We start from the raw sequence: 114,652 nt of genomic DNA on the forward strand, positions 1-114,652 counted from the left end.
ACCGCCGAGCCGCACCAGCGTGGCCTCGCGGGCGGCCACCGCGGTGAGCCGGCGACCGACGGCGACCAGCAGCTCGTCGCCGGTCGGGTGCCCGAGCGAGTCGTTGATCTCCTTGAACCCGTCGAGGTCGACCAGCAGCAGCGCGTGCGACCGGCCCCGCGGCAGCGCGGCGAGCCGCTCGGTGAGCACGGACCGGTTGAGCAGCCCGGTCAGCGGGTCGTGGGCGGCCCGGTGGGCCAGCTCCGCCTGGAGCTCCTGCAGCTCCCCGACCGCCTCGGCCAGGTCGCCGGCTCGCCGGTCGGCGACGCGGGCCAGCAGCGACAGGCGCCACAGCAGCAACAGCGCGATCACCGCGGCGGCCAGCACCGGCGGCCCGAAGTCCTCCGGGGAGCCGGGGTCGAACTCGCCGAACGCGACCGCGAGGACCCAGGCCAGCGGGCCGAGCAGGGTCAGCGCGACGAACAGCGCGGCCCGCCCGCGGCTGAGGCGGGCGGCGGGGGCGCCCCGGCGCTCCGGAGCGGCGCCGGCGGACGGGTGCAGCAGGGCGGTGGCGACCAGGATGGCGTACGCGGTGGCGAAGATCCCGCCGCCGAACAGCCGGCTGTCGACGTCGTAGCCGACGGTCCGTGCCACCAGGCCGAGCGCGCCGACGAGCGCGAGGAGCACCCCGACCGCCACCAGCCTGAGCGCGGGCGCGCGGGGACGCACGACGAACAGCAGGCGGACCAGCGCGCCGAGGACGACCGAGATCCCGACCGGGCGCAGCGCGGAGACGGCCAGCCGCGTGCCGGTCGGCACCATGTTGCCGTGCAGCAGGAACAGCCAGAGCAGGACGAAGACGCCGAGGATGACCACGGAGGCGTCCAGCGTGTCGGTCAGGCTGCCGGTCCCGCCGAGCAGGATCAGCCCGATCGCGAGCGCCGGGTAGAGCACCAGGGCACGGATGTCGCCGCCGGCCAAGGTGCGCCCGCCCAGTATCGACGGGCCGGCCACCACGCCGTAGACCCGGGAGAACGCCACCGATCCGGACGCGACGGTCAGCGAGGCCCAGGCCGCCACCCGGGGCGGCTGCCGCACCACCAGGATCACCGCCGCCACCAGGAACGCCGCCACCGCGGCCACCGCACCCAGCACGGGCGCAGCCCCCGCCGCGGTCGCGAGCACCAGAGCGCCCTCGACCCCCAGAAAGGCCCAGGCGGACCCCCGCCACAGGCCGGCGTCGGCCATCGCCAACCCCCGCTGAGTTCGGCCGGTCGTCAACTACTCAGCAAAGCACGCGAACCTGTCAATCGCGAAAGATCTTCGGAAGCACCTCGACCGCACGGTCGATCGCGGCGTCGTCGACGTCGAGGTGGGTGACCAGCCGGGCGACGCGCGGGCCGAGCACCGAGACCAGCACGCCGCGCTCGCGGGCGGCCGCGGCCAGCGCGTGCGCGTCGAGGGGCGACTTGCGCAGGTCGAGGGGGACGATGTTGGTGCGCACCGCGCCGGCCACCACGCCGAACGGGGCGAGCGCCTCGGCCAGCCGGGCCGCCTTGGCGTGGTCGTCGGCGAGCCGCTCGATGTGGTGCTCCAGCGCGTAGGCGCCCGCGGCGGCCAGCACGCCGGCCTGCCGCATCCCGCCGCCCATCCGCTTGCGGATCACCCGGGCCCGCTCGATGGCGGCGGCGGACGACACGACCAGCGAGCCGACCGGCGCGCCGAGGCCCTTGGAGAGGCAGACGGACAGCGTGTCGAAGAGCGCGCCGTAGGTGCGCAGGGGCACCCCGTCGGCGACGTGGGCGTGCCAGATGCGGGCGCCGTCGCAGTGCAGCGCCACGCCCGCCGCGCTGGTGGCCGCGCGCAGGGTCTCCAGTGTGGACAGCGGGATCACCCCGCCGCCGCCCCGGTTGTGGGTCTGCTCGACGGCGACGGCCCGGGTCGGCACGGCGTGGTAGCCCGCCGGCCGGATCATGTCGACCACCACGTCGGGGTCGATGTCGCCGCCGACCGGCGCCCAGGTGCGGGTGGACACGCCGCCGAGCGCGGCCGCGGCGCCGATCTCGTAGGTCACCACGTGCGCGTCGCCGTCGCAGAGCAGCTCCTCGCCGGGCGGCACGGAGAGCTGGATGGCGATCTGGTTGGCCATCGAGCCGGTCGGCGCGAACAGCGCCGCCTCGTGGCCGAACAGGGCGGCGACCGAGGCCTCCAGGGCGTTGACCGTCGGGTCCTCGCCGTAGACGTCGTCGCCGACCCGGGCGGACGCCATCGCGGCGCGCATGCCCTCCGACGGTTGGGTGACGGTGTCGGACCGCAGGTCCACGAGCTCAGCCACGCAGCATCTCCGCGACGAGGAAGGCCAGCTCCAGCGACTGCTGGGTGTTGAGCCGGGGGTCACAGGCCGTCTCGTAGCGGCCGGGGAGGTCGAGGTCCTCGATGCCCTGGGCGCCGCCCAGGCACTCGGTCACGTCTTCGCCGGTGAGCTCGACGTGCAGGCCGCCGGGGTGGGTGGCGAGCTGGCGGTGCACCTCGAAGTAGCCGAGCACCTCGTCGACGATCCGGTCGAAGTGCCGGGTCTTGTAGCCGTTGGACGACTCGTGGGTGTTGCCGTGCATCGGGTCGCACTGCCAGACCACCTTGGCGCCGGCCGCGGTGACCTTCTCGACGATCGGGGCCAGGGCGTCGCGTACGCGGTGGTTGCCCATCCGGGACACCAGGGTGAGCCGGCCCGGGACGTTGTCGGGGTTGAGCTTCTCGCACAGCTCGATCGCCTGCTCGGGCGAGGTCGACGGGCCGAGCTTGACGCCGATCGGGTTGACGATGCGCGACAGGAAGTCGACGTGGGCGCCGTCGATCCGCCGGGTCCGCTCGCCGATCCAGAGGAAGTGCCCCGACAGGCCGTACGCCTTGCGGTCGGAGACCCGGGTCAGCGCCCGGTCGTACTCGAGGGCCAGCGCCTCGTGCGAGCAGTAGAGCGTGACCGTGCGCAGCGCCTCGTCGTCGGTCATGCCGCAGGCCCGGATGAACGCCAGGGCCCGGTCGATCTCGCGGGCGATGGCCTCGTAGCGCTCGCCGGCCGGCGAGTCGCGCACGAAGCCCTTGTTCCAGTCGTGCACCGCGTGCAGGTCGGCCAGCCCGCCGGAGAGGTAGGCCCGGAGCATGTTCATCGCGGCCGCCGAGTTGGCGTAGGCCCGGATCATGCGCTGCGGGTCGGCCACCCGGGCCGCCGGCGTCGTCTCCAGCGAGTTGATCAGGTCACCGCGGTAGCTCGGCAGGCCGAGGGCGTCGGTCGCCGACGACCGCGGCTTCGTGTACTGCCCCGCCACTCGGGCCACTTTGACCACCGGCAGCGACGCGCCGTAGGTCAGCACGACCGCCATCTGCAGCAGCGTGCGGGCGTTGGCCAGCAGGTGGCTCTCGGTGTTGTCGGCGAAGGTCTCGGCGCAGTCGCCGCCCTGCAGCAGGAACGCCTTGCCCTCGGCGACCTGGGCCAGCCGCTCGCGGAGCTGGTCGACCTCGTAGGGCGCGACCACCGAGGGCACGTTGTCGAGCACCTGGCAGACCTCGGCGACGACCGCCGGGTCGGGCCACGGCGGCATCTGGTCGCGGGGCAGGTCACGCCAGCGGTCGAGGCCGAGCGCCTGGTCTTCGGCGGAGTCGGCCGCCGGCCGTGAGGTCTGCGGACCGAGGCTGGCCACCCCGGGGTAGCTCAGCTGATGCCACTCTTGGCGCATGCCCGCAAGACTACGGCGGTCCGCTTACTGGGAAGGGCTGGGGCTGGCCGCCGCGGGCATCGACGGCAGCACCACGGCCCGGTCCTCCCGGGCGATGCACCAGCCGCTGTCGATGTTGGTCACGAGGAAGGTCACGCCGACCGGGGTCGGCTTGCCGCCGGGCGGCGTGACGAGGATCGCGGCCGTCACCAGCTGCCCGTCGCCGTCGGCCCGGACGTCGGTCACCTGCGCCGGCCCGACCTTGGTCTTCTTGTTGAAATCGCCGCCCTCACCCGTGGCGGTCTTGTCGAACGTGCCGACCAGCGTCGGGCAGAGCAGCTTGCGCCCGGCGGCCGTGTCCCGCTTGGTCATCGCCGCGAGGTAGGCCTCGATGTGCGCGCGGGCCTTCTGCGGGCTCTCGTCGACCGGCGCCGGATCCTCGCCCACGATCTTGTCGGCGATCGAACAGCCGGCGAGGGGCGCCGCGAGGGCGACGGCCAGGGTCGCCACGGCGAGAGCACGACGTCGGGGCAGCACGGTTCGTGAGTCTCGCACACATTCCCGGGCCCCGGTGCGACGCCCGGTCAGGATTCCCGCCCCGAACCACTCGAAAACCCGCAAGATGGACACAACCGGATTTCCAGGTACGGAGGGGACGCGCCGATGCAACCGACCGATCCGACCTCGTACCCGGTGAGTTTCTCGGTCTCCTATCCGGACCGGCCGCTGAACCGGCTCACCAGCTTCTTCCGGCTGTTCACGGTCATCCCGATCGCGATCCTGCTAGGCACCGTCTACAGCGGCGGCGCCGACTGGGGACAGTGGGGCGGCGACGACGGCGGCAACGCGGAGGCGGTGGCGTACGGCTTCGGCGGTGTGCTGTTCTTCGGGCCGCTGCTGATGATCCTGTTCCGGAAGAAGTACCCGCGCTGGTGGTTCGACTGGAACCTCGAGCTGCAGCGCTTCGCGAACCGGGTCACCGTCTACTTCGCGCTCATGGACGACCGCTACCCGGCCACCGACGACCAGCAGTCCGTGCGGCTCGACTACCACTATCCCGACGGGACGCTCAACCGGTTCCTGCCGATCGTCAAGTGGCTGCTCGCGATCCCCCACTACATCGTGCTGTTCTTCCTGCACATCGGCGGCGTCGTGGCCGTCGTGGTCACCTGGTTCGCGATCCTGTTCACGGGTCGCTACCCGCGGGCGCTGTTCGACTACGTCGAAGGCGTGCTGCGCTGGCAGAACCGGGTCACCGGGTACGCGTTCACGCTCGTCACCGACCGCTACCCGCCGTTCCGCCTGGCCCCGTAGGACCAGGCGGAACGGGTGGGTCAGCGGATCCCGGTCACCGTGCCGGCGGCGACCGTCCGGCCGCCCTCGCGCACGGCGAACCCGAGCCCGACGTGCATGGCGACCGGCTTGGTCAGCTCGACGGTCAGGTCGACCGTGTCACCGGGCATGACCATCGTGACGCCCTCCCCCAGCTCGACCGACCCGGCCACGTCGGTGGTCCGGAAGTAGAACTGGGGCCGGTAGTTGGCGAAGAACGGCGTGTGCCGGCCGCCCTCGGCCGCGGTCAACGCGTGCAGCCGCGCGGTGAACCGGCGGTGCGGCGCGACCGAGCCGGGCGCCGCCACGACCTGGCCGCGCTGCACCTGGTCGCGCTTGACGCCGCGGAGCAGGATCGCCGCGTTGTCACCGGCCTCGGCCGTGGCCAGCGACTTGCCGAACGTCTCGAGCCCGGTCGCCACCGTGGTCACGGTGTCGCCCAGCCCGACGACCTCGACCTGGTCGCCGACGCGCAGCGTCCCGCGCTCGATCGCCCCGGTGACCACGGTGCCCCGGCCGGAGATCGTAAGCACGTTCTCGATCGGCATCAGGAACGGCTCGTCGACCGCCCGCGCCGGCACCGGCACGTAGCGGTCCACCGCGTCGAGCAGGTCCACGACGGACGTCGTCCACGTGGGGTCCCCCTCGAGCGCACGCAGGGCCGACACGCGCACGACCGGCAGCTCGTCGCCCGGGAAGCCGTACTCGGAGAGCAGCTCCCGCACCTCGAGCTCGACCAGGTCGAGCAGCTCCGGGTCGTCGACCGCGTCGGCCTTGTTGAGCGCCACCACCAGGTGCGGCACGCCGACGCGGCGGGCGAGCAGCACGTGCTCCCGCGTCTGCGGCATCGCGCCGTCGAGCGCCGACACGACCAGGATCGCGCCGTCCACCTGGGCCGCCCCCGTGATCATGTTCTTCACGTAGTCGGCGTGGCCGGGCATGTCGACGTGCGCGTAGTGCCGCGTCGCCGTCTCGTACTCGACGTGCGCGATGTTGATGGTGATGCCGCGGACGACCTCCTCCGGAGCACGGTCGATGCCGTCGAAGGCGACGAACCGGTTGGTTGCCGGGTCGGCCTCGGCGAGCACCTTGGTGATCGCGGCGGTCAGGGTCGTCTTCCCGTGGTCGACGTGCCCCATCGTCCCGATGTTGAGGTGCGGCTTGGTCCTCTCGAACTGGATCTTCGCCATGGTTGTTCCTCAGTCCTCCTGAACTGGATGAAAGGAGGCGGTGATGCGCGTGCGCGGGCGGGCGCCACCCCGCGTCGGGGCCGCGTTGAAGGGCCTTGATGACAGAACGAACTCCGCGCCAGAACCGGGCCGGGACCAACCCCTCCCCGCGGGTTCTGCTGCTGCGAGGAAGGGTCAGAGATCAGCGCCGTCGGCGGCACACCGCAGGCGGAAGCCTGCGGGCCGCGCGGGGCTGCTGAAGAACATGACCGTCACGGTACGGATCAACCGCGCGCCCGTCGAACGTATTCCGCTCTGGTGTGGAGGTAGCGCTGCTGCGGCGGGCTCATCGTCTTCGCGGCGGCGGTGAGGAAGGCGGAGCGGGCCGCGTCGAGGTCGCCGGACAGCTCGAGCAGGTGGGCGCGGGCCGTGTGCCAGCGGTGGTCCGCCGCCAGGCGGTCGTCCTTGCCCAGCGGGTCGAGCAGCGCCAGCCCGGCCGCCGGGCCGTGCACCATCGCCACCGCGACCGCGTGGTTGAGCGCCACCACCGGGTTGTCGCCCTGGGCCAGCAGGATCTCGTAGAGCAGCATGATCTGCGGCCAGTCCGTGTCCTCCGCCCGCGGCGCCTCGTCGTGGATCGCGGCGATCGCGGCCTGGATCTGGTAGGGGCCGGCCTCGCCGCGTGGGAGGGCCGCCGAGATCAGCGCGACGCCCTCGGCGATCTGGTCCCGGTCCCAGCGCGAGCGGTCCTGCTCGGCCATCGGCACCGGCGTCCCGTCCGGCGCGGTGCGGGCCGCCCGCCGGGCGTCGGTCAGCAGCATCAGCGCGAGCAGGCCGGTCGCCTCCGCGTCGTCGGGCAGCAGCCGGTGCACTAGGCGGGCCAGCCGGATGGCCTCGGTCGACAGCTCCACCCGCTGCAGGGTGGGCCCGCTCGTGCCGACGTAGCCCTCGTTGAAGATCAGATAGAGCACGCGCAGCACGGCGGCGAGCCGGGTCGCGCGCTCGGCGGCCGGCGGCAGGCCGAACGGGACGCCGCTGTCCTTGATGGACTTCTTGGCCCGGCTGATCCGCCTGGTCATGGTGTCCTCGGGCACCAGGAACGCCCGCGCCACCTCCGGCGTGGTCAGGCCGCCGACGGCGCGCAGGGTGAGCGCGATCTGCGACGCCGGCGACAGGGCCGGGTGGCAGCACATGAACAGCAGCACCAGCGAGTCGTCGGTGACCGGGCCGGGCGCCGGGACCGGCCAGGCGGCCACCACGTCCTCGCGGCCGCGCCGGGCCTGGTCGGCGCGGAGCAGGTCGGTCAGGCGGCGGGCCGCGACGCGGACCAGCCAGGCCCGCGGGTTGTCCGGCACCCCCTCGGCCGGCCACTGCCGGGCCGCCGCGAGCAGGGCCTCCTGCACCGCGTCCTCGGCGGTGTCGAAGTGCCCGTAGCGCCGCACGACCGCGCCGAGGACCTGCGGCGCGAGCTCGCGCAGCAGGTCCTCGGTCGGCCGGTCGAGCATCTAGGGCCTGTCCTAGTCGCCGAACTCGGGGGCTCCGACGATCGGCCGCACGTCGACGTGCCACTCGTTGGCGAGCTGCGCGCCGGGCGGGTGCGGGGTGTGGGCCAGCTTGGCGGCGATCTCGGTGGCCCGGTCGAAGCTGTCGCACTCGACGATCGTGTAGCCGGCGAGCACCTCCTGCGTCTCCGCGTACGGCCCGTCGGTGACCACCGGCACCCCGTCGCGCAGCGAGACCCGGCGGGTGTGCACCGGCGCGGCCAGGCCCTGCCCGTCGACGAACTCGCCGGACTCGACGAGCTCGTTGTTCCACTTGGTCATGAAGTCGTGCAGGGCGGCCAGGTCCGCCGGGGTCCACGCCTGCTCGCCCGAGCCGGTGAGCATGTCGAAGTCGCGCTGGGAACCGGTCAGCATGATCATGTATTTCATCGTCGTCTCCTCGGTGCGCGGCGCCCGCTCGGCGCCTCTCACCCGGGACGTCGGCGCCGGCCGCCCGCTCCGGACATCCTCTCCCAAAGAAATGAGGAGCGGAGGGCCGTCGACCGACCCTCCGCTCCCCGTGGGGTGTTGCGTTGGCCTGAGGGACTAGCCCAGGCCGTTCTTCATCGCCGAGATCAGCTCACCGTTGGCGGTGTCGCCGGACAGCTCCCAGAAGAAGCCGCCGCCGAGACCCTGGCCGTTCGCGTACGACATCTTCCCGCCGATGGTCGCCGGGGTGTCGTAGCTCCACCAGTTGCTGCCGCACTTGGCGTACGCCGTGCCGGCGATCGTCCGGTTTGCCGGGCAACTGTTCTTGAGCACCTTGTAGTCCTCGACGCCCGGCTCGTAGGTGCCCGGCGCCGGACCGGTGGCGCTGCCTCCCGGCGCCTCCTGGGTCACCCCGGTCCACCCCTTGCCGTAGAAGCCGATGCCGAGCAGCAGCTTGCTGGCGGGGATGCCCTTGCTCTTCAGCTTCTGGATCGCCGCGTCGGCGTAGAAGTTCGGGGTGGGAATGCCGGCGTACGACGTCAGCGGCGAGTGCGGGGCGGTGGGACCCTGCGCCGCCCAGGCGCCGAAGTAGTCGTACGTCATGGGCATGAACCAGTTGACGCTGTTGGCGGCGCCTGCGTAGTCAGTCGCGTCGATCTTGCCACCGGCGCTGCCGTCGGCCGTGATCGCCGCCGTGACCAGGGCGGACGACCCGAAGCGGCTGCGCAGGGCGGCCATCACGTTCTTGAACGCGTTGGGACCGCTGGCGTCGCAGGAGAGCCCGCAGGCGTTCGGGTACTCCCAGTCGATGTCGATGCCGTCGAAGACGTCGGCCCAGCGCGGGTCCTCGACCATCTGGTAGCAGGACTCGGCGAACGCCGCCGGATTCTGCGCGGCCTGGGTGAAGCCGCCCGACCAGGTCCAGCCGCCGATCGAGTAGATCACCTTGAGATGCGGGTACATCCGCTTGAGCTTGCGGAGCTGGTTGAAGTTGCCGCGCAGCGGCTGGTCCCAGGTGTCCGCGACGCCGTCGACGCTGTCCGCGGCCGTGTAGGCCTTCTCGTAGTCCGCGTACGAGTCGCCGATCGAGCACCGGCCGCCGGTGGTGTTGCCGAACGCGTAGAGGATGTGCGTCAGCTTGGCCGCCGAGCCGCTCGTGTGGATGTTCCTGACGTGGTAGTTGCGGGCGTAGACGCCCCACTCGGCGAAGTAGCCGATCAGCTTCTTGCCGCCGGTCGGCGGGTTGGTCGGCGGGTTCGTCGGGTTGCCGGTGGGCGGGTTGGTCGGGTTGCCCGTCGGCGGGTTCGTGGGGTTGCCGGTCGGCGGGTTGGTCGGCGTCGTGCCGGTGGAGCACGCGGCGCCGTTGATCGTGCAGTTCAGCGGCGCGCGGTAGGCCCCCGTGCCGTTGTAGCCCCAGCTCACCGACGCGCCCGGGTTGAGCGGGCCCATCCAGCTCTTCTTGACGGCCACGTAGTGGTTGCCGGTGCGCGTCACGTCGGCATCCCAGAAGCTGCCCATCGTGGTGCCGGCCGGCAGGTCGAACTCGATCCGCCACGTCGACAGCGCCGCGGACGAGCCGTTGGTGACGGTCACCCGCGCCTCGTGCCCGCTGCCCCAGTCGGAGGCGGCGGCGAAGGTGGCGGTGACGGTGCCGGCGCCGAAGGCGGAGGCGACCGGCACGGCGGCGGCGACCACCACCGCCGCGACGCCGGCCCAGACGGCCCGGCGCACCGAGGTTCTCATAGGGCGTCTCCTTTTAGTTAGGAAACTTTCCAAATAGATGATGGTGAGACGCTACTCACCAGGGCAACACCTCGTCAAGATGTGCATACGTCGATTTCTGAGTGGATCTAGTAACGTCACCGCCATGACAGTGCTCGACGCCGAGATCGGCGCGCTCGTCGGCGGCCCGGCCGACCTCACCCAGTACGCCGGCAAGGCGGTGCTGGTCGTCAACGTGGCCTCGAAGTGCGGACTCACCCCGCAGTACGCGGGTCTCCAGAAGCTCTACGACACCTACGCGGAGCGCGGCCTGGTCGTGCTCGGCGTGCCCTGCAACCAGTTCATGGGCCAGGAGCCGGGCAGCGCCGAGGAGATCGCCGAGTTCTGCTCGGTGAACTACGGCGTCACCTTCCCGCTGACCGAGAAGGTCGAGGTCAACGGGCCCGGCCGGCATCCCCTCTACGCGTCCCTGGTGGACACCCCCGACGCCGACGGCCACACCGGCGACATCCGCTGGAACTTCGAGAAGTTCCTCGTCGCGCCGGACGGCTCGGTCGCCGCGCGGTTCGGCCCGCAGGTCACGCCGGACGCGCCGGAACTGGTCGCCGCGGTCGAGCGCCAGCTCCCCTGACAGTGCGGGCGCGAGGCCCGTTCACGAGATCCGCTCGGGGGAGGCCATTCGGCCTCCCCCGTAGACCAACTGGACATGATCCGGGCATTGTCAGTTTTTTCCACCTTCCAGGACTTGCGGTCCGGTCCGACTGACGGGACTCTGTTTCGCGTGCTGCGATCCTCGTCCGCAGGAGGTTCCATGAACGCTGCGCGTCCCTCCCCCCGCGCGCTGCGCCGCCTGGTCGGTGCCGCCGGCGCCGTGCTGCTCGGCGCCGGCCTGACCGCCGCGATCGCCGCCCCGGCCGCGGCCGAGGCCGGGGTCGGCTACGTCCGCCTGGCCCACCTCTCCCCCGACACCCCGCCGGTCGACGTCTACGTCGACGACCTCGGCGGGAAGATGAAAGGCCTCAAGTTCGACGCGGTGCCCTACGGCGTCATGTCCGACTACCTGTCGGTCCCGCCCGGGACCTACGCGGTCTCCATGCGCAAGGTGGGCGCCGACCCCAAGTCCAAGCCCGTGCTGACCGAGGACGTCAAGGTCACCGAGGGCAGCGCGCACACCGTCGCCGGCACCGGCCGGTTCGCCGAGCTCGGCCTGTCGGTCATCGAGGACGACATCAGCGCGCCGCCGGCCGACCAGTCGAAGGTCCGGATCCTGCAGGCGTCCGTGAAGGCGCCGACGCTCGACGTCAAGGTGGCCGACGGACCGACCGTCGCCACCGGGGTCCAGTTCGCCACCACGACGCCCTACCGCGACGTCAAGCCCGGCGACTGGACGGTCGACCTGACCCCGCAGGGTGGCCAGGCGACCAAGGCCAAGTGCGCCCTGACCGGCGGCACCACCTATTCGCTGCTGGTGCTCGACGGCAAGGACGGGCTGACCACCGACCTCAAGGTTGACGCCAAGGCCGGCGAGATCACCCCGGTCGGCGGCGTCGAGACGGGCGGCGGCGGCACCAGCAGCGGCACCACGATCGCGCTGATCACCGGTGTGGCCCTCGTCGCGCTGGCCGGCCTGGTCGGCGCCGGCGCCGTCGCCCTGCGCCGGCGGGCCCGGCCCACCTGGTAGGGCCGCCCTTGAGCGAGATCCGGCCAGCTCCAGCGGTCATCCGGCACCGCTGGAGCCGGCCGGCGCGCCGCACCACCGTCCTCGGCCTCACGGCGACGGCACTGACCCTCTGCGCGGCCGCCGGCGCCTCGCTCGGCCTCGCCGCCGGCGAGTCGGCGCCACCGCCGACGCAGGCGCGCTGGCACGTCGGCTGCACCGCCGACTGCGCCCGGCCGGTCCAGCTGGCCGAGGTCGTGGACCCGCTCGCCGCCCTGCCGCCGCCGTCCGAGGTGCGCATCCCCAGGGTGGCCATCCGGTCCACCCTGGTCGGACTCGACCTCGACGGCAAAGGCGAGCTCGAGGCGCCGACCGACTTCGCCAAGGCCGGCTGGTACGAGCAGGGCACCCTGCCCGGCGAGCCCGGTCCCGCGGTGATCGCGGGCCACGTCGACTCGCACCGCGGCCCGGCCGTCTTCTTCCGGCTGCGCGAACTGCGCCCCGGCGACACGGTCGAGGTGCGGCGCGGCGACCAGTGGGTCCCGTTCCGGGTGGTCAAGACCGACCACTACCCGAAGAACAGGTTCCCCACGGCCAAGGTGTACGGCGCGACGCCCGGCGCCGAGCTGCGGCTGATCACCTGCGGCGGCGAGTTCGACCACCGCAAGCGCTCCTACCGCGACAACGTCGTCGTCTACGCCGTCGACGCCCGCGCGCCCCAGCTCCCCGAGTCCAAAGGGGATGGACCCACCACGTGGCGCTGACGGTCTCGTTGACCATGGCGTGCTGCCCGACCTGACCCGTTTCGAGGTGCACCGGGAGACCGCCGACGTCGACCTCGACGGCACGAAGCTGCTCGGCCTGCACGCGACGTTCCACCGCCGCGCGGCCGGGGCCCGGATCGAGTCCGTCGGCGTCTACCGCTACGCCGGTGTCGAGGTCTTCATGGCCTGGGGCTACGCGGACGAGCCGCACTGCAGGTTCACCGCGTACGCCGGGGCGCACGGGTGGGGCGCACCGCGCCGGGGCTGCCCCTCCGTCGACGCGGTGCGCGACCTGTTGGCCACCCTGGGCCCGGTGCTCGATCCCCGCTGACGCCCGGTGTCGGCTCGGGAACCGCGAATCCCCGAACGAGCGCCTGCGTTTCCCCGGATGAGCACCGGTCCCGGGTCGGGCTAGTCGACCGTCGCGGCGGCGGGTTCCGCGGTGGTCGTGCCCGCGTGCGCGGTGGCGAGCCGGCGCACGGTGACGAGCGAGAACAAGGTCAGTGCGAGCGCGGCGACCAGTGCGACGCCGTGCCAGAGCGGGTCGAGGAACCGGGTGAACCCGATGACGGCCACCGGGAGCTGGACCACCGCGACCAGGGCGACCAGCGGGAGCCGGCGACCGGCCCAGAAGTAGGCGGTCCACAGTGGCGCCGTGACGACGGCCAGCGTCAGCACGTCGAGCGCCGCGTGCACGTAGGGGTTGACCACGTTGGCGTGTGCGAAGGCGGAGGCGGGGGCCGCGACCCAGAGGGCCGCCGCGGCGGCGGCGACAACGGTGGCGAGACGTCGCATGCCCGTACCTCCTGCAATCGTGGCTTCACCATCTGTAATGACGGTAAGGCCACGGCGGCGGGCCGCGAAAGGCTCAGCGGCGTGAATGAATCACCACGAACGTGTGCTCAGGAGTTCTGTTCAGCCAGTTCACGCGCCCGGTCGCGGGCCGCCTCGAGGGCCGCGAGCAGGGCCGCGCGGACGCCGTGGTTCTCCAGCTCGCGGATCGCCGAGATGGTCGTCCCGGCCGGCGACGTGACCGCTTCGCGCAGCTTGACCGGGTGCTCGCCGGAGTCGCGGAGCATCACCGCCGAGCCGATCGCGGTCTGCACGATCAGGTCGTGCGCCACCTGCCGGGGCAGGCCGAGCAGGATGCCGGCGTCGACCATCGCCTCGACCAGCAGATAGAAATAGGCCGGCCCGGAGCCGGACAGCGCGGTCACCGCGTCCTGCTGCGACTCCGGCACCCGGATCGTCGCGCCGAGCGGCTTGAACATCTCCTCGGCCAGGGCCAGATGCGCGCCGGTGACGTGCGGGCCGGCCGAGATCGCCGTCATCGCCTCGTCGACCAGGGCCGGGGTGTTGGTCATCACCCGCACGATCGGCACGCCGTCCTGCAGCCGCTTGGCGAAGAAGCTGGTCGGCAGGCCGGCGCAGAGCGAGATGACCAGCTTGTCGCCGGGCACCTTCGGGCCGATGTCGGCCAGCAGCGCGCTCGCGTCCTGCGGCTTGACCGCGATCGCGAGCACGTCGGCCTCGGCCACGGCGGTGAGGTTGTCGACGACCCGCACGCCGTAGCGCTCGCGCAGTTCGTCGGCGCGCTCGGAGCGCCGCGAGGTGGCGAGCAGCCGGCCGACGGGCCAGCCGGCGCGCAACAGGCCGGAGAGCATCAGCTCGCCGATCTTGCCCGCGCCGATCACGGCGACCGTCTTGTCCGTCATGGCTGCCCGCCCCCTCGTCGCACGTGCTCAGCTGCCGAAGAAGACCTCGGCCTCGGTGTAGCGCTCCAGCGGCACGGTCTTCAGCTCGCGGGTCGCCTCGGCCAGCGGGACGCGGACGACGTCGGTGCCCTGCAGGGCGACCATCTTGCCCCAGTCGCCGTCGTTGACCGCGTCGATCGCGTGCAGGCCCAGCCGGGTGGCCAGCACCCGGTCGAACGCGGTCGGCGTGCCGCCGCGCTGGATGTGGCCGAGCACGACCGTGCGGGCCTCCTTGCCGGTCTTCGCCTCGAGTTGCTCGGCCAGCCACTGGCCGATGCCACCGAGCCGGACGTGGCCGAACGCGTCGAGCTCCTGGTTGTGCAGGACCATCTGGCCGTCGAGCGGCTGGGCGCCCTCGGCGACGACGACGATCGGCGCGTACTGGTGCTGGAAACGCTTCTCGACGTAGCCCGCGACCTGCTCGACGTCGAAGTTGCGCTCCGGCAGCAGGATCACGTTGGCGCCGCCGGCCAGGCCGGCGTGCAGGGCGATCCAGCCGGCGTGCCGGCCCATGACCTCGACGACCAGCGTGCGGTGGTGACTCTCCGCAGTGGTGTGCAGGCGGTCGATCGCCTCCATCGCGATGTTGACCGCGGTGTCGAAGCCGAACGTGTAGTCGGTGGCGCCCAGGTCGTTGTCGATCGTCTTCGGCACACCGACGACGTGCACGTCGAGCTCGTTGAGCTTGGTGGCGACGCCCAGGGTGTCCTCGCCGCCGATCGCGACCAGCGCGTCGACGCCCATCGCCTGCAGGTTGTTCTTGATCTGCTCGACGCCGTTCTCGATCTTGAACGGGTTGGTGCGGGACGAGCCGAGGATGGTGCCGCCGCGCGGCAGGATGCCGCGGACCTCGGGGATGCCCAGCGGCATGGTCAGGCCCTCGAGCGGACCCCGCCAGCCGTCCCGGAAGCCCACGAACTCGTGCCCGTAGCTGGAGACGCCCTTGCGGACGACCGCCCGGATCACCGCGTTCAGACCAGGACAGTCTCCGCCGCCGGTGAGCACGCCGATTCGCATGATCTGCTCATCCTCCTGATTGCGATCCTCGCCCCAAAGGGGGCAGACATGGCCAGAAAGCCCCAGGATCGATAATCGGCGTCGTTGCCGGCCCGGGGCGGGCCGCCAACTGCGCACTGTAGTCGCCGGGCAGAAGCCCTACCAGCGCGACCCACCTACCGGACGGTGAACTGTCAGGGTCGCATCGCTTTCCACCGGGCCAGGTTGTGGCGGGCGTCGGCGAGCGCGTCGTGCTGGTCGGCGGGGGCGGGCGGCAGGGGCGGTTTGCCCAGATCGTCCCAGAGCTGGCGGAGCTCCTTGGTGAATCGCGGAATCACCCGGGGCAACGCCGGCATCGCTCCCCAGAGCTGGGCCAGCACCACGTGGTCGTACGCGGCGTACCAGGCCCACAGCTCGATCGTGCCGCCGGCGCCGCGCAGCGGCTCGACCAGGAACGCGTAGAGGTCGTCGCGGATCCGCTCGCGGGACCGCCAGGCCGGGTCGGCCGGCGAGGGCAGCTTGTCGAGCACGTTGCGGCGCACCCAGGGAACGGCCCGGGAGCTGTCGAACTCGGTCGACACGGCGTAGAACTCACGCCCGTTCTCGTCGACGACGCCGATCGACACGAGGTCGACCGTGCGGCCGTCCTCGATGAACTCACAGTCGTAGAAGTAGCGGTAGGTCATCGACCTCCATCCTGGCCCATCCGACCGAAGATTCGTTACCGTGCCCGGTCATGACGTTCTCGATCGTGGCGCGGTCGGCCGACGGGCAGGCCCACGGCATCGCCGTCGCCAGCAAGTTCCTCGCCGTCGGGGCCGCGGTCCCGGCGGCCGAGGCGGAGATCGGCGCCGTGGCCACGCAGTCCTACGCGAACCTGGCCTACCGGCCACAGGCGCTGGCGCTGCTGCGGACCGGCGTGGACGCGGCCGGTGTGGTCGCCGGACTCACCGCCGCCGACGACGGGCGGGCCCAACGCCAGGTCGGCGTCGTCGGCGCGACCGGCGACGGCGCGACCTTCACCGGTGACGGCTGCCACGACTGGGCGGGCGGCGTGACCGGCGACGGGTACGCGATCCAGGGCAACATCCTGGTCGGCCCGCAGGTGGTCGAGGCGATGGAGGCGGCCTGGCTCGCGTCGGACCCGGCCGCCCCGCTGGCCCGGCGGCTGCTGGCCGCGCTGGCCGCCGGCGACGAGGCCGGCGGCGACAAGCGCGGCCGGCAGAGCGCCGCCCTGCTCGTCGTCGCCCGCGGGCAGGGCTACGGCGGCACCAGCGACGTGGTGGCCGACCTGCGGGTGGACGACCACGCGCAGCCGCTGCCGGAGCTCGCCCGCCTGCTCGACATGCACGAGCTGCTGTTCGGCAAGCCGGATCCGGCCACCCTGCTGGCCCTCGACGGGCCGCTGGCGGCCGAGGTGCGCGGCCGGCTGGTGGCCGCCGGCCACGAGGGCGCCTCGCTCGACGACGCCCTGGCCAGCTGGGCCGGCGTCGAGAACCTCGAGGAGCGGATGGTCCCGGGCAAGATCGACCCGCTGGTGCTGGCCCACCTACGCGGCAGCTAGCGCCGCCCGCGCGGCGGCGAGGGTCGTGCGCGCCGATTCGTCGGTGGGCGCGGTCGCCAGGCGGCGGGCGGCGGCGTCGGCGCGGGCCGCCCAGTGGAACGGGAGCAGCACCGGCAGGGCGGCGTCGATCTCGTCGCGGTGCACGGCGCCGGCGGCCGCGTAGCCGTCGACGAGCTCGTCGGTGCCCGTCCCGCCGGCGTGGGTGACGGCCGCCGCGAGGTCGGCGACCAGGGGGCCGGTCGCCGCCGGACCCCAGCAGACCACGCCGGTGCGGCCGGTCGCCGGGTCGAGCCGGAAGACCGCGGGGCCCGGCCGGCCGTGCAGCACGCCGTAGGTGAGCCGGTCGGTGACGCACAGCCGGGTCAGCGCCGAGTACGCGGCCACGACCGCCGGCCGCAGCCAGGGTTCGAGGTCGAGGTGGGCGGCCTCCGGGCGCACCCGGTGCCACGGCGCCAGACCGGCGTGCGCGAAGCCGTCCATCCCGGCGTGCAGCCGCGCCAGGGCGTCGCCCCACCACTGCTGGTCGATGGGGTCGCCGGCCGCGAGCGGTCGGCCGGGTGGGCAGCGGACCAGGCCGTACGCCCAGCCGTCGTGCTCGGCGACCAGCGCGCCGGAGAGCGCCCGGACCGGCTCCCCCGCCGCCATGCCACGCTCGGCGAGGTGGCAGGCGGCGGTCAGCCCCGCCTCGAACCGCAGCCGCTTGCCGAGCGGCACCCGGGCCACCAGGTGGCAGGCGCCGGAGATGCTGGCCACCCAGGCGGTGGCCGCCGTGCCGCCGAGCGACACCGGGTCGAGGCGGGCGGGCACGTGCTGCCACCCGCCGCGCAGGGCCGCGAGCGCGACCGCGTCGTCTGCCACGGCGGGGATTATCCGCCGCCGCGGGGGCGCCGGTCCGGGAAATGGGCGAACGGCCGGAAGAGACACCCCCCAGTGATCTCTTCCGACCGGTCCGCCCCGCACCCCCCTGAGGGCCCGCCGTTCCCCCGTATGGCCCCCACCAGCAGCGGGTCTGGCAGTCAGCCTGCCCGAACGGACAACACGGGACTGTCACGGAAGCGATTTCAGGGGTGTACAGCACGCGACAGGAACGACATGATCTGATGTGTTGCCGGCCGATGGGTCGGTTAGTGGGATGTGTCCTAGGGAGGGGTCGTGGAGGGTCGCCTACCAGATCCTGGCGACGCTCTGACCGGGGTCGAGCTGTTCGCCGGGCTCGAGCCTGAGGTGCGACAGCGGGTGATCGCCGCCGCGGTGCCCCGCACCTACCGCAAGGGCCAGCTGCTGTTCGTCGAGAACGACCCGGGCGAGTCGCTGATCGTGCTGCGCCGGGGCGCCGTCGCCGTGTTCGTCACCGCGCCGACCGGCGAGCGGGCCGTGCTCTCCGTCGTCCGTCCACCCGGGACACTCGGCGAGGTGTCGCTGCTGGACGCGTCGACCCGGTCGACGTCGGCCGAGGCGATCGAGGACTGCACCGCGCTCGCGCTGTCCCGCTCGGCGTTCATGGAACTGGTGCACTCCAACCCGCGCATCCTCGACGCGGTGATGCGTTCCCTCGGCGCGCTGATCCGCCGGCTCACCGAGCAGAACGCCGACCACGTCTTCCTCGACCTGCCCGGCCGGGTGGCCAAGACCCTGGTCCGGCTGGCCGGCGAGAGCCAGGCCCCGATGATCACCATCGAGCTCAACCAGAGCCAGCTCGCGGAGATGGCCGGCGGCTCGCGGCAGAGCGTCAACCAGGCGATCGGCTCGTTCGCCAACCGCGGCTGGTTGCGCACCGAGGGCCGGCGGATCGTCGTCACCGACGTGGCCGCCCTGCGCCGCCGCGCCGGCATGCCCGACCGCTAGAAAGGCCCCCGGCGCGCACGCGCCAGGGGCCCATCGGGTGCGACGTCAGTTGGCGGGCGGCGCGGTCGGGCCCATCCAGCCCTTCGCCTCGGCGTCGTCCTTGGGCGGCGCGGTCGGGCCCATCCACCCGTCGGGGTCGGTGGCCGGGGGCTCCTCGTTGGTCGGCCCCATCCAGCCCTGCGACTTCACGTCGTCGCCGGCCACGACGCCGTCGGCCTGCAGCGCGGCCAAGGTGGCGGCGTCGACGTCGACGCTCGCCCCCGCGGCGTGCTCGACCCCGGTCTGGTCGGTCCAGTCCTTCTCGAGCCGTACGTGCACCATCTATGTCCTCCTGTCGCGAATGGATCTCGGCCGCGGCCGACTCTACCCACGGGCCGCCACGGTGGACTGTCCACTAGCCAACAGGACAGTTCCTGACAGGCGGCGTGGCTGGATAGGCTGCGGACTCCGGAAAGTAGGAGGAGTCCGCCATCCCCGCCGTCTGCGCACGCTGTGGCCGGACCCCCGCCGAGAACGACCGGTTCTGTGGCGGCTGCGGTGCCGAGCTCGCGCCACCGTGCCGTCAGTGCAACCGGCCCATCCCCACGGACGCCGCTTTCTGCACCAACTGCGGCACCCCGCGTGAAGGCGGCGGCCGCGCCCAGGTGAGCACCGCCGACCAGCAGGAGGACCGGCGCCGGGTCAGCGTGCTGTTCGTGGATCTGATCGACTTCACCCCGTACGCCGAGCGCTCCGACCCCGAGCAGGTCCGGGCGATGCAGACCGGCTTCTTCTCCGCCGCGCGCCGGGTCGTCGGGCAGTACGGCGGCGTGGTCGAGAAATACATCGGTGACGCGGTGATGGCGCTGTTCGGGGCCCCCGTCGCCACGGAGACCGATCCGCTGCGCTGTGTCCGGGCCGGTCTCGAGCTGCAACGGGTGCTCTCCCGCTTCGCGCCCGACGGCGCCGACGCGGCCGGCCTGCGCTTCCGCGTCGGCGTCGCGACCGGCGAGGCGCTGGTCAACGTCGCCGCCGCGCGCGACGGTGGCCAGGCGATCGTGGCGGGCGACGTGGTCAACACCGCGTCCCGGCTGCAGTCGGCCGCGCCGCCCGGCGGCGTGCTGGTGTGCGGCAACACCTACGCGCTGACCAAGGACACCGTGCGCTTCCAGGCACAGCCGGCGCTCACCCTGCGCGGCCGGTCGACGCCGACCGAGGTCTGGGTGGCGGTGGCGCCGCGCCGCCGGTCCGCCGTCGAGAAGGAGCCCGACGCCACCCCGCTGGTCGACCGCGAGCACGAGCTGAGCCTGCTGGTCAACGCGCTGCACCGGTCGCTGCGGGACCAGCGGCCCCAGGTGGTCACGGTCTTCGGGCGCGCCGGCATCGGCAAGAGCCGGCTGGTCCGGGAGCTGTTCAAGCACACCGAGCAGCTGGTCGACGAGCCGGTCGCCTGGCGCACCGGCCGCTGCCCACCGTTCGGCGAGAACGTCGCGTTCGCCGCGGTGGCCGACATCGTCAAGGCCGAGTCGGGCATCCTCGACACCGACCCGGCCGGGACCGCCGCCGCCCGGTTGACCAAGACCGTGACCGAGCTGGTCGGCCCGGGCGAGGCCGACCGGCTGATCGACGCGCTGCGCCCTCTGGTCGGCCTGCCGGCCAGCCGGCTCGCCGCGGAGGAGGCCGAGTCCGCCTGGCGCCGGTTCCTCGTGGCGCTCGCCGGCCGCCGGCCCACCGTGCTGGTCTTCGAAGACCTGCACTGGGCCGACGAGAGCATGCTGCGGTTCGTCGAGCTGCTCGGGGCGTCCGCGCGCGACGTACCCCTGCTGCTGCTCTGCACCGCCCGCCCGGAGCTCATCGACCGCGACCCGAGCTGGGCCGCGTCGCTGACCGGGTCACTGACCATCACGCTGCCGCCGCTGCGGGCAACCGGCATCGCCGCCCTCTACGCGCACATGTTCGGCCAGGCCGCGTTCTCCGCCGACATGCTCAGCCCGCTGGTCGAGCTGGCCGACGGCAATCCGCTCTACGCGCACGAGTACGTGCGGATGCTGATCGAGCAGGGCGCGCTGCGCCAGTCCGGCCGGGGGTGGTCGCTGGAGAAACGGCTCGACCTGCCGATGCCCGACAGCGTGCACGCGGTCATCGCCAACCGGCTCGACCTGCTCGACCCCAAGGACCGCACGGTGCTCTTCGCCGCCTCGGTGGTCGGCATGGTGTTCTGGCCCGGCGCGGTGGCCGCGGCCCTGGGTCGCAACGTCGAGTCGGTCGAGCGCTCGTTGCGCCGGCTGGAGCAGCGCGACTTCGTGCACGAGCAGCCCACGTCCACAATGGCCGGGCAGCAGGAGTTCTCCTTCGGGCACGTGCTGGTCCGCGACGTCTGCTACCAACGGCTGCCGCGCACCGAGCGGGTGGCCCGGCACGAGCGCACGGCCGAGTGGCTCGACGCGCTGTCCCGCGGCCGCGACACCGACCTGGCCGAGGTGCTGGCGCACCACCGCTGGGCCGCCCACGAGATCGCCCGCACGCTCGGCGTCGACCCGGCGCCGTTCGCCGGGCCGGCCGGCGAGGCGCTGCACCGCGCGGCCCGGCGCGCGTACGCGCTGCACGCCCTCGACGCCGCCACCAACCACGTCGAGCGGGCGATCGCGCTGGCCGACCACTCCGACCCGGGCCGCCGGCTGCAGCTCGAGCTCCTCCGCACCGAGATCTCGTTCTACCGCGACCGCACCGAGTTCCTCACCGGCGGCGGGCCGGACCAACTGGTCGCGCTGGCCGACCGGCTCTACGCGCACGGCGACCCGGCCTGCGCGGCCCGCGCCTGGACCCTGCTCGGCCAGGCCGCGTGGCTGCGCGCCGACCGGCGGGCCGCGCTGTCCTGCCTCGACCGCGCGGTCGAGCTGTTCGACGGTGTGCCCGACAGCGCGGAGAAGGCCGACGCCTACGCCGAGCTGGGCCGGCTGCACATGCTCAACTACGAGCGCGACCCGGCGATCGCGGCGGCCACCGCGGCGACCGAGATCGCCGAGCGGCTCGGCAGCGCCGAGACACAGATCAACGCCCGGATCACCGTCGCGATGGCCCGCTACCAGTCCGGTGACCGCGGCGCGCTGGCCGAGCTCTACGAGGTCACCGAGTTCTGCCGCGCGCACGGCCTGCGCGCGCTGCCCCGGGCCATCCAGAACCTCGGCTACGCGCTGAGCGAGGAGGGCGACTGGGTCCGCTCCCGCGAGCTGGTCTCCGAGGCGGCGTCGGCCGTCCCCGCCGGGCACACGCTCAACACGGCGTTCTCCGGCGACGCGATGCGGGCGTACTTCGGTGGCGAGTTCGACCGCCTGCTGGCCGCCGCGGACGCCTTCGTCGACACGCCCGAGGGGCGGTGGGACATCCAGGTCCGCGGTCTGCGGGCCAGTCTCCGGGTGCTCCGCGACCAGCCGGTGCCCACCGTCGGCGACCGCGACGACGTGGCCGACGCCCTGGAGTTCGCCCGCGACAGCGGCTTCTACCGGCCGCGCTGGACCACCCTCGGCCTGGCGGCGCAGGTCCGCGCCCTGCAGGGCCGGCTCGACGAGGCCGACGCGCTGCTCGACGAGCTGGCCACGTCGTGGTCCGCCGTGCCGGCGCTGGCCAGCGGCGAGTGGATCACGGCGGCGGCCTTCGCGTCGGCGCTGACCGGGCGCGACGCGGCGCTGCGGGTGCGCGGCATGCTCGACCGGGTCACCCACCGCACCCCGTGGGCCGAGGCGGCGCTGCGCACGGTGACCGCGGCGCTGGCCGCGGTCGGCGACGACGTGGCCGGTGCGGGCCAGCTCTACGCGGCGGCGGCGGGCATCTACGGGCAGATCCCGGCCGTGACCGACCGGATGCTGGCGCTCGCGCTGGCCGCCCGGAGCTTCCTCCAGGCGGGCGAGTCCGCGGCGGCGGAGCTGGCGCTGACCGAGGTCCGCGCGTTCGCGACCCGCAACCGGGCGCCGGGCCTGCTGCGGCTGACCGGGGCGCCGACGCCCGAGGCCACGCTGGCGAGCTGAGCCGCTTACGCGGCGACGGTGGTCGGCGGTTCGGCCGGCTTGGCCGGGCCCGGGACGCGCGCGGCCGCGTTCTTGGCCTTCTGCGCGTAGATGTCGACGTACTCGCGGCCCGAGAGCTCCATCAGCTCGTACATGATCTCGTCGGTCACCGCCCGCTCGACGAACCGGTCGCCGGACATGCCCGCGTACCGCGAGAAGTCCAAGGGTTCCCCGAACCGGATCCGGACCCGTTTGATCTTGGGGAAGACCTTGCCGGGAGGCTGGATCTCGTCGGCGTTGAGCATCACCACCGGGATCACCGGGGCGCCGCTGAGCAGGGCGAGCCGCGCCACACCGGTCTTGCCGCGATAGAGGCGGCCGTCGGGCGAGCGGGTGCCCTCCGGGTAGATGCCGGCCAGGTTGCCCGCGCGCAGCACGCGCAGCTGGGTGTCGAGCGCGGCCTGGGCGGCCCGCCCGCCGGACCGGTCGACGGGGATCGTGCCGGTGCCGACGAAGAACATCTTGACGAGCCAGCCTTTGATCCCCTTGCCCGTGAAGTATTCCGCTTTGGCCACGAACGTGACTTTTCGGCGTACTTCCAAGGGCATGAAGATCGAGTCGGAGAAGGAGAGGTGGTTGCTGGCGATGATCGCGGCACCGGTCGCCGGGACGTTGTCGCGGCCCTCGACCACCGGGCGGAAGATCAGTCGCAGCCAGGGGCCGAGGATCACGTACTTCAGCAGCCAGTACAGCAAGCCGTGTCCTTCCGCCCTCGCGCCCCAGCGAGTTGACGCTACGACATTGAGCCTACGAAGCGCGTACGCCATGCCACAACGGACTACTGGAAGGGGCCGCGCACGTGTCACGATTGGCGGCACGGCGCGCGGGCGAACCCCGACGCCAGGTAGGAGGGGATGCGGTGTCTGCGGGTGGGGCCCGCCGTGGCCGGCGGGACAACGGTCTCGACGCGGCCGACTTCGCGGTGGCCGGCGACGTCGACCCACGGGTCGGCGAGCACCTTCTCGACGTGCTGGGCGCGGGCGGCATCGCCGCCTACCTGCAGCCGTCGTCCGATCTCAACCCGGTGACCCGCACCACGACGATGCCGCCGCGGCCGGTCGACCGGCTCTACGTCGACAGCGCCCACCTCGACACCGCCCGCGGCTACCTGGCCAAGCTGGCGTCCGAGGAGGAGCAGCCGCCCCGCACGAACGGGCACGATCCGGACGTCGAGGCCGCCTGGGCGAAGATCGTCGAAGGCTGGGACAAGCAGCCCGACACCGCACCGTGGCCGGCGTCGGAAAACCTGCCGGACGCGACCGCCGGCACCCTGGCCGCACCGACCGACCCGACCCGCCCGGTCGACGAGCCGGCCGCCCGCCGCCCGTCCGCCGCCGACTTCTCCGGCGTCACCCTGGGCCCGCGCACGGCCGAGGGCCCGAGCCTGCTCGACGGCCTCGACACGTTCGGCAACGACCTGCCCGGCGAGCCGACCGACGACGAGGGCTACACCCCGCCACCCCCGCCGCCACTGCCCCGCATCTCGAAATACGCGGTCGCCGGCATCCTCGGCATCGTCCTGGGCTTCGTGCTCTTCCTGTTCCCGGGAATGATCCCGATCGACCGCGCCATCGTCACGGTCGCCGGCTTCCTGGCCATCCTGGCCGGCTTCGTCACCCTGATCTCCCGCCTCCGCCGCGGCGACGACGACGAATACGACCCGGACGACGGCGCCAAGGTCTGACGGCATTCGATCGACTCGGGCCCGTCGGGGGCACGACCGTCGCTCCCGCCAGGGACCGCTCCGCTTCGCTCCGCTGCCACCTCCGCGTCGCAAGGTCAGATGAACCGCGATGATTCACGCTATGGACGCTCTGCCGGAGCCGGTGCGCGGCGACCGCGGGCGCGGGTAAACCTTCATTCTGTATAAATCGGACTGTTGGGCTACCTGCGGCACGCTCGGTTGTAATCGTCGCGTAACGTGGCGTCAGTAGGAATGGTGACTATCCCCTCGCCACCGCTTGAGCGGAGCCTGCTGCCCCATGCCTAGAAGTGCCTTCGTGGTCGTCGCCCACCGCCTCCCCGTCGACGACAGCATCGCGCCCGACGGCGCGTGTGAGTGGCGGCGGTCGCCCGGTGGCCTGGTCAGTGCCCTCCATCCCATCCTGCGCCTGAGCCCGGCCACCTGGGTCGGCTGGGCCGGCCAGACCGGGCCCGCCCGGCAGGTGCCCGACCTCGACGGGGTGCACATGCACTCCGTTCCACTGAGCACGGACGACATCGCCGAGCACTACGAGGGGTTCGCCAACGCGACCCTGTGGCCGCTCTATCACGACGCCGTCGAGCAGCCCGTCTATCACCGCCGCTGGTGGGAGGCCTACCAACGGATCAACCAGCGGTACGCCGATGCCGCCGCCGGACTGGCCGAGCCCGGCGCCACCGTGTGGGTGCAGGACTACCACCTCCAGCTGGTGCCCGGCATGCTCCGCGACCGCCGGCCCGACCTGACCATCGGCTTCTTCATGCACGTGCCGTTCCCGCCGCCGGAGCTGTTCATGCAGCTCCCCCGCCGCGCCGAGCTGCTGCGCGGCATGCTCGGCGCCGACCTCGTCGGGTTCCAGCGCGCCCAGGCCGCCCACAACTTCGCCCAGCTCGCCGTCAAGGTGCTCGGCCTGCAGGCCAGCGACCGCCGCATCGCGGTCGACGACCGCATCGTGCGGGTCGGCGCGTTCCCCGTCTCGATCGACACCGCCGACATGGCCGCACTGGCCGCCAGCCCGGCCGTCGTCGCCCGGGCCCGGCAGCTGCGCGCCGACCTCGGCGACCCGCGGCACGTGATCCTCTCCGTCGACCGGATGGACTACACCAAGGGCATCGAGCAGCGCCTCAAGGCCTACAGCGAGCTGCTCGACAGCGGCCAGGTCAAGGTCAGCGACACCGTGATGGTGCAGGTCGCCGTGCCGAGCCGCGAACGCGTGGAGCAATACAAGGCGCTCCGCGAGCGCGTCGAGCGCGAGGTCGGCCGGATCAACGGGGAGTACGGCCGGGTCGGCGAACCCGCGATCCACTACCTCAACCAGCCGTTCGACCGGGCCGAGCTGGCCGCCCTCTACCGGGTCGCCGACATCATGGCGGTCACCCCGTTGCGCGACGGGATGAACCTGGTCGCCAAGGAGTATGTCGCGTCCAGAGTGGACGGCGGCGGGGCGCTCGTGCTCAGCGAGTTCGCCGGCGCGGCCGCCGAGTTCTCCCAGGCCTACCTGTGCAACCCGCACGACCTCGACGGGCTCAAGTCGGTGCTCATGCACGCGATGAAGGCCCCCGTCGACGACGTGGAGGCGCGAATGGGCGCGATGCGCGCGCACCTGGCCGCCCACGACATCCGCGCGTGGGCCCGCGCCTACCTCACCGTCCTCGACCGCTCCGGCGAGCTGGCCGCGCGACTGAGCTAGAGACCGCCGCGGGCGATCACGTCGCGATACCAGAGGGCGCTGTCCTTGGGCGTACGCGTGAACGTCGCGTAGTCCACGTGCACCAGCCCGAACCGCTTCCCGTAGCCGAAGGCCCACTCGAAGTTGTCGAGCAGCGACCAGGCGAAGTAGCCCCGCAGGTCCACGCCGGCCGACAGCGCCTCGTGCGCCGCGGCCAGGTGCCCTCGCAGATAGTCGATCCGGGCCGCGTCGTGCACCGCGCCGTCGACCACCGTGTCCGCGAACGCGGCGCCGTTCTCCGTCACGTACACCGGGATCGGTCCGTAGTCGCGGGTCACCCGCAGCAGCATGTCCCGCAGGCCGGTCGGGTCGATCGCCCACCCCATGTCGGTCACCGGCCCGGGCACCGGGTGGTGCACGACGCGACCGCCGGTCGGGTACGGACTCCCGTCGTCGACCGGCGCCGCGGCCGCACCGACCAGGTCGGGCTGGTAGTAGTTGACACCCACCGCGTCCAGCGGCGCGCTGATCGTGGCGAGGTCACCGTCGCGCACGAAGCCCCAGTCGGTGACCGCCTCCGTGTCGGTCACCACGTCGGCCGGATAGGCGCCGCGGAACAGCGGGTCGAAGAAGATCCGGTTGAGCAGGCCGTCGATGCGGCGCGCGGCGTCGACGTCGGCCGGGGCGTCGGTGACCGGCCGCACCGTGCCCGCGTTGAGCGCGATGCCGACCGCCGACCCGGGCGACGCCGACCGCAGCGCCGGCACCGCCAGCCCGTGCGCCAGCAGCAGGTGGTGCACGGCCGGGAACGGATCGGCCCGCCGGCCTGGCGCGTGCACGCCGATGCCGTAACCGAGGAAGGCCGAGCACCACGGCTCGTTGAGCGTGTGCCACATCGCCACCCGGTCGCCGAGCTTGGCTCCCACCACGGCCGCGTGGTCGGCGAACCGGTAGGCGGTGTCGCGGTTGGTCCAGCCGCCGCCTTCCTCGACCCACTGCGGCAGGTCCCAGTGGTAGAGCGTCGCGACCGGGCGGATGCCGCGGGCCAGCAGCGCGTCGACCAGGCGGTCGTAGAAGTCGAGGTTGGCGGCCCGCGGCCAGGCCACCGAGAACCGGTAGGCGGACAGCCCGAGCGACGCCATCAGCTCCACGTCGTCGGCGAAGCGGTGGTAGTGGTCGGTCGCCCGCGCGCCGGTGTCGCCGTTGTCGATCCGCCCCGGCTGGGCGGCGAACGTGTCCCAGATGGACGGCACCCGGCCGCCCTCGGCGACCGCGCCCTCGATCTGGTACGCGGCGGTGGCCGCGCCCCACCAGAAGTCGCGCGGGAAGATCATGCCCACTCCTTCGGAGAGCGCTCTCCAAGACGCGCTCCAGGATCCGGCACGATCGATCCGGTGTCAAGGTCGCATGGCTTGACATCGATGAAAGGCGGCGCAACACTGCCACCACTGGAGAGCGCTCTCCAAGGGCACCGTCCCCTCTCCGGAAAGGCAGTGCACCGTGAAATCCCGCCTGCTCGCGGCCACGGTCGCCGGCGCGCTCGCCATCACCTCGATGGTGGTCATCGCGCCCGCCGCCCACGCCGCCGACCCCGTCATCTCCCAGGGCAAACCCGCGGTCGCGTCCTCCTCGCAGGGCGCCGACCTGCCCGCTTCCGCCGCCGTCGACGGCAACGCCACGACCCGCTGGGGCTCGGCCTGGTCCGATCCACAGTGGATCCAGGTCGACCTCGGCGCCACCGCCACCATCACCCAGGTCACGCTCAACTGGGAGGGCGCCTCCGCTCGCGCGTTCCAGATCCAGACATCGGCCAACGGCACGAGCTGGACGGACGTCTACACGACCGCCACCGGCCCCGGCGGCGTCCAGACCCTCCCGGTCACCGGCTCGGGCCGCTACGTCCGGATGTACGGCACCGCCCGCAACAGCGGCTACGGCTACTCGCTGTGGGAGTTCCAGGTGCACGGCAGCTTCGGCGGGAGCAACCCGGACCCGGGCACGTGCGGCACCACCAATGCCGCCCAGGGCCGGCCCGCCACCGCGTCCTCGGCGGAGGGCGCCGGCGTCGGCGCCGCCATGGCCGTCGACGGCAACGCCGGCACCCGCTGGTCCAGCGCCTTCGCCGATCCACAGTGGATCCGTGTCGACCTCGGCGCGAGCCAGAGCATCTGCCGGGTCGTGCTCCAGTGGGAGGGCGCGTACGGACGGGCGTTCCAGATCCAGACCTCGGCCGACGGCAACGCCTGGACCGACGTCTACACGACCACCACGGGCGCCGGCGGCACCCAGACGCTGTCGGTGACCGGCACGGGCCGCTACGTCCGGATGTACGGCACCGCCCGCGGCTCGGGCTACGGCTACTCGCTGTGGGAGCTCCAGGTGTTCACGGGCGGCGGTGGCCAGGACCCGGACCCCGATCCGGATCCCGACCCCGGCACCTGGCAGACCGTCTGGAGCGACGACTTCACCGGCCCGGCCAACAGCGCCCCGTCGGCCGCCAACTGGCTGGTCCGCACGGGCACGCAGTACCCCGGCGGCGCCGCGAACTGGGGCACCGGCTCGGTCGAGACCGCCAGCGCCGCCAACGTGACCCTCGACGGCGCCGGCCGCCTCTCGATCCGGGCCACGAAGGACGGCGCCGGCAACTGGACCTCGGGCCGCATCGAGACCCAGCGGGCCGACTTCGCGCCGCAGCCGGGCCAGCTGACCCGGTTCACCGCGACGATCAAACAGCCCGACGTCGCCAACGGCCTCGGCTACTGGCCGGCGTTCCGGGCGACCGGGGCCGCGTTCCGCGGCAACTACACCAACTGGCCCGGCATCGGCGAGACCGACATCATGAGCGGCGTCAACGGGCGCAGCCAGCTCTCCCAGACGCTGCACTGCGGCACCGCGCCCGACGGGCAGTGCGGTGAGTACAACGGCCGCACCAGCGGGCTCGCCTCGTGCACCGGCTGCCAGACCGGCTACCACGAGTACACGCAGATCATCGACCGGACGAAGACCGACGAGGAGATCCGGTTCTACCTCGACGGGCGGCAGACCTGGGTGGTCCGGGAGAGCCAGGTCGGCGTGACGGCGTGGCAGGCCGCCGTGCACCACGGCTTCTACCTGCGTTTCGACCTGGCAATCGGGGGCCTCTACCCGAGCGGCATCGCCGGCTTCACCGTCCCGACGCCGGACACCACCTCGGGCGGCGTGCTCAGCGTCGACTCCGTGTCGGTCGCCCGGCAGGCCGGGACGACGCCGGCCGCGATGACCGACCCGCCGGTGCCGGCCGGGCCGAGCGTCGTGCGGGTCACCGGCACCCAGGGCAATTGGCAGCTCCAGGTCAACGGGGCGCCATGGGAGGTCAAGGGGCTGACCTACGGCCCACCGCAGGGCGCGGCCGACGGCTATATGCGCGATCTGAAGAACATGGGCGTCAACACGATCCGCACGTGGGGCGTGGACGACGCGCAAACGCCGGTGCTGCTGGACACCGCCGCCCGGCACGGGATCAAGGTGATCGTCGGGCACTGGCTCAACCAGGGCGCCGACTACGTCAACGACACCGCGTACAAGAACTCGGTCAAGGCCGAGATCGTGGCCCGGGTCAACGCGCTCAAGGGCCGAGCGGGCGTGCTGATGTGGGACGTCGGCAACGAGGTCATCCTGACCATGCAGGACCACGGCCTCTCGGCCGACGTGGTCGAGGCGCGGCGGGTGGCGTACGCCCGGTTCGTCAACGAGGTCGCCGAGGCGATCCACGCGGCGGACCCCAACCACCCGGTCACCTCGACCGACGCCTACACGCACGCGTGGACCTACTACAAGCCGTACTCCCCCGCGCTGGACCTGTTGGCCGTCAACTCGTACGGCGCGATCGGCGGGGTCAAGGCCGACTGGATCGCGGGCGGCTACACGAAGCCCTACATCGTCACGGAGGCCGGCCCGGACGGCGAGTGGGAGGTGCCCGACGACGTCAACGGCGTCCCGGACGAGCCGACCGACCTCGAGAAGCGGGCGGGCTACGCGGCGAGCTGGGCGGCGATCAAGTCGCATCCGGGCGTGGCGCTCGGGGCCACCGAGTTCCACTATGGACTCGAGAACGACTTCGGCGGCGTGTGGCTCAACGTGACCACGGGCGGCTGGCGGCGGTTGGGCTACCACGCCCTGCGGCAGGCCTACACCGGCCAGGCGGCGCCCAACACGCCACCGGAGATCACCGGCATGACGGTGGGCTCGCAGACCGCGGTGCCGGCCGGCGGGACGTTCCCGGTCTCCGTTGCCGCGACCGACCCGCAGGGTGACCTGGTCCGCTACAACCTGATGTTCAGCAACAAGCACATCACCGGCGGCACCGGCTTCTCGAACGTCACGTTTACCCAGACCGGCAACGGGACGTTCTCGGTGCGGGCGCCCGAGCAGCTCGGCGTGTGGAAGGTCTACGTCTACGCGTACGACGGGCACGGCAACGTCGGCATCGAGCAGCGCTCGTTCAAGGTGGTGCCGCCCACGGTCGCCGGGACCAACCTCGCCCGCGGGCGGCCGGTGACCGCGTCGTCCTACCAGCCGACCGGGACCAACGGCCCGCAACTGCCGGGGTACGCGGTCGACGGCGACTACACCACCCGCTGGGCCAGCGAGTGGGTGGCGACCGCCTGGGTGCAGGTCGACCTCGGCTCGGTGCAGTCCTTCAACCACGTGCAGCTCGCGTGGGAGGCGGCCTACGCCACGGGCTACCAGGTCCAGACGTCGAACGACGGCGCCAACTGGACGACCGTCTACTCCACCACGGCCGGCAACGGCGGCTTCGACAGTCTCGCGGTCAGCGGCACCGGCCGCTACGTCCGGATGAACGGGCAGACGCGGGCCACCGGATGGGGCTACTCGCTCTGGGAGTTCGGCGTCTACCGCTGATCCGCCTCGATGGACGGCGGGCGCTGCGGCGCCCGCCGTCCTGCTAGCCTTTGGCCACGGCTCGGGCGGAGAGCGCTCTCCGCCCGCCGCGACCGGGAGGGCCAGTGACCACGGACAACGCACGCCTGCCGACCCTGGAGGACGTGGCCCGGATCGCCGGCGTCTCCCGTGCCACCGTCTCCCGCGTCATCAACGGCATCCGCAACGTCAACCCCGAGCTGCACGAGGTCGTCTGGAACGCCGTGCACGCCACCGGCTACGTCGCCAACCGGGCGGCCCGGTCGCTGGTCACCCGGCGCACCGGCACGATCGCCCTGGTCGTCTCGGACTCCGAGACCCACGACGACGACCCGTTCATGAGCCGCTTCTTCAGCGACCCGTTCTTCGGCCGGGTGGTCGGCGGCCTGCTCAGCGCGCTGCGCCCCGCCGGCGTCCAACTCGCGCTGCAGCTCGTCGGCGCCGACCAGGCCCGGGCCCAGCTGGTCGGCGACCTGCGCCAGGGTCAGGCCGACGGTTGTGTGGTGCTCTCCCTGCATCCCGGCGACACGCTCCCCCGGCTGCTCGCCGACGCGGGCCTGCCCGGTGTGGTGATCGGCCGCCCGGCCCGGCCCGCGCCGATCAGCCACGTCGACGTGGCCAACGACCGCGGCGCCGCGCTGGCCGCCGACCACCTGGTCGCCCGCGGCCGCCGCCGGATCGGCATGGTGACCGGGCCGGTCGACGTGCCGGCCAGCGTCGACCGCACGGCCGGCTTCCGGGCCGCGATGGCCCGCCACGGCCAGGCCTACGTGCCGGCGGCGACCGGCAACTTCACCCACGAGAGCGGCGACCGCGCACTGCGCGAGCTGCTGCTCGACCACCCCGAGCTCGACGGCGTCTTCGTCGCCAACGACCTGATGGCCCAGGGTGGGCTGGCCGCGCTGCAGGAGCTGGGCCGCCGGGTGCCCGACGAGATCGCGGTGGTGGGCTTCGACGACAGCAGCGCCGCGCTGGCCGCCCGCCCGCAGCTGACGACCGTGCGCCAGCCGCTGGAGGACATGGCGGCCGAGGCGGCCCGGCTGCTGATGGCCCGCATCGACGACCCGCGCCTCGAACCCACCTCGGTCGTCTTCGAGCCGACCCTGGTCATGCGCGCTTCGAGCTAGCGTTCGCCCTTCTCCAGCCAGTCGAGGATCGCGTCGATCGGCTCCTGCCAGCGGGCGTCGAGCATCAGGTCGTGGCCCATGCCGGGGAACAGCAGCGGCGCGCCGCCGTAGCGTCGGGCCACCGTGTCGAGCGCGGACCGCGGCACGATCCGGTCGTCGGGCGTGCCGACCACCAGCACCGGCGGGTCGCCGACCGGGTGCTCCGGCGGGCGGGCCCGCAGCAGCTCCCACTGGGCCCGTGGCGAGGCGTGGCCGACCCGTTTCGTGTAGTCGCGGGCCAGCGGCTCGGCCAGGTCGCGGCCGAACAGCTGCCGCCGGGACAGCCGCAGCCGGCCGCCGAACGCCGCGGGCAGCGTGCCGAACGGGTTGCGCCGCAGGGCCAGGCCGAGCGTGGCCCAGCCGCCGAACACCGGCGCGGCCAGTACGCCGGCCCGGGCCGGGTAGCGGGCCAGCGCGTGCGCCACGACCAGCGCGCCGGCGCCGTTGCCGACCAGCACAGCCTGGCGCGGCAGGGCGGCGGCGACCTGCACCACGTCGTGGGCGTACGCCCGCAGGGTCCCCTTCGGCGCCGGCTCGCTGCCGCCGTGGCCGCGCGGGCTGACCGCGTGCGCCACGAAACCGCGCGTGGCGGCGTGCTCCAGCCAGTGCTCCGCGTACGCCCAGGCGCCGTGCCCGAATCCCGGCACGAACAGCACCGGCGGCTTGTCGTCGTCGGGCAGCTCGGGGGTCGCGGTGAACAGCTCACGGCGGGCCGGCGGCACGGGGTCGGCCCAGTCGCGGGTCCGGATGATCCGCACGTTCATCGCGCGCTCCTTGCCGTCGCGGCCGCCGGGGAGAGCTCGTCGAGGGCGCGCTGCAGCTCCCGCAGGTAGTCGACGTGGTTGACCTCGAACCAGTGCCGGGTGGAGTCCTTGACCCGGGCCCGGTTCCAGCGCTTGCCGACCTCGGCCGAGGCCCGCGACCAGAACGCCGCCGCCCGTTCGAGGTCGCGGTCGCGCAGCCGCAGCCAGCGCGCGATCAGCACCGTCTGCCAGTGCACCAGCGGGAACAGGCCGGAGTCGGGCTGCAGCAGACCGGCGACCGCGAGCGTCGGGTGCTCGCGCGGGAACGCGTGCAGATAGAGGGTGGGCCGGCCGTGCTCGTCGGCGCCGAGGATCTCGGGGGCCAGGAACTCGAACCGGGGCAGGTAGCCCGTGGCGAACACGACCAGGTCGGGCTCCACGTGCCGCCCGTCGGTCAGCTCGACCGAGCCGCGGTGGAACCGGCGTACGTCCGGCACCGGGGTGATCTTGCCGTGGCCGAGGTGGTAGATCAGCTGGCTGTTGGCGATCGGGTGGGTCTCGAACACCTTGTGGTCGGGCTTCGGCAGACCGAACCGGGTCTGGTCGCCGACCGTGAGCCGCAGCGTCCGGGCGGCCAGCCACTGCCGCACGCCCAGCGGCACCCGGGCCGCCTGCATGCGGTCGTTGACCTGGTCGGTGGGCCGGCCGAGCAGATATTTCGGCAGGTACCAGTAGCCGCGCCGGGTCGAGTGCCAGGTCTGCGCGGCGGCCGTGGCTGCCTCGACCGCGATGTCACAGCCCGTGTTGCCGCCGCCGACCACGAGCACCTTGCGCCCGCGCAGCTCCTTGGCGTCCTTGTAGCCGGAGGCGTGCATGGTCCGGCCGCGGAACTCGTCGAGCCCCTCGTAGGCCGGCTGCTTCGGCGCCCAGTTGTGCCCGTTGGCCACCACCACCGCGAGGTAGCGGTGGATGCGCTCGGAGCCGTGGCCGCCGGTGCTGCGGGTGGTCACGTCCCAGCTCGTGTCGCCGGCCGGCTCGACCCGGACCACCTCGGTGCCGAACCAGACGTGCGGCTTGAGGTCGAAGTGGTCGGCGTAGTGCTCCAGATAGGACAGCAGCTGGCTGTGGTGCGGGTAGTCCGGCCAGCTGTCCGGCATCGGGAAGTCGGGGAACTGGGTGAACGGCTTCGACGAGATCAGATGCGTGCCGGCCGACACCGGGCTGCGGTCGTGGCGCCAGTTCCAGGCGCCGCCGACGCTGGTCTCGCGCTCGTAGCAGTCGACGCCGAAGCCGTGCTCGCGCAGGTTCTTGACGGCGGCGAGGCCGCTGGCGCCGGCGCCGATCACGCAGACGGTGTCGCGCCGGTCGTAGACCGGCCGGCCGTCACGCCAGAGGGTGGTGGAGGGGTCGGTGGACACCGCCCGATCCTTCCGACTGCCCGCCTCTGTTGTCTAGTCGGGTATCACCAGATCTACGGCTATCGGCAGATGGTCGCTGGCGCGGCGGGCCACCGGTGTGTCGACCACCCGGAAGGTCGCCACCTCGATCCGCTTGTCGACGAACACCCCGTCGATCGCCCGGTGCGGGCCGGACGCCGGGTGGGTCGGCGCCGTGCCGGCGATGTGCAGCCCGTCGGCCACGGCGGCCCAGGTCGGGTCGCCCGGCTCGGCGTTGAGGTCGCCGGCCGCGACGACGGGGAGGTCCGTGCCGCGCATCTCCGCCCGCCAGGACGCCGCCTGGATCGGCCGCACCGCCGGGTCGGTGGACAGGTGCGAGCCGGTCACCACGAACCGGGCGCCGGGCACCTCGCACGTGGCGAACACCGCGCCGCGCGCATGGTGCCCGGGCAGCACCGGGTAGCGGACGTCGCGCGTCTCCACGACCCGGACCCGCAGCGTGGTCAGCACCAGGTTGCCCAGCGACCAGAGCCCGCCGCCGCCGACCACCATGCGCAGCCGGTCGGCCAGGGCCGCGTTCTTCTGCCGCCACCGGAACCGCCGCGCCCCCTCCTGCACGACGAGCACGTCGGGGGCCAGGTCGGCGACCACGGCGGCGAGCGCGCCGAGGTCGTCCTTGAAGCTGTGGATGTTGTACGAGACGACCCGCACCCGCGCCGTCATCGGCGGCGGGCCAGGTCGGCGGCGCCCACGACGCCGGCGCCGTTGCCCAGCTTGGCGACCCGGAGGTCGGCGACCGGCCAGCGGCCGCGCTGGGCGAGGGACTCCTGGTAGGAGGCCAGGGCCGGGCCCATCAGCAGCTCGCCGGCCTCGACCACGCCGCCGCCGACGACCAGCACCTGCGGGTCGAGCACCTGCACCATGTCGGCCAGCCCCATGCCGAGCCACGTGCCGATCTGGGCGAACGCGTCGCGGGACACCTCGTCGCCGGCGCGGGCGGCCGCGGTGACCATCGGCCCGTTGACCCGGTCGGGGTCGCCGCCGGCCAGGCCGAGCAGCCGCTGCGCCCGCTGCGGCTCCTGGCGCGCCCCGGCCCGGGCGAACCGGACGAGCGCGTTGCCGCTGGCGTACTGCTCGATGCAGCCGAGCCGGCCGCAGCCGCACTGGTGGCCGCCCGGCACCAGGCCCATGTGGCCGAGCTCCGCCGCGATGCCGCTGGTGCCGCGGACGAGCTCGCCGCCGAGCACGATCGCCCCGCCGACCCCGGTGCCGATCGTGAACATCACCATGGAGTCCTCGGCGTCGTGCGCCGCGCCGAACCGGAACTCGGCCCAGGCCGCCGCGTTGGCGTCGTTCTCGACGATGACCGGCAGGCCGACCTTGTCGCTGACGTAGGCCCGCAGCGGCTCGTCGCGCCAGGCGATGTTGGGCGCGAACAGCACGGTCGACCGGGTCGCGTCGATCCAGCCGGCCGCGCCGATCCCGACCGCGTCCGCCGGGTGGGCGGCCGCGAGCTCGACCGCGACCTCGACGATCGTGTCCCTGGTCCGCGCGACGTCGTCGGCCGGCGTGTCGCGCCGGACGGTCGCCACGACGGCGCCGTTCTCGTCGACCACCCCACCGGCGACCTTGGTGCCCCCGACGTCGACTCCGATGGTCAGCCCCACGGCTGCCGCTCCCCTCTGCTGTGCTGACCGGACGAGACGAGCCTCAGGCGTCGTCGTCCGACCGTGGCGCCGGTGGCGCCGTGCGCTTGACGGCCTTGCGGGCCATCGGCTTCCTGGGTGGCGGCGGGACATCGTCGTCGGCCGCCCGGTCCGCGGCGGTGGCCGCCGCCCAGACGTCACCGGCCGCGGGGGCCGGAGCGACATCATCGCGGGTACGGGTGGCCGCGCGCCAGATCTCGTCGTCGGAGAACCGGGGGGCCGGGGCGGCCGGCGGCTGCGGCTCGCGCACGGCGGTCGAGCTGTTGACGGCGCGGAGCAGGCTGGCCACCCCGGCCGCGAAGTCACCGGCGCCGGTCGCGAGCCGCTCGGCGAACTCGGGGCTCGGGTCGCGCAGCGCGACGATCACCCGGCAGATCGGGCAGACACAGCACTCCGCGCTGCCCGTGGCGACGGCGTGACCACCGGGCGCCGTACCCCCGGAAGAGTGACGGTCCCCGCCGAAGGCGCTGCCCAGCACGTCGGTCAGCTGCCCGAGCGCGCCCAGGCCGGAGGCGAGGCCGGGGCCGTCACCGGCGCGGCGGGCCATGGCGAGCACGGAGGCGACGAGGCGCTCGGCCTCGCCACGGGCGGAGGATGGGTCGGGCTGCGGTGCCATCGGGCGTTCCTCGGTTCGGTGTGTCACGGGTGTGGGTAGAGCGACTCGACCCGGGCCTTGAGCTGCTTGAGCGCGGCATCCATGATCATCTTCTCGGCCTTCTTGCGGAACATGCCCAGCATGCCCACCGCCAGCTCGACCTCGAGCGTGTAGGTCACCACGCTGCCACCGTCGGCGGCCGGATCGATGTCGTAGGAGCCGTTCTGTGTCTTCTGCATCTTCGACGGCGCCACGAGATGCCATTCGATGCGCGAGATGTCCTCGGCGTACTCGTATTGGAGGGTGTATTCGTCCATCAGCACGCCGGCGTCGATGACGAACCGGACCTGGCTCGCGTAGCCGTCCTCGTATTCCTCGACCACTTCCGCCGACTGCATCGCCGTGGTCCACTCCGGGTAACGCACGAAGTCGCAGATCACCGCCGCGACCTGGGCCGGGGTGGCGTCGATCTCGATCGACTGGGTGGAGGAGTCCGCCATGTGGGGCAGGCTACCTCTTTCGCCGCCGCCGACCGGATGACGGCTCGCTCGTCCCCCGGATTGGACTCCGCGTCGATACGGGTAGGTTGCATTTAGCTGATCGCGTTCTGTAGGAGGCCAGGTGCGCGAATTCTCCGTACCCCCGGTCGTGACGGTCGGGGACGCGGCCAATCTGACCGACCCGGTGTGGGACAACGCCGCCGAGGCGCCCGACGCCGTGCAGTTCCGGCGCCGCCGGGACGGCGCGTGGGTCGACGTCACGTGCGGCCAGTTCCGCGACGAGGTCGTCGCGCTGGCCCGCGGCCTGGTCGCCGCCGGCGTCCAGCCCGGCGCCCGGGTGGGGCTGATGAGCCGCACGCGGTACGAGTGGACGCTGGTCGACTACGCCATCTGGGCGGTCGGGGCGGTCACCGTCCCGGTCTACGAGACGTCGAGCGCCGAGCAGGTGCGCTGGATCCTCGAGGACTCGGGCGCGGTCGCGCTGTTCGTCGAGACCGACGCGCACCAGCTGATGGTCGCCGGGGTGCGGGGCGAGCTGACCGCGCTGACCGACGTGTGGCAGATCGACTCGGAGGACCTCGACGCGTTGCGCCAGCGGGGCGCGACGGTCGACGCCGCGGTGATCGACGAGCAGCGGCGCACCTCGACCGCCGACGACGTCGCCACGATCATCTACACGAGCGGCACGACCGGCCGGCCCAAGGGCTGCGTGCTGACCCACCGCAACCTGCTCTCCGACATCGCCAACGCGGTGCCGGTGCTGCCCGACCTGTTCCACCAGGGCGCCTCGACGCTGCTGTTCCTCCCCCTCGCGCACTCCTTCGCCCGCCTCATCCAGATCGGCATGGTGCAGGCCCGCGCCACCATGGGGCACCTCGCCGACACGAAGACCCTGGTCGACGACCTCAAGGAGTTCCAGCCGACGTTCCTGCTCTCCGTGCCGCGGGTGTTCGAGAAGGTGCACACCGCGGCCAAGCAGCGGGCGACGGCCGACGGCAAGGGCGGCATCTTCGCCAAGGCCGAGCAGACGGCGATCGCGTACTCGACCGCGCTCGACGGCGACGGGCCCGGGCTCGGCCTGCGGATGCAGCACGCCCTCTACGACAAGCTGGTCTACGGCAAGCTGCGGGCGGCGCTGGGCGGCAAGTGCACGCGGGCCATCTCCGGCGGCGCGCCGCTGGGCGCCCGGCTCGCCCACTTCTTCCGCGGCATCGGCGTCGCCGTCTACGAGGGCTACGGCCTGACCGAGACGTCACCGGCGGTGGCCGTCAACCTGGAGAGCGCCACCCGGATCGGCACCGTCGGCCGGCCGCTGCCCGGCGTCACCGTGCGGGTCGCCGACGACAACGAGATCCTGGTCAAGGGTCCGCTCGTGTTCAAGGAATACTGGCGCAACCCCGCGGCGACGGCCGAGGTGCTCGACGACGACGGCTGGTTCGCCACCGGTGACCTGGGCCGGCTCGACGACGACGGCTTCCTGTCGATCACCGGCCGCAAGAAGGAGATCATCGTCACCGCGGCCGGCAAGAACGTCGCCCCGGCGGTGCTCGAGGACCGGATCCGCGCCCACCACCTGGTCAGCCAGGCGATGGTGATCGGCGACCGCGAGCGGTTCATCGCCGCCCTGGTCACCGTCGACGAGGAGGCGCTCCCCCGCTGGCTCGAGTCGGCCGGGCTGCCGGCCGACACCCCGCTCGAGAAGCTGCGCACCGACGAGCGCCTGCGGGCCGACATCCAGTCCGCGATCGACGACGCCAACCAGGCCGTCTCGCAAGCCGAGGCGATAAAGGAGTTCCGCATCCTGCCCGCCGACTTCACCGAGGCGACCGGCGAGCTGACGCCGTCGCTCAAGGTCAAGCGGGCCGTGGTGCTCAAGGCACACCAGGACGTCGTGGACGAGATCTATCGCCGATGAACCCCGAGGCGCCCACCCCCACCCCGATCCGCGCCCACCCGCTCGCCGTGGCGGCGCGCATCGTGATGCTCGCGCTCGTCGCCGTCCTGATCCTGCTCACCACGCAACAGCTGGAGCAGCTCTGGTGGGTGGCGCTGCTGATCGTGGCCGGGCTGCCGGCCGTGATCGCGCCCCGGCACGCGGTGCTGGCGCCGCTCGGGCGGTTCGCCGAGGTGATCGTGGTGGGCATCGGCGCCAGCCAGGTCGCCGAGCACACCGCCGGCAACACGCTGGGCCAGGGCATCGGGGCGTCGGCGCTGCTGCCCTACCTGTCGGTGCCGCTGACCGTCACCGCGCTGCGCCGGCGCTCCCGGGAGAGCGCGGCGCTGCTCGGCGTGGCCACGCTGGCGCTGGTCGTCGGCGGCGCGATCAGCTCGACCGGCGGCGACCCGCTCATCGGCAACCCGTTCTATCTCGTCGTCTGCGCGCAGTGGCTGATCCTGGCCTCGCTCGGCACCCTCGCCGCGTCGACCCTGCAGCGGATCATGCAGCAGCGGGGAGAGGCGGGACGACCCCAGCCGTACGCCGAGGCGACCCGGCTGTTGACCCAGCTGCGCAGCGTCGCCCGGCAGCTTCCGGGCGCCACCCTCGACCCCGGCGGCATCTCCGAACACCTCGTCGAGGAGCTGCGCGGGGTGGCCCGGGCCGACCGGGCGGCGGTGCTCTCCGCCAGCGGCGGCGGCCGGCTCGTGGTGCTCGCCCAGGCCGGTGTCGACCGGGTCGACTGGGAGACGAGCCTCGACGCCGACTCCGCGATCGCCGAGGCGTGGGCCAGCCAGCAGCCCTACACGGCCAGCCGGTCGCAGGCCCGCTCGCACCGGAGGGGTGACGTTTCGGCGCTGGTGGTGCCTTTGGTGGCGGGTGTGCGTACCGTCGGATTGGTGATCATCGAGGCCGACGTGGCCGGCGCCTATCCCCCGCCCGTGGTGCAGGAGGTGACCGCGCTGACCGGTCCCGCCGCGCTGCGGCTGGAGGCGGCGCTGCTCTTCGACGAGGTCCGGTCCCTGGCCACCAACGAGGAACGGCAGCGGCTCGCCCGGGAGATCCACGACGGGGTCGCGCAGGAGCTCGTCATGGTCGGCTACGGGATCGACAACGCGCTCGCGACGCTGCCCGACGACGCCAAGGAGACGGCCGAGGAGCTGCGTACGCTGCGCGGCGAGGTCACCCGGGTGATCACGGAGCTGCGGCTGTCGCTCTTCGAGCTGCGCTCGGAGGTCGACCGGCAGGGTGGCCTGGCCGCGGCGATCTCCGAGTACGCGCGGACGGTCGGCGCGTCCGGCGGGCTGCGGGTGCACGTCACGCTCGACGAGTCGACGGCCCGGCTCCCCGCCGCCACCGAGGCCGAGCTGCTCCGGATCGCCCAGGAGGCGATCACCAACGCCCGAAAACACGCCGGAGCGACTAACCTGTGGGTCTCGTGTTCCATCGATCCCCCGTACGCCCAGATCGAAGTGTCGGATGACGGTCAGGGCATCGCTGACCAGCGGCCGGACGGCCGCTACGGCCTTGCGATCATGGCGGAGAGAGCGGAACGTATCCGAGGCCGGTTGGAGATCAGTCCGCGGAGTCCGTCCGGCACGACCGTGGCGGTGGTAGTCGGCACGTCACCGCGGCGCGATAGCGTGCGCGACAGCGTCACCGCATCAGAAGGGGAGTAACCCGAGCATGACGACCAGCCCATCGCCGACCACGCGCACCAAGGTCCTCCTGGTCGACGATCACGACCTGATCCGTAAGGGCCTGCGGCACGCGTTCGAGCGCGACCGCCAGTTCGAGGTCGTGGGCGAGGCCGCCACCGCAGCCGAGGGAGTGCGCCAGGCGGGCGCCCTCCAGCCCGACGTCGTGATCATGGACCTGCGGCTCCCCGACGGCAGCGGCCTCGAGGCCACCCGCGCCCTGCGCAAGTCGAGCGCGACGATGGGCATCGTGGTGCTGACCATGTACGCGGGCGACGACCAGCTCTTCGGCGCCCTCGAGGCGGGCGCGAGCGCGTTCGTCCCGAAGACCGCCCCGGCCGACGAGGTCGTGGCCGCCGCCCGCCACGCGGCGTCGTCCCCGTCCGCGTTCACGGCCGCCGACCTGGCCGAGGCGATGAAGCGCCGGCTCGCCCCCTCCGGCCCGCAGCTCTCGCCCCGCGAGGGCCAGGTGCTCCGCCTGCTGGCCGACGGCATGTCGGTCGCCGGGATCGCCAAGCAGCTCTTCGTCAGCGAGTCGACGGCCAAGACCCACATCTCGAAGCTCTACGAGAAGCTGGGCGCCGCCAACCGGGCCCAGGCCCTGATGACGGCCCTGCGGCTGGGTCTACTCGAAGCCCCCGACGCCCCCAAGTTCTAGGCGGATTCCAGCGTCTTCGCGACGGCGGCGAGCACCTGGGCCCTGGTCGGCACGCCGCCGGCGCGCTGCACGACCTCGCCGCCGGCGACGATCAGCGTGGTCGGCGTGCCCGTGACGTCGAGCGCCCGCACGGCGTCGAGATGACTCTCGGCGTCGACCTCGAGGTGTTCGACGCCGTCCACCATGGCCGCGACACCGGCCAGCACCCGCCGGGTGGCGCGGCAGGGCGCGCAGAAGGCCGACGAGAACTGCAGAAGCGTGACGCGGCTTCCGGGATCGACGCCGAGGTCCCGCAACGTCTGCTGCTGCACGCGCTCAACGGTGCCACGCCGGCCCGGCTCCGCGCCGCGTAGGGTCCGTGACCGTGACCGAGCCCGCGTTCGTCTCCCGCACCCGAAGCTCCTACGACACGATCGCGGCGGCCTACGCCGCCCGGTTCACCACGGAGCTCGCCGAACGCCCGCTGCACCGGGCGCTGCTCGGCTACTTCGCGGAACTGGTCGGCGAGGGCCCGGTGCTTGACGTCGGCTGCGGTCCGGGCCGCACGACGGGCCTGCTGCGTTCCCTCGGCGTCGCCGTCGCGGGCGTCGACCTCTCCCCGTCGTTCCTGGCCATCGCCCGCGCGGAGAACCCGGGGGTGGTCTTCACCGAGGGCTCGATGCTCTCGCTGTCCGTGGCGCCCGGCAGTCTTGCCGGCCTGCTGGCCAACTACTCCCTGATCCACATCCCGGACGAGACGCTCCCGGAGGTTCTGGCCGGCTTCCACCGGGCGCTGCGTGTCGGGGGTCATGTGTGGGTCGCGTTCCAGGTGGGCGACGAGCCGCGGCACCGGACGGAGTTCGACGGCCACGAGATCGACCTGGTCTTCCACCGCCGGCAGCCGGAGCAGGTCGCCACCCTCCTCGCGGAGGCCGGGTTCGACGTCCGCGTCCGCGTGGTCCGCCAGCCGGAACCGGAGGAACCGACCCCCCACGCGGTCCTGGTGGCGCGCAAGCGCCCCGACTCCGACCTCCTGTGACGACGACGGCCTCGCCTTTCACCTTGGACACCGGTGCCGCCGCAACACCTGCACGTCCGAGGACGCTGCCGCCGTTTGGGAGCGGCCGCCACGCGATTCGCCAAGCCGTCGACCTGCCTGAGCGAACCCGCCCTTGGGCAGGTAGGCACACGCCGAACCATCTCCAGGCATTCCGACCACGACCGGCACCGCCAGCCCGACCACCTCCGATTGCCGCACATGCTTTCGCATGTCGGCACGTGCGAAAGCACGTTGGCAGCGCCGACGCCCGGCCGCCCGGCATCCGTGTCGGGCCGCGCCGCGATGTGTGGCACGTGGTTGAGGGGCTTCAGCGCGCCCTCGGACGACGGCGAAGCGGCCCGAAGTCCTTGGTGGGAGCGCGTTAAAGGATGGAACCGGGCCTTCGTCGAGCACCGATCGCGGCGAGGTCGGCACACCGCTTGGCGGTCAGTTCCGGGCTGGCGGTCTGCGCCCGGGCCACCTCGCTCGGCGGTTCGGCCACGGTGGCGACGAGGCACTCGAAGACCGGCGAGGGTAATGCTCTCCGGCTCGCGGAGCGGTATTTCCGGTGTGGACAGGCTCGCGCCGGGCCGGAGCGCGGGCATCCAATGGTTCGTTCGGGTCAGGGCGTGAGCAGGGCGCGCATGCGGGTGGCTTGGGTTTGCCAGCGCCAGTCGCGTTCGACCCAGGCTCGGCCTGCTTGGCCCATGCGTTGGGCCAGGTCCGGGTCGGCCAGCAGGGTGGTGAGGCGGTCGGCGATCTGGGTGACGTCGCGGCCGTCGACGACGTAGCCTGTCTCGCCCTCGCGGACCGCGTCCGGGGCGCCGCCCGAGTCGCCCGCGACGACCGGGAGGCCGGTGGCCGAGGCCTCGAGGTAGACGATGCCCAGGCCCTCGACGTCGAGGCCGCGGTTGCGGGTGCGGCACGGCATCGCGAAGACGTCGCCGGCCGCGTAGTGGGCCGGTAGCTCCTCCCACGGCACTCCGCGGGTGATGACCACGTCGTCCGACACACCCAGCGAGACCGCCAGGCGGCGGAGGCGGTCGTGGTTGGGGCCGCCGCCGACCAGGAGCAGCGCGGCGTCGGGGACCGCGGCGCGGATCGCCGGCATGGCCCGGACCAGCGCGTCCTGGCCCTTGCGGGTGACCAGCCGCGAGACGCAGACGACGACCGGGCGGTCGCCTAGGCCGTGCCGCGCGCGGATCGCGCTGCCGTCGACGCCCGGGTGGAACAGGTCGACGTCGACGCCGGGGGCCAGCCGGCGCAGGTCGGTGAGGCCATGGAGGGCGCGCTCCAGCCGGGTGCGCTGGTAGTCGGTCAGGTAGGTGACCACGTCGGCGCCGCGGGCGATGCGGCGCAGCAGCGCGCGGGCGCCGGGCAGGGCCGCCCAGCCGATCTCGTGGCCGTGGGTGAGCGCCACGACCCGGGCGACGCCGGCCCGCCGGCGCAGGCCCTCGCCGAGCAGGCCGAGCGGGGCGGCGGCGCCGAACCAGACCGTGTCGCAGTCGTGGGACCGGGCCAGCTCGGCGGCGCGGCGGGCGACCCGCGGCGTCGGCAGCAGCACCCCGGTCGACTCGCGGACCACCTCGAACGGCTGGTCGGCGTCGAACTTGTCGGCGCCCTTCCACGTCGACGCGTAGACCACCACCGAGCCGGCCGGCTGGCGCACCGCCAACTGGTGCACGAACTTCTGGATGCCGCCCGGCCGGGGCGGGAAGTCGTTGGTGACGAGCAGGGTGCGGCTCACGGATCAGGGCCTTTCGCCGCGGGCATAGGCGCGGGCCGCGGCCATGCGCTCCACGGTGGACGGATGGGACGCGCCGAAGAGGTATTCCCAGCGCGGCGGGTCGGGGTCGCCGAGGTTGACCGACGACAGCCGGCGCTGCATCGCCTCGAACGTGACCGGGTCGTTGGTCAGCGCCAGCGCGTGCGCGTCGGCGCGGGCCTCGGTGCGGCGGGAGACCAGGGCCTGGGCCGGCGTCGAGACCAGTCCGACCACGGTGACCACGGCGACCAGCAGCGCGAACGCCCGGGGCTCGGCGATCGAGGTGACGCCGGCCGTGCGGAGCAGCCCCGTCCAGCCGCCGAGCAGGAACAGGGCGACGACGGCGAGCGCGGCGCCCAGCGCGCCGACCAGGGTGCCGGTGAGGACGTCGCGGTCCTTGGCGTGGCCGAGCTCGTGCGCGACCACGCTGACCACCTCGGCCGGCGGGGCCTCGCGCAGCAGCGTGTCGTAGACGACGATGCGGCGGGTCGGGCCGAGGCCGGACACGTAGGCGTTGACCTGCCGGGTGCGGCGGGACGCGTCGGCCACGAGCACGTCGCGGACGGGGACGCCGTCGGTGCGGGCCAGCTGCGTCAGCTCGGTGCGCAGCGGGCCGTCGGCCATCGGCGTGAAGCGGTTGAACACCGGCTCGACCAGCACGGGCAGCACGAACGAGAGCAGTACCACCAGGGCGGCCGCGCCGGCCGCGCCCCACGCCCACCACCAGCGGGGCGCGAAGTGGGTGATGGCGTAGAAGCCCAGCAGCGCGACGACACCGATGACGGCGGACACCGCGTAGCCCTTGAGCAGGTCGACCGTCCAGCCGCCCCAGCCCTGGGTGGACAGGCCGTAGCGGCTGACCACCGTGTGCCGCCAGGCCGCGAACGGCAGGGTCAGCAGGTCGGCGACGAGGACGATCACGATGCCGCCGAGGATGGCCTGGGCCACCCAGTTGCCCCCGAACGGGCGACCCACCGCCTCGATCAACCGCGCGCCGAGTGGGGTCAGGCCGAGCACCAGCGCGACCGCGAGCCCGACCAGCAGGCTGCCGTAGCCGGCGGGACGCAGGGCGGAGTGGAACGCCTTGCCGGCGGTGACCTGGTCAGCCGGCAGCGAGCGGAGCGCCGCGACCTGGTCGGCCCGGGGCGCGGGCGCCCGGTGCCAGGGCACCAGGACGACCACCGTGACCGCGAGCGCGACCGCGAGCACGCCGAAGGCGACCACCGCCCACATCCGTGGCGTCATCGGTCACCTCCCGCCGGATCCGGATCATCTTAAGCGTCACGCCACCCGGAAGCCGGAGCGCGACCTGGGGCGGACCATCCGCAGCGCCGCCGGCTGCTGGCTCACCACCTCGACGTCGAACCCGGCCCGGGCGAACACCTCGATCGCGCGTAGCTCGTCGGCGTCGAGCTCTTGGATCTCGGCGGGCGCGTCGAGCAGCGCGGTGACCACGCACCCCTTGCACGCCGCGCCGCGCACCGCGCAGCTGGAGCAGTCGATGAGCATCACAGGCTCCTCATCAGGAAGACACCGTCCGTGATGAGAACGCTAGCGAGCGGGTCTGACAAAAATCGGGGCTCAACTCCGCGACAGCCGCCTGACCAGGGCATCTGCGCCAAGTGGGTAGGCGCCGTGGCGGCGTACACCGTCGGCGACCTCACGGTCTGAACTGACCACGACCACCGGCCGGCCGCTCGGCTCGGCGCGCACCAGGCGGCGGATCAGCTCGTCGGCGGTCTCGCCCTTGCGCGAGAACAGCACCCGGACCCCGCGGGGCGCCGGCGGCAGCCCGTGCACCCGCTCGGCGCCGTCGAAGACCACGGTCACCTCGTCGCCGGTCTGCGCCGCGATCCCGCCCAGCCCGGTGATCAGCCGCTTGCGCTGCTGTTCGAGGGACATGTCGCCGTACCCCCGTTTGGTGACGTTGTAGCCGTCGACCACCAGATGGGCGCGGGGCAGGGCGAGCAGCTGGTCGAGGCGAGCCGGGTCGTCGTTGTCGAGGGCGCGCGCGGTGGAGGCGGCGCCGGGCTGGTCACCGTGCGCCTCGGCGACATAGTCGGCCGGGCGGCGGTCGGTGGGCTCCAGGGCCAGCTCGCGGCGCAACCCCACGGCGGCCTGTCCGATCGTCTCCAGCAGCAGCCAGAGCCGCGCGTCGTCGACGGAGCGGGCCTCCTTGGCACTCTGCCGGGCACTGCCGGCCGCCGTCTCCGCCTCGGCCAGCCGGGCCCGCACCCGTCGCAGCTCGGCGTCATGATCGGCCGCGGCCCGGGTGGCCCGACCCTTCTCGGTGGCCAGCATCTCGGTCGCCTTGCGCTCGCGGGCCTGCACCTCACGCAGCTGCCGCCCCTGCACCCGGAGCTCCTCGCGGAGCTGGCCGAGCTCGGCGCTGACCCGGGCCAGCTCGTCGCGGAGCTTGTCGGCCTCGCTGCGGGCCACCGCGCGATCGTGCTCGGCCCGCGCGACGCGCTGCTCGGCGTCGCGGACGAGGCCGGCGATGGCGGCGCTGTCAGCCTCGGCCCGGACGGCCTCGCCGGCCGCCTCGACCAGCTCACGCCACCCGACCGGCCGGGCCAGGTAAGCCAGCGCGGCCACCTCGACCGGGTCGGCGGCGGCGGGGCAGATGCCGTCGACCACCGCGGCGCCCAGGTCGCCGACCTCGGCGATCACCCGGGCGGAGATCCGCTGGCGGAACAGCGAGTCGCCGGCGAGCTGGGCGGCGATGGCGGGGCCGCCGAGGCGGGCGCGGCGGTTGGGGGCGAACTTCGCGACCCGGCGCAGGGGTACGGGCTGCTCGTCGAAGGGCAGGCCGGGCAGCGCGGACGCGGCCAGGGCCACCACGCGCTGGCGTACGGGCTCGGGAAGGAGGGGTTCGACCTCCGGCTCCGGACCGGCGGACGACGGCGTGACCGCTTCCTCGGGAAGGCGGCCGTCGCGCGGTTCGGGCTCGGACATGGAGCAAGTCTCCCACCGTCGGCCACCCGAGCGCCCGTCGATGTAGTGGATCTTTTTACGCGGGTACGCGAAACGCCTGGGGCAGGTGCGACGGAAGTGTCGTACCCGTGTTCTAACGTCCCTGCCGTGGTGGATCAGCTCTTCGTCCAGGGCACGCTCGACGGCCTCCTGGCCGCCGGCGACGCGACCGACCTGCGCGACGCGACCTTCGTCGTGGTCGACCTGGAGACCACCGGCGGCGCGCCCGACGGTGGCGGGATCACCGAGATCGGGGCGGTCAAGGTCCGCGGCGGCGAGGAGCTAGGGGTGCTGGCCACCCTGGTCAACCCGGGCCAGCCGATCCCGCCGTTCATCACCGTGCTGACCGGCATCACGCAGGCCATGGTGCTGCCGGCCCCACCGATCGAGGAGGTGCTGCCGCCGTTCCTCGAGTTCGTCAAGGGCGCCGTGCTGGTCGCCCACAACGCGCCCTACGACGTCGGCTTCCTCAAGGCGGCGTGTGCCAAGTTCGGCTACGCGTGGCCCAACCCGCGGGTCCTCGACACCGCCGCCCTGGCCCGCCGGGTGCTGATCCGCGACGAGGTGCCCAACCGCAAGCTCGGCACGCTGGCCGCCCACTTCCGCACGCCCAACCAGCCCACCCACCGGGCGCTCGACGACGCCAAGGCCACGGTCGACGTGCTGCACGCCATGATCGGCCGGCTGGGCAGCCACAACGTGACCACGGTGGCCGACGCGATCGAGTTCGCCAAGGCGGTCACCCCGACCCAGCGGCGCAAACGGCACCTGGCCGAGGGGCTCCCGCACGCGCCGGGGGTCTACATCTTCCGCGCCGGCGACGGCCGCCCGCTCTACGTGGGCACCTCGGTCGACATCGCCACGCGGGTGCGCAGCTACTTCACGGCGGCCGAGAAGCGGGCCCGGATGTCCGAGATGCTGGCCGCCGCGGAAAAGGTCGAGGCGGTCGAGTGCGCCCACGGGCTGGAGGCCGAGATCCGCGAGCTGCGGCTGATCGCGGCGCACGCCCCGCCCTACAACCGGCGCTCGAAGTTCCCCGAGCGGGTGGTCTGGCTCAAGCTCACCGACGAGGTCTACCCGCGGCTGTCCGTGGTCCGGGCGCTGGCCGCCGACGACACCGCCTACCTCGGGCCGTTCACCTCGCGGCGGGCCGCCGACCTGGCCGCCGCCGCGGTGCACGACGCGATCCCGCTGCGGCAGTGCACGCTGCGCCTGTCGGCGAAGACCAAGACGCCCGCCTGCGCCCTGGCCGAGCTGGGCAAGTGCGCGGCGCCGTGCGAGCACAGGATCAGTCGGGAGGCCTACGAGGAGAGCGCGGCGGCGCCGTTCCGGGCGGCGACCACCGGCGATCCCCGGCGGGTGGTCGAGTCGCTGCTGGCCCGCATCGCGGTGCTCTCCGACGCGCAGCGCTACGAGGACGCGGCCGTGGTGCGCGGGCGGCTGGCCGCCGTCCTGCGGGCCGCCGTGCGGATGCAGCGGCTGTTCGGGCTGACCACGATCGCCGAGCTGGTCGCGGCCCGCCGGGGCGGCGACGGCGGGTGGGAGCTGGCGATCGTCCGACAGGGCCGGCTGGTCGCCGCCGGCAACTCGCCACCCAGGGTCCATCCACGCGCGACGATCGAGGTGCTCCGCGCGACCGCCGAGACCGTGCTGCCCGGGCACGGGCCGGTGCCGAGCGCGACCGCCGAGGAGACCGAGCGGATCCTGTCGTGGTTGGAGAAGCCCGACACCCGGTTGGTGGAGGCGTCCACCGGCTGGGCGTCGCCCGTCCGTGGAGCGGCCCGCTACCGCGAGTTGCTCCGAAAGGCGGAAGCCCTTGGTTAACCGCAAGACTCACCCGTTCGCCCAGAAGCAACTGACCATTTGGACTACGGTGCGTGACTTAGTCTGGTAGAGAAATGCACTCGTGACTGTCTCGCCCGATTTCCCGGGCGCAGGCACGGTCGCGGGTGCCGGCCTCGTCAGGAGGTGTGCGGGCGTGGATGTCGACGCCGGTCACGGCGCCGCGCTGGGTCGTGTGGTGCCCGTTCAGCCGAGCGACCTGCCCATCTCCCGCCGGCTACGGACGTTCCTGTCCTGGCCCGGGTCCGACGACGACCCGGTCACGCGGCTCGTCCGGACCCACCGCGAGGTGCACGCCGGCGACGCCAACGTGCTCCGCCGGGCCTACGGGATCGCCGAGAGCATGCACCGCGGCCAGTTCCGCAAGAGCGGCGAGCCGTTCATCACCCACCCGCTGGCCGTCGCGCAGATCCTGGCCGAGCTCGGCATGGACACGACCACGCTGGTGGCCGCGCTGCTGCACGACACGGTCGAGGACACCCGCTACACGCTGCAGGCCCTGCACGGCGACTTCGGGCCCGAGGTGGCCCACCTCGTCGACGGCGTGACCAAGTTCGACAAGGCGTTCTACGGCAAGGCGGCCGAGGCCGAGACGATCCGCAAGATGCTGGTCGCGGCCGGCAAGGACGTCCGCGTCCTGATCATCAAGCTGGCCGACCGGCTGCACAACATGCGCACGCTCGACGCCCGCTCCCCCTCCTCGCGGGCCCGGATCGCCAAGGCCACCCTCGACGTGCTGGTGCCGCTCTGCGACCGGCTCGGCATCCAGCTGCTCAAGCGGGAGCTCGACGACGCGGTGCTCTACCACCTCGAGCCCGACGGCTACGCCACGGTCGACGAGCACGTGCAGGCCCGCACCGGCTGGGACGAATACGTGACCGAGGTGGCCCTGCGGGCCAAGCAGGCGCTGCGCCGCCACCGCGTGACCGCGCTGGTCTCGGCCCGCCCGCGGCACTACTACTCGATCTGGAAGGACACGGTCGAGGCCGGCTACGCGGTGCCGCACGACCTGCCCCGCATCGCGGTGGTGGTCGACGGCGCCGACACCGACTGCTACGCCGCGCTCGGCGCGATCCACGGCTGTTGGCGGCCGGTCCCGGGCCGGTTCAAGGACTTCATCGCGTCACCGAAGAACAACCTCTACCGCTCGCTGCACACCACGGTGATCGGCCCCGACGACCGCTCGGTCGAGGTGCTGATCCGCACCGAGGCGATGCACCAGCTGGCCGAATACGGCATCGCCGCGCACTTCCGCTATCCCAAGACCCCGGCCGCCATGGCCGAGTCCCGCGTCGAGCAGCTCGCCTGGCTGCGCCGCGTACTCGACTGGGAGCAGGCCACCTCCGACGCCGCGCAGTTCCTCGAGTCGCTGCGCTGCGACCTCGCCGAGTCGCAGATCCAGGTCTTCGCCGAGGGCCGCCAGATCGTCCTGCCGTCCGGCTCGACCCCGGTCGACCTGGCCTACGAGCTGGCCACCGAACGCGGCGACCACTGCCTGGCCGCCACCATCAACGGCCGCCTCGCTCCCCTGTCGTCCGAGCTCAGCGAGGGCGACGTCGTCGAGATCTTCACCGAGGCCGACTCGACCGAGAGCGCCGCCGTCCCGGCCGGCCCCCGCAAGGAGTGGCTGGGCTTCGTCAAGTCGCCCCAGGCCCAGATGCAGATCAACCGCTGGTTCGCCGACCACGACGAGCCGGGCATCAGCATCCCCGACAAGGTCCGCCTGGGCCGCGCCACGATCGGCCTGGCCCTGCGCCGCCACGACCGCGGCCTGGCCAGCGACCTGCCGTTGCGTCAGCTGGCCGACGAGATGGGCTACCCCGACCTGGAGACGCTCCTGGTCGCCGTCTTCGACCGCGCGATCACCCCGGAGTCGGTGGTCGACCGCCTGGTCGCCCTCGTCGACCGCCGCGAATAGCGGTGACCGGGGCCGGTCGGTGTGGTCGGTGCCTTTAGCCTTGCTCTGTGAGTCCCCGCCGCCGCGTGATGCGTGCCTTCGTCTACGGAGTGTTCTACCGGCTTCCGCATCCCGTGCGCAGGCGGATCGTGCGCAGCTTCGTGCCCAAATACATTGTGGGCGGGGTGACGCTCGTCCGTGACTCCGAGGCGCCGGCGCCGGGGCGGTTGCTGCTGCTGCGCCAGCCGCCCGGGCGCGGGTGGGGATTGCCGGCCGGGCTGCTGCGGCGCGGCGAGGCCCCGATCGTCGGCGCGGCGCGCGAGCTGGCCGAGGAGTCGGGCATCACTGTGGACCCGCGGGAGCTGACGCCGGCCGTGCCGAACGCCGTCGTACACGCCAAGGGTTGGGTCGACATGGTTTTCGAGCTGTCGGTGCCGGCGTCCACCACCGTGCTCGAAGTGGACGGCGCCGAGGTCTACGAGGCGGCCTTCCATCCCCTCGACGACCTGCCGAGGCTGACGGTGGCGACCGCGCGGCTGCTCGCCTACTACGGCATCGGGCCGCTGGTCGCCCCGGACGACCCGACCAGCATGGAGCGGCCCAGCGCGCCCGAAGAGACGCCCACCCGCGATGGGTGACCTCTGCGCGGTCGTGCTGGCGGCCGGCGAGGGGCAACGCCTGCGACCGCTGACCGAGCTGCTTCCCAAGGCGCTCTGCCCGGTCGGCAACGTACCCCTTCTCGATCTCGCCCTGGCCCGGGTCGCCGGGTTCGGGCTCGCCGGGCCCGCCGACGTCGCGGTCAACGCGTCCTATCTCGGTGAGCAGGTGGTCGCGCACACCGGCGACCGGGCCCAACTCTCGGTCGAGCCGGACCACCCCCTGGGCACCTCCGGCGGGCTCGGCAACCTGCGCGAGTGGGTCGGCGGGCGGGGCGTCCTGGTCAGCAACGCCGACGCCTATCTCGCCGACGGTGACCCCGGCGCGCTGCTCGACGGCTGGGACGGCGAGACCGTGCGGCTGCTCGGCCAGCCGGTCCGCGACACGAGTCAGCCGGGGCTGTTCAGCGGGCACCGGTTCGCCGGCTTCTCGCTGCTGCCGTGGCGGCGGGTGCGCGACCTGACCGCGGCGCCGGCCGAGCTGGTGCGCACCGTCTGGCGGCCCGCTGAGGCGGCCGGCGAGCTCGAGGTCATCCCCTTCGAGGGGACGTTCATCGACACGGGTACGCCGCGCGACTACCTCGCGGCCAACCTGCACGCGGCCGGCGGTGGCAACCTTGTCGCCGGCGCCGTGACCGGGCGGTGCGTGCGCTCCGTGGTCGGGGCCGGCGCGGTCGTGGCCGGCGACGTCACCGACAGCGTCGTCTGGCCCGGCGCCGAGGTGGCGGCGGGCGAGCGGCTCGACCACGTGATCCGGGCGGGCGGGCAGCTGACGGTGGCGGGCCGCTAGCATTCGTCCAGACACGACGAGAGGAGCCCATCGGTGATCACCGCGATCGTCCTGATCGACTGCGCCGCCGACTCGATCCCCGAGGTGGCCGAGAAGCTGGCCGATCTCGACGGGGTCAGCGAGGTCTACTCCGTCGCCGGGGGCGTCGACCTGATCGCGATCGTCCGGGTCCGCGAGTTCGACCAGATCGCCGACGTCATCGCGGGCGGCATCTCCAAGGTCGACGGCGTGATCAACACGGACACGCACATCGCCTTCCGGGCCTACTCGCACCACGACCTCGAAGAGGCGTTCGCGATCGGTCTCCGTGAGTCCGACTGAGCCACGGCTCGTCGACCGGGGCACCGACCGCCTCGCCGTCCGGCACTACCCCGCGGCGTCACCGGGCGCTCCGGTCGCCGTCGTGCTGCCGGCGATGGGCGTCGCGGGCCGCTTCTACCGCCCGCTGGCCGCGTCGCTGGTGGCCGCCGGGTTCGCCGTGGTCGTCGCCGACCTGCGCGGCACGGGCGACAGCACCCCCGCACCCAACCGATCCTCGGCGTACGGCTATGCCGACCTCGCCGACGACGTCGGCGCGGTGCTGGACTCGCTGAAGGCCGACTACGCCGACCGCCGCACCGTGCTGGTCGGCCATTCGCTGGGCGGTCAGGCGGGCCTGATGCACGTGGCCACCACCCCGGACGCGCCGGTCGACGGCATCGCCCTGGTCGCGGCGGCCGTCCCCTACTGGCGGTCGTACCCGCGGCACGGCCTGATCGTCGGCGCCTACATGCAGTCGATCGGCGCCACCGCCGCGGCCCTGCGGGTATGGCCCGGCTGGACGTTCGGCGGCCGCCAGGCCCGCGGTGTGATCCGGGACTGGGCGCGCTCGGGCCGCACGGGCGCCTTCCCGCCGATCAACGGCGTCGACACCGAAGCGGCCGTCGGCGAGCTGACCACGCCGGTACTGGCGATCAGCATCGACGAGGACGCTTACACGCCCCACGAAGCGGTCGACCACACGGTCGCCAAGCTCCGCCGGTCACCGGTCCGCCGCGAACGCATCGCCCGGATCGTGGCCGAAGGCCGGCCGGCCCACTTCGCGTGGGCCCGCTCCCCCGAGCCGGTCACGACCCTGGTCCAAGACTGGCACGCAAGCCTTCCACCGCGCCCTTAGCCCCGCGAGAGGCGGAGGAAGCTACCTTTACGGGCACGCCACCGGCTGGATGGCCGCGGCATCGAGGACGGCGAGAGTCGGGGTGGTGCGCTCGTCCGGTCCGCCGCCGCGACCGCGACCTAAGTGGATGCTCGGCGGGTCGCGGAGCCGCGCGCTCCGGCTCGGCCAGCCCTTCCGTCCGCAATCTGCCCGGGAAAGGCCGAGGCCGCCGCGCATGCTCGAGGGGTAGGCAGCGGGTGCCGTCACTGAGGCGCCGTGACCGCACCGACTCGTGCAGCAAGCAACCCTGCGCGCCGCCGCGGAAACGCCGCGCGCCTACGCTGCGGAGCAGGCCCCCGCAGAACCACAGCGCCCGCAGGTCACTGACAAAGGCGGCGCACGCCACCGCGGAAACGCACCGCGCCGGGCCTGCGCGCGGAGCAGGCGAACCCGCGCGGAAACACGGCGCCCGTGCCTAGTCACGACAAAGGCGGCGCACGCCGCCGCAGAAACGCACAGCCCGCGCCCACTCGCGCGGAAGGCAACGCGCGCGTCCACGGAAACGCACCGCCCGCGCCGGGTCACGGGGATGGCAGCGCACGCCGCCACGGAAACGGCACCACCCCCCGCACCCACTCACGCGGAAGGCAGCGCACGCCACCACGGAAAACGGCACCACCCACGCCCACTCGCGCGGAAGGCAGCGCACGCCGTCGCGGAAACGGCAGTGCCCTGCACCTCCTCACGCGGAAGGCAGCGCACGCCGCCGCCGAAACGGCACTGACCGCGTGTGCTGGGGAAGGAGCACTGCGCGTGACGCCGACGCAGCCGCGCGCCCGCCCGCGGCGACGCCGCGCGCCGGGGGGATGTGGCCGGGCCGGCTAGGCGGCGCGGCGCTGTTCGGGGGCTACGCGGCCCTTGCGGCTCGAGCGCAGCCAGACCGTGACCGGCGCGATGACCAGCGCCGCCCCACACCCGTCGCAGACCAGCTCTGGGCACTCGCCGCCGTGGTCGTCGCACGGGGGTGGCGCGAACGGCATTTCGGTGTTGCATACGGCGCAGGTGAGTTCCTCTTCGCCACGCATGGCGTCTCCTTTCGAAGAGCGGAACCCGGAACGCGAGCGGCCGTCATCACCGCTCATGGGTCACGCTGCCACGCGGGCACGCCGCACCGTGGGAAGTGGGTCGGCGTGTCGCACACGCGCGAAAGGCGAGGATCCCCGCTGGGATCCTCGCCTTTCGACAGGAGCGACTCAGTGCTTGGACTCGATCTCGCGGCGTTCCGGCGGCGCTTCGACCGGCGGGTGGCCGGGGGAAACCGGCGCTTCCGCGGGTCGTTCGATCGGCCGGAAGAAGCCCTTGATCGCGGGGCCGAGGGCGCCGAGGCGGTTCATCTTCTTCGGGACGACCCAGCCGGCGTACTCCAGCTCCTCGTGGTCGTGGCCCAGTGGCTGGTGCACCTCGTAGAACCGGCCGTCGGGGGCCCGGCGGATGATGCCGGTCTCGACGCCGTGGGCCAGCACCTCGCGGTCGTGCTGCTGCAGGCCCAGGCAGATCCGGTAGGCCACCCAGTAGGCCAGCGGCGGCAGGACCAGAAGGCCGATCCGGCCGGCCCAGGTCATCGCGTTCAGGCTGATGTTGAACTTGTCGGCGATGACGTCGTTGCCGCCGGAGAGGACCAGCACCAGGAAGAACATGACCGCCATGGAGCCGATCGCGGTGCGCTGCGGCACGTCGCGCGGACGGTCCAGCAGGTTGTGGATCTTGTTGTCGCGGTTGATCCGCGCCTCGAGGAACGGATAGAACAGCGACAACCCCACGAGGATGCCGGGCAGCACCACCGTCGGCCAGAAGATCGGCGGGATGACGTAGCCGTGGCCGCCGGCTATCGGTATGCCGATGTTGATCTGCCAGGCGGGCATCAACCGGGTCGAGCCGTCGAGGAACATGACGTACCAGTCGGGCTGGGACGCCGCCGAGACGACCCCGGCCTCGTAGGGGCCGAACAGCCAGATCGGGTTGATCTGCAGGACGCCCGCGAGCACCGCGATCACGCCGGCCACGGCCATGAAGAAGCCGGCCTGCTTGATCGTGTAGCGCGGGAAGAACCGCTCGCCCACCACGTTGGTGTTGGTCCGGCCGGGGCCGGGCCACTGGGTGTGCTTCTGCTTGAACACCAGCGCCAGGTGGACGCTGATCAGCGCGACCAGCAGGGCCGGGATCAGCAGCACGTGGGCGATGAAGAACCGGCTGATGATGATGTCGCCCGGGAACTCGCCGTTGAAGATCGACGAGGTGACCCACGTGCCGATCACGGGGATGGACAGCATGATCGCCGAGGCGATCCGCAGGCCCGTGCCCGACAGCGCGTCGTCCGGGAGCGAGTAGCCGGTGAAGCCGGCGAGGAAGCCGACCCAGAACAGCAGCGAGCCGATGATCCAGTTGACCTCGCGCGGCTTGCGGAACGCACCGGTGAAGAAGATGCGCAGCATGTGCACGACGATCGCGGCCATGAAGACCAGCGCCGACCAGTGGTGCATCTGGCGCATGACCAGACCGCCACGGACGTCGAACGACAGGTCCAGCGAGGACGCGTAGGCCGCCGACATGTGCACGCCACGCAGCGGCGCGTAGCTGCCGTCGTAGGTGACCTCCTTCAGCGATGGCTCGAAGAAGAGGGTCAGGAACGTGCCGGTCAGCAGCAGGACGATGAACGAGAAGAGCGCGATCTCGCCCAGCAGGAACGACCAGTGGTCGGGGAAGACCTTGTTGATGATGCTGCGCAGCGGGGTGGCTACGCCGAGCCGGTCCTCGACCTCGTTGCCGGCCTTGGCCGGCAGGGTCCGCACGTCAATCTTTCGGCGCTTCACGGCCGCTCCCAGAAGTCAGGGCCGACGGTGGCCGGGAAATCCGACCGTGCCACGAAGTATCCCTCTTCGTCGACGTCGAGCGGAAGCTGCGGAAGGCTGCGGCTCGCCGGGCCGAAGATGGGCTTCGCGTTGTCGGTGATGAGGAACTGCGACTGGTGGCACGGGCAGAGCAGCCGGTTGGTCTGCTGCTCGTAGAGGCTGGCCGGGCAACCCGCGTGCGTGCAGATCTTCGAGTACGCGATGTAGTCGCCGTACATGAAGTCGCTGCGGTTGAAGGTGTCCTGCCGGAGGCCCTGCTCGTTGTTGGCCCGGGCCACGTCGGCGTCTTCCGGCCGCAGGTGGATCAGCAGCGTCGGCGAGTCGGCGTGGACGTTGGTCGCGCCCTCGGGGATGCCTGGGAAGACCGTCATCTGGCCGCCGGCGCTCACGTCGGCCGGGCGGATCGGCGTGCCGTCGTCGCGGGTCAGCCGGACCAACCGGGTGCTGCCGTCGGGCTCCTTGATCGGGGCCCAGCCGGTCGTGAACATCTGGTTGTTGGCGTGCGGGTTCTTGATCAGGCCACCGATCAGCGGCGCCGCGGCCAGCACGGCCAGCGGCGCGGCGCCGGCCGCGGCGGCGAGGCCCAGCAGCGGCCGCCGCTTCACCCCGAGCTCTTCGACCATGTAGGCCAGCGTCTGGCCGACCGCCCGGCGGTCGCCCTCCGGCGCGCCGCCGTCGTGCCGGTCCTGGATCGACACCTCCTTGGGCAGCAGCTTCTTGCCCCAGGTGAGGATCGCGAACGCGAGGAACAGCAGGCACAGGCCGAGCGTCACGCCGAGGATCGGCGTGTAGAACGTCTCCAGCGTGTCGCCGGGGTTCCACCGCCACGGCCACACGATGTAGAAGACGACGAAGGCCGTCGCGAACAGGCCGGACAGCAGGAACATCCAGGAGACCGTGCGGGTCATCCGCTTCTCGAGCTTGGAACCGCGCTCCGGGAACTGCGGCTCGTAGTGCACGATGTCGACGCCGTCCTGGCGGGCGGCGGCCTTGACCTTCTCGAAGCGGGTCGTACGCGGGTCGTCGTAGTCGATCTCCTCGGGCACGGCCGCGTGGTGGCCGTTGCCGTTGGACCCCGTCTGGAGTGTCATGACTTCCCCGCAATCCACAGTGCCGTGAAGATCAGCGCCGTCATGCCGACCACGAAGACCGCCAGGCCCTCGGTCGTCGGGCCGAGCCGGCCCAGGTTGAAGCCGCCGGGGTCGTTCTCCTTCAGCGTGTCCTGGATGTAGGCGATCACGTCACGCTTCTCGTCCGGCGTGAGCTGGTTGTCGCCGAAGACCGGCATGTTCTGCGGGCCGGAGAGCATCGCGGCCCAGATGACGCGGTCGGTCGTGTCGGAGAGCCGGGGCGCGAACTTGCCCGAGGACAGCGCGCCGCCGCCACCGCCGAAGGCGTGGCACTGCGAGCAGTTGAGCCGGAAGATCTCGCCACCCACCGCGACGTCACCGCCGGAGCGCAGGTCGGTGCCCTCCGGAAGGTCCGGGCCGCCGCCCAGCTCCTGGACGTACTGCGCGATCTGGCGGGTCTGCTCCTCGTTGAAGACCGGCGGCTTCTCGATCGCCTGGGCGCTCTGCGAGCCGAGCGGCATGCGGCCGGTGCCGACCTGGAACTCGACCGAGGCCGCGCCGACGCCGACCAGGCTCGGGCCGCGGCCCTGGATGCCCTCGCCGCCGGAGCCATGGCAGGTGATGCAGCTGTTGTCGAACAGCTCCTTGCCCTCCATGGCGGCCGGCGACAGCGGCGCGTCCTCGGCGGAGATCGCCGGCGCGAACGCCGTGTAGAGGCCGCCGGCGAGCACGAGCGCGGCGAGCAGCCGGGTCGCCGAGGCGATCCGACGTCGGGCCTTGCTCCGCGGCACGGCACGCCGCCTGCGCATCCGGGCGAGCAGACCGCCGGACCGGTGCGGAGATGTCATCAGCCTTTGTCCTTCACGGGTGTGCGACCTTGTCCCTTGGACGGTGCGGGGGTCGAAAACGTGACGTTCATGATCACTGGAGACCGTAGATCATGAGGAAGAGTCCGATCCACACGACGTCGACGAAGTGCCAGTAGTAGGACACCACGATCGCCGACGTCGCCTGCGCCGGGGTGAAGCGCCCCATCGTCGTCCGGATCATGTAGATGATGAAGGCGAGCAGACCGCCGGCCACGTGCAGGCCGTGGAAGCCGGTGGTCAGGTAGAACATCGAGCCGTAGCCGTCTGCGTTGATCTTGATGCCCTCGCCGACCAGCGTCCGGTATTCGTAGAGCTGGCCGATCAGGAACGTCAGGCCCATGAAGAACGTCAGCGTGAACCACTGCCGCAGCTTGAACACGTCACCGCGCTCGGCCGCGAACACGCCCATCTGGCAGGTGATCGACGACAGCACCAGGATCACGGTGAACGTCGTCGCGTACGGCAGGTTGAGATGCTGGGTGTGCTCCGCCCACAGCTCGGGCGCCGCCGCCCGGATCGAGAAGTACATCGCGAACAACGCCGCGAAGAACATCAGTTCACTGGAGAGCCAGACGATGGTCCCGACGCTGACCATGTTCGGTCTCGTCAGGGAATGGATCCGGCTCTTGTCGATCGCTGGGGCCGCAGTCACGCGGTCATTATTGCGCTCGACCACGCCAGACGATCGTCGGGGTGCGCCCGGCGCGTCGCGGCCCGGCAAATGCCACCAAGCCGACCAGGTCTAGCCTGGCCTCGTGGTCCTGGCAGAAACCCTGGCGGAAACGACGCCTCCGCCGTTCGGCGCCGCGTCGGTCTTCACCGAGATCCGGCTCGACAGCTGGCTCACGGTGCTGCTCGTCGTCGCGGCCGGCCTCTACCTCTACGGCGTGCACCGGCTGCGGCTGCGCGGTGACCGCTGGCCCGTCGCCCGCACCGTGTTCTTCCTGGTCCCGGGCCTCGGCGGTATCGCTTCGGTCACGGTCAGTGGCCTCCACGCGTACGACACGACGTTGCTCTCCGTCCACATGGTGCAGCACATGGTGCTCTCCATGGTCGCCCCGATCTTCCTGGCCCTCGGCGCGCCGATGACGCTGGCCCTGCGCACCCTGCACGGCGCGCCCCGCCGCCGCCTGCTCGCCGTCGTGCACAGCCGGGTCGCGCGGGTGTTCACCTTCCCGCTCGTCGCCTTCGGCCTGTTCGTGGCGACGCCGTTCGCCCTCTACTTCACCGGGCTCTACGAGCAGACGCTGCGCCACGAGTGGCTGCACGAGCTCACCCACGCCCACTTCATCGCGGTCGGCTGCCTGTTCTTCTGGCCGCTGCTCGGCCTCGACCCGCTGCCCGGCCGCTGGCCCTACCCGGCGCGCGCCCTGCTCATGCTGCTCTCCGTGCCGTTCCACACCGTGCTGGGGCTGACCATCATGCAGAGCAGCACGCTGCTCGGCGGCGACTGGTACCCGTCGCTGCACCTCTCCTGGGCCAACCCCTTCGACGACCAGAAGACGGCCGGCGGCATCCTCTGGGCCGGCGGCGAGTTCGTCAGTGTGACGATGATCGCGGTGCTGGTGGTGCAGTGGATCCGCGCCTCCGAGCGGGAGGCCCGGCGGATCGACCGGGAGCTCGACCGGCAGGAGGCCCGGGAGCGGGCTCAAGATCAAAACGACGCGACGGTACGATCGGCCGCGCGCGACTAACGACGTGGGAGCCTTTCGATGATCGACCGCACGTACACCGTCCTGCTCTACAGCGACGACCCGAAGGTGCGCGACCGGATGCGCCTGGCCGTGGGCACCCGGCCGGCCGCCGACCTGCAGGTCGAGTTCGTCGAGGCCGACGACTACGACGCCTGCGTGCGCCTGGTCGACGACTACGAGATCGACCTGATGCTGCTCGACGGTGAGGCGACCCCGGCCGGCGGGCTGGGCCTGGCCCGGCAGATCAAGGACGACCGCCCCAACGCCTCGCCGCCGGTCTGCGTGGTGCTGGCCCGGGCCGCCGATCGCTGGCTCGCCGCCTACGCCCAGGTCGAGGGCACGCTGATGTACCCGCTCGACCCGATCGAGACCGGCCGCACCGTCGCGGCGATGCTCCGCTCCTACGCGACCGGCGGGCCCGTCACCACCGCCTGACCGGCGCCACACCCCACTCACCTCTGCCCGCCACTGGGAGGCCCGGCATGGGCGATCGGACCTGGCCCAACCTGCTCACCGCGCTGCTGCGCGACGAGGAGCTAGCGACCCCCGACACCGCCTGGGCGATGGGCGAGATCATGGCGGGCTCGGCCACGCCGGCCCAGATCGCCGCGTTCATGATGGCGCTGCGGGCCAAGGGTGAGACGCCGGCCGAGCTGGCCGGTCTCGTCGAGGCGATGCTCGGCGCGGCGGTCGCGGTCGACCTGCCCGAGGAGATCCGGGCCGACGCCGTCGACGTGGTCGGCACCGGCGGCGACCGGGCGCACACCGTCAACATCTCGACGATGGCCGCGATCGTGGTGGCGGCCGCCGGCGTCCGGGTGGTCAAGCACGGCAACCGCGCCGCGTCGTCGCTGTGCGGCACCGCCGACCTGCTGGAGCACTTCGGCATCCCGCTGGAGCTCGGACCGGCCGGGGTGGCCCGCACGGTCACCGAGGCCGGCATCGGCTTCTGCTTCGCGGCCCGGTTCCACCCGGGCATGCGGCACGCCGGCCCGACCCGGCGCGAGATCGGCGTGCCCACCGCGTTCAACTTCCTCGGCCCGATGTGCAACCCGGCCCGGCCGCGGTCGGGCCTGGTCGGCTGCTTCGACGAGCGGATGGCCCCGGTGATGGCCGCGGTGTTCGCCGGCCGCGGCGACTCGGTGCTCGTGGTCCGCGGCGAGGACGGCCTCGACGAGATCAGCACCGCCGCGCCGACCCGCGTCTGGATGGCCGCCGGCGGCACCGTGAGCGAGACCCGCCTCGACACCGTCGACCTGGGTCTCCCCCGCTCGCAGCCGGGCGACCTGCGCGGCGGCGACGCGACGTTCAACGCCGACGCCGCCCGCCGGGTCCTGGCCGGCGAGCCGGGCCCGGTCCGCGACGCCACCCTGGTCAACGCGGCGGCGGCCCTGGTGGCCCACGCCGGCGGCGCCGACGACCTGCCGGCCTCGCTGACCAGGGCGCTGGAGCACGCGGCCGCAGCGGTCGACTCAGGGGCCGCGGCGGCCCTCCTGGACCGCTGGGTGGCGGTGGCCCAGCAGGCCAAGGCCGCGGGCCTGTAGCAAGGAACGGTCCGTTCCTAACGCTTTCCGCATAACAACGGGCCGTTCCTAACGCGCGCAGCGCGGGCCGCCGCGAGGCGGCGAACGGGAAAAGGCCGGCCCCATCGGGGCCGGCCTTCTCGCGTGATGCTCAGTGCTCGGCGGTGCGACGGGTGCCGGTGTAGTACTCGAAGAGCAGGCCGCAGGCGGTCAGGACCACCGCGACCAGGCCGATGATCAGCAGCCAGACCTGCCAGAAGACCAGGCCGAGGCCCGCGATCGAGGCGGCCAGCGCGATGCCGAACGGCCAGTAGCTGCCCGGGCTGAAGAAGCCGATCTCGCCCGCGCCGTCGGCGATCTCACCGTCGGCGCGGTCCTCCGGGCGCGGCTCGATGCGCCGGCTGACGAACCAGAAGAAGCCGCCGCACATCGACGTGAGCAGGAAGCTCAGGGCCAGCGCGACCGTGCCGACCCAGTCGATGCCGGTGAGCTGCCCATTGGTCCAGAACGCGTAGACGAACGTGGCGACGAAGAGGAAGGCGGAGATGACGCTGAACAGTTTCCACTCGGTGCGCATGGCCGGCCTCTCAGCTTCCCGCGCCGGCGCCCGCGCCGGTCGGGTTGAAGTTCTGCTGCGTGCGTCGGGTCGGGAACGGCGACGTGGTGGACGCGAACGGGTCCTGGCCGATCGACTGCAGCGCAGCCTGGGTGCTCTGCCCGGCCTGCTTCGCGGCGAGGAACTGGTCGTACTGGTCACCGGAGACGGCCCGCAGCTCGAAGTTCATCATCGAGTGGTAGGTGCCGCACAGCTCGGCGCACCGGCCGACGTAGGCGCCCTCCTGGTCGATGGTGACCTCGAAGACGTTGCGGATGTTGCCGGGGAAGACGTCGCGCTTGAACAGCAGCTCCGGCACCCAGAACGAGTGGATGACGTCGCGGCTCGTCTCCTCGAAGCGGATCGTGCGGCCGGTCGGCAGCACCAGCACCGGGATGACGTCGGTGGTGCCCAGCGTCGAGGTGACGGTCTGCCCGACCCGGTCACCCTCGGTGGGGCCGGACTGGTAGTTGAACTGCCAGTTCCACTTGAACGCCTCGACCTCGACGGTCACGTCGGGGTTGGCCGACCGCCGGTCGACGTCGGTCTGCACGATCGCCGTGTAGTAGAAGAGGACGGAGACGACGAGGATCGGCGCGATGGTGTAGAGGAACTCCATCGGCATGTTGAACCGGGTCTGCACCGGCAGCTTGTCGCCCCGCTTGCGATAGCGGATGACGCACCAGAAGATCAGGCCCCAGACGAAGATGCCGACGATCAGGGCGGCGATGGTGGAGCCGATCCAGAGGTCGTACATCCGCTTGGACTGCTCGGTGATGCCGTTCTGCGGCCAGCCGAAACCGTCGACGTGCTTGCCGACGTCGCAGCCGGAGAGCAGCAAGAGCAGCGCACCGGCGACGCCGAGGACGGCCAACCGGATAGCTGCCGGCCGCGCTTTCGATCGCTCTGCGGACACCTTGTGGTCCTGCCCCTCTCGCACCTGCCGTCACCGACGGTCGCACATTACTCGACCAAGGTCCGCACACCGCCCGTGGGGTCGGCGCGCCGCACGGGGATAACGTTTGATCGTGGGGGTTTCCGAGGTCTATCTCGACGCCGCGAGCGCCGCTCCGCTGCATCCGGCCGCCCGCCAGGCGCTGGCCGCGGCGCTCGACGACGGCTGGGCCGATCCGGCGCGGCTCTACTCCCGCGCCCGCCGGTCCCGCCAGCTGCTCGACGCCGCGCGCGGGGCCACGGCGGAGGTGCTGGGCGTACGCCCGGACGAGCTGTCGTTCACGGCCGGTGGCACGGCGGCGGCGCACACGGCGGTGCTCGGCGGGCTGGCCGGCCGGCAACGGGTCGGTCGCGGGCTCGTCCACTCGGCGATCGAGCACTCCGCGGTGCTGCACGCGGCGGAGCGGCACGTCGCGGCCGGCGGCGCCGCGCACGAGGTCGGTGTGGACCGCCTGGGTCGGGTCGACCTCGACGCGTTCGGCGCGGCGGTGGCGGCCGACGGCACCGCGCTGGCCGCGCTGATCAGCGCCAGCCACGAGGTCGGCACCGTCCAGCCGGTGGCCGCGGCGGCCGAGCTCTGCGCCGCACACGGCGTGCCGCTCTATGTGGACGCGGCCCAGTCGGTCGGCCGGGTCCCGGTGCCCGCCGGCTGGTCGATCCTCACGGCGAGCGCCCACAAGTGGGGCGGACCGCCCGGCGTCGGCCTGCTGGTGGTGCGCAAGGGCACCCGGTTCGTCACGCCGGGCCCGGCCGAGGAGCGCGCCGACCGCACCGCCGACCTGCCGGCCGTCGTGGCCGCCGCCGCGGCGCTGCGGGCCGTGACGGCCGAGGCGGCGGCGCTGGCGCAGCGGCACCGGGCGCTGGTCGACCGGATCCGCGAAACGGTGGCCGCAACGGTGCCCGACGTCGAGGTGGTCGGCGACCCTGCCGACCGGCTGCCGCACCTGGTCACGTTCTCGTGCCTCTACGTCGACGGTGAGGCGCTCCTGCACGCGCTCGACCGGCGCGGGTTCGCGGTCTCGTCCGGGTCGTCGTGCACCTCGTCGACGCTGACGCCGAGCCACGTGCTGGTCGCGATGGGCGTGCTCTCCCACGGCAACGTGCGGGTCTCGCTGCACCGCGACAGCACCGACGCCGACGTCGACCGGTTCCTGGCCGAGCTGCCGGGCATCGTCGCCGACCTGCGGGCGCAGGCGGGAGTGGTGAACCTGTGAGCGTCGACGTGCTCGACTGCCGCGGCCAGCGCTGCCCACTGCCGGTGATCGCGCTGGCCCGCCGGCTGCCGCAGCTTCCGGTCGGCGCGACGGTGCGGGTGCTGGCCGACGACCCGGCCGCCGCGACCGACATCCCGGCCTGGTGCCGGATGCGCGGCCAGCACTACCTCGGCTCCCCCGAGCCCGCCGCGTTCGACGTGCGCCGGGAGAGCTAGTCGCGGATCCAGGCGAGCGTGCCGGCCAGCGGGTCGCCGCCGGCCGACGTGTCGACGACCAGGCGGCGACCGACGTACGGCTCGTACTCCGCCATCCGCAGCACCGTCTGCTCCCATGTCGGGTTGCCGTCCGGCGCGGCCGCGTGCCGGGTCTCCACCCGCCGCCGGTGCTCGGCCATGTCGCCGCACCACACCTCGACGATGCGCAGCGCGGCGCCGGTGCGCTCGCAGAGCACCGGCCAGGTGGCGCGGGCCGCGGCGACCGGGTTGACCGCGTCGACGACCACGGTCAACCCCATCGCGAGCTGGGCCTCGGCCAGGGCGGCGACCACGCCGTACGCGGTGACGCCCGGCGCCGTCTCGACCACCTCGTGCTCGCGGAGCACCCGGTCGACGCGGTCGACGGTCAGCACGGGCGCCGGCAGCGCGGCGCCGACCCGGGCGGCCAGGGTGCTCTTGCCGACCCCGGGCAGGCCGGCGAAGACGACCAGGCGGGGTGTCACCCCTGCAGGTGCGGGCGCACGTCGTCCGCGGCGTCCTGCCCGTAGGAGTCGCCGAGTCGCTTGAGGAAGGTGTCGGCGCGCAGGTCGTACTCCTGGCCGCCGGCGCCTTCGAGAACCAGGCCGGCGAGCAGCGAGCCGATCTGGGCCGAGCGCTCGAGGTCGAGACCCCAGGAGAGGCCGGCGAAGAAGCCGGCGCGGAAGCCGTCGCCGACGCCGGTCGGGTCGACGGGCTGCACGTCCCGCGCGATCGGCACGTGGATCCGCTCGATGCCCTTGCCGGTGATCTCGACGCCGTTCTTGCCCAGCGTGGTCACCCGCACCTCGACCTTGTCGAGCACCTCGGCGTCGGACAGGCCGGTCTTGCTCTCCAGCAGCGACTTCTCGTAGTCGTTGGTGAGCAGGTAGGCGGCGCCGTCGATGAGCTGCACGATGTCGTCGCCGCCCATCCGGGCCAGCTGCTGCGACGGGTCGGCCGCGAACCGGTAGCCGCGGGCCCGGCACTCCTGCGAGTGCCGCACCATGCCCTCCGGGTCGTCGGCGCTGATCAGCACCAGGTCGAAGCCGCCGACCCGGTCGTTGGCCGGCGCGAGCTCGATGTTGCGGGCCTCGCTCATCGCGCCCGCGTAGAACGACGCGATCTGGCACATGTCCTCGTCGGTGGTGCAGACGAAGCGGGCCGTGTGCAGGAGCTCGGAGACGTGCACGGAGTCGCAGTCGACGCCGTGCCGCTCGAGCCACGCGCGGTATTCCTCGAAGTCGGTGCCGACCGCGCCGATCAGCACCGGGTGCAGGCCGAGCCGGGCCATCCCGAAGGCGATGTTGGCGGCCACCCCGCCGCGCCGCACCACGAGGTCGTCGATGAGGAAGGAGAGCGACACCTTGTGGAGCTGGTCGGCGATCAACTGGTCGGCGAACCGGCCAGGGAAGTGCATCAGGTGGTCGGTGGCGATCGAGCCGCTAACGGCGATCTTCATGTCGGCCCTCGGGGTCGGTGGACAGAGTTGACGCGCGCTGCCGAGCGCCGCGCCGGGAGAGCTTACCGGCCGGTCAGACACGACGAACGGGACCGCCGGAAGTGGCGGCCCCGTTCGTCGGAGGTCGTGGGCTTAGTGGAACGAGTCGCCGCACGCGCAGGAGTTCTGCGCGTTGGGGTTGTCGATCGTGAAGCCCTGCGCGTCGATCCGGTCGGCGAAGTCGATGGTCGCGCCGGACAGGTAGGGAGCGCTCATCCGGTCGACGACCACCTCGACACCGCCGAAGTCGTTGACGATGTCACCGTCGAGCGAACGCTCGTCGAAGAAGAGCTGGTAACGCAGGCCGGAGCAGCCACCGGGCTGCACGGCCACGCGGAGCCGCAGGTCGTCGCGGCCTTCCTGCTCGATCAGGGCCTTCACCTTCACCGCCGCGACGTCGGTGAGGACAACGGTCGTAGCCGCGGTCTCGGCCGACCCGGTCTGCGCTGAAGTGGTCACGTGGGATCTCCCTGCTCGCTGCGATCGCCGGCCGCTCGGACCAACGTGGTCTCTCGAGCCAACGCTAGCCCGTCCGCCGGGCATTCCCCATGAGGGTCGTAGGCAAATTTTACCCCTGCGGCAGTTCCTGGGCCCGGTGAGGCCAAAGTCACTGGCGGGACCACTGCCGGGCGAGTCGCGTCGCGAGTTCGCGCAGGCCGTCGGCGGGGCGGGCCATCGCCTCGGCCTCGCCGCCGAAGTGGTCGACCAGGCTCCAGGCCTCGGTGATGCCGGCGTTGGCGGCCTCCCGGCGGCCGGTGCTGACCCGGCCCGCCAGCACCACGCAGGGCACGCCCCGGTCGCGGGCGCCGCCGGCCACCCCGGCCACCACCTTCCCGCGCAGCGACTGGTGATCGAACGAGCCCTCGCCGGTGATCACCAGGTCGGCGCCGTCGAGGGCCTCTTCGAGCCCGATCATCCTGGTCACGAGGCCGATGCCCGATTCGCACCGGCCGCCGAGCGCGAGGACGGCCGCGCCCAGCCCGCCGGCGGCGCCGGCACCCGGGAGCGCGGCCACGTCGGGCGGGCAGGTCGGCAGGTCCTTCACGAGTACGCCGGCGAACCGCTCGAGCGCGGCGTCGAGCAGCAGCACGTCGGCGCGGTCGGCGCCCTTCTGCGGGCCGTAGACGCTGGACGCGCCGTGCAACCCGGTCAGCGGGTTGTCGACGTCGGTGGCCGCCACCAGGGTCGCGCCGCGGGTCATCGGGACGCCGCCGAGCCCGACCGCGTGGGTCAGCGCCGCGCCGCCGTAGGGCAGTGCCGCGCCGTGCTCGTCGAGCGGGGCGGCGCCCAGCGCGGCCAGCATCCCGGCGCCGCCGTCGTTGGTCGCCGATCCGCCGAGGCCGATCACCACGGTGCGGGCGCCGGACTCGACCGCGGCCAGGACCAGCACGCCCAGGCCGTACGACGTGGTGGCCTTGGGGTCGCGCTCGTCGGGGGCCAACAGGTGCAGGCCGCAGGCTTGCGCGCTCTCCACGTACGCCGTGGTCCGGTCGGGGGTCAGCAGCACCTCGGCGTCGACCGGACGGCCCAGCGGGTCGGTGGTCCGCACCGGGATCCGCTCGCCGCCGACCGGCCCGGCCAGCACCTCGACGAAGCCCGGGCCGCCGTCGGAGAGGGGCCGCAGGGTCAGCTCGTCGCCGGGCGCGTGCTCCCGCCAGCCCGCGGCGACCGCCTCCGCCACGGCCGGCGCGGAGAGGGTGCCGGCGAACTTGTCGGGACAGACCAGAATCCGCATAGCGGCAGTGTGACAGCCCACAGTCACCGGGCCGCTGCTGGCGGGCACGGCGGTGGGAAGATTGATCTGTGACGTCGACCTGGACCGAACCCGCCAACACGGCGACCGCCCTGCTGCTGCTGGGGCGCGGCGCCGACCCGTCGTCGGAGAAGGGCGTCGACTGCCCCGGCGAGCTGCCGGCGCCGAGCGACCCCGACCTCGTCGCCCGCGCGACCGCCGCCAAGGCCAAGCTCGGCTCCAAGGTGTTCGTGCTCGGCCACCACTACCAGCGCGACGAGGTCATCCAGTTCGCCGACGTGACCGGTGACTCGTTCAAGCTCGCCCGCGAGGCGGCGGCCCGGCCCGACGCCGAATACATCGTCTTCTGCGGCGTGCACTTCATGGCCGAGTCCGCCGACATCCTGACCACCGACGCGCAGAAGGTCGTGCTCCCCGACCTCGCCGCCGGCTGCTCGATGGCCGACATGGCGCAGCTGCAGCAGGTCGAGGCCGCCTGGGAGGCGCTCGCCGACGCCGGTGTGGCCGATTCCACAGTCCCGGTCACCTACATGAACTCGTCGGCCGACATCAAGGGCTTCGTCGGCCGCAACCACGGCGTCGTCTGCACCTCGTCCAACGCCAAGCGGGCGCTGACCTGGGCGTTCGAGCGCGGCCAGCGGGTGCTCTTCCTGCCCGACCAGCACCTCGGCCGCAACACCGCCGTGCTCGAGATGGGCTTCGACGCCGACGACTGCGTGCTCTGGGACCCGCACAAGCCCAACGGCGGCCTCACCCCGCAGCAGCTCGGCCAGGCCAAGATGATCCTCTGGCGCGGGCACTGCTCGGTGCACGGCCGGTTCACCAAGTCGGCGGTCGACGAGGTGCGCATGCGGGTGCCGGGCGTCAACGTGCTGGTCCACCCCGAGTGCCGCTACGACGTGGTCACGGCGGCCGACTACGTGGGCTCGACCGAATACATCATCAAGGCCATCGAGAACGCGCCGGCCGGCTCGGCGTGGGCGGTCGGCACCGAGCTCAACCTGGTGCGGCGGCTCGCCCAGGCGCACCCCGACAAGCAGGTCATGTTCCTCGACCGGACGGTCTGCTACTGCTCGACGATGAACCGCATCGACCTGCCCCATCTTGTGTGGGCGCTGGAGGAGCTGGCCGAGGGCCGGCTGGTCAACCAGATCACGGTCGACGCGAAGACGGCGGCGGAGGCCCGGTCGGCGCTGGACCAGATGCTCGCCCTGCCGTAAGCGTCGTGACTGTCAGTGGCACCCGGCATCACCGGGTGCCACAGTCGTCCTGATTTCGTGCCAGACAACCCGGTGTGTGTGGCACCACGCCCATCACCGAGCGCTATGCTGCCCGGGCGCCACTCCCGATCAACCCGCTATCCCGCGCCTTGGTTACGGCCGGTGCCTGGGATCGCCGCCCGCCCCCGGAGGTTGCCTTGCCCGATGACGTCCTCGTCGTACACGGCGGCACGCCTTTGCATGGTCAGATCCGGGTCCGCGGGGCCAAGAACCTCGTCTCCAAGGCGATGGTGGCGGCCCTGCTCGGTGACGAGCCCAGCCGGCTCTACGACGTGCCCCGGATCCGCGACGTCGAGGTGGTGCGCGGCCTGCTGGGCGTGCACGGCGTCAAGGTCACCGACGGCGAGGAGGACGGGGAGCTCGTCCTCGACCCGGCCAACGTCGAGCGCGCGTCGACCGACGAGATCAACGTGCACGCCGGGTCGAGCCGAATCCCGATCCTGTTCTGCGGCCCGCTGCTGCACCGGCTCGGGCACGCGTTCATCCCCGACCTGGGCGGCTGCCACATCGGCCCGCGCCCGATCGACTTCCACATCCAGGCGCTGCGCGAGTTCGGCGCGGTGGTCGACAAGACCCCCGAGGGCATGCACCTGACGGCGCCCGCCGGCCTGCACGGCACCAAGTTCGAGCTGCCGTATCCCAGCGTCGGCGCCACCGAGCAGGTGCTGCTGACCGCGGTGCTGGCCAACGGCGTGACCGAGCTGCGCAACGCGGCGGTCGAGCCGGAGATCATCGACCTCATCTGCGTGCTGCAGAAGATGGGCGCGATCATCACGGTCCACACCGACCGGGTCATCGAGATCGAGGGCGTGCCGCGGCTCGGCGGCTACACCCACCGGCCGATCCCCGACCGGATCGAGGCCGCGTCGTGGGCGGCGGCGGCGCTGGCCACCCGCGGCGAGATCGAGGTGCTCGGCGCGCAGCAGGTCGACATGATGACGTTCCTCAACGTCTTCCGCTCGATCGGCGGGGAATACCGGGTCACCGACGGCCTGCCGGCGCGTGGCGTCGAGGGTGGCATCCGGTTCTGGCACCCGGGTGGCGAGCTGCGCGCGGTGGCGCTCGAGACCGACGTGCACCCGGGCTTCATGACCGACTGGCAGCAGCCGCTGGTGGTCGCCCTGACGCAGGCGCGCGGGCTGTCGATCGTCCACGAGACGGTCTACGAGCAGCGGTTGGGCTACACCGAGGCGCTCAACACCATGGGTGCGACGATCCAGGTCTACCGGGACTGCCTGGGCGGCACGCCGTGCCGGTTCGGGCGGCGCAACTTCAAGCACTCCGCGGTCATCGCCGGCCCGTCGAAGCTGCACGCGGCCGACCTGGTGATCCCCGACCTGCGGGCCGGCTTCAGCCACCTGATCGCCGCGCTGGCCGCCGAGGGCACCTCCCGGGTCTACGGCGTCGACCTGATCAACCGGGGCTACGAGGACTTCGAGAGCAAGCTCTCGGCGCTGGGCGCGCACGTCGAGCGCCCCTGACCCCTGTCGATACGCGCAGACGAGCCGATCTTGGGGTCGGCTCGTCTTCGCGTGTCCGGCCCGGCTAACCTCGTGGTAAGCGCCGCGCCGCAGAAGGGCTTCCCGTGCAGTCGCTGTTTCGTCGCAAGTCATCCGACGTGGTCGAGGAGACCCCTGAGGCTCCCGAGCCGTCCCCGGCTGCCCGGCCGAAGGGCTACACGCCCGCCAAGGGCCGGGAGACGCCGAAGCGCCCCGGCGCGTCCCGCCAGGCCGGCGGCAACGCCAAGCCGCTGACCAAGGAGGAGACCCGGGAGCGCAAGCGCCAGCTGCGCCAGGAGGCCGCCGCCGAATACCGCCGCGAGGGCGGCCCGCGCGACCGCGGCCCGGAGCGCCAGCTGGCCCGCAACGTGGTCGACTCCCGCCGCACGGCGGGCACCTACTTCTTCGGCGGCGCGCTGATCGTGCTGATCGGCTCCAACGGCGCCATGCCCGACCTCGTCCGCACGGTGGCGACCTCGCTGTGGGGCGTGCTGCTGCTGGCCGTCGTGGTCGACGCGGTGTTGATCGCTCGCAAGATCAAGCGGCTGGTGCGGGAGCGTTACCCCAAGAGCGAGCAGAAGATGGGGTCGCTCTACATGTACGCGATCATGCGCTCGCTCACCTTCCGGCGCATGCGGGTGCCCCATCCGGCGGTCAAGCTGGGCGAAAAGGTCTGAGCGCGAAGCGTTAGGAACGGGCCGTTCCTTACTCCACGCCGGCCAGGCGGAGCAGGGCCGCGGTGGCCGCGGCGGCGACCACGACCACGACGAAGGGCGCGCGGCGCCAGGCCAGGACCGCGCCGACCGCCACCCCGGCCGGGCGGGCGACGCCGGCGAAGACGCCCGCGTCCATGAACGTCGCCGTGGCGGCCAGGGCGGCCAGCAGGGTGGCGGCGGCCATCGGAAGCAGGACCTGGACGCGGTCCGGCAGCGTGAGGCGGTCGCGCAGGACGAGGCCGGCGAGGCGGAAAGCGTACGTGCCGACGGCCAGGCCGACGATCACCGCGAGGATCATGCCGCCGCCTCCGGACGGCGCCGCACCAGCACCAGGAGCAGGCCGCTCAGCGCCAGCAGGACCGGCAGGCCCGCGGGCAGGAACGGCGTGGTGACCACGGCGACCAGGGCGCCGGTCAGCGCCACCAGCCGCGTGGTCGGGTCCCTGAGGGTGGGCAGCAGCAGCGCGAACAGGCCGGCGGGGAAGGCGGCGTCGAGGCCGAGGGCGTCCGGGTCCCCGACGTTGCCCAGCAGCACGCCCAGCACGCCACCGAGGTTCCACAGGACGAACAGCGTGCAACCCGTCGCCCAGTACGCCCGGCGGCGGCGCGCCGGGTCCGTTTGGGCCAGTGCGAACGCGACCGACTCGTCGACCAGCAGGTGCGCGCCGACCAGGCGCTGCCACCAGCGGCCGCCGATCGCGTCGCCGATGGCCAGCCCGAACGGCAGGTGCCGGGCGTTGAGCAGCAGGCCGGCGAAGACGGCGGCGAACGGGTTGCCGGCGGCGATCAGGCCGACGGCCAGGAACTGGGCGCCGCCGGCGAAGACGATCAGCGACATCAGCACGGTGAGCCCGGCGGGGATGCCGGCCGCGACGGCGATCGCGCCGAACGAGAGGCCCACGGCGAACGCCGCGAGCCCGAGCGCGCCCACGTCGCGCAGCAGGGTGCGATCCCCCAGGATGGACCGGGCGGCGACAGTCATGGTTCCGAATGGTGCCGCCGAACACTATCGTTCGTCAAGTCGAACGAAAAGACCGATGGAGCGAACGATGCCCGAGCCGACCATCGCCGCGACGATCGCCACGGCCCTGCGCCACGAGCGCGAGCGGGCCGGTCTTTCGCTGACCGAGCTGGCCCGGCGCGCCGGCATCGCCAAGTCGACCCTCTCGCAGCTCGAGAACGGCGTCGGCAACCCCAGCGTGGAGACCCTGTGGTCGCTCGGCGTCGCGTTGGACGTGCCGTTCAGCCGCCTGGTCGAGCCGCCGGCGCCGGCGCTGCGGGTGATCCGGGCCGGCGAGGGGCCGCGGATCAGCTCGGACCAGCTGGACTACACCGGGACCCTGGTGGCGGCCGGCTCCCGGGCGGCCCGGCGCGACATCTACGTGATGACGATCGAGCCCGGCGCGGTACGGCACGCCGAGGCGCACACCCCCCGCAGCGTCGAGCACGTCGTGGTCGGCGCGGGGCGGCTGCGCACCGGCCCGGCGGGCGAGACCGTCGACCTGGACCCGGGCGACTACGCGTCGTTCGCGGGCGACGTGCCGCACAGCTACGAGGCTCTCGTCCCGGGCACCTTCGCCGTGCTGATCATGGAGCATCCGTGACCGGGACGCCGGTGTAGAGCCGGGCCACCACGTCCTCGATGTCGGGCTCCACGATGGACACGTCACGGAACGCCAGGCCGGCCAGCCGGGCCAGCAGCTCGCCGGCGGTCGCCGTGGTCAGGTCGTACTCGAGCCGCAGCGGGCCGACCGTGACCAGCGTCGCGCCCGGCACCTCGGGTGGCGCCGCCAGCGGCTCCTCGAGCTCCACCACCACCCGGCGGCGCGAGCCGTAGCGGGCGTGCAGCGCCTCGATCGTGCCGTCGTGCACCACACGGCCGTGGTCGATGACCAGCAGCCGCCGGCACAACCGCTCGATGTCGGCCAGGTCGTGGGTGGTGAGCATGAGCGTCACGTCGCCGCTGGCGCCGAGCTCCGCCAGGAAGCCGCGGACCGCCTGCTTGCTGACCACGTCGAGGCCGATCGTCGGCTCGTCGAGGAAGAGCACCTCGGGGCCGTGCAGCAGGGCCGCGGTCAGCTCGCCGCGCATCCGCTGGCCGAGCGAGAGCTGGCGGACCGGCGTGTCGAGGAACGCGTCCAGGTCGAGCAGCGAGCGGCAGCGGCGCAGCCGGGCGGCGTGGTCGGCGGCCGGCGCCCGGTAGATGTGCCGCAGCAGGTCGAACGACTCGCGCAGCGGCAGGTCCCACCAGAGCTGGGTGCGCTGCCCGAAGACGACGCCGATCCGCCGCGCCAGCCGGGTGCGCTGGCGCACCGGGGACAACCCGCAGACGCTCACCTCGCCCGCGGTCGGGGTGAGCACGCCGGTCAGCATCTTGAGCGTGGTCGACTTGCCCGCCCCGTTGGGCCCGATGTAGCCGACCATCTCGCCCCGCTCGATCGCCAGGTCGACCCCGTCGACGGCGGCCACCGTGCGCCGGACGCGCCGCAGCCGGCCGGCCTTGACCCGGACCGTGAACTCCTTGCGCAACCCGTGCGCCGTGATGACCGCCATGTCAGGACCCCGTGCTCGTGTAGTGCCTGATGCCCAACCGCCAGACCAGCGCGGCGAGGACGGTGGCCGGCAGCGCGACCAGCGGCCCGCACCAGCCCACCCAGCCGGGCAGGCCGATCGGGTCGGGCCTGCCGAGCAGCGCCAGCGCCGGATAGTAGGAGACGAAGGCGAACCCGAGGCCGTACGCGAACGCGTTGCGGAACCATCCACTGTAGACGCTGATCGGATAGCTCGTGAAATCCCGCCCGCCGTAGGTGAACGCGTTGCCGATCTCGCCGGACTCGGTCCACCAGAAGGCGACCGAGGCCGTGACGACGAAGACGGCGCCGAAGAACACCACGCCGCCGAGCGGGGCGACGATCGCCAGCAGCACCCGGGCCGGCGTCCAGGTGATCCCGGCCGCGCCGAGGGCGACCAGATAGACGGTGACGCCGAAGGTCGCCCGGGACAGCTTGTGCAGCGGCAGGTCGAGCAGCACCAGTTGGGGCAGGGCGCGCAGCGGGCGCACCAGCACGGCGTCGAAGCGGCCCGTCCGCACGTACAACGTGATTCGCTCGATGTTGCCCACGAGCATGTCGCCCGTGGCGAACGCGGCCGCCGTCATGCCGGTGACCACGAGGGCCGCGCGCAGGTCGAGGCCGCCGAGCGTGCGGGTCACGCCGAACAGCACGAAGATGGTGAACACGTCGAGCACCGTCGTCCAGATGTTGGCGACGAGGTCGATGCCGAACGACACGCGGTACGCCGTCTGGCTGCGGGCCTGGGCACGCAACAGTTCCCAGTACGCGCGCGCGGCGCCGGGCTCAGCCACCCTGCACCACCAGCCGGCGTTCGGCCGCGCGCTGGACGACGCGACAGAGCACCAGCACCACGCACACCCAGACCGCCTGGACGGCCACGAGCCAGAGCTGGCGCGGCGTCGGGTCGACCTCGACGAGCACGTCCAGCGGCGTCTGGAACAGGCTGGGCAGCGGGGTGGCCACCCAGAGCGGCACGACGGCCCAGTCGGGCAGGAAGCGCAGCGGGAAGTAGAGGCCGCCGAGCACGCCGGAGAGCAGGGTCCAGAGGATCATCGGGCCGCGGATGTCGAGCAGCCAGTAGCCGGTGGCGTTGACCAGGTAGCGGCAGCCGAAGCAGAGCACCGTTGCCAGCACCACGGACAGGACGAACAGCGGCGGTGTCGACCAGCGGTGCGGCAGGTAGAAGGGGAAGAACAGCGGGCCGATCAGCACCGGCGGGAGGAACCGGGTCAGCACCGCGTGGCCGGCCCGGCCCAGATCGGTTGCCAGGTAACGGGTCACCGGGTCGACCGGACGGAGCAGGTCGGCGACGACGTCGCCCGTACGGATCCGGTCGGCGAGCTCGGTCCAGCCCCAGAGCAGGACGACGGCCAACAAACCCTGGCCGAACCAGACGAAGGTGGCGAGCCGGGCGGGGTCGTAGCCGGAGACGGTCGCCGTGCCCGCGCCGGCCGCGACGGCCAGCAGCACGTAGCAGCGCAGGAAGCCGAAAACGGTGTTGGTGAACGCCCCGGCTACGGTGGCTTGCCGATAGGTGGAGTATCGGCGGAATCCCGCGCCCATTAGCGCCAAGAATGTCCGCATATCGGCGGCGACATTCGCATAACGCGGGCGAGGGACAGTGGCGGTGACCAAGTCCACGCCGTTACCCTCCATCCGCGACATACGCCGTATCGGGCCGCGTGACAGTATCGGACGCCGGCGGATGCCGGGCGACACAAATTCCGACGAGGTGACCCGCCGTGAGTGATCGACGCGAACCGCGCTTCAGCGGCTCGCGCGCGAACCAGCGACGGATCGGCGCGCGCGGATGAGTGGCGAGCGCGCCGACCGCCGCGGCCGGGGAGGCCGCGGTCGCGACCGGCGGAGCGACGACGCCCGACCAGACAGCGGCTGGGGCGACGAGGACGGCTGGCTCCGCGAGCTCGGCCGCAGCGATCCCGACGCCGGCGGTGGCTACCGGGACCCCAACGACCCGTGGGCGTGGGCCAAGGACCGGCCGCCGGACCCGGGCTGGTCACCCATCGGCGTGCCGGCCGGACCCGGCGGGCCGGGCTGGGTCGACGAGCCGGACCAACCGGCGAACCCCGCCGGTCGGCCGCGTTCCGGTCCGGGCGAGCCGGCCTGGGTCAACGAGCGCACCGACGAATGGGCGGCGTCGAGCGGCGAGCGCTATCCCGGCGACACCCAACAGACCCGATCCGGGCGTACGGCCGGCCGGGCCAGCGTGCGCGCCGCGGAGCCCGTCGCCGACACCTCCTACAACGCGGACCCGCGGCTGGCGGACCCGAGCGCGACCGACCCGCACATGCCCGCCCCGGGGGCGGCGCACCCGGTGTCGCCGGTCGACGGCGCCGCGCCCCGTGACGGGCGTCGCGGGGCGCCGGGCGATCGTGGGGCGCCGGGTGATCGCGGCTTCGACGACCGACGCGAGGCGGCGTTCCTCGACGACCGTCGGCGTGACCGGTCTTCCGCGGGCCGGGAGCCGGTCTTCCAGGACGACCGCGGCCGCGGCTATGACGACCGGTCGGCTATGCGCGGCGGGCGTGAGGCGGCCTTCCTGGACGAACGTGAGCGCGACCGGCCGTCGGGGCGCGAGGCCGCGTTCCTCGACGAGCGTGGCCAGGACCGGCCGTCCCGGCGCGAGGCCGCGTTCCTCGACGAGCGTGGCCGGGACCGGTCGTCCGGGCGCGAGGCCGCGTTCCTCGACGAGCGCGGACGCGAGCGCCCGTCGGGGCGCGAAGCCGCGTTCCTCGACGAGCGTGAGCGCGACCGGCCGTCCGGGCGCGAAGCCGCGTTCCTCGACGAGCGTGGACGCGAACGCCCATCGGGTCGCGAGGCCGCGTTCCTGGATGAACGCGGGCGTGGTTACGACGACCGGCCGGCGTCGCCCGCCGGTCCCCGCGGTGCCGGGCGGCCGCAGTCGCCGGCCGGGCCTGGCTGGGACGACCGCCGGCCCGGGCGTTCCCAGGCGGATTGGGACGACCGACCGCGCTCCCCTGGCGACCGGGACGACCGCCGTTCCCGGCGGCCCGAACCGGACTGGGACGACCGGCCCGCGGCGCCCGCCGACCGCGACGACCGGCGCCGCGCCGGGCGGCCCGGACCCGGCTGGGACGACCGACCCGTGTCGCCCGCCGCTGACCGCGACGAACGGCGCCGCGCGCCACGACCTGGACCCGACTGGGACGACCGACCCGTCTCCCCCGCCGCTGACCGCGACGAACGCCGCCGCGCCCCACGGCCTGGACCCGACTGGGACGACCGACCCGTCTCCCCCGCTGCCGACCGCGACGACCGTCGAGCGGGGCGGCCCGGACCCGATCGGGACGAACGGCCACTGGCCCCGGTGGCGGATCTCGACGATCGGCGGCGCAGGGCGCGGTCGGAGCCGGAGTGGGACGACCGTGGCCGGCCGCCGGCGGCCGATCGCCGCACCGGGCGGCCCGGAAGCGGCGGGGACGACCGTCCCGTCTCGCCCGCCGCGGACCGGGACGGCCGCCGTCCGGCGGCGCAGCCCGACCGGCACGACGGTCGGCGCCCGGTACCGCCCGGATCCGACCGGGACGGGCGGCCGGTCTCCCCCGCCGCCGCGGGCCCGGACGACCGCCGTCGGCCCGCCCGGCCCGAGCCTGGCTGGGACGAGCGGGTCGTCCCGCCCGCCGCCGAGCGCGACGACCGCCGCCGCAGGCCCGAACCGGGCTGGGACGAGCGGCCGGCCGCCGTCGACCGCGGCCGGTCTGCCCGGCCCGAGCCCTGGTTGGACGAGCGGGTCATCTCGCCGGCCGGCGACCGCAACGACTACGGGCCCACGCGGCGCGAAGGGTGGGACGAACGGGTCATCTCGCCCGCCGGCGACCGCGACGACCACCGCCGTCCCGCACGGCCCGGGCGCGAGGCGGCCTTCGACGACCGGCCGGGCGCCGAGCGGTGGGACCGCGACACGGGGCGCCGTGGTGGGCCGGCCGGTCCGGTGTCGCCCGGGTACCCGGCCGATTCGGACCCGCGGCTCCTGCCCGACGAGCGGACGCCCGGGCGGCGGCCGCCACGGCAGGTCGACCGGCCCGCCGCCCTCCACGACGAGACCGCGCCGGTCCGGCCGATCGAGGAGCGCGAAGCCGCTCGGCGCGCCGACCGCCCCGGCGGCTGGGACGAGCGACGCGGCACGCCGGCCGGGCCGCCGCCGCGGGACGCCCGCCAGGATCGGCCCGTCGACGAGCGGCCGGCCGCGTTCCGGTCGCCTGCGCCGCCGCCCGCGCCCGAGGCGCCGCGGCCGGAGGAGCGCACGGTGCCCGTCCGCGACGAGCGGCCCGCCGCTCGCCGCGAGCCCGCGCTGCCGGTCGACGACCTGCCGACCGCGCCTCTGTCGCCACCGCCGCCGCGGCAACCCGAGCGGATGGCCGAGGTGCCGCGCCCGGCCGACCGTGACGGCGGTACGCCCGAGCCGTGGCTAGTGGCGCCCCCACCCCCGGCGGTGCCCGAACTGGGCGAGCCGCGTACGGCCGAGGTCGCGGGGCCGGCCGAGGCTGCCGCGGGCGTGCGCGTTCCGGCGCCGCGGACGGGCGACTCGGCGCCGGCCTACCCGCGGCGGATCTCCGATCAGGAGCTGCACGTCGCCGAGGTCGGCGAGACGCCGGCCGACCCGGCGCCGGCCACGCCGCGCGAGGACGTCGGCTGGTTCGGCGCCGCCAAGGCTGAACCCGCCGCGCCCGCGGAGGAGGAGACCGCTCCAGAAACCACGACGGCCGAGCCGGACCGACCAACCGAAGAGCAGACGGTCCCAGCCACGCCCGCGGCGCCCGACGCGCCTACCCCCGCAGCGGAGGCGGTCGAAGAGCCGAAGACCGAGACCGACCCGACCACCACCGAGCCGGTCCCGCCCACCCCCGAGGCGGTCACCCCGGAACCGGTCGCCCCGGAACCGGTCACGTCCGAGGCGGTTACCGCCGAGCCCGTCGAAGCCGAGGTGGCGAAGACCGAACCGGCTACCGACGAGCAGGCCGAAAGCGAGACTCCGGACGCCGAGCCGACCGAGCCGGAACCGCCCGCGGACGAGCCGACGGACCCGGCCCCGGTCGCGGCCGCGACGGCCGACCCCGAACCGGACAAGCCGGAACCCGCGGACGCCGAGCCCGCCGCACCCGAAGACCAGCCGGCCGCAGCCGACGAGCCCGCTGCGGAAGAGACCGCCACCGCCGAGCCCGCTGCGGAAGAGACCGCCGCCGCCGAGCCCGCTGCGGAAGAGACGGCCGCCGCCGAGCCGGCTACTGACGATCCGGCTGCTGACGAGCCGGGACCCGAACCCGAGGCGGCACCGGACCCCGAGCCGGCTCCGGCCGAGCCCTCGCGGCCCAAGCCACCCGCCGTGCCCGGCCTCCGCCTGGACCTCCACGAGGCGCCCCCGCCCGCGCCGGCGGCGGAACCCGCCGGCGAAGAACAGAAGGCATCGGCGGACACGGTGCTGCCGGCGCCGGAAGGCACCGCGGCCGGTGCCGCGACCGCCCTGCGCGCGCCGACGATGCTGCACCCGGTCGTCACCACGACCGACGACGAGGAACCCAAGCCGGAGCCCAAGGACCCGGAACAGGTGCTCGCCAGCTACCGGTGGCGGTTCCACCACGAGACGCTGCGCGAGATCGTCGAGGATCCGGACGAGCTGCGGGAGATCCGGGACCAGCTGACCGTCAAGGTCGACGCGGCCACCGACAACGCGTCGCGGGCCCGCCTGCTGAGCCTGCGCGCGGTGGTGAGCCGGATCCTGGGCGACCTCGGCAAGGCGCTGGCGGACGGCAAGCTCGCGCTCGCGCACGCCGAGGCGACCGGTGAGCTGCGCCGGATCGCGATCGCGCAGGCCCGGCTCGCGCACGTGCTGCAGTGGCGCGGCGACTACGCGGAGGCCGACCGGCTCAACGCGCTGGCCAACTCCCCCGAGCTGCCGGACCGACTACGGGCGACCATGCACGAGCACGCGGGCCGCTCCTGTTACGACCAGGGCCGCTACATCGAGGCCTGCAACCACTTCGAGAAGGCGCTCGACCTGCGCAAGGTCGACGACCCCGAGCTGATCGCCCGCACCGAGCAGGCGCTGGACGCCGTGCTGGCCAAGGTGGCGAAGAACGGGCTCGGGCCGTACCCGCGCGACGAGGACGAGATCCTCCAACTGCACAAGGCACCGACGCCGCTGTTCAGCGAGAAGGTCCAACGCTGGGGGTACGCGGACGCGGATGGTGAGTGGGCGATCGCACCCAGCTACGCCGAGGTGCAGCCGTTCCGTGAAGGGGTCGCCTGGGTCCGCCGGCCGGAGACGGAGCCGTGGGAGCTGATCGACGAGTCGGGCGAGGTGAAGATCTTCGCGTCGCTCGGCTACCTAGGCGTCGGCTCGTTCCACGACGGACTGGCCTGGGTCTCGCACAACGGGCGCAGCAACTGGCTGGCCATCGAGCAGTCCGGCAACGTGGCCATCAACATCGGCTTCGAGGACGTACGACCGTTCCGGGGCGGTGTGGCGGCCGTCAAGCGGGGCGCCTGGGGCGCGATCGGCAAGGACGGTCGCACTGTGTTGCCACCCCAGTACACCGGGTTCGCGACCGCGCTGACCGACGGGCGCTATGTGGACGGATTCACCGACGAGGGACTGGCCGTCGTGGACTCCGGCGGGCGCAAGGGCGTGGTCGACCGCAACGGCCGGGTGCTCGTACCGCCGCGGTTCGCCGCTCTGGTCATCCATCCCGTGGCGTTCCTCGTCGGCGGCGGCCAGGGGCTGTGGGGCGCGCTCGACCGCCGGGGCGAGCCGCTGATCGACATCGAGCACGGCAGCCGCGCGGCGGTGACCGAGGAGATCGACCGGCTACTCGCGGACACCAAGCCGGTGCTTTGAGCAAGATCGTTAGTGAATCGCTCTCGGGGTTAATGTGTCCCACATGGAATTCCGTCACCTAGGCCGATCGGGCCTTCAGGTAAGCGCGATCTCGTACGGCAACTGGATCACCCACGGTTCCCAGGTCGAGGAGGAGGCCGCGCTCGCGTGTGTGCGCGCCGCCCTCGACGCGGGCATCACGACGTTCGACACCGCCGACGTGTACGCCGGCACGCGGGCCGAGGCCGTGCTCGGCCGGGCCCTCAAGGGCCAGCGTCGCGAGGGTCTCGAGATCTTCACCAAGGTGTACTGGCCGGCCATCCCCTCCGGACCGGACGACACCGCCACCCCCGGCCCCAACGACCGCGGCCTCTCGCGGAAGCACATCATGGCGTCCATCGACGGCTCGCTGCGCCGGCTGCAGACCGACTACGTCGACCTCTACCAGGCGCACCGCTACGACTACGGCACGCCGCTGGAGGAGACGATGGAGGCGTTCGCCGACGTCGTGCACTCCGGCAAGGCGCACTACATCGGCGTCTCCGAGTGGCGGGCGGAGGAGCTGCGCGCGGCCCACAAGCTGGCCCGTGAGCTGCACATCCCCCTCGTCTCCAACCAGCCGCAGTATTCGATGCTGTGGCGGGTCATCGAGGCCGAGGTGGTGCCCACGTCCGAGGAGCTCGGGATCAGCCAGATCGTCTGGTCGCCGATCGCCCAGGGCGTGCTGACCGGCAAGTACCAGCCGGGCCAGCCGCCGCCGGCCGGTTCGCGGGCCACCGACGAGAAGTCGGGCGCCGGTTTCATCTCGCGGTTCATGAACGACGAGGTGCTGACCGCGGTGCAGCAGCTCAAGCCGCTGGCCGAGCAGGCCGGGCTGACGATGGCCCAGCTCGCCGTCGCCTGGGTGCTGCAGAACCCCAACGTCGCCTCGGCGATCGTCGGCGCCACCCGCCCAGAGCAGGTGCACGACAACGTCAAGGCCGCCGGCGTCAAGCTGGAGGAGGGTCTGCTCAAGCAGATCGACGAGGCGCTCGGCGGGCTGGTCGAGCGCGACCCGGCCAAGACCGAGTCGCCGCGCAACGTGCGCGCCTGACGCCCGGTGGCGGCGCGGCCCACGGCCGCGCCGCCGCTGTCAGGCCGGCTGCCAGAACCGCAGCAGGTCGAAGCCGAGCGCGTAGAGGTAGCGGTCGAGGCCGAGCACGTCGCCCACCGCGAACACCGCGTTGAAGAAGATCCGGTTGATCGTCGGCTCCCAGAGGAGCACGAACAGCAGGATGAAGCCGTACGGGGCCAGCACGTCGTACATCCGGCGGGTGTTGGGCTTGAGCCACGGCTGGAGCGCGTTGCCGCCGTCGAGGCCGGGCACGGGCAGCAGGTTGAGCACGGTGGCGGTGAGCTGCAGGAACGCCAGCAGCCCGACCCCGGCCCAGAACTCCAGGTGCGCCCAGACGTCGGGGTCGAAGGCGAACGGGATCAGCAGGACCAGCGTGAACAGCAGGTTGGTGGCCGGGCCGGCCAGGCTGATCAGCGACTTGCGCAGCCGGCCGCGGATGGCCGCGTGGTCGACCCAGACCGCGCCGCCGGGCAGGCCGATGCCGCCGAGCACCACGACGACCAGCGGCAGGATGATCGACAGCAGCACGTTGCTGTATTTGAGCGGGTTGAGCGTCAGGTAGCCGCGGTGCGCCACGTCGGTGTCGCCGGAGCGGTAGGCGACCAGGGCGTGCGCGTACTCGTGCAGGCAGAGCGAGACCAGCCAGCCCGAGATGACGAACACGAAGACCGCCAGGCGCGGGGTGACCTGGTGCCACGCCATCAGCCCGCTGAGCGCGAAGACCGCGACGATGGCCAGGAAGATGCCGCTCGGCCGGAACGCCGACCTCGGCACGCCCAGCACCAGCGGGTCGTGCCGCCGCCAGTCGCTCATTCGCCCGCGGGGGCCAGGGGCATGCGGTATTCGACCCGGTCGTCCTCGGCGAGCACCACGGTCGTCACCCCGGCGCCGGCGAGGTCGCGCCAGGTCTGCCCGATCCACGACTCGGCGTCGGCCTGGCTGCCGAACGTCTCGGCCGGGCCGGTCACCGGCTTGCCGTCCGCTCCCTCGTAGCGCCAGCTCCACGGCATCGCGTCTGCTCCCCTCGATTGAGACCTGCACAGCCTATCCGGGCCACCACCGCTACCCCGACCCAAAGCTGTCCGCCGTAAGCTGCGGTGCATGTCCGTAGACGGCTGGCGCTCCGTTCTCGTCCTCGGCGGGATCCGGTCAGGTAAGTCCGAATTCGCCGAGTCTCTCGTTGGTGAGGGCGGTCCCGTCCGATATGTCGCGACCGGCTCCCCCGCCGGGCCGCGCGGCGACGCCGTCGACGACCCGGACTGGGACGCCCGGGTCGCCGCCCACCGCGAGCGCCGCCCGGCGGCCTGGCCCACCGAGGAGACCGGGGCCGACCCCCACCGCCTGCTGGAGATCATCTCCGCCGCCCAGGAGGGCGAGACGCTGCTGGTCGACGACCTCGGCGGCTGGGTCGCCGGGCTGATCGACCCCGAGCGGCAGCCGGCCGACGACGTCGCGACGATCGCCGATCTGGCCACGGCGGTACGCGAGAGCAGCGCCCGCCTGGTCCTCGTCACCTCCGAGGTCGGCCTCTCGCTGGTGCCGCTGACCCCCGTCGGGCGCGCCTACACCGACGCGCTGGGCACCACCAACCAGGCCGTCGCCGGCGCCGCCGACGCGGTGGCACTCGTGGTCGCCGGGCAGGTGACCTGGCTCAAGCAGGCGGCCGCGCCCGCCCCCGCGCCGGCCGTCGCGCCGGTCGCGGCTCCGGCCGCGCCGGCGGTTCCCTCGACCTCGCCCGAGGTGTTGACGCCCACGCCGGCCGTGGCGGCGCCCGCCGAGCCGGCCGGCGCGACCGGCCAGCCGGCCTGGTCCGCGCCGACCATGACGCTGCCCGCCCTGGCCACCGGCCTGGTCATCCAGCAGGGCATGTCGCTGCCGATGCCCGACGAGGACACCCCGCCGCAGGCCCGCGACCGGGTGGCCACCCTCGACGCCGGTGGCGCCGGCTTCGGCGGGCTGCAGCGGGTCGTCGAGTTCGCCGCCGCCACCCAGGCCCGGGTCGTCCCGCAGCCGTGGCGGTCCCCGCGCGTGGTGCTGATCCGCGGCGACCACAACGGCGGCGCCGCCGCCGGCACGCTGCCGGGCGAGTCCCGCCGCCGGGCCGACCAGGCCCGGGCCGGCGAGGGCCCGATCGCCCGGCTGGCCGCCGACGCGGGCGCCACCCTCCAGGTCGTCGACGCTCCGGCGTGCGCGGCCATGGAGGAGCGCGAGGTGCTGACGCTCGAAGAGGTCGACTCGGCGCTGCGCTACGGCTGGCGGCTGGCCGAGGAAGCCTCCGACGCCGGCGTCGACGTGCTGGTCCTGGCCGCCTGCGGCAGCGGTTCGGAGGCGGCCGCCGCGGCGGTGCTGGCCGCCACGACCGGCGCCGAGCCCGCCGCCGTGCTCGGGCGGGTCGTCGTGCCCGGCGCCGAGATCGACGACGACGCCTGGATGATCCGCTGCGCGGCGGTCCGCGACGCGATGCACCGGGTCCGGCGCAGCGCCCGCAGCGCCAAGCAGGTCCTGGTCGACCTCGGCGGCGGCGACATCGCGGTGGCCACGGGCCTGATCCTCGGCGCCACCGCGCGGCGCATCCCGGTGCTGCTGGACGGCCCCGTCGGCGTCGCGGCCGCGCTGGTCACCCGCGACCTGGCCGGCCAGGCCCGGCACTGGTGCCTGCTGCCCGACCACGGCAACGACCCGGCGGTGAAGCTCGGCTCCGACGTGCTCGGCCTGCACCCCGTGCTCGACCTGCGGCTCGGCCTCGGCGAGGGGGCCACGTCGCTGGCCGCGCTGCCGCTGCTGCGGGCCGCGCTCGCGCTCGGTGCCACGCTGCCGGTGCACCCGGCGATGGCGCCCGACGACGAGACGCTGGCCGCGCACGACTCGCTCGACGAGCCGGACGACCCGGCCGGCCTCCCGCCGTCGGCCTGGCCGGCCGCCGATGACGAACCGACGCCGTCCTGGTCGGCCGCCGCAGGCGACGCGACGCCAGCCTGGTCGGCCGCCGAGGGCGACGCGCCGCCAGCCTGGTCGGCCGCCGAGGGCGACGCGACGCCGGCCCGGTCCGCGGGCGACGCGCGGCCGGCCTGGTCCGCGGACGACGCGCCGGCGGCCTGGTCCGGCGCGAACGACGCGGCCCCGACCTCGCCAACCGGCGACGACGCGGCCTCGACGTCGCCCGCGGGCGACCTGACGCCGACGTGGTCGGCTCCGGCGGAGGCGACGGACCCGACGTCCTCGTGGTCGAACCGGGCGGACGCGAGCGAACCCGTCCCCGGCCCGCGCGACGCCGCCGACGACCACGCCGGCGACCGCGCCGCCGGCAACGGCAACGGCGCCGCCCCGGCCGACGCCGAGCCCGAGCGGCCGCCGTCGGCCCTGGAGAGCTGGTTCAGCGCCAAGCCGGAGAGCACCGAGGACCAGCCCAGCCGCGGTGCCTGACGGCCTGCGCCTGGCGCTGACCACCTTCACCGTCCTGCCGGTCCGCGCCGGCCGGGTCGACCGGCCCGCGGCCGCCGCGGCGATGGCGCTGGCCCCGCTGGTCGGCGCCGGCCTGGGCGCCGCGATCGGCGGCACGGTCGCGCTGCTGCACGCCGCCGGCGCACCGGGCCTGGTCGCGGGCGCGGCCGGCGTCGGCCTGGCCGCCCTGCTGACCCGCGGCCTGCACCTGGACGGTCTGGCGGACACGGTCGACGGGCTCGGCTCCTACAGATCCGGCCCGGCCGCGCTGGAGATCATGAAGCGGCCGGACATCGGCCCGTTCGGCGTCGTGGCGCTGACCGTCACCCTGCTCCTGCAGGCGGCCGCGCTGGGCGCGCTCACGGGCCTCGCCGCCGTCCTGGGCGGCGCCGCGGCGTTCGCGACCGGCCGGCTCGCGGTCACCTGGGCCTGCCGGCGTGGCGTCCCCGCGGCCCGGCCGGAAGGGCTCGGCGCGCTCGTCGCCGGCACGGTCGCGGCCCCGACGCTCCTCAGCGGCACGGTCGCGACCGCCACGCTCGCGGTCTTCGCGGTGCCAGGACGGCCCTTGCAGGGTCTGCTGGCGCTGGCCGCCGGGCTGGCGGCCGGCATCCTGCTCGTGCGGCACGCGGTGCGCCGCTTCGGCGGGATCACCGGTGACGTGCTCGGCGCCGCCGTCGAGATCGCCACCAGCGTGGCGCTGCTGGTGCTGGTGTTGCGTTAGCCGCGCACCGAGGGGGTCACGAACGGCGGCTTGACCACCTTCATCTCGGCCCGGCGGCCGCGGATGTCGACCTCGACGACGTCGCCGTCCTTGAGGCCGGCGGCGGTGTCCAGCAGGGCCAGCGCGATGCCGACCTTCTTCGTCGGCGAGAACGTGCCGCTGGTGATCTCGCCGATCGCCTGGTCGCCCGCGTACACCGTCATGTGCGGGCGCGGAATGGCCCGGCCGACCGCCTCCAGGCCACGCAGCGTACGCCGCGGCCCGGCCGCCTTCTCGGCCAGCAGCGGCTCGCGGCCCCAGAACTCCGGCTTGGTCCAGCCGACGGCCCAGCCGACCCGGCCCTGCACCGGCGTGATGTCGGGGCTCAGGTCCTGGCCGTGCAGCGCGTACCCCATCTCGGTGCGCAGCGTGTCGCGGGCGCCGAGGCCGCACGGGAGGATGCCGAACGGGTCGCCGGCGGCGAGCACCGCGTCCCACACCGTGCCCGCCCCGTCGGCCGGCACGACGAGCTCGTAGCCGTGCTCGCCCGTGTAGCCGGTGCGGCAGACGACCAGGTCGACGCCCTCGAGGGTGGCCGGCTCGAAGCTCATGTAGGCGTGCTCGGTCGGCAGGCCCAGCGCCGACAGCACAGCCGCCGACCGCGGACCCTGGACCGCGAAGATCGCGTGGTCCCGGTGCTCGTCGGTCACCGTGACCCCGGCCGGCGCCGCCGCGTCGAGGCGGCGGACGACCTCGGCGGTGTTGGCCGCGTTCGGAATGAGGAAGACGTGGTCGTCGGCGTAGCGGTAGGCGATGATGTCGTCGACCACGCCGCCGGTCGCCGGGTCGCAGCACAGCGTGTACTGCGCCTGGCCGGCGCCGATCCGGTCGAGGTCGTTGGCGAGGCAGGCGTTGACGAAGGCGGCCGCGCCCGCGCCGCGGACCCGGGCCTTGCCGAGGTGCGAGACGTCGAAGACGCCGACGCCGGTGCGCACCGCGGTGTGCTCGCGGATCACGCCGCCGCCCGGGTACTCCAGCGGCATCTCCCAGCCGCCGAACGGCGCGAACTTCGCGCCGAGCGCGACGTGCCGGTCGTGGACAGGTGAATGGAGCGGTACGGCGTCGGTCATGGGTGGCAACTTACCGGGACAGGCGCCGATGGTTAGCATCGGCGGGACAACACGGCTCGTGGCCGCTAGGTTCGGCCGGAGACCGTCCCTGACCGAGCGGCCGTCATGAGCGGCCGACCCGCAGCCCAGTCCGGAGCCGCCGCGTGACCGCGCCCTTGACCACCGACCTTCGCCTCGTCGACACCGACCCCGCCGAGCTGACCACCGACGCCATCGTGATCGGGGTGCACAGCGTCGCGGAGGCCGGCACCGACGGCCCGCCCGGCCTGGCCGGCACGCTGCTTCTGGCCAGCGGCGCGGAGAGCATCGCCGCCGCGTTCGACGGCAGGCTGACCGAGACGCTGGCGCGGCTGGGCGCGTCCGGCGCGACGGGCGAGGTGACCAAGGTGGCGTCGCTGGGCACGGTCGCGGCGCCGGTGGTGGCCGTCGTCGGTCTCGGCCCGGAGCCGTCCGGTGCCGCCCCCGCGCCCGAGACGCTGCGCCGGGGCGCCGCGGCCGCGATCCGTTCCCTGGCCGGCAACGCGTCGGTGGCCGTCGCGATGCCCCTGCCCGACGACGAGGACGGCCCGGCGGCGCTGCGTGCGGTCGCCGAGGGCGCGCTGCTCGGCGCCTACAGGTTCGCCGGCTACAAGACGAAGCCCGCGGTCCGGCAGCCCGTCGGCGACATCGCCGTGCACGTGCCGGACGCCGCCGACAAGACCGCCCAGGACGAGATCACCCGGGCGCTCGTGGTCGCCGGTGTCGTCGGCCGGTGCCGCGACTGGGTCAACACCGCGCCCAACGACCTGCGCCCGCCGCAGTTCGCCGACGCGGTCGCCGAGGCGGCCCGCGCGGCCGGTCTCGAGGTCGAGGTGCTCGACGAGGAGCAGCTCGAGGCCGGCGGCTACGGCGGTGTGCTGGCCGTGGGCCTCGGCTCGTCGGCGCCGCCGCGGCTGGTGAAGCTCACCTACAAGCCGGTCGGCGACGGCGCCCGCAAGAAGGTCGCGCTGGTCGGCAAGGGCATCACGTTCGACACCGGCGGCGTCTCCATCAAGCCGGCGCAGGGCATGTGGGAGATGAAGAGCGACATGGCCGGCGCGGCCGCGGTCGCCGCGACGCTGCTCGCCGTCGCCGAGCTCAAGCCCGACGTCGAGGTGAGCGGCTACCTCCCGATGGCGGAGAACATGCCGTCGGCGACCGCCTACCGGCCCGGCGACGTCGTCACGATGTTCAACGGCAAGAAGGTCGAGGTGCTCAACACCGACGCCGAGGGCCGCATGATCCTCGGTGACGCGATCGCCCGGGCCTGCGCCGACGGCTGCGACTACCTGTTCGAGACGTCGACGCTGACCGGCGGCCAGGTGATCGCGCTCGGCAAGCGGGTCGCCGGCGTGATGGGCAGCCCCGACATGTGCGACCGGGTCCGCGACGCCGGCGACGCGGTCGGCGAGGCGGCCTGGCCGATGCCGCTGCCCGACGACGTGCGCACCGGCATGGACTCCGACGTCGCCGACATCTCGCAGGTCAACGCCGGCATGGACCGGGCCGGGCACATGCTGCAGGGCGGCGTGTTCCTCCGGGAGTTCGTGGCCGAGGGCGTGCCGTGGGCGCACATCGACATCGCCGGGCCGAGCTACCACTCCGGTGAGCCGACCGGGCACTGGTCGAAGGGCGGCACCGGGGTTCCGGTCCGCACCCTGCTCGAGCTCGTCGACCGGATCGCCGCCGAATAGAGAAAGGAACGGTCCGTTGTCATCGCTTTTCGCATGACAACGGACCGTTCCTTCCGTTTCAGCTCGACGCGCGCTTGCGCCTCTCGTTGTAGTCACGCATGCGCTGCGGGTAGCCGACGAGTCGGACGTCGTAGATCGGGATCGCCAGTTTGTGCGCGAACCGACGGGCGCCCTCCGGGCCGTCGATCCGGCGCCGGGTCCATTCGCCGTCGTGTGCGATCAGCATCACTGTGGTCTCGGTGACGGTCGTTTTCGGCTCGATGAACGCCTCGACCCCGCGCCGCGAGCGGACAAACTCCGCAAGATGGTCGAGATCGGCCTGCACGGCCGGCCTTTCCGCCTGCCGACCGGGCGTTCCTTTCCGGCGCCGGAACCAGGACACCGACCCTCCCCTACGAAACGGACATCGAAGTTAGCGGCAAGCGTACGTCCCCGGGCCACATCGGCGGGTACCTCGTTACGCGGGCAGGCTCCACAAGTGACAAGATGGCCGAGGTAGCCCGCGCGACCTGGGAGATGACTGTGAGCCAGCCGAACGACGCAACCTTCGACGTCGTGATCCTCGGAGGTGGCAGCGGCGGCTACGCGGCCGCGCTGCGCGCCGCACAACTCGACCTGTCCGTCGCCCTCATCGAAAAGGACAAGCTGGGCGGCACCTGCCTGCACCGGGGCTGCATCCCGACCAAGGCGCTGCTGCACGCCGGCGAGATCGCCGACCAGACCCGCGAGTCCGAGGCGTTCGGCGTCAAGGCCGAGCTGCTCGGCGTCGACATGGCGGGCGTCAACACCTACAAGGACGGCGTCGTCGGCCGCCTTTACAAGGGCCTCCAGGGCCTGGTCAAGGGCGCCAAGCTGATCACGTACGTGGAGGGGCACGGCAAGCTCGTCGCCCCCAACCAGGTCGAGGTCGACGGCACCCGCTACACGGGCCGCAACATCATCCTCGCCACCGGCTCCTACTCGCGGAACCTGCCGGGCCTCGAGCTCGACGGCGAGCGGGTCATCTCCAGCGAGCACGCCCTCAACCTCGACCGCGTGCCGACGTCGGCGATCGTGCTCGGTGGCGGCGTGATCGGCGTCGAGTTCGCGAGCGCCTGGAAGTCGTTCGGCGCCGACGTGACCGTGCTGGAGGCGCTGCCCCGCCTGGTCGCCGCCGAGGACGAGGACCTGTCCAAGGCGCTGGAGCGGGCCTACCGCAAGCGCGGCATCAACTTCAAGGTCGGCAAGCCGTTCGAGAAGGTGGAGCGCACCGACAACGGCGTACGCGCGACCATCGCCGGCGGCGAGACCGTCGAGGCCGAGATCATGCTGGTCGCCGTCGGCCGCGGCCCGACCACCGCCAACCTCGGCTACGAGGAGCAGGGCGTCAAGCTCGACCGCGGCTTCGTCACCACCGACGAGCGGCTGCGCACCGGCGTGCCCAACGTCTACGCCGTCGGCGACATCGTCCCCGGCCTGCAGCTGGCCCACCGCGGCTTCCAGCAGGGCATCTTCGTCGCCGAGGAGATCGCCGGTCTCAACCCGCCGGTCATCGACGAGGCCGGCATCCCGCGGGTCACCTACTCCGACCCGGAGCTCGCGTCGGTCGGCCTCACCGAGGCCAAGGCCAAGGAGCGCTACGGGGCCGACAAGGTCACCGCCTACAACTACAACCTCGGCGGCAACGGCCGCAGCTCGATCCTCAAGACCCAGGGCTTCATCAAGGTCGTCCGGGTCGACGACGGACCGGTCGTCGGGATTCACATGGTCGGCGCACGGGTCGGCGAGTTGATCGCCGAGGCGCAGCTGATCTACAACTGGGAGGCCTACCCGGCCGAGGTCGCCCAGCTCATCCATCCGCACCCGACGCAGTCGGAGGCGCTCGGCGAGGCGCACCTGGCGCTGGCCGGCAAGCCGCTGCACGCGCACGCCTGATCGGCGGAGTTCCGGTCACATCGACAAAGGAGTCCTGAGAGAGATGCCGGTATCGGTCACCATGCCTCGCCTCGGCGAGAGCGTCACCGAGGGCACGGTCACCCGCTGGTTGAAGCAGGAGGGTGACACCGTCGAGGTCGATGAGCCGTTGCTGGAGGTCTCCACCGACAAGGTCGACACCGAGATCCCGTCGCCGGCCGCCGGCGTGCTGAGCCGGATCGTCGTCGGCGAGGACGAGACCGCCGAGGTCGGCAGCGAGCTCGCGGTGATCGACGGCGAGGGCTCCGGTGGCGGCGCGCCCGCCGAGGAGTCGGCGCCCGCCGCGGCCTCCTCCGCCGATTCCGCCGATTCCGCCGATTCCGCTGACGAGGGTGTCGAGCCGGAGGCGGCGCCGGCCGAGGAGTCCGAGCCCGAGCCGGCGCCGGCCGCGGCGTCCGCGTCCGACTCCGGCTCTGGTTCGGCCGGCTCCGGTGGCGGCGAGGCGACGACGGTGGCGATGCCGGCGCTCGGCGAGAGCGTCACCGAGGGCACCGTGACCCGCTGGCTCAAGGAGGTCGGCGACTCCGTCGACGTCGACGAGCCGCTGCTCGAGGTCTCCACCGACAAGGTCGACACCGAGATCCCGTCGCCGGTGGCCGGCACGCTGCTCGAGATCAAGGTGCCGCAGGACGAGACGGCCGAGGTCGGCGCCGCGCTCGCGGTGATCGGCGCCGAGGGCGCCGCCCCGAGCGGCACCGCCCAGCCCGAGGCGAAGCCCAAGGAAGAGCCGAAGGACGAGGAGCGCACCGCCGGCGCCGCGTACGGGACGCCCACCGCCGAGGCCGAGACCGCGGCCGAGCCGGCGAAGGCCGAGCGGGCCGCGGAGCCGGCCCAGGCCCAGCCGGCCCAGCCGGCCAAGGCGCCGGCACCGCGCCAGGCCCCGGCCCGCGAGCCGGCCCCGGCGGCCACCGCCGCCGCGCCGGCCCGTTCCGCGCAGTCGGCCCCGGCCGGTGGGGAAGAGGGCAACGGCTACGTCACCCCGCTGGTCCGCAAGCTCGCCAACGACCAGGGCGTCGACCTGTCGACGGTGAGCGGCACCGGCGTCGGTGGCCGCATCCGCAAGCAGGACGTGCTCGACGCCGCCGCCAAGGCGAAGGCCGACGCGGAGGCCAAGGCCGCCGCGCCCGCGGCCGCCGCCAAGCCGGCGCCGGCAGCCAAGGCCCCGGCCACGCCGAGCCCGCTGCGGGGCCGGGTGGAGAAGCTGTCCCGGATCCGCCGCACGATCGCCAACCGGATGGTCGAGTCGCTGCAGGTCTCGGCGCAGCTCACCACCGTGGTCGAGGTCGACGTGACCCGCATCGCGCAGCTGCGCCAGCGGGCCAAGAACGACTTCGTCGCGCAGCACGGCGTCAAGCTGTCGTTCCTGCCGTTCTTCGCCCTCGCCTCGGTGGAGGCCCTGCGCACCCACCCGATGGTCAACTCGAAGATCGACATGGACGCCGGCGAGGTCACCTACTTCGACGCCGAGCACCTCGGCATCGCCGTCGACACCGAGAAGGGCCTGGTCGTCCCGGTCATCAAGGACGCCGGCGACCTCAACCTGGCCGGCCTGGCCAAGCGGATCGCCGACGTGGCCGACCGCACCCGCACCAACAAGATCAGCCCGGACGAGCTGTCGGGCGGCACGTTCACCATCACCAACACCGGCAGCCGGGGCGCGCTGATCGACACGCCGATCATCAACCAGCCCCAGGTCGCCATCCTGGGCACGGGCGCCGTGGTCAAGCGCGCGGTGGTGGTCAACGACGCCGACCTCGGCGAGGTCATCGTGCCGCGGTCGATGGTCTACCTGTCGCTGTCCTACGACCACCGGATCGTCGACGGCGCCGACGCGGCCCGCTTCCTGACCGCGATCAAGGAGCGGCTGGAGGCCGGCAACTTCGAGGGCGAGCTCGGTCTCGCCTGACGCACCGCTTCGGAAGGCCCGGCTTCGGCCGGGCCTTTCGCTTGCCCGGGTTTCCGGCGAGCATGGCGGGGTGCACGCCTCCCCCGCGCCGGTCATGGACCGGCGGCTCACGTTCCTGTTCGCCGTCGCCGCGGGTGGGGCGGTCGCCAACCTCTACTGGGCGCAGCCGCTGCTCGACCTGATCGCCGACGACCTGGGCGCGTCCACCACGACCGCCGGCTGGTTGGTGACCGCCGCGCAGGTCGGCTACGCGCTCGGCGTGCTGCTGATCGTGCCGCTGGGCGACGTGCTCGACCGGCGCCGGCTCATACCCACCATGCTGGGCTGTTCCGCCGTCGCGCTCGTGCTCTGCGCGGTGTCGCCCACGATCGGCATGCTGCTGGCGGCGATCGCGCTGCTCGGCGTGACCACCGTTTCCGGGCAGCTGCTCACGCCGCTCGCCGGCGACCTGGCCGACGACGCCCAGCGCGGTCACGTCGTCGGCACCGTCGCCTCCGGCATCCTCACGGGCATCCTGGCCTCGCGTACGGTCAGCGGCCTGATCGCCGGCGTCGCCGGTTGGCGGGCCGTCGTGGTGGTCGCCGCCGCCGGCGCGGTGCTGCTCGCCGTGCTGTTGCACCGAGCCCTGCCGCCGCTGGAGCCGAAGACGCGGATGCCCTACCGCGCGCTGATCGCCTCGGTGCCCGCGGTCGCGCTGCGCGAGCGGACGGTGCGCTGGACCCTCGTACTCGGCATGACCGGCTTCGCGGCCTTCGCTCTTTTCTGGACCTCGCTGACGTTCCTGCTGAGCGGGCCGCCGTTCGACTACAGCGTTTCCACGATCGGCCTCTTCGGACTCGCCGGCCTCGCCGGTGCCATCGCCGCGCAGCGCGTCGGCCGGCTGCACGACCGCGGCTGGTCGATCCCCGCCACCGGCGTCGCCTGGCTGGTGGTGCTGCTGTCGTTCGCCCTGGCCGCGCTGGCCGGCCGCTCGGTCGTGCTGCTGATCGTCGCGGTGGTGACGCTCGACGCCGGCGCGCAGTCGCTCGCGATCCTCAACCAGACGCGCGTCTTCGCCGTCTCGCACGCCGCCCGCAGCCGCCTCAACACGGCGTTCGTGGTCAGCAACTTCATCGGCGGCGGCCTCGGCTCCGCGGCCGCCACCCTCCTGTGGTCGGCCGGCGGCTGGCCGGCGATCACGGTCGCCGGCATGCTGCTGAGCTGCTTCGCCCTCGCCGTGTGGGCGGCCGGCCGCCGCGGCGCCCTGGTCGTCGCTCCCGCGCGGCCATGACGGCCCTGTTCGCCGTGGCGGCCGGCGTCGCGGTGGGCAACCTCTACTGGGCGCAGCCGCTCCTCGGCCTGATCGCCGTGGACCTGCACGTCGCGCCGGCGACGGCCGGGTGGCTGGTCACCACGACCCAGCTCGGCTACGCGGCGGCGGTGCTGCTGATCGTGCCCCTCGGTGACGTACGGGACCGCCGGCGCCTGCTGCCGTTGTTGTCGCTGTGCTGCGCGGCGGCGTTGCTCCTGTGCGCGGTCGCGCCCACCATCGGCGTGCTGCTGGTCGGCACGACGCTGCTCGGCCTGACCACCGTCGCCGGCCCGATCCTGATCGCGCTGGCCGGCGACCTGGCCGACGAGGGCAGCCGCGGCCGGGCCGTCGGGACGGTGGCGGCCGGGCTGCTGGTCGGCATCCTCACGGCCCGCACCGTCAGCGGCCTGCTGGCCGCCGCGGCCGGCTGGCGGGCCGTCTTCGCGACCGCCGCCGCCTGCACGGTGACGGTGGCGGTGGTGCTGCGGCGCGCGCTGCCGCCGCTGCCACCCAAGGCGGTCCTGCCCTATCCGCGCCTGATCGCCTCGGTGCCGGCGGTGGCCCTGCGGGACCGGACCGTGCGCTGGACGCTCGCCACGACCGCGCTCGGCTTCGCCGTGTTCAGCATGTTCTGGACGGCGCTGACATTCCTGCTCAGCGCCCCGCCGTTCGCGTATCCGGTCTGGGCCATCGGCCTGTTCGGCCTCGTGGGCCTGGCCGGCGCCGCCGCCGCCCGCACGGCCGGCCGCCTGCACGACCAGGGCCGCTCGACGGCTGCGACGGGCGTCGCGTGGCTCGTCCTCCTGCTGTCCTATGTGGTCGCCGCGTTCGCGGCGCGGTCGGTGCCGCTGCTGGTGGTCGCGATCCTCACGCTGGACGTCGCCTTCCAGACGATCGCGATCCTCAACCAGACGCGGATCCTGCGCACCTCCCACGCGGCCCGCACCCGCCTCAACACGTCGTACGCGACAGCCAGCTTCACGGGCGCCGCCGCCGGCTCGGCCCTCGCCACCGCCCTCTGGCCCACCGGCGGCTGGACGGCCGTCACCACCGCGGGCCTGCTCCTCTCGACGGCGGCCCTGCCGCTGTGGGCGAGGGCCACCCGGACGATCGGGCGCCCGGCCTACTGACCGCCCGCCCGACGCTCCCGCCGCCGAGAGCTGACACGCGCGCCGCGCCGGTTCGGGCTGTGACGTAGGTGACGGCGGTGCCACTCGTTCGTGGAATGACCGGGCGGACGGCCCGACCGACAGGGGTGACCGACCGTTCACACATGACAAGTAGCTCGTTGACCCGGAGGGACGGCGCTGCCGTTCCGACCGGACGAGCAAGGAGTTCCCATGATGAAACGTGCGTTGGGTGGCGCCCTGGCCGCCCTCGCGATGGCGGGCGGCTTCGTGGCCGTGTCGGCCACGTCGGCGTCCGCGACGGCCGCGACGGCCAAAGCGGCCGCCGCGCCCCGATGTTCGACGACCACGCTGACCAACACCCGCGGCTGGACGACCACCGGCGGTGGCACCGTCCGGGTCGTGCAGAACGGGGTCCAGCTGGCGACGCCGCGGCAGGAGTCGGCGGTGCAGTACCGCTGGAACCTGCCCCAGCGCGTACGCCTCGCGGACGTGGCGCAGCTCAGCTACCAGACGACCAAGCTGGACGGCACCACCGTCGGCGGCGTCGCGATCGCGCCGGGGAACGACGCCGCGCTGCCGGCGTACCGGCTGTTCCTGGATCTGACCAACAACGGCTCCGTCGACGGCGCGATCGTCTTCGAGCCGTACTACCAGATCACCGGCAACCCAACCCGCGGCGAGACCCGGACCTGGGACGTCGACGCCGGCAAGTTCTGGACCAGCGCCACGATCCCCGGCATGGTGACCCAGCCCGGCGGCTCGTATGCGGACAACAAGACCCTGGCGCAGATCAGGAACGCGAACCCGCAGGCCCGCATCGTCGCCATCGCGATCGGGCAGGGCACCTACAACGACGGCACGGTGGCCCGCGTCAACCAGGTGCGGTTCGACGGCGGCCGGGTGTGCCAGGTGTTCAACTGGCGGGCGGCCGCGCAGCCGTCGTGGCGGGTCCGCTTCGACCCGGCGCGGTGCGGTGACCGGACCAGCGACATCACCGTGGCGAACACGGGCCGCGTGAACATCACCGTCCGGTTCAACAACGGTCGCAACCAGACGGTGCGCCCCGGCAGCTCCGTTGTGGAGCGGTTCCGGTCAGGGCGCGTGACGGTGTTCGTCAACGGCCGCAACGTCGGCGAGTATCGCCACCAGCAGCTGCCCTGCCGCCCGACGCACGTCGACAGCCGGCACTAGCCGCACGGAGGTGAGGGGTCCGCACGACCGGGCCCCTCACCGCCCGACCACGTCACGCACCTGCGTGCGCGACGACACCCCGAGCTTGTGCAGGATGTTGCTCACGTGGACGGCGGCCGTCTTGGGCGAGATGTAGAGGCGCCGCGCCAGCTCGGCGTTGCTCAGGCCGTCGGCGATCAGCAGCGCCACCTCGCGCTCCCGCGGCGTCAGCGCCCCGGCGCCCGTCACCGGCCGCTGCCCGTCGCGCGGCGTCAGGCCCAGCTGCGACCGGACCCGGTCGAGTGCCGCCACCCGCCAGCCGCCCCAGCGGGACAGCAGCTCGGTGGCCCGCCCGGCCTCGACGGCGGCGTCGTCGGGCCGGCCGAGGGCGAGCAGGCAGCGCGCCGCGCCGACCGCGGCCGTCCCCCGCACCGACGGCGGGAGGATCTGCGACCCGCACACCGCCTGGTAGCCGCCCACCGCGTCGCCGGGTCGCCCGGCCACCTCGGCCAGTTGGGCGTCGATCAGCGAGCGGTAGTCGTCCCAGACGTTGTCGTCGATCAGCGCGCGCACGAACCCCGTCAGCCGGTCCACCGGCAGGCCGCCCTCGATCGCCGCCGCCAGCAGGTCGTGGGCCTGTGAACCGCTGCGCCAGCTCTGGTCGGCCACCGCGACCAGCACCTCGTCGAGCAGGGCCTCGACGTCGCCGTAGCCGGGCCGCCGGCAGGCCAGGTGGAACGCCAGGCCCGGCACGGTCAAGGGCTCGACCGTGGGACCGGCGCGCAGCTGGTCGATGACGGCCGCCACCCCGTCGTGGTGGCCCGCCTCGAGGTAGAGCCCCGCCAGGAACACCCCGTGGTAGTCGGCCCAGCGCCCGCGGCGCAGGTAGCTGCGGTCGCGCTCGCGGCCCAGCTCCAGGGCGGCGATGGCGGCCGACAGGTCACCCTCGCGGACGGCGATGCGGGCCTGGCCCTGGAAGTAGGCCGCGACCGCCAGCGACTCGAAGCCCGCCCGCTCGGCGTCGACCCGCATGCGCTCGAGCAGCTCGGCGTGCTCGGCCGGCGAGTTGGGCGGCACGCCCTGGACCAGCTCGTTGAGCGCCCGCGCGGCCAGCACCCACTCCCCCGCCTTCTCGGCCTCGTCGACGAGGCCCGCCAGGATCGCCTGGCCCTCGGCCGCCGTCGACGGCCACTCGGTCATCGCCAGGCCCTTCTCGACCAGCGCGGCGAGCCGGATGCGGGGCAGCTCGAGCTCGTCGGCGATGGCCAGCGCGCGGTCGGCCCAGGCGATGGCCTCGGCGGTCTCGTCGCGCAGCATCGACGACTGGGCGACCGCGGTCATCGCGAGCGCCTGGTCGGCGCCCGGCGGCAGCTCGGCGATCAGCAGCTCGACCTCGTGGGTCAGCTCGTCCATCTCGGCCAGCTCGTCGGCCTCCCAGGCGAGCCGGATCATCAGGTAGAGCGCGTCGTTGCGGTCGGTGGCGGAGCGGGCCCGGTCGCGCCAGCGGCGGGCGTAGCCGATCGCGTCGGGCAGCAGCCCGGCCAGCCAGGCCGCCCGGGCCGCGCCGGCCAGCAGGGACGGGTCCTCGGCGTCTTCGGCCAGGCCCATCTCGGCCAGCTCCAGCGCCTGGTAGGCGGAGCCGATCGAGAGGTAGAGCGCGACCCCGCGCCGGGCCGCGGCCAGCATGTCGTCGTAGCGCCCCGCCGCCTGGGCGTGGTGGGCGACCATCGCGGGGTCGTGCGGCAGCCGGCCCTCGGTGTCGGCGAGCAGCGCCTCCAGGGCGGCCTCGTGCAGCCGGCGGCGCTGGCGGCCGATCAGGTGGCCGGCGATCGCCTCGCGGAGCAGGGCGTGCCGGAAGCTGAACTCGTCTTCGCCGGTCTCGACGAGCACGTCGCGGGCGACCAGCGCCCCCAGGGCCCGGATCAGCTCGTCCTCGCCGGCGCCGGTGACGGCGGCCAGCAGGTCGAAGTGGACCCGGTGGCCGAGCACGGAGGCGGCCTCGACCACCCGGCGCTGCTCGGGCTCGAGGTCGTCGACCTGCCGGCGGAGCACCTCGGCGAGGCTCCACGGCAACGGCTGCTCGTAGACCGCCTCGAGGTCGTCGCGCTCGTGCCCGCGCAGCAGCTCCTCGAGGAAGAACGGGTTGCCGCCGGTGCGCTGGTGCAGCGCGGCCACCGCGCGCGGCGGGGCGGGCCGGCCGGTGACCGCGGCGAGCAGCGTCGCGGTGTCGGCCTCGTCGAACGGGTGCAGGTCGAGCCGGGTCACCGAGTGGCGCCGGCCGAGCCGGGCGAGCAGCGCCGTCACCGGGTCGCGCCCGGTCACCTCGGCCGGCCGGAAGGAGCCGATCAGCACCTGCGGGCCCGGCAGGTCGGCGATGCGCTCGAACAGCGCGGCGCTCTCGGAGTCGGCCCAGTGCAGGTCTTCGAAGACGATGACCGCCGGCCGGCCCGCGATCAGCTCGTCGACCAGCCGGACGCCGCTGTGCAGCCGCTCGACCGGGCTGCGGCCGGAGTCGCCCAGCTCGGCCAGCAGCGCGGGGTCGACCCCGGCCCGGCCGTCGAGCGCGTCCATCAGCACCTCGTAGGGCCGGGACAGCGAGCCGGGCTCGGCCTGACCGACCAGCACGACGGTGTCGGCGTCGAGCGTGGACAGCAGCTCGCGCACCAGCCGGGTCTTGCCCACGCCGGGCTCGCCGGCGATCATCGCCACGCCGGCCCGGCGGGCCGCGACCAGCTTCTTGAGCTGGCGCAGCTCGCGATCGCGCCCGATCATCACCGGGCTGGCGCCTCCCCGCGTCGTCCGCACGCGGACAGGCTACCCGGGCCCGCCGACAACTCCGTCCCCGAGAAATCCAGGACAATGAGGCCATGCGGATCCTCATGGCCGGTGCGTCCGGCTTTCTCGGCAACCGCCTCATCGACGGCCCGCTGCGCGGCCACGACATCATCCGGCTCGTCCGCCGGGCTCCCCGCTCCGCCGACGAGATCCGCTGGACGCCCGCCTCCGGCCAACTCGACCCGGCCGCCCTCGACGGCGTCGACGCCGTGATCAACCTGTCCGGCGCCAACATCGGCGACCAGCGCTGGACGCCGGCCTACCGGCGCCTGCTGCGGGACAGCCGGGTCGAGCCGACCCGCACCCTGGCCGAGGCGATCGCCAAGCGCACGCAGCGCCCGGCCACCTTCATCAGCTCCAGCGGCATCAACATCTACGGCGACACCGGCGACCGGGTCGTCGACGAGACCGCGGCCCCGGGCGAGGGCTTCTTCCCCGACCTGTGCCGGGTCTGGGAGGCGTCGACCCGACCCGCGGAAGAGGCCGGCGTACGCGTCGTCCTGCTCCGCAGCGGCGTACCCCTGGAGAAGAACGAAGGTTTTCTCAAGCCGCAGATGCTGCCCTTCCGGCTCGGCATCGGCGGCCCGATCGCCGGCGGCCGGCAGTGGGTGCCGTGGATCTCGCTCGACGACTGGCTTCGCGCCGTCGGCTGGCTGCTCACCGAGCGCACCGAGATCGCCGGCCCGGTCAACGTCTGCGCTCCCGTGCCGGTCACCAACGCGGAGTTCACGAAGGCGTTCGGCGCCGCGCTGCGCCGGCCCGCGGTGCTGCCCGTGCCGGAGTTCGGCGTGCGACTGGTGGTGGGCGGTGTGGCGGAGCTGGCGGTGATGAGCACCCGCGCGGTGCCCGGTGTGCTGGGTCGCGCCGGTTTCCCGTTCCGCCACCAGAACGTGCGATCCGCGCTCACGGAGGCCCTCGCGGATCGGTGACTGCCGATTCGGCAGACTGCGCATCCGCGCCCGAATAGCCTGACCGCATGTCGGCGGCATCGGGCGACAACAACGCGCTTTCGCTGTTGGCGTGCGTGTTGTTCGTCTTCGGGGTGGTGGTGGTCACGCTGGTGGTGGCCCGCCGCCGCGCGGCCGACCGGTCCACGCCCCGGCACCGCCTCGACCGCCGCACGAGCCTCCTGCGCCGCAGGAGGCAGGCGGCGCCTCGGGTCGAGCCCGAACCACCGCTCGAGCCGGAAACGCCGCCCGCCTCGGTGTGGGCGCCGCCGGACCAGGGCGGCTGGGCGCCCGCCGAGGACACCAGCGCCACGACCCGGACGGCGGGCCCGGCCGGCCCGGCCGAACGGGCCGGTCCGGAGCTCGACGCGGACACCCTCGACCTCGGCGGCGACCTGCCCACCGCCCGCCTGCTCGCCCAGGCGGACGCGGCGCTGGTCGCCGCCGACAACGCCCTGTGCACCAGCGAGCAGGAGCTGTCGTTCGCGCAGGCCCAGCACGGCCGGGACGCCACCGTCACCTTCGTCGAGGCGGTCACCGCGGCCCGGGCCGACATCAGCGAGGCGTTCCGGATCCGCCAGCACCTCGACGACCACGAGCCGGAGGACGAGTTCAGCCGGCGCCGGCTGCTGCGGACCATCGTCGAGCACTGCGCCGCCGCCAACCAGCGGCTGGACTCGCGGGCGGAGCCGTTCGAGCTGCTGCGGGCCAGCGAGGAGGCCCGGTTGGGGGCGCGGCTGACGGTGCGCCGCGACGACGCCCGGGCGCGGCTGGCGGTCGCGGGGACGACCTGGAAGGAGCTGACGGCGGCGTACGCGGACAGCGCGCTGCGCCCCGTCGCGGACAACCTCGCCCAGGCGGCGGCCCGGATCGAGTTCGCCACCGCCGAGATCGACCAGGACGGCCGCCGGACCGGCCTGCGCACCGCCCAGCAGGCGCTCGGCCAGGCCGAGGTGCTGCTGGACGCCGTCGACGCGTACGCCGCCGACCTGGCCACCGCCGAGGACGCCGCGGCCGAGCTGCTGGCCGACCTGCACGCGGAGGTCGCGGCCGGCAAGGCGGTGCTGGCGATGGCCGGCCGCCCGCCGGGCAACGAGCGCGGCGACAAGGTGGGCCTGGCCGCCGACGTGTCCCGCGCCGACGAGGCGGCCACCGCGCTGGCCACGGAGCTCGCCGAGGCCCGCCCGGACCCGGTGGCGGGCCTGCGCCGCCTGGAGCTGGTCTCCGGGCCGCTCGGCGAGTCGCTGGGCGCGGTCCGCGACCCGTCGTCCCGCGTCTCGCACGCCCGCGAGCAGCTCGACCAGGCCATGTTCGCGGCCCGCGCGACGATCGACGCGGCGGCCGGCTTCCTGGTGACGCGGCGTGGCGCGGTCGGCGCCCGGGCCCGCACCCGGCTCTGCGCGGCCCGCGGCGAGCTGGGCCAGGCGGCCGCGGCGACCGAGGCGGAGCCGGTGGAGGCGCTGGTCGCGGCCCGGGCGGCGGAGTCGCTGGCGAGCCAGGCGCTGGCCGCGGCCCGGGCCGACGTGGAGCGATGGTCACCGCCGCCGGTCGAGGGCTACGAGACGGCCCTGCTCGGCGGCATCGTGCACGCGGCCCCGGACGGCGGCGGCCGCCCCTACGGGAGCCGGTTCGGCGGCCCCGGCACCAGGGACCGGGACCGCGCGGCGTAACCGGACGTTAGGAACTCAGCAGCCGACGACCCAGTAGTTCGCGCCCGTCTGGCGCAGCGCCGTCGTCTGGAACACGTTGTAGAGCCCCATCGCCTGGTTGGAGCCGCGCGCGTAGACGTACCCCAGCTGCTGGTAGGCCCGGCCCGCGGAGACGTGCGCGTAGTTCGTCGCGGTCACGCACGGCCCGCCGGTGGGCGGCGGCGTGGTCGGGTTGCCGGTCGTCGGCGGCGTCGTCGGCCCGCCGGTGTTGAGCCCGAAGAACGTCGCGTCGTGGTAGGCCGAGCAGATGGTGTCGAGGAAGTACGCCGCCGCGGTCCCGCACTGGTCGGCCGCGCTACCGGGGTCGACCGGCGTGCCGTGCCCCATCCCGGAGACCCGGTAGACCCGCACCTGGTCGTTGCCGTAACGCTCCAGCGTGGTCCCGCCGCCGAGCGTCGCCGTGCTGGTCGGGCTGGCCGAGATGCCCAGCACGTTGGTCCACTGGTCGCGCGACTCGTTGGCGTTGGCGGTCGCGACCGTGAAGTCCGAGGTGCCGTGCCAGACGGCCACCTTGGGCCGCGCGCCCGAATAGCCGAAGGCGCCGCGCACCAGGTCGCCCCACTGCGCCGGTGTCTTGTCGACCCCGGGGTTCATGCAGCTGAACGCGTTGACCATGCTGGTGGCGCAGCGGTACGGGATGCCCGCGACGATCGAGCCGGCGGCGAACACGTCCGGGTAGGTGGCCAGCATGACCGCGCTCATCGCCCCGCCGGCCGACAGCCCGCTGACGTAGACCCGGTTGGCGGCGGTGCCGTAGGTGCTCACCGCGTAGCCGACCATGGTGCGGATCGACGCCGCCTCGCCCGAGCCGCGGCTGATGTCGCCGGTCTCGAACCAGTTGAAGCACGACGACGCGTTGTTGCCGCTGTTCTGCTGCGGGATGATCAGCGTGAACCGCCACCGGTCGGCGAAGGTGCGCCAGCCGCTGTTGGTGAAGTAGGCGTTGGCGTCCTGCCCGCAACCGTGCAGCAGCACCACGGCGGGCGCGCCCGAGGGCAGGTTGTCGGGGCGGTACGCGTACATCGCCAGGTTCCCGGGGTTGGACCCGAAGCCGCTGACGGCGGTGAGCTGGGCCGCCTGCGCGGGCGCGGCCAGCGCGAGCACCGCCGCGACGACCAGCGCCGCGCCGGCGGCACAGAGGGACAGGATTCGTTTGGTCACGGCGACCTCCTCGCGCGTTTCCGCGAGGTTACGATTCGCGACCATCGATCTGACATGGTCGACGATCACACATATCGCCGACCGCGAATGTGGCGTACCTAACAGTCGACCAGCTCCGGCGACTGGTTGCGGATCTGCGCCCGGGGCGAGACGAACTCGCGGTAGCCCGCGCCGTCCACAGTGGCCGGCGCGAACGCGGCCACCCGGTGGCAGTTCTGGAACGCCAGCTTGACGCCGAAGTGGCGCTCCAGCGCGCCGCGGATCGCGTCGCTGGCCAACGCGCGGAGCAGCTGCCCACGCTCGGTCTCGCTCGGCGGCGGCACGGCGTGCTCGGCGACCCCGGCACCGGCCCGGCCGGCGACGTCGGAGACGACCGACCAGGCGTACGGCAGAGAGTCGCGCACGCACTCCACGAAGGCGGCGTCGTCGACGTCGCCGGTCTCGGCGCGGGACAGCAGGTCGGCGGGAACGGTCAGGGACATGTCTCTCTCCTCAGTGGACGAGCTGGTCACCCAGGACGAAGTCCGGGTCGATCTGGTGGGTCAGGTCAGCGCCGGCGCGCTCGTTGGCCCAGGCGAGGGCGTTGCGCCGGTGGAAGTCGGCGGCCTGCCGGGCGTACCGCGGCCAGTCCTTCTCCGCCGCGTCGGCGGCCTCCCGCACCTGGCGCAGGGCCGCGTGGTTGGCCGGTTCGAGGGCGTCCAGCGGGCGGACCTCGCCGCGCTCGGAGGCCCGCACCCAGTCGGAGCGGCCGAACCAGGTGAGCAGGTCGGCGCCGGCGTGCGCGCGCAGGAACTCGACGTCGGACTCGTCGGCGACCTTGTTGCCGACCACGTGCACGCGCACGCCGTGGTCGCGGGCGTAGCCCAGGTACTGCCGGTAGACACCGACGCTGCGCAGGGTCGGCTCGCAGACCAGGAACGTGGCGTCGAAGCGGGTGAACAGCCCGGACGCGAACGAGTCGGCGCCGGCGGTCATGTCGACCACCACGTACTCCCCGGGCCCGTCGACCAAGTGGTTGAGCAGCAGCTCGACCGCCCCGACCTTGCTGTGGTAGCAGGCGACGCCCAGGTCCTGCTCCGCGAACGCCCCGGTCACGGCCAGGCGTACGCCGGCCACCTCGCGCACCGTCGCGTCGTACACCGGGTTGGGGCCGGCGACGGTAAGCAGGCGCGAGCCGCGCCCTGGCGGCGTGGTCTTGACCATCGCGGCCGCCGACGCGATCCGCGGGTTGTCGCCGCGCAGGTACTCCTTGATCTCCGCCAGGTGGTCGCCGAGCGCGGGGCGCGCGTCGTCCTCGCCGGCCCCGAGCGCGGCGGCGAGGTGCTGGTTGATGTCGGCGTCGACGGCGAGCAGCGGCGGTCGGTCCGGCGCGGCGGCCAGGTGGCGGGCGAGCAGGGCGGCCAGCGTCGTCTTGCCGCTGCCGCCCTTCCCGACGAAGGCGATTTTCATGCTGACATTGGAAGTCATTTTCAATAAGACCGCAAACAACGGGCGCTTCCTGGGCGTGTCGTCCCGATTGGTAGCCTCCGCCCGTGTCGATCGCGTCCCCCGCTCCCCCGGCCGTCGCGCCGGAGAGATCCGCCCGCACCTCGCGCCGGCGGGCCGACCTGCTGGTCACCGGCATCGCCCTGGTGCTCGCGGTCTGGGTCACCAGCGGGCTGTGGATCGATCCCAACGGCCGGGCGATCAAGGTGAACTCCAGCGACCAGGCCCTGTTCGAGTGGCTGCTGTCCTACGGCGCGCGGGCCGTCACGCACGGCGAGAACCCGTTCTTCACCCACCTGATCGGCTTCCCCGACGGCGCCAACCTGGCGGTCAACACCTCGATCACGGTGTACGCCGTGCTGTTCGCGCCGCTGACCTTCCTGCTCGGCGCCCCGGTCACGTTCGCGGTGATCCTGACGCTCAACCTGGTCGCGACGGCGTACGCCTGGTTCTGGCTGCTCTCCCGCCACCTGGTCACGTCGCGCCTCGCCGCGGCGACCGGGGCGCTGTTCATCGCGTTCGCGCCGAGCATGGTCTCCCACGCCAACGCCCACCTCAACTGGACCGCGGGCTGGCTGGTGCCGATCGTGGTCTGGCGGGTGATCCGGCTCCGCGACGGCCGCTGGCTGCGCGACGGGGCCCTGCTGGGCGTGCTGGTCGCGGTCGCGTTCTCGATCGCCGCCGAGGGGCTGTTCTTCATCGCGCTGGCCTGCCTGGTGTTCCTCGGCGTGTGGTCGCTGTCGCGGGCCACCCGGGCCGAGGCGCGGGCCGCGCTGCCGGGCGTGCTGCGCGGCCTGGGTGTCACCGCCGTCGTCGCGTTCGCGCTGCTCGCGTACCCCATCTGGATGCATTTCCTGGGTCCGCAGCGGTTCCACGGCACCGGCTTCGACGCGCGGATCCACAGCGAGGACGTGGCCGGGTACTTCGCGTTCCCGCAGCGCTCGCTGGCCGGTCTCCTGGGTCTCGACACGCGCCTGGCGCCCAACGAGACCGAGGAGAACTCGTTCTTCGGGCTGCCGCTGGTGCTGCTCGTGATCGCCGCGTTCTGGTATCTCTGGCGGGTCGCCCCACCCGGCCGGCGCGCGACCCTGCGGGCGCTCGGCGTCACCGCGCTGGTCTTCACGGTGCTGTCCTGGGGGCCGGCGGTCAAGATCTTCAGGAACTACACCGACATCCCCCTGCCGTACGCCCTGCTCAATCCCCTGCCCGTGTTCAACGCGGCGCTGCCGCAGCGGTTGGCGCTGGTGGTCACGCCGATCGTCGGGCTGCTGCTGGCGCTGTTCGTCGACGCCCGGCCGCGGGGTCGGGTCTGGCCGGCGGCGTTCGCGGTCGCCCTGGTGCCGCTGCTCCCGGTCAACCTGCTGACGGTGGCCCGGGAGCCGATCCCGGTGTTCATCACGTCGGGCGCGTGGACGTCGGTGGTGCCGCCCGGCGGAGTCATGGCCACGGTGCCGTTCACCCTCGACACGGTCCCGGACGGGCAACGCTGGCAGGCGTACGCGTGGACGCACGGGCAGGGCGAGTTCTCCCTGGTGTCGGGCTTCTACCTGGGGCCGGGCGGGCCCGACGGGCGGGGGCGGATCGGGCCGGTGCCGCGGTACACCGACGGGACGCTCTACGAGGTCGCGCGGACCGGGGTGGTCCCGCCGATCGGACCGGCCGAGCAGGCGGCGGCACGGGCGGACCTGGCCCACTGGCGGGTCGACGCGGTGGTCCTGGCCGACCGGATCCACGGCGCGAAGTGGCCGGTCCAACACGACGCCCTCCTGACGGCCACGCGGCAACTGCTGGGCCCGGGCGAGCGGATCGACGACGTCTGGGTGTGGCGGGTCAACTGAGCCTCGGGGCATGACGCGGGTCATGTCCGGGGGCCGGCCCGCCGCCTGAGGGCTACGCTTCAGGCGTGACCAGCGTGCTTCCCAAGCTCGAGTCCCGCCGGCTCGGCACGATCGACTACCTGGCGGCCTGGGACGAGCAGCGTCGCCTCCACGACGAGGTGGCCGACGGTGTCACGCCCGACACCGTGCTGCTCCTCGAGCATCCCTTCGTCTACACCGCCGGCAAGCGGACCGAGCCGTGGGACCGGCCGACCGACGGCAGCCCCGTCATCGACGTCGACCGGGGCGGCAAGATCACCTGGCACGGGCCCGGTCAGCTGGTCGGCTATCCGATCCTGCGGCTGCCGGCCCCGATCGACGTGGTCGCCTACGTGCGGCGGACCGAGCAGCTGCTCATCGACACCTGCGCCGAGCTGGGTCTGGCCACCACGCGGATCGAGGGCCGCAGCGGTGTGTGGGTGGCGGAGGACGAGCGTGGGCCGGCCCGCAAGGTCGCCGCGATCGGCATCCGGGTCGCCCGGGGCGTCACCCAGCACGGGTTCGCGATCAACGCCGACTGCGACCTGTCCGCCTACGACCACATCGTGGCCTGCGGCATCCGGGACGCCACGACGACGTCGCTGACCGCCGAGCTGGGCCGGCAGGTCACCGTCGACGAGGTGTTGCCGATCGTCGAGCGGCGCCTGCCGACCCTGCTGGGCTGAGGGCCTTACGGGGTCAGGCGGTGCAGGTCGCGCGGGAACGCGGTGACCTCGCGGACGTTCTGCGCCCCTAGCAGGCGGGCCACGAAGCGCTCCAGGCCGATGGCGAAGCCGCCGTGCGGCGGCATGCCGTGGCGGAACGCCTCGACGTAGCTCTCGACGCCGGTCAGGTCCCCGTCGAGGGCGCTGACGTAGTCGGCGTACTCGTGCAGCCGCTGCCCGCCCGTCACCATCTCCAGGCCGCGGAACAGCAGGTCGAACGAGTTGGAGTGGGTCGGCCGGTCCGGCTCGGGATGCGTGTAGAACGGGCGCTTGCGCATCGGGTAGCCGGTCACGAAGACGAAGTCCGAGCCGTGCTCCCGCTGCGCCCACTCCCCCAGCGCGCGCTCGTGGGCCGGGGCCAGGTCGGGCTCGTCCGCCGGCGCCCCGGCGATCTCCAGCGCCGTCGTGAAGTGCACGGCGGGGATCTCCTCGGGCACCTCGGGGACGGCGAAGCCCGGCAGCCGCTCGGCGACCGCCTCGGTCATTCCGGCCACCACGTCGCGGAGCACCGCCATCACGTCGCGGTGGTCCCGGATGAAGCCGAGCTCCACGTCCAGCGAGGTGTACTGGGCCAGGTGGCGGGCCGTGTCGTGCGGCTCGGCGCGGAAGACCGGGCCGACCTCGTAGACGCGCTCGAAGACGCCGACCATGAGCTGCTTGTAGAACTGCGGGCTCTGGGCCAGGTAGGCGCGCGTACCGAAGTAGTCGAGGCCGAACACGTTGGCGCCACTCTCCGTGGCCGACGCGACGATCTTGGGCGTGAAGATCTCGGTGAAGCCGTTGGCGTCCAGAGTCCTTCGGAAGCCCGCCGCGGCGGCGGCCGCCGCCTTGAGCGCCCGGGTGCGGCTGTTGTGCCGCAACGAGGTCGCCGCGTGGTCGAGCTGCGTGGGCAGAGTCGCCGTGAGCAGCGGACGGAACAGGTCGAACGGCGGGGGTACGGCGGGCGCGGACAGCGTGCGTACCGCCGGCCCGGTGATCTCCACGCCCAGCGGCGCCGCGCTGTTGGCCGTGGCGGTGCCCGTGACCTCGACGACCGTCTCCTCGGGCAGCTGCTCGAGCAGGGTGCGCTGGTCGTCGGCGTTGACCACGATCTGCACCAGGCCGCCGCGGTCGCGCAGGATCAGGAAGGCGACCGACTTGAGCAGGCGGCGCCGGTGCACCCAGCCTTGGACGGTGACCGCGCTGCCGATGTGCTCGGGCAGCTGGTGGGACAGGATGCGTTGCATGTGGTGACCTCCTCGTTCGTCGCAACGCGATCCCCGGGAGGTGTGGGCGAGCGGGTTCCTCGCGGTGCCACCACACCTTCGCCCCGGCGGGCTTGCTTGCCGGGGCCTCGTTTGTCGTGCTCGGCTCGGGAGTGTCTTCGCGACCGGCACCGGGCCACCGTCACAGCGAGTGGTGGCTCTCTCGGCCGGCGTGGTCGGTCGCTACTTGGTTCCGTCACTGCCGTTGCGGCTGAGACTACCGGAGACCGCCACCGCTTTACGCTGGTGAGGGGCGTCACAGACTGTGAACCGTGTCGCCCTGTATGTGGGACGGATGAACACCGGGATACGCTCGGATTCGTGACGATCGCTCCAGAAGGCCGCCGGCTCCTGCGCATCGAGGCGCGGAACGCCGAGACGCCGATCGAGCGCAAGCCACCGTGGATCAAGGTCAAGGCCAAGATGGGCCCCGAGTTCACCTCGCTCCACGGTCTGGTGCAGCGCGAAGGCTTGCACACCGTCTGCCAGGAGGCGGGCTGTCCCAACATCTACGAGTGTTGGGAAGACCGTGAGGCCACCTTCCTGATCGGCGGCGACCAGTGCACCCGGCGGTGCGACTTCTGCCAGATCGACACGGGCAAGCCGGCCGAATTCGACGCCGACGAGCCGCGCCGCGTCGCGGAGTCGGTGGCCACGATGGGCCTGCGCTACGCGACGGTCACGGGCGTGGCCCGCGACGACCTCCCGGACGGCGGCGCCTGGCTCTACGCGGAGACGGTCCGCCAGATCCACGCCCTCCAGGAGGGCTGCGGCGTCGAGCTGCTCATCCCGGACTTCAACGGCACCCCTTCTTTGTTGACCCAGGTCTTCGAGTCGCACCCCGAGGTGCTCGCCCACAACGTGGAGACGGTCCCGCGCATCTTCAAGCGGATCCGCCCGGGCTTCCGCTACGAGCGGTCGCTGGACGTCATCACCCAGGCCCGCACCTTCGGCCTGGTGACGAAGTCCAACCTGATCCTCGGCATGGGCGAGGAGCGGTCGGAGGTCTCCCAGGCGCTGCGCGACCTGCACGCGGCGGGCTGCGAGCTGGTGACGATCACGCAGTACCTGCGCCCGTCGCCACGGCACCACCCGGTCGAGCGCTGGGTCAAGCCGGAGGAGTTCGTCGAGCTGTCGCAGGAGGCGGAGCAGATCGGCTTCGCGGGCGTCATGAGCGGCCCGCTCGTCCGCTCCTCCTACCGCGCGGGTCGGCTCTACCAGCAGGCTCTGGACGCGCGTACGCCGGCGGTCTGATCCGTCAACGGCCGTGCTCGAAGAGCGCGGTGCGCGCCTCCTTGGTGTCGAGGAGCCGCAGGCCGCGCTCGGCGCACTTCCGCAGCGACTCGTCGTCGCTGCTCAGCTGACCGACGAGCAGCTCGAAGGCCCGCGGCGAGCGCGCGTGGCCGATCAGCTCCAGCAACCAGCAGCGCAGACCGTGGTCGGGCTCGTGCCGGAACTCGTCGACCAGCCGGTCGACGTGCTGCCCGGCCACGGCCCGCAGCCGCTGGAAGCCGTCTTCGGCCAACTGCGGGTCACGGCGCCGCATCAGCCGCAAAGCCCGCGCGAACTCGTCCGCCATCGTCGCAAGCTACGCGCGTCCTGGCGCGGACGGAAGTGGTCTTCTGGCGCCGCCTTCGGCGTCAGCTGCCGTCCGTCGTGATGCGGGCCGTCCACCGTGCGACGAGGTCTCCGCCGGTCGTGCGGTGGGCCTTGAGGTGGTCGAGCCAGGTCGGGCCCAGCTCGGTGAGTTCGACGAGGTTGCCGTCCGGGTCGCGGACGGCGGTGATGCGTGACTCCTCGCCGAACTCCGTCGGCGGATAGCAGAGGGCGATGCCCTGGTCGGTCAGCCAGGCGACGAGCCGGTCCAGGTCGAAGACCATGAACGCCAGCTGGACCGCGCCGGGCGCGGTCGGCTCGCCGTCCTCCGCCGGGTGGACGGCGAAGTGGACGTCGCCCAGCTCGCAGGACCAGTGCACCGGGGAGTCGCCGTGCTGCTCCTCGGCCAGCGGCAGGCCGAGGGTGTCGCGGTAGAAGCCGACCAGCCGCGCCGGGTCGGTCGAGCGCAGGATGATCCCGGACAGGAACCGCAGGCCTTCCGGCCGGGGCGGGACGGGCTCGGACATCGCGTCTCCTCGTCAGTCCCCGGCCGACGGGCCGTACTCGCCGCGGGCCGCGCGCAGGCGGCCGAGGTTGACCAGGGCGTGGTGGTTGCCGGCCGCGGCGGCGCGCTGGTACCAGTCCTCGGCCGCGGCCACCGCGCCGCGCTCCTCGCACAGGACGCCGAGGCTGAACATGCCGGTCGCGTTGCCGGCGTCGGCGGCGAGTTGATACCACCGGCCCGCGGACTCCGGGTCGCCGGCGACGCCCGCCAACAGGCCCAGGTGGACGAGGGCGTCGGTCTCACCGGCGTCGGCGGCGCGCCGCAGCCACTGCTCGGCCTCGGCCCAGTCCTCGCGGTCGGCCAGGAGGCCGGCGAGGTTGACCATCGCGTCGGTGTCGGCGGCGTCGGCCGACCGCCGGTACCAGCGCTCGGCACCGGCCAGGTCGCCGCGCATCGTCAGCAGGACGCCCAGGTTGACCATGGCGCCGTGATGGCCACCCTCGGAGGCGCGCTGGTACCACTCCTCCGCCTCCGCCAGCTCCCACCGGTCCTGGAGGATCTGGCCGACCGCCGCCATCGCGTCGGTGTCGCCGGCCTCGGCCGCCCGCCGCAACCATGGCTCCGCACCGACCACGTCTCCGCCCTCCACAAGCGTCCGTCCCGCCACCGCGGCTTCAGCGTGCCGCCCACGGCCCGCGCCGGCCATCGGCGTTCCGGCCGCTCGCGCCGCCGATCGGACCCGGGTCGGCCGCGGGTCCCGCAGCGCCCGCGCGATCGTCGCGAGCATGCCGCTCTCGCACGGCGTGGACGCACCGATCAAGGATTCCTCGCGGTCGTACCACTCGACCAACTCGCGGCCCGACCGCGCGGCGATCGACCGGCAGGGCGCGTCGAACGGTCCCGGTCGTCCAGGTGGTCGTGGCACGCGGAATCCGGCTGGCGCGGCGGCCGCCAATCGGAGAAGACTCCCACCCGCGGCCATCGTAGGCGAGCCACGCGGGAAGTGCGGGCATTGAGCAAGACGGTTGCGGTGATCCGGGACGACGACCGCTGGTTCTGGGCCTTCGACGTCAGCCTGGTGATGTTGGCGGTGGAGCTGCTGGGGCTCCTCGACGACGCCGACCTCGAGTCCCGGCTCCTGGGTCCGGTGCAGGTGCCGGGAACGCTGGGCCTCCATCTCGTCGGCCTGACCGAGCCGCAGCGGGAACGACTCGTCGCGGCGCTGGCGGAGGCGAGCCGGCGGCTCCGGGCGCGGCCCGCGATCCCGGCCGACGAGGCGATCGGCGAAGCCCGCCGATACGTGGCCGACGTCGGACCGGACCTGCTCCGCGGGGCGCCGCACATCGACACCGAACCGGTCGCCGCGGTCGCCGACGCCGTCGTCGCCCTGCTCCGCGACGCGCTGCCACCGCCCCCGCCCGGGAGAACCGCCTGGCTGTACGGCTGGGAGGACGGTCCACTGCCGTGAGGGTGACCCGACGCGGACCTGGCAGCGCAGCGAAGCGGAGCGGTCCCCGGCGGGAGCGACGGTCGTGCCCCCGACGAACCCGGGACAGCGCCTGGCCCTTGAACAGCGAAAAGGCCCGGCGACAGCCGCCGGGCCTTCCGCAGAAACAACGATCAGACGTCGTAGTACATGGCGAACTCATGCGGGGTCGGGCGCAGGCGGACCGGGTCGACCTCGTTCTCGCGCTTGTAGTCGATCCACGTCGAGATCAGGTCCGGCGTGAAGACGCCGCCCTCGAGCAGGAAGTCGTGGTCGGCCTCGAGCGAGTTGAGGACCTCGGGGAGCGAGCCCGGGACCTGCTTGACGGAGCTGAACTCCTCCGGCGGCAGGTCGTAGAGGTCCTTGTCGATCGGCTCCGGCGGCTCGATCTTGCTCTTGATGCCGTCGAGGCCGGCCATCAGCATCGCCGAGAAGGCGAGGTAGACGTTGGCCGACGGGTCCGGCACGCGGAACTCGACGCGCTTGGCCTTGGCGTTGCTGCCCGTCACCGGGATGCGGGTGCAGGCGGAGCGGTTGCGCTGCGAGTAGACCAGGTTGACCGGGGCCTCGAAGCCGGGCACGAGCCGGCGGTACGAGTTGACGGTCGGGTTCGTGAACGCCAGCAGCGACGGCGCGTGGTGCAGCAGGCCGCCGATGTACCAGCGGGCCGTGTCGGACAGGCCGGCGTACCCGGTCTCGTCGTAGAACAGCGGCTCGCCGTTGAGCCAGAGGCTCTGGTGGGTGTGCATGCCGGAGCCGTTGTCGCCGAACAGCGGCTTGGGCATGAACGTGGCGGTCTTGCCGGCGTTCCAGGCGGTGTTCTTGACGATGTATTTGAAGAGCTGCAGCTGGTCACCCGCGTGCAGCAGCGTCGAGAACTTGTAGTTGATCTCAGCCTGGCCGGCGGTGCCGACCTCGTGGTGCGAGCGCTCGACGGTGAAGCCGCTGTCGACCAGGTTGCGCACGATCTGGTCGCGCAGGTCGGCGTAGTGGTCGACCGGCGGCACCGGGAAGTAGCCACCCTTGTAGGCGGTCTTGTAGCCGCGGTTGCCACCCGGCTCGTCGCGGCCGGTGTTCCACCAGCCCTCGACCGAGTCGATGTAGTAGTAGGCCTGCTGCGCGCTCGTCTCGTGCCGGATCGAGTCGAAGATGTAGAACTCGGCCTCGGGTCCGAAGTAGGCGGTGTCGGCGATGCCGCTCGCCGCCAGGTAGGCCTCGGCCTTCTTCGCCACGTTGCGCGGGTCACGCGAGTAGGGCTCGCGGGTGAACGGGTCGTGGATGAAGAAGTTCAGCGCCAGCGTCTTCTGCGCCCGGAACGGGTCGATGAACGCCGACGCCACGTCCGGCAGCAGCAGCATGTCGGACTCGTGGATCTGCTGGAAACCACGGATCGACGAACCGTCGAACGCGAGGCCGGTGGTGAAGATATCGTCGTCGATGGACTCGACCGGGGCGTTGAAGTGCTGCATCACGCCGGGCAGGTCGCAGAACCGGACGTCGACGAACTTCACGTCCTCGTCCTTGAGGTATCGCAGGAGTTCCTCGGGATTGGCGAACAACACGTCCTCCTGGCACGTCGCTCTCAAGCGGCCCGTCTTCGGCCGTCTGTCTTCGGCAAGGCTGGCAGCGACGGTATGGCGGAGCCGTTGCCCGAGCGTGTCGCAAAAGTTTCTGCCGTGTTACGTCACCCGCGAGCCGCCAGGAATGCCCGTTTGGCCGGCGTTCGAACCAGCCAAACCCGAACATATACCCGCAGAGTCGACTACGGTGTCGACACTCACAACCCCGATCTGGATCAAGATAATCGACTCGGGTCCGTCGTGGGCGCGACCGTCGCCGAGCGAGCCCGTACGCGGCAGCCTTCAGCGCCGTCCGCAGCGAGCAAATCGCGCGGCCGTCGATGCGGCGCTACCACCGGCCGTCGGTGAGACCCGGCGCGGCCGTCGATGTGGCGCAGACCGGGCGGGCGTCGTAGTTGTTGTCCGGGAAGTCGATCACGGGCCAAGCGAGCGGTGCCAAGCCAGGTATAACCGGAGCGTCTCAACCGCTCCGGGAAACCGCGGGCGAGCGGGCGAAGCTGCTGCTCCTCGGGTGCGGCCTGCCCGTCCGCCGTGGCCGGACCGCCGCTCCCCGCGACCCAAGCCGCGCCAGCACGCGCTTCAAGATCATGTGCACAGGAACGGGCCTTCAGGCAAACGCAGTCATGATCACGTGCACGCGGTCTGGGAGACACGCCGTCGACTTCCCCGCTCAGCCGCACAGGATCATGGCAGCAGCGCCGGCCGTCCCAGATCCAACCCACTTGATCATGGAGGGTCGTGGCGGGCACGAGCAGTCAGTGACGGCCGCCCGGCTACGCCACGGCCAGACAGAGCCGACCCGATCTCCGCCCATGTCACGGGCCCCGTCGGGCTGCCGGGGCCCGCGTCACGATTCTGCGGTGTCGTGAATGCGAAACGCCCCGCGCTCGGCGCGGGGCGTTCGGCGTGGCGGACCGAGCCAGAACCGCGGCGCCTGCCAGGTCGCGGCAGGCGTCGGGGCGTCAGCGGCCGCGGGTCTGGCGGAAGGCGCCCTTCGGCGGGCGCATGTTCTTCGGGATCGCGCCCTTCGGGATCTGGGGGCGGGCCGACGACAGCGCCGTGAGGCGCTTGTCGAGGGAGTTGACGTCCTTGCCGTTCAGGGCGCGCGGCAGCTTGGTCAGCGTCATGCGGAGCTTGCGGATCGGGATCTCGTTCTCGCCGTTGCCGATCACGTAGTCGTGCAGCGGCGCGCTGCCGATGACCTTGGCGATGCGGCGCTTCTCCTGGCCGAGCAGGCTGCGGACGCGCTGCGGGTTGCCCTCCGCGAGGAGGATGACGCCGGGCTTGCCGACGACCAGGTGGACCATGTCCATCGCGGTCGTGGAGCTCACCGCCGGGCGGACCCGCCAGTCACCGCGCATGTTCTCGATGATCGAGGCGGCGGCGCCGGGTTGGCCCTCGGCCGCGTTCATCATCGCGCGGTTGGAGCGCAGGTTGAGGACGATCAGCAAAGCCAGCAGCGCGACCA

At 73.1% G+C, this 114,652-nt stretch carries 103 protein-coding genes and 1 pseudogene (2 of these 104 running past the window's edge); 47 read left to right on the forward strand and 57 right to left on the reverse strand.

Annotated elements, in window-relative coordinates:
* The 4 genes in view from O7635_RS35210 to O7635_RS35225 are tightly spaced (at most 25 nt apart) and all read right to left on the reverse strand, a layout consistent with a single transcriptional unit that may run on beyond the window.
* On the reverse strand, positions 1–1,260 hold the 5' portion of the coding sequence (locus tag O7635_RS35210; protein WP_278084809.1) for a GGDEF domain-containing protein. The gene continues 285 nt to the left of window position 1, outside the view; the window shows 1,260 of its 1,545 coding nt (coding positions 1–1,260); it begins with the start codon at positions 1,258–1,260; the stop codon falls past the left edge of the window.
* A gap of 25 nt (positions 1,261–1,285) precedes the next feature.
* Positions 1,286–2,314 carry a GntG family PLP-dependent aldolase gene (locus O7635_RS35215; protein ID WP_278084810.1) on the reverse strand — a complete coding sequence of 343 codons (1,029 nt, stop codon included), beginning with the start codon at positions 2,312–2,314 and terminating at the stop codon, positions 1,286–1,288.
* Entirely contained in the window at positions 2,307–3,713 is a 1,407-nt protein-coding gene (locus O7635_RS35220; protein WP_278084811.1) for a 3-deoxy-7-phosphoheptulonate synthase class II, read from the reverse strand. Before O7635_RS35220 ends, O7635_RS35215 begins: the two co-directional genes overlap by 8 nt.
* A gap of 24 nt (positions 3,714–3,737) precedes the next feature.
* A complete protein-coding gene (locus O7635_RS35225; RefSeq protein ID WP_278084812.1) occupies positions 3,738–4,229 on the reverse strand; it encodes a hypothetical protein in 492 nt (163 codons plus the stop codon).
* 126 nt (positions 4,230–4,355) lie between these two features.
* On the opposite strand from O7635_RS35225, the gene O7635_RS35230 reads away from it, so the two are divergent.
* Positions 4,356–5,006, forward strand: a complete 651-nt coding sequence (locus O7635_RS35230) for a DUF4389 domain-containing protein (RefSeq protein ID WP_278084813.1) — start codon at positions 4,356–4,358, stop codon at positions 5,004–5,006.
* A 20-nt stretch (positions 5,007–5,026) separates the two neighbouring features.
* Here the strand turns inward: O7635_RS35230 and tuf are convergent, their stop codons facing one another.
* From tuf to O7635_RS35250, 4 genes are all read right to left on the reverse strand, one after another.
* A complete protein-coding gene (gene tuf, locus O7635_RS35235; RefSeq protein WP_278084814.1) occupies positions 5,027–6,214 on the reverse strand; it encodes an elongation factor Tu in 1,188 nt (395 codons plus the stop codon).
* A gap of 263 nt (positions 6,215–6,477) precedes the next feature.
* Positions 6,478–7,698: a DUF6596 domain-containing protein gene (locus tag O7635_RS35240; protein WP_278084815.1), complete on the reverse strand. Its 1,221-nt coding sequence runs from the start codon at positions 7,696–7,698 to the stop codon at positions 6,478–6,480.
* A gap of 12 nt (positions 7,699–7,710) precedes the next feature.
* Positions 7,711–8,124, reverse strand: a complete 414-nt coding sequence (locus tag O7635_RS35245; protein WP_278084816.1) for a YciI family protein — start codon at positions 8,122–8,124, stop codon at positions 7,711–7,713.
* Positions 8,125–8,280: 156 nt separating this feature from the next.
* A complete protein-coding gene (locus tag O7635_RS35250; RefSeq protein ID WP_278084817.1) occupies positions 8,281–9,906 on the reverse strand; it encodes a glycosyl hydrolase family 18 protein in 1,626 nt (541 codons plus the stop codon).
* Positions 9,907–10,030: 124 nt separating this feature from the next.
* Between O7635_RS35250 and O7635_RS35255 the strand changes: the two genes are divergently transcribed.
* The 4 genes from O7635_RS35255 (at position 10,031) to O7635_RS35270 (ending at position 12,637) form a co-directional block, all read left to right on the forward strand.
* Entirely contained in the window at positions 10,031–10,516 is a 486-nt protein-coding gene (locus O7635_RS35255; protein ID WP_278084818.1) for a glutathione peroxidase, read from the forward strand.
* 180 nt (positions 10,517–10,696) lie between these two features.
* Positions 10,697–11,566, forward strand: a complete 870-nt coding sequence (locus O7635_RS35260; RefSeq protein WP_278084819.1) for a DUF4397 domain-containing protein — start codon at positions 10,697–10,699, stop codon at positions 11,564–11,566.
* Positions 11,567–11,574: 8 nt separating this feature from the next.
* Positions 11,575–12,306 carry a class F sortase gene (locus tag O7635_RS35265; RefSeq protein ID WP_278084820.1) on the forward strand — a complete coding sequence of 244 codons (732 nt, stop codon included), beginning with the start codon at positions 11,575–11,577 and terminating at the stop codon, positions 12,304–12,306.
* A gap of 19 nt (positions 12,307–12,325) precedes the next feature.
* Positions 12,326–12,637 carry a hypothetical protein gene (locus tag O7635_RS35270; protein ID WP_278084821.1) on the forward strand — a complete coding sequence of 104 codons (312 nt, stop codon included), beginning with the start codon at positions 12,326–12,328 and terminating at the stop codon, positions 12,635–12,637.
* 80 nt (positions 12,638–12,717) lie between these two features.
* On the opposite strand, the gene O7635_RS35275 is transcribed toward O7635_RS35270, so the two are convergent.
* From O7635_RS35275 to O7635_RS35290, 4 genes are all read right to left on the reverse strand, one after another.
* A complete protein-coding gene (locus tag O7635_RS35275; RefSeq protein WP_278084822.1) occupies positions 12,718–13,101 on the reverse strand; it encodes a hypothetical protein in 384 nt (127 codons plus the stop codon).
* Positions 13,102–13,208: 107 nt separating this feature from the next.
* A complete protein-coding gene (proC, locus tag O7635_RS35280) occupies positions 13,209–14,021 on the reverse strand; it encodes a pyrroline-5-carboxylate reductase (protein ID WP_278084823.1) in 813 nt (270 codons plus the stop codon).
* 27 nt (positions 14,022–14,048) lie between these two features.
* On the reverse strand, positions 14,049–15,077 hold the full coding sequence (locus O7635_RS35285) for a 6-phosphofructokinase (protein ID WP_278084824.1): 1,029 nt from the start codon (positions 15,075–15,077) through the stop codon (positions 14,049–14,051).
* 173 nt (positions 15,078–15,250) lie between these two features.
* The gene (locus O7635_RS35290; RefSeq protein ID WP_278084825.1) at positions 15,251–15,742 is read right to left on the reverse strand and encodes a polyadenylate-specific 3'-exoribonuclease AS; all 492 of its coding nucleotides are present in this window, start codon (positions 15,740–15,742) and stop codon (positions 15,251–15,253) included.
* 50 nt (positions 15,743–15,792) lie between these two features.
* On the opposite strand from O7635_RS35290, the gene O7635_RS35295 reads away from it, so the two are divergent.
* Positions 15,793–16,620: a DUF1028 domain-containing protein gene (locus O7635_RS35295; protein ID WP_278084826.1), complete on the forward strand. Its 828-nt coding sequence runs from the start codon at positions 15,793–15,795 to the stop codon at positions 16,618–16,620.
* On the opposite strand, the gene O7635_RS35300 is transcribed toward O7635_RS35295, so the two are convergent.
* Positions 16,606–17,478 carry a phosphotransferase gene (locus tag O7635_RS35300; RefSeq protein ID WP_278084827.1) on the reverse strand — a complete coding sequence of 291 codons (873 nt, stop codon included), beginning with the start codon at positions 17,476–17,478 and terminating at the stop codon, positions 16,606–16,608. The two genes, O7635_RS35295 and O7635_RS35300, sit on opposite strands and share 15 nt — an antisense overlap.
* Before the next feature lie 294 nt (positions 17,479–17,772).
* Here O7635_RS35300 and O7635_RS35305 point away from each other — a divergent pair, with 294 nt between their 5' ends.
* Positions 17,773–18,465: a Crp/Fnr family transcriptional regulator gene (locus tag O7635_RS35305; RefSeq protein ID WP_203700828.1), complete on the forward strand. Its 693-nt coding sequence runs from the start codon at positions 17,773–17,775 to the stop codon at positions 18,463–18,465.
* Between the two features lie 45 nt (positions 18,466–18,510).
* Here O7635_RS35305 and O7635_RS35310 read toward each other — a convergent pair whose 3' ends face one another.
* Positions 18,511–18,786 carry a hypothetical protein gene (locus O7635_RS35310; protein ID WP_278084828.1) on the reverse strand — a complete coding sequence of 92 codons (276 nt, stop codon included), beginning with the start codon at positions 18,784–18,786 and terminating at the stop codon, positions 18,511–18,513.
* A 149-nt stretch (positions 18,787–18,935) separates the two neighbouring features.
* Between O7635_RS35310 and O7635_RS35315 the strand changes: the two genes are divergently transcribed.
* Complete coding sequence (locus tag O7635_RS35315) at positions 18,936–22,469, forward strand: adenylate/guanylate cyclase domain-containing protein (RefSeq protein WP_347405353.1); 3,534 nt, start codon at positions 18,936–18,938, stop codon at positions 22,467–22,469.
* Positions 22,470–22,474: 5 nt separating this feature from the next.
* Here O7635_RS35315 and O7635_RS35320 read toward each other — a convergent pair whose 3' ends face one another.
* Positions 22,475–23,203, reverse strand: a complete 729-nt coding sequence (locus O7635_RS35320; protein ID WP_278084830.1) for a lysophospholipid acyltransferase family protein — start codon at positions 23,201–23,203, stop codon at positions 22,475–22,477.
* Positions 23,204–23,367: 164 nt separating this feature from the next.
* Between O7635_RS35320 and O7635_RS35325 the strand changes: the two genes are divergently transcribed.
* Positions 23,368–24,192, forward strand: coding sequence for a DUF308 domain-containing protein (locus tag O7635_RS35325; RefSeq protein WP_278084831.1), 825 nt, complete (start codon positions 23,368–23,370; stop codon positions 24,190–24,192).
* 298 nt (positions 24,193–24,490) lie between these two features.
* The gene (locus O7635_RS35330; RefSeq protein ID WP_278084832.1) at positions 24,491–25,900 is read left to right on the forward strand and encodes a trehalose-6-phosphate synthase; all 1,410 of its coding nucleotides are present in this window, start codon (positions 24,491–24,493) and stop codon (positions 25,898–25,900) included.
* Here the strand turns inward: O7635_RS35330 and O7635_RS35335 are convergent.
* A complete protein-coding gene (locus tag O7635_RS35335) occupies positions 25,897–27,213 on the reverse strand; it encodes a GH1 family beta-glucosidase (protein WP_278084833.1) in 1,317 nt (438 codons plus the stop codon). The two genes, O7635_RS35330 and O7635_RS35335, sit on opposite strands and share 4 nt — an antisense overlap.
* Positions 27,214–27,433: 220 nt before the next feature.
* On the opposite strand from O7635_RS35335, the gene O7635_RS35340 reads away from it, so the two are divergent.
* Both O7635_RS35340 and O7635_RS35345 read left to right on the forward strand, forming a co-directional pair.
* A complete protein-coding gene (locus O7635_RS35340; RefSeq protein WP_278085655.1) occupies positions 27,434–30,781 on the forward strand; it encodes a discoidin domain-containing protein in 3,348 nt (1,115 codons plus the stop codon).
* A gap of 104 nt (positions 30,782–30,885) precedes the next feature.
* Positions 30,886–31,926: a LacI family DNA-binding transcriptional regulator gene (locus O7635_RS35345; RefSeq protein WP_278084834.1), complete on the forward strand. Its 1,041-nt coding sequence runs from the start codon at positions 30,886–30,888 to the stop codon at positions 31,924–31,926.
* Here O7635_RS35345 and O7635_RS35350 read toward each other — a convergent pair.
* Genes O7635_RS35350 through O7635_RS35375 form a run of 6 tightly spaced genes read right to left on the reverse strand, consistent with a single transcriptional unit; the run spans position 31,923 to position 36,906 of the window.
* Positions 31,923–32,729, reverse strand: a complete 807-nt coding sequence (locus tag O7635_RS35350) for an alpha/beta fold hydrolase (protein WP_278084835.1) — start codon at positions 32,727–32,729, stop codon at positions 31,923–31,925. The two genes, O7635_RS35345 and O7635_RS35350, sit on opposite strands and share 4 nt — an antisense overlap.
* Entirely contained in the window at positions 32,726–34,126 is a 1,401-nt protein-coding gene (locus tag O7635_RS35355; protein ID WP_278084836.1) for an NAD(P)-binding domain-containing protein, read from the reverse strand. Before O7635_RS35355 ends, O7635_RS35350 begins: the two co-directional genes overlap by 4 nt.
* 33 nt (positions 34,127–34,159) lie before the next feature.
* A complete protein-coding gene (locus tag O7635_RS35360) occupies positions 34,160–34,828 on the reverse strand; it encodes an endonuclease/exonuclease/phosphatase family protein (protein ID WP_278084837.1) in 669 nt (222 codons plus the stop codon).
* A complete protein-coding gene (locus tag O7635_RS35365; RefSeq protein ID WP_278084838.1) occupies positions 34,825–35,772 on the reverse strand; it encodes an ROK family glucokinase in 948 nt (315 codons plus the stop codon). Before O7635_RS35365 ends, O7635_RS35360 begins: the two co-directional genes overlap by 4 nt.
* Before the next feature lie 43 nt (positions 35,773–35,815).
* Positions 35,816–36,427 (reverse strand): hypothetical protein, encoded by a 612-nt coding sequence (locus O7635_RS35370; RefSeq protein WP_278084839.1) that lies wholly within the window; start codon positions 36,425–36,427, stop codon positions 35,816–35,818.
* Positions 36,428–36,450: 23 nt separating this feature from the next.
* Complete coding sequence (locus tag O7635_RS35375; protein ID WP_278084840.1) at positions 36,451–36,906, reverse strand: SRPBCC family protein; 456 nt, start codon at positions 36,904–36,906, stop codon at positions 36,451–36,453.
* Between the two features lie 121 nt (positions 36,907–37,027).
* Here O7635_RS35375 and O7635_RS35380 point away from each other — a divergent pair, with 121 nt between their 5' ends.
* The 3 genes from O7635_RS35380 (at position 37,028) to O7635_RS35390 (ending at position 41,197) form a co-directional block, all read left to right on the forward strand.
* Positions 37,028–38,821, forward strand: a complete 1,794-nt coding sequence (locus tag O7635_RS35380; RefSeq protein ID WP_278084841.1) for a long-chain fatty acid--CoA ligase — start codon at positions 37,028–37,030, stop codon at positions 38,819–38,821.
* A 65-nt stretch (positions 38,822–38,886) separates the two neighbouring features.
* On the forward strand, positions 38,887–40,521 hold the full coding sequence (locus O7635_RS35385; RefSeq protein ID WP_278085656.1) for a GAF domain-containing sensor histidine kinase: 1,635 nt from the start codon (positions 38,887–38,889) through the stop codon (positions 40,519–40,521).
* A 7-nt stretch (positions 40,522–40,528) separates the two neighbouring features.
* Positions 40,529–41,197: a response regulator transcription factor gene (locus tag O7635_RS35390; protein ID WP_203711293.1), complete on the forward strand. Its 669-nt coding sequence runs from the start codon at positions 40,529–40,531 to the stop codon at positions 41,195–41,197.
* Here O7635_RS35390 and O7635_RS35395 read toward each other — a convergent pair.
* On the reverse strand, positions 41,194–41,508 hold the full coding sequence (locus O7635_RS35395) for a thioredoxin family protein (protein WP_278084842.1): 315 nt from the start codon (positions 41,506–41,508) through the stop codon (positions 41,194–41,196). The genes O7635_RS35390 and O7635_RS35395 overlap by 4 nt on opposite strands.
* 53 nt (positions 41,509–41,561) lie before the next feature.
* Between O7635_RS35395 and O7635_RS35400 the strand changes: the two genes are divergently transcribed.
* A complete protein-coding gene (locus tag O7635_RS35400) occupies positions 41,562–42,215 on the forward strand; it encodes a class I SAM-dependent methyltransferase (RefSeq protein WP_278084843.1) in 654 nt (217 codons plus the stop codon).
* A gap of 622 nt (positions 42,216–42,837) precedes the next feature.
* On the opposite strand, the gene O7635_RS35405 is transcribed toward O7635_RS35400, so the two are convergent.
* The 4 genes from O7635_RS35405 to O7635_RS35420 all read right to left on the reverse strand — a co-directional run bounded on the left by O7635_RS35405 (position 42,838) and on the right by O7635_RS35420 (position 46,935).
* Complete coding sequence (locus O7635_RS35405; RefSeq protein WP_278084844.1) at positions 42,838–43,962, reverse strand: glycosyltransferase family 4 protein; 1,125 nt, start codon at positions 43,960–43,962, stop codon at positions 42,838–42,840.
* Between the two features lie 3 nt (positions 43,963–43,965).
* Positions 43,966–45,225: a M48 family metallopeptidase gene (locus tag O7635_RS35410; RefSeq protein WP_278084845.1), complete on the reverse strand. Its 1,260-nt coding sequence runs from the start codon at positions 45,223–45,225 to the stop codon at positions 43,966–43,968.
* A 36-nt stretch (positions 45,226–45,261) separates the two neighbouring features.
* Positions 45,262–45,489: a hypothetical protein gene (locus tag O7635_RS35415; RefSeq protein ID WP_278084846.1), complete on the reverse strand. Its 228-nt coding sequence runs from the start codon at positions 45,487–45,489 to the stop codon at positions 45,262–45,264.
* A 72-nt stretch (positions 45,490–45,561) separates the two neighbouring features.
* A complete protein-coding gene (locus O7635_RS35420; RefSeq protein ID WP_278084847.1) occupies positions 45,562–46,935 on the reverse strand; it encodes an NYN domain-containing protein in 1,374 nt (457 codons plus the stop codon).
* Positions 46,936–47,061: 126 nt separating this feature from the next.
* Between O7635_RS35420 and O7635_RS35425 the strand changes: the two genes are divergently transcribed.
* The 6 genes from O7635_RS35425 (at position 47,062) to O7635_RS35450 (ending at position 53,294) form a co-directional block, all read left to right on the forward strand.
* Positions 47,062–48,777: a DEDD exonuclease domain-containing protein gene (locus tag O7635_RS35425; RefSeq protein ID WP_347405324.1), complete on the forward strand. Its 1,716-nt coding sequence runs from the start codon at positions 47,062–47,064 to the stop codon at positions 48,775–48,777.
* Between the two features lie 154 nt (positions 48,778–48,931).
* Positions 48,932–50,713 (forward strand): RelA/SpoT family protein, encoded by a 1,782-nt coding sequence (locus O7635_RS35430; RefSeq protein WP_278084848.1) that lies wholly within the window; start codon positions 48,932–48,934, stop codon positions 50,711–50,713.
* A gap of 47 nt (positions 50,714–50,760) precedes the next feature.
* A complete protein-coding gene (locus O7635_RS35435; RefSeq protein ID WP_278084849.1) occupies positions 50,761–51,330 on the forward strand; it encodes an NUDIX domain-containing protein in 570 nt (189 codons plus the stop codon).
* A complete protein-coding gene (locus O7635_RS35440; RefSeq protein WP_278084850.1) occupies positions 51,323–52,138 on the forward strand; it encodes a sugar phosphate nucleotidyltransferase in 816 nt (271 codons plus the stop codon). The genes O7635_RS35435 and O7635_RS35440 overlap by 8 nt, the downstream gene beginning before the upstream one ends.
* Positions 52,139–52,171: 33 nt before the next feature.
* Positions 52,172–52,459, forward strand: a complete 288-nt coding sequence (locus O7635_RS35445; RefSeq protein WP_278084851.1) for an Lrp/AsnC ligand binding domain-containing protein — start codon at positions 52,172–52,174, stop codon at positions 52,457–52,459.
* On the forward strand, positions 52,446–53,294 hold the full coding sequence (locus O7635_RS35450) for an alpha/beta fold hydrolase (protein WP_278084852.1): 849 nt from the start codon (positions 52,446–52,448) through the stop codon (positions 53,292–53,294). Before O7635_RS35445 ends, O7635_RS35450 begins: the two co-directional genes overlap by 14 nt.
* 860 nt (positions 53,295–54,154) lie before the next feature.
* Here the strand turns inward: O7635_RS35450 and O7635_RS35455 are convergent.
* The 5 genes from O7635_RS35455 to O7635_RS35475 form a co-directional block, all read right to left on the reverse strand.
* Positions 54,155–54,358, reverse strand: coding sequence for a hypothetical protein (locus O7635_RS35455; RefSeq protein ID WP_278084853.1), 204 nt, complete (start codon positions 54,356–54,358; stop codon positions 54,155–54,157).
* Between the two features lie 168 nt (positions 54,359–54,526).
* The gene (locus O7635_RS35460) at positions 54,527–56,143 is read right to left on the reverse strand and encodes a ubiquinol-cytochrome c reductase cytochrome b subunit (RefSeq protein WP_278084854.1); all 1,617 of its coding nucleotides are present in this window, start codon (positions 56,141–56,143) and stop codon (positions 54,527–54,529) included.
* The gene (locus O7635_RS35465) at positions 56,140–57,273 is read right to left on the reverse strand and encodes a Rieske 2Fe-2S domain-containing protein (RefSeq protein WP_278084855.1); all 1,134 of its coding nucleotides are present in this window, start codon (positions 57,271–57,273) and stop codon (positions 56,140–56,142) included. The genes O7635_RS35460 and O7635_RS35465 overlap by 4 nt, the downstream gene beginning before the upstream one ends.
* Positions 57,270–58,100, reverse strand: a complete 831-nt coding sequence (locus O7635_RS35470) for a c-type cytochrome (protein WP_278084856.1) — start codon at positions 58,098–58,100, stop codon at positions 57,270–57,272. The genes O7635_RS35465 and O7635_RS35470 overlap by 4 nt, the downstream gene beginning before the upstream one ends.
* A 73-nt stretch (positions 58,101–58,173) precedes the next feature.
* Positions 58,174–58,773, reverse strand: coding sequence for a heme-copper oxidase subunit III (locus tag O7635_RS35475; protein WP_278084857.1), 600 nt, complete (start codon positions 58,771–58,773; stop codon positions 58,174–58,176).
* A gap of 109 nt (positions 58,774–58,882) precedes the next feature.
* Here O7635_RS35475 and O7635_RS35480 point away from each other — a divergent pair, with 109 nt between their 5' ends.
* The 3 genes from O7635_RS35480 to trpD are packed head-to-tail and all read left to right on the forward strand — an operon-like array spanning position 58,883 to position 61,359.
* Positions 58,883–59,815, forward strand: coding sequence for a cytochrome c oxidase assembly protein (locus O7635_RS35480; protein ID WP_278085658.1), 933 nt, complete (start codon positions 58,883–58,885; stop codon positions 59,813–59,815).
* 18 nt (positions 59,816–59,833) lie between these two features.
* Positions 59,834–60,250, forward strand: coding sequence for a hypothetical protein (locus tag O7635_RS35485; protein WP_278084858.1), 417 nt, complete (start codon positions 59,834–59,836; stop codon positions 60,248–60,250).
* A 47-nt stretch (positions 60,251–60,297) separates the two neighbouring features.
* Positions 60,298–61,359: an anthranilate phosphoribosyltransferase gene (gene trpD / locus O7635_RS35490; RefSeq protein WP_278084859.1), complete on the forward strand. Its 1,062-nt coding sequence runs from the start codon at positions 60,298–60,300 to the stop codon at positions 61,357–61,359.
* Positions 61,360–61,489: 130 nt separating this feature from the next.
* Here trpD and O7635_RS35495 read toward each other — a convergent pair whose 3' ends face one another.
* On the reverse strand, positions 61,490–61,915 hold the full coding sequence (locus O7635_RS35495; RefSeq protein ID WP_278084860.1) for a cytochrome c oxidase subunit 4: 426 nt from the start codon (positions 61,913–61,915) through the stop codon (positions 61,490–61,492).
* 10 nt (positions 61,916–61,925) lie between these two features.
* Positions 61,926–62,849: a cytochrome c oxidase subunit II gene (gene coxB / locus O7635_RS35500; RefSeq protein ID WP_278084861.1), complete on the reverse strand. Its 924-nt coding sequence runs from the start codon at positions 62,847–62,849 to the stop codon at positions 61,926–61,928.
* 112 nt (positions 62,850–62,961) lie between these two features.
* Between coxB and O7635_RS35505 the strand changes: the two genes are divergently transcribed.
* Positions 62,962–64,101 carry an aminotransferase class V-fold PLP-dependent enzyme gene (locus tag O7635_RS35505; RefSeq protein ID WP_278084862.1) on the forward strand — a complete coding sequence of 380 codons (1,140 nt, stop codon included), beginning with the start codon at positions 62,962–62,964 and terminating at the stop codon, positions 64,099–64,101.
* Positions 64,098–64,316, forward strand: a complete 219-nt coding sequence (locus O7635_RS35510; protein WP_278084863.1) for a sulfurtransferase TusA family protein — start codon at positions 64,098–64,100, stop codon at positions 64,314–64,316. The genes O7635_RS35505 and O7635_RS35510 overlap by 4 nt, the downstream gene beginning before the upstream one ends.
* On the opposite strand, the gene O7635_RS35515 is transcribed toward O7635_RS35510, so the two are convergent.
* From O7635_RS35515 to O7635_RS35530, 4 genes are all read right to left on the reverse strand, one after another.
* Complete coding sequence (locus O7635_RS35515; RefSeq protein ID WP_278084864.1) at positions 64,313–64,819, reverse strand: AAA family ATPase; 507 nt, start codon at positions 64,817–64,819, stop codon at positions 64,313–64,315. The genes O7635_RS35510 and O7635_RS35515 overlap by 4 nt on opposite strands.
* Positions 64,816–65,793, reverse strand: a complete 978-nt coding sequence (locus O7635_RS35520; protein ID WP_278084865.1) for a carbohydrate kinase family protein — start codon at positions 65,791–65,793, stop codon at positions 64,816–64,818. The genes O7635_RS35515 and O7635_RS35520 overlap by 4 nt, the downstream gene beginning before the upstream one ends.
* Before the next feature lie 132 nt (positions 65,794–65,925).
* Entirely contained in the window at positions 65,926–66,291 is a 366-nt protein-coding gene (gene erpA / locus O7635_RS35525) for an iron-sulfur cluster insertion protein ErpA (protein ID WP_203700756.1), read from the reverse strand.
* A gap of 148 nt (positions 66,292–66,439) precedes the next feature.
* Positions 66,440–67,567 carry a glycerate kinase gene (locus O7635_RS35530; protein WP_278084866.1) on the reverse strand — a complete coding sequence of 376 codons (1,128 nt, stop codon included), beginning with the start codon at positions 67,565–67,567 and terminating at the stop codon, positions 66,440–66,442.
* A gap of 68 nt (positions 67,568–67,635) precedes the next feature.
* Between O7635_RS35530 and nadA the strand changes: the two genes are divergently transcribed.
* The 3 genes from nadA (at position 67,636) to O7635_RS35545 (ending at position 71,041) form a co-directional block, all read left to right on the forward strand.
* Positions 67,636–68,805, forward strand: a complete 1,170-nt coding sequence (nadA, locus tag O7635_RS35535) for a quinolinate synthase NadA (protein ID WP_278084867.1) — start codon at positions 67,636–67,638, stop codon at positions 68,803–68,805.
* A gap of 197 nt (positions 68,806–69,002) precedes the next feature.
* A complete protein-coding gene (gene murA, locus O7635_RS35540) occupies positions 69,003–70,346 on the forward strand; it encodes a UDP-N-acetylglucosamine 1-carboxyvinyltransferase (protein WP_278084868.1) in 1,344 nt (447 codons plus the stop codon).
* A 104-nt stretch (positions 70,347–70,450) separates the two neighbouring features.
* A complete protein-coding gene (locus O7635_RS35545) occupies positions 70,451–71,041 on the forward strand; it encodes a DUF3043 domain-containing protein (RefSeq protein WP_278084869.1) in 591 nt (196 codons plus the stop codon).
* Between the two features lie 28 nt (positions 71,042–71,069).
* Here the strand turns inward: O7635_RS35545 and O7635_RS35550 are convergent, their stop codons facing one another.
* Together O7635_RS35550 and O7635_RS35555 are read right to left on the reverse strand one after the other, a co-directional pair.
* Positions 71,070–71,378, reverse strand: a complete 309-nt coding sequence (locus tag O7635_RS35550) for an AzlD domain-containing protein (RefSeq protein WP_278084870.1) — start codon at positions 71,376–71,378, stop codon at positions 71,070–71,072.
* Entirely contained in the window at positions 71,375–72,061 is a 687-nt protein-coding gene (locus tag O7635_RS35555; RefSeq protein WP_278084871.1) for an AzlC family ABC transporter permease, read from the reverse strand. Before O7635_RS35555 ends, O7635_RS35550 begins: the two co-directional genes overlap by 4 nt.
* A 67-nt stretch (positions 72,062–72,128) precedes the next feature.
* On the opposite strand from O7635_RS35555, the gene O7635_RS35560 reads away from it, so the two are divergent.
* The gene (locus tag O7635_RS35560; RefSeq protein ID WP_278084872.1) at positions 72,129–72,683 is read left to right on the forward strand and encodes an XRE family transcriptional regulator; all 555 of its coding nucleotides are present in this window, start codon (positions 72,129–72,131) and stop codon (positions 72,681–72,683) included.
* On the opposite strand, the gene O7635_RS35565 is transcribed toward O7635_RS35560, so the two are convergent.
* The 3 genes from O7635_RS35565 to O7635_RS35575 are packed head-to-tail and all read right to left on the reverse strand — an operon-like array spanning position 72,667 to position 75,215.
* The gene (locus tag O7635_RS35565; RefSeq protein ID WP_278084873.1) at positions 72,667–73,632 is read right to left on the reverse strand and encodes an ATP-binding cassette domain-containing protein; all 966 of its coding nucleotides are present in this window, start codon (positions 73,630–73,632) and stop codon (positions 72,667–72,669) included. The genes O7635_RS35560 and O7635_RS35565 overlap by 17 nt on opposite strands.
* 1 nt (position 73,633) lies before the next feature.
* Positions 73,634–74,443 (reverse strand): ABC-2 family transporter protein, encoded by an 810-nt coding sequence (locus O7635_RS35570; protein WP_278084874.1) that lies wholly within the window; start codon positions 74,441–74,443, stop codon positions 73,634–73,636.
* Positions 74,436–75,215: an ABC-2 family transporter protein gene (locus O7635_RS35575; RefSeq protein WP_278084875.1), complete on the reverse strand. Its 780-nt coding sequence runs from the start codon at positions 75,213–75,215 to the stop codon at positions 74,436–74,438. The genes O7635_RS35570 and O7635_RS35575 overlap by 8 nt, the downstream gene beginning before the upstream one ends.
* Positions 75,216–75,462: 247 nt before the next feature.
* Here O7635_RS35575 and O7635_RS35580 point away from each other — a divergent pair, with 247 nt between their 5' ends.
* Positions 75,463–80,529 carry a WG repeat-containing protein gene (locus O7635_RS35580; protein ID WP_278084876.1) on the forward strand — a complete coding sequence of 1,689 codons (5,067 nt, stop codon included), beginning with the start codon at positions 75,463–75,465 and terminating at the stop codon, positions 80,527–80,529.
* A gap of 43 nt (positions 80,530–80,572) precedes the next feature.
* A complete protein-coding gene (locus O7635_RS35585) occupies positions 80,573–81,601 on the forward strand; it encodes an aldo/keto reductase family protein (RefSeq protein ID WP_278084877.1) in 1,029 nt (342 codons plus the stop codon).
* A gap of 39 nt (positions 81,602–81,640) precedes the next feature.
* Here the strand turns inward: O7635_RS35585 and O7635_RS35590 are convergent, their stop codons facing one another.
* Together O7635_RS35590 and O7635_RS35595 are read right to left on the reverse strand one after the other, a co-directional pair.
* Entirely contained in the window at positions 81,641–82,435 is a 795-nt protein-coding gene (locus O7635_RS35590; protein WP_278084878.1) for a site-2 protease family protein, read from the reverse strand.
* The gene (locus tag O7635_RS35595) at positions 82,432–82,632 is read right to left on the reverse strand and encodes a hypothetical protein (protein ID WP_278084879.1); all 201 of its coding nucleotides are present in this window, start codon (positions 82,630–82,632) and stop codon (positions 82,432–82,434) included. Before O7635_RS35595 ends, O7635_RS35590 begins: the two co-directional genes overlap by 4 nt.
* A gap of 91 nt (positions 82,633–82,723) precedes the next feature.
* Between O7635_RS35595 and O7635_RS35600 the strand changes: the two are divergent.
* Both O7635_RS35600 and O7635_RS35605 read left to right on the forward strand, forming a co-directional pair.
* Positions 82,724–84,466: pseudogene (locus O7635_RS35600) on the forward strand (bifunctional adenosylcobinamide kinase/adenosylcobinamide-phosphate guanylyltransferase); the annotation flags it as partial.
* 571 nt (positions 84,467–85,037) lie between these two features.
* Positions 85,038–85,784, forward strand: a complete 747-nt coding sequence (locus O7635_RS35605) for an adenosylcobinamide-GDP ribazoletransferase (RefSeq protein ID WP_278084880.1) — start codon at positions 85,038–85,040, stop codon at positions 85,782–85,784.
* Here O7635_RS35605 and gcvT read toward each other — a convergent pair.
* Positions 85,781–86,893 (reverse strand): glycine cleavage system aminomethyltransferase GcvT, encoded by a 1,113-nt coding sequence (gene gcvT, locus O7635_RS35610; protein WP_278084881.1) that lies wholly within the window; start codon positions 86,891–86,893, stop codon positions 85,781–85,783. The two genes, O7635_RS35605 and gcvT, sit on opposite strands and share 4 nt — an antisense overlap.
* A gap of 143 nt (positions 86,894–87,036) precedes the next feature.
* Here gcvT and O7635_RS35615 point away from each other — a divergent pair, with 143 nt between their 5' ends.
* Positions 87,037–88,605, forward strand: coding sequence for a leucyl aminopeptidase (locus O7635_RS35615; protein ID WP_278084882.1), 1,569 nt, complete (start codon positions 87,037–87,039; stop codon positions 88,603–88,605).
* Between the two features lie 58 nt (positions 88,606–88,663).
* Here the strand turns inward: O7635_RS35615 and O7635_RS35620 are convergent, their stop codons facing one another.
* Complete coding sequence (locus tag O7635_RS35620; protein ID WP_278084883.1) at positions 88,664–88,987, reverse strand: hypothetical protein; 324 nt, start codon at positions 88,985–88,987, stop codon at positions 88,664–88,666.
* 104 nt (positions 88,988–89,091) lie between these two features.
* On the opposite strand from O7635_RS35620, the gene lpdA reads away from it, so the two are divergent.
* The 5 genes from lpdA (at position 89,092) to O7635_RS35645 (ending at position 96,076) form a co-directional block, all read left to right on the forward strand.
* Positions 89,092–90,519 carry a dihydrolipoyl dehydrogenase gene (lpdA, locus tag O7635_RS35625; protein WP_278084884.1) on the forward strand — a complete coding sequence of 476 codons (1,428 nt, stop codon included), beginning with the start codon at positions 89,092–89,094 and terminating at the stop codon, positions 90,517–90,519.
* 43 nt (positions 90,520–90,562) lie between these two features.
* On the forward strand, positions 90,563–92,464 hold the full coding sequence (gene sucB, locus O7635_RS35630; RefSeq protein ID WP_278084885.1) for a 2-oxoglutarate dehydrogenase, E2 component, dihydrolipoamide succinyltransferase: 1,902 nt from the start codon (positions 90,563–90,565) through the stop codon (positions 92,462–92,464).
* 70 nt (positions 92,465–92,534) lie between these two features.
* Entirely contained in the window at positions 92,535–93,734 is a 1,200-nt protein-coding gene (locus O7635_RS35635) for an MFS transporter (RefSeq protein ID WP_278084886.1), read from the forward strand.
* The gene (locus O7635_RS35640) at positions 93,731–94,885 is read left to right on the forward strand and encodes an MFS transporter (RefSeq protein WP_278084887.1); all 1,155 of its coding nucleotides are present in this window, start codon (positions 93,731–93,733) and stop codon (positions 94,883–94,885) included. The genes O7635_RS35635 and O7635_RS35640 overlap by 4 nt, the downstream gene beginning before the upstream one ends.
* Positions 94,886–95,095: 210 nt before the next feature.
* The gene (locus O7635_RS35645; RefSeq protein WP_278084888.1) at positions 95,096–96,076 is read left to right on the forward strand and encodes a hypothetical protein; all 981 of its coding nucleotides are present in this window, start codon (positions 95,096–95,098) and stop codon (positions 96,074–96,076) included.
* Positions 96,077–96,112: 36 nt separating this feature from the next.
* Here the strand turns inward: O7635_RS35645 and O7635_RS35650 are convergent, their stop codons facing one another.
* Complete coding sequence (locus tag O7635_RS35650) at positions 96,113–98,860, reverse strand: LuxR family transcriptional regulator (protein WP_278084889.1); 2,748 nt, start codon at positions 98,858–98,860, stop codon at positions 96,113–96,115.
* A gap of 62 nt (positions 98,861–98,922) precedes the next feature.
* Between O7635_RS35650 and O7635_RS35655 the strand changes: the two genes are divergently transcribed.
* Together O7635_RS35655 and O7635_RS35660 are read left to right on the forward strand one after the other, a co-directional pair.
* The gene (locus O7635_RS35655) at positions 98,923–99,819 is read left to right on the forward strand and encodes a TIGR01777 family oxidoreductase (RefSeq protein ID WP_278084890.1); all 897 of its coding nucleotides are present in this window, start codon (positions 98,923–98,925) and stop codon (positions 99,817–99,819) included.
* A 47-nt stretch (positions 99,820–99,866) separates the two neighbouring features.
* Entirely contained in the window at positions 99,867–101,507 is a 1,641-nt protein-coding gene (locus O7635_RS35660) for a hypothetical protein (RefSeq protein WP_278084891.1), read from the forward strand.
* Positions 101,508–101,522: 15 nt separating this feature from the next.
* Here the strand turns inward: O7635_RS35660 and O7635_RS35665 are convergent, their stop codons facing one another.
* The 3 genes from O7635_RS35665 to O7635_RS35675 form a co-directional block, all read right to left on the reverse strand.
* Positions 101,523–102,707 carry a PHB depolymerase family esterase gene (locus O7635_RS35665; RefSeq protein ID WP_278084892.1) on the reverse strand — a complete coding sequence of 395 codons (1,185 nt, stop codon included), beginning with the start codon at positions 102,705–102,707 and terminating at the stop codon, positions 101,523–101,525.
* A 98-nt stretch (positions 102,708–102,805) separates the two neighbouring features.
* The gene (locus tag O7635_RS35670; protein ID WP_278084893.1) at positions 102,806–103,189 is read right to left on the reverse strand and encodes an SCO5389 family protein; all 384 of its coding nucleotides are present in this window, start codon (positions 103,187–103,189) and stop codon (positions 102,806–102,808) included.
* A 10-nt stretch (positions 103,190–103,199) separates the two neighbouring features.
* Positions 103,200–104,156, reverse strand: a complete 957-nt coding sequence (locus tag O7635_RS35675) for an ATP-binding protein (protein WP_278084894.1) — start codon at positions 104,154–104,156, stop codon at positions 103,200–103,202.
* A gap of 89 nt (positions 104,157–104,245) precedes the next feature.
* Between O7635_RS35675 and O7635_RS35680 the strand changes: the two genes are divergently transcribed.
* On the forward strand, positions 104,246–106,030 hold the full coding sequence (locus tag O7635_RS35680; RefSeq protein ID WP_278085659.1) for a DUF2079 domain-containing protein: 1,785 nt from the start codon (positions 104,246–104,248) through the stop codon (positions 106,028–106,030).
* A gap of 65 nt (positions 106,031–106,095) precedes the next feature.
* On the forward strand, positions 106,096–106,734 hold the full coding sequence (gene lipB, locus O7635_RS35685; protein WP_278084895.1) for a lipoyl(octanoyl) transferase LipB: 639 nt from the start codon (positions 106,096–106,098) through the stop codon (positions 106,732–106,734).
* A gap of 5 nt (positions 106,735–106,739) precedes the next feature.
* Here lipB and aspS read toward each other — a convergent pair whose 3' ends face one another.
* Positions 106,740–107,999 carry an aspartate--tRNA(Asn) ligase gene (aspS, locus tag O7635_RS35690; RefSeq protein WP_278084896.1) on the reverse strand — a complete coding sequence of 420 codons (1,260 nt, stop codon included), beginning with the start codon at positions 107,997–107,999 and terminating at the stop codon, positions 106,740–106,742.
* Positions 108,000–108,338: 339 nt separating this feature from the next.
* Between aspS and lipA the strand changes: the two genes are divergently transcribed.
* The gene (gene lipA / locus O7635_RS35695; protein ID WP_278084897.1) at positions 108,339–109,271 is read left to right on the forward strand and encodes a lipoyl synthase; all 933 of its coding nucleotides are present in this window, start codon (positions 108,339–108,341) and stop codon (positions 109,269–109,271) included.
* Positions 109,272–109,275: 4 nt separating this feature from the next.
* Here lipA and O7635_RS35700 read toward each other — a convergent pair whose 3' ends face one another.
* From O7635_RS35700 to O7635_RS35710, 3 genes are all read right to left on the reverse strand, one after another.
* The gene (locus O7635_RS35700; RefSeq protein WP_278084898.1) at positions 109,276–109,596 is read right to left on the reverse strand and encodes a HEAT repeat domain-containing protein; all 321 of its coding nucleotides are present in this window, start codon (positions 109,594–109,596) and stop codon (positions 109,276–109,278) included.
* Between the two features lie 61 nt (positions 109,597–109,657).
* On the reverse strand, positions 109,658–110,140 hold the full coding sequence (locus O7635_RS35705) for a VOC family protein (protein WP_278084899.1): 483 nt from the start codon (positions 110,138–110,140) through the stop codon (positions 109,658–109,660).
* A 12-nt stretch (positions 110,141–110,152) separates the two neighbouring features.
* Positions 110,153–110,905 (reverse strand): tetratricopeptide repeat protein, encoded by a 753-nt coding sequence (locus tag O7635_RS35710; protein ID WP_278084900.1) that lies wholly within the window; start codon positions 110,903–110,905, stop codon positions 110,153–110,155.
* Between the two features lie 225 nt (positions 110,906–111,130).
* Between O7635_RS35710 and O7635_RS35715 the strand changes: the two genes are divergently transcribed.
* Positions 111,131–111,586, forward strand: coding sequence for a hypothetical protein (locus tag O7635_RS35715; RefSeq protein WP_278084901.1), 456 nt, complete (start codon positions 111,131–111,133; stop codon positions 111,584–111,586).
* Between the two features lie 152 nt (positions 111,587–111,738).
* On the opposite strand, the gene glnA is transcribed toward O7635_RS35715, so the two are convergent.
* Positions 111,739–113,163 (reverse strand): type I glutamate--ammonia ligase, encoded by a 1,425-nt coding sequence (glnA, locus tag O7635_RS35720; RefSeq protein WP_278085660.1) that lies wholly within the window; start codon positions 113,161–113,163, stop codon positions 111,739–111,741.
* A gap of 983 nt (positions 113,164–114,146) precedes the next feature.
* A protein-coding gene (locus O7635_RS35725; RefSeq protein ID WP_278084902.1) for a DUF4191 domain-containing protein crosses the window boundary here: on the reverse strand, positions 114,147–114,652 show its 3' portion. It continues 190 nt past the right edge of the window; only the last 506 of its 696 coding nucleotides appear in the window; its start codon lies off the right edge, out of view; the stop codon is at positions 114,147–114,149.

The sequence above is a fragment of the Asanoa sp. WMMD1127 genome (genome assembly GCF_029626225.1).
Taxonomy (GTDB): Bacteria; Actinomycetota; Actinomycetes; order Mycobacteriales; family Micromonosporaceae; genus Asanoa.

Excerpts from the sequence above, each read along its gene's own strand:
- O7635_RS35295 (WP_278084826.1), top strand. The coding sequence starts at position 15,793 with ATGACGTTCTCGATCGTGGCGCGGTCGGCCGACGGGCAGGCCCACGGC.
- O7635_RS35495 (WP_278084860.1), bottom strand. The coding sequence starts at position 61,915 with ATGCGCACCGAGTGGAAACTGTTCAGCGTCATCTCCGCCTTCCTCTTC.
- proC (WP_278084823.1), bottom strand. The coding sequence starts at position 14,021 with ATGACGGACAAGACGGTCGCCGTGATCGGCGCGGGCAAGATCGGCGAG.
- O7635_RS35580 (WP_278084876.1), top strand. The coding sequence starts at position 75,463 with ATGAGTGGCGAGCGCGCCGACCGCCGCGGCCGGGGAGGCCGCGGTCGC.
- O7635_RS35585 (WP_278084877.1), top strand. The coding sequence starts at position 80,573 with ATGGAATTCCGTCACCTAGGCCGATCGGGCCTTCAGGTAAGCGCGATC.
- O7635_RS35705 (WP_278084899.1), bottom strand. The coding sequence starts at position 110,140 with ATGTCCGAGCCCGTCCCGCCCCGGCCGGAAGGCCTGCGGTTCCTGTCC.
- O7635_RS35560 (WP_278084872.1), top strand. The coding sequence starts at position 72,129 with ATGCCCGAGCCGACCATCGCCGCGACGATCGCCACGGCCCTGCGCCAC.
- O7635_RS35590 (WP_278084878.1), bottom strand. The coding sequence starts at position 82,435 with ATGAGCGACTGGCGGCGGCACGACCCGCTGGTGCTGGGCGTGCCGAGG.
- trpD (WP_278084859.1), top strand. The coding sequence starts at position 60,298 with ATGGGCGATCGGACCTGGCCCAACCTGCTCACCGCGCTGCTGCGCGAC.
- O7635_RS35350 (WP_278084835.1), bottom strand. The coding sequence starts at position 32,729 with ATGAACGTGCGGATCATCCGGACCCGCGACTGGGCCGACCCCGTGCCG.
- lpdA (WP_278084884.1), top strand. The coding sequence starts at position 89,092 with ATGGCCGAGGTAGCCCGCGCGACCTGGGAGATGACTGTGAGCCAGCCG.
- O7635_RS35360 (WP_278084837.1), bottom strand. The coding sequence starts at position 34,828 with ATGACGGCGCGGGTGCGGGTCGTCTCGTACAACATCCACAGCTTCAAG.
- O7635_RS35250 (WP_278084817.1), bottom strand. The coding sequence starts at position 9,906 with ATGAGAACCTCGGTGCGCCGGGCCGTCTGGGCCGGCGTCGCGGCGGTG.
- O7635_RS35485 (WP_278084858.1), top strand. The coding sequence starts at position 59,834 with ATGATCGACCGCACGTACACCGTCCTGCTCTACAGCGACGACCCGAAG.
- O7635_RS35640 (WP_278084887.1), top strand. The coding sequence starts at position 93,731 with ATGACGGCCCTGTTCGCCGTGGCGGCCGGCGTCGCGGTGGGCAACCTC.
- sucB (WP_278084885.1), top strand. The coding sequence starts at position 90,563 with ATGCCGGTATCGGTCACCATGCCTCGCCTCGGCGAGAGCGTCACCGAG.
- O7635_RS35220 (WP_278084811.1), bottom strand. The coding sequence starts at position 3,713 with ATGCGCCAAGAGTGGCATCAGCTGAGCTACCCCGGGGTGGCCAGCCTC.
- O7635_RS35710 (WP_278084900.1), bottom strand. The coding sequence starts at position 110,905 with ATGCTCGCGACGATCGCGCGGGCGCTGCGGGACCCGCGGCCGACCCGG.
- O7635_RS35440 (WP_278084850.1), top strand. The coding sequence starts at position 51,323 with ATGGGTGACCTCTGCGCGGTCGTGCTGGCGGCCGGCGAGGGGCAACGC.
- O7635_RS35660 (WP_278084891.1), top strand. The coding sequence starts at position 99,867 with ATGTCGGCGGCATCGGGCGACAACAACGCGCTTTCGCTGTTGGCGTGC.
- O7635_RS35520 (WP_278084865.1), bottom strand. The coding sequence starts at position 65,793 with ATGAAGATCGCCGTTAGCGGCTCGATCGCCACCGACCACCTGATGCAC.
- O7635_RS35375 (WP_278084840.1), bottom strand. The coding sequence starts at position 36,906 with ATGGCGGACTCCTCCACCCAGTCGATCGAGATCGACGCCACCCCGGCC.
- O7635_RS35410 (WP_278084845.1), bottom strand. The coding sequence starts at position 45,225 with ATGACGCCACGGATGTGGGCGGTGGTCGCCTTCGGCGTGCTCGCGGTC.
- O7635_RS35670 (WP_278084893.1), bottom strand. The coding sequence starts at position 103,189 with ATGTCCCTGACCGTTCCCGCCGACCTGCTGTCCCGCGCCGAGACCGGC.
- O7635_RS35595 (WP_278084879.1), bottom strand. The coding sequence starts at position 82,632 with ATGCCGTGGAGCTGGCGCTACGAGGGAGCGGACGGCAAGCCGGTGACC.
- O7635_RS35390 (WP_203711293.1), top strand. The coding sequence starts at position 40,529 with ATGACGACCAGCCCATCGCCGACCACGCGCACCAAGGTCCTCCTGGTC.
- O7635_RS35260 (WP_278084819.1), top strand. The coding sequence starts at position 10,697 with ATGAACGCTGCGCGTCCCTCCCCCCGCGCGCTGCGCCGCCTGGTCGGT.
- O7635_RS35275 (WP_278084822.1), bottom strand. The coding sequence starts at position 13,101 with ATGCGACGTCTCGCCACCGTTGTCGCCGCCGCCGCGGCGGCCCTCTGG.
- O7635_RS35285 (WP_278084824.1), bottom strand. The coding sequence starts at position 15,077 with ATGCGAATCGGCGTGCTCACCGGCGGCGGAGACTGTCCTGGTCTGAAC.
- O7635_RS35385 (WP_278085656.1), top strand. The coding sequence starts at position 38,887 with ATGCTCGCGCTCGTCGCCGTCCTGATCCTGCTCACCACGCAACAGCTG.
- O7635_RS35455 (WP_278084853.1), bottom strand. The coding sequence starts at position 54,358 with ATGCGTGGCGAAGAGGAACTCACCTGCGCCGTATGCAACACCGAAATG.
- O7635_RS35310 (WP_278084828.1), bottom strand. The coding sequence starts at position 18,786 with ATGGTGCACGTACGGCTCGAGAAGGACTGGACCGACCAGACCGGGGTC.
- aspS (WP_278084896.1), bottom strand. The coding sequence starts at position 107,999 with ATGCAACGCATCCTGTCCCACCAGCTGCCCGAGCACATCGGCAGCGCG.
- gcvT (WP_278084881.1), bottom strand. The coding sequence starts at position 86,893 with ATGACCGACGCCGTACCGCTCCATTCACCTGTCCACGACCGGCACGTC.
- O7635_RS35230 (WP_278084813.1), top strand. The coding sequence starts at position 4,356 with ATGCAACCGACCGATCCGACCTCGTACCCGGTGAGTTTCTCGGTCTCC.
- O7635_RS35255 (WP_278084818.1), top strand. The coding sequence starts at position 10,031 with ATGACAGTGCTCGACGCCGAGATCGGCGCGCTCGTCGGCGGCCCGGCC.
- O7635_RS35420 (WP_278084847.1), bottom strand. The coding sequence starts at position 46,935 with ATGTCCGAGCCCGAACCGCGCGACGGCCGCCTTCCCGAGGAAGCGGTC.
- O7635_RS35340 (WP_278085655.1), top strand. The coding sequence starts at position 27,434 with ATGGTGGTCATCGCGCCCGCCGCCCACGCCGCCGACCCCGTCATCTCC.
- O7635_RS35675 (WP_278084894.1), bottom strand. The coding sequence starts at position 104,156 with ATGAAAATCGCCTTCGTCGGGAAGGGCGGCAGCGGCAAGACGACGCTG.
- O7635_RS35550 (WP_278084870.1), bottom strand. The coding sequence starts at position 71,378 with ATGATCCTCGCGGTGATCGTCGGCCTGGCCGTCGGCACGTACGCTTTC.
- O7635_RS35470 (WP_278084856.1), bottom strand. The coding sequence starts at position 58,100 with ATGACATCTCCGCACCGGTCCGGCGGTCTGCTCGCCCGGATGCGCAGG.
- O7635_RS35700 (WP_278084898.1), bottom strand. The coding sequence starts at position 109,596 with ATGGCGGACGAGTTCGCGCGGGCTTTGCGGCTGATGCGGCGCCGTGAC.
- O7635_RS35465 (WP_278084855.1), bottom strand. The coding sequence starts at position 57,273 with ATGACACTCCAGACGGGGTCCAACGGCAACGGCCACCACGCGGCCGTG.
- O7635_RS35335 (WP_278084833.1), bottom strand. The coding sequence starts at position 27,213 with ATGATCTTCCCGCGCGACTTCTGGTGGGGCGCGGCCACCGCCGCGTAC.
- O7635_RS35530 (WP_278084866.1), bottom strand. The coding sequence starts at position 67,567 with ATGCGGATTCTGGTCTGTCCCGACAAGTTCGCCGGCACCCTCTCCGCG.
- O7635_RS35645 (WP_278084888.1), top strand. The coding sequence starts at position 95,096 with ATGATGAAACGTGCGTTGGGTGGCGCCCTGGCCGCCCTCGCGATGGCG.
- O7635_RS35245 (WP_278084816.1), bottom strand. The coding sequence starts at position 8,124 with ATGAAATACATGATCATGCTGACCGGTTCCCAGCGCGACTTCGACATG.
- O7635_RS35330 (WP_278084832.1), top strand. The coding sequence starts at position 24,491 with ATGCCTAGAAGTGCCTTCGTGGTCGTCGCCCACCGCCTCCCCGTCGAC.
- O7635_RS35555 (WP_278084871.1), bottom strand. The coding sequence starts at position 72,061 with ATGACTGTCGCCGCCCGGTCCATCCTGGGGGATCGCACCCTGCTGCGC.
- O7635_RS35415 (WP_278084846.1), bottom strand. The coding sequence starts at position 45,489 with ATGCTCATCGACTGCTCCAGCTGCGCGGTGCGCGGCGCGGCGTGCAAG.
- O7635_RS35290 (WP_278084825.1), bottom strand. The coding sequence starts at position 15,742 with ATGACCTACCGCTACTTCTACGACTGTGAGTTCATCGAGGACGGCCGC.
- tuf (WP_278084814.1), bottom strand. The coding sequence starts at position 6,214 with ATGGCGAAGATCCAGTTCGAGAGGACCAAGCCGCACCTCAACATCGGG.
- O7635_RS35565 (WP_278084873.1), bottom strand. The coding sequence starts at position 73,632 with ATGGCGGTCATCACGGCGCACGGGTTGCGCAAGGAGTTCACGGTCCGG.
- O7635_RS35240 (WP_278084815.1), bottom strand. The coding sequence starts at position 7,698 with ATGCTCGACCGGCCGACCGAGGACCTGCTGCGCGAGCTCGCGCCGCAG.
- O7635_RS35655 (WP_278084890.1), top strand. The coding sequence starts at position 98,923 with ATGCGGATCCTCATGGCCGGTGCGTCCGGCTTTCTCGGCAACCGCCTC.
- O7635_RS35370 (WP_278084839.1), bottom strand. The coding sequence starts at position 36,427 with ATGGCACCGCAGCCCGACCCATCCTCCGCCCGTGGCGAGGCCGAGCGC.
- O7635_RS35575 (WP_278084875.1), bottom strand. The coding sequence starts at position 75,215 with ATGGGCGCGGGATTCCGCCGATACTCCACCTATCGGCAAGCCACCGTA.